Annotated in this window: 105 protein-coding genes and 2 tRNA genes (1 of these 107 cut by a window edge); 42 read left to right on the top strand and 65 right to left on the bottom strand. The window is 71.9% G+C overall.

The window, feature by feature from the left end:
* From AB0H83_RS00535 to ftsY, 3 genes are all read right to left on the bottom strand, one after another.
* Window positions 1-266, bottom strand: partial view of an ammonium transporter gene (locus tag AB0H83_RS00535; RefSeq protein WP_360084509.1) — the 5' end (the start) only. The gene continues 1,111 nt to the left of window position 1, outside the view; only the first 266 of its 1,377 coding nucleotides appear in the window; its start codon is at window positions 264-266; its stop codon lies beyond the left edge, outside the window.
* A 172-nt stretch (window positions 267-438) separates the two neighbouring features.
* Window positions 439-1,227: an aminoglycoside phosphotransferase family protein gene (locus AB0H83_RS00530; protein WP_033357818.1), complete on the bottom strand. Its 789-nt coding sequence runs from the start codon at window positions 1,225-1,227 to the stop codon at window positions 439-441.
* Window positions 1,228-1,306: 79 nt separating this feature from the next.
* Window positions 1,307-2,515: a signal recognition particle-docking protein FtsY gene (ftsY, locus tag AB0H83_RS00525; RefSeq protein WP_360084505.1), complete on the bottom strand. Its 1,209-nt coding sequence runs from the start codon at window positions 2,513-2,515 to the stop codon at window positions 1,307-1,309.
* 105 nt (window positions 2,516-2,620) lie between these two features.
* Between ftsY and AB0H83_RS00520 the strand changes: the two genes are divergently transcribed.
* Window positions 2,621-4,285, top strand: coding sequence for an alkaline phosphatase D family protein (locus tag AB0H83_RS00520; RefSeq protein ID WP_360084502.1), 1,665 nt, complete (start codon window positions 2,621-2,623; stop codon window positions 4,283-4,285).
* 37 nt (window positions 4,286-4,322) lie between these two features.
* Here the strand turns inward: AB0H83_RS00520 and AB0H83_RS00515 are convergent, their stop codons facing one another.
* A complete protein-coding gene (locus AB0H83_RS00515) occupies window positions 4,323-4,766 on the bottom strand; it encodes an NUDIX hydrolase (protein ID WP_360084499.1) in 444 nt (147 codons plus the stop codon).
* A 184-nt stretch (window positions 4,767-4,950) separates the two neighbouring features.
* Here AB0H83_RS00515 and AB0H83_RS00510 point away from each other — a divergent pair, with 184 nt between their 5' ends.
* The gene (locus AB0H83_RS00510; protein WP_360084496.1) at window positions 4,951-5,433 is read left to right on the top strand and encodes a glutathione peroxidase; all 483 of its coding nucleotides are present in this window, start codon (window positions 4,951-4,953) and stop codon (window positions 5,431-5,433) included.
* Here AB0H83_RS00510 and AB0H83_RS00505 read toward each other — a convergent pair.
* From AB0H83_RS00505 to AB0H83_RS00495, 3 genes are all read right to left on the bottom strand, one after another.
* The gene (locus tag AB0H83_RS00505; protein WP_360084493.1) at window positions 5,422-6,024 is read right to left on the bottom strand and encodes an HAD-IA family hydrolase; all 603 of its coding nucleotides are present in this window, start codon (window positions 6,022-6,024) and stop codon (window positions 5,422-5,424) included. The genes AB0H83_RS00510 and AB0H83_RS00505 overlap by 12 nt on opposite strands.
* Window positions 6,021-9,593 (bottom strand): chromosome segregation protein SMC, encoded by a 3,573-nt coding sequence (gene smc / locus AB0H83_RS00500; protein ID WP_360084490.1) that lies wholly within the window; start codon window positions 9,591-9,593, stop codon window positions 6,021-6,023. The genes AB0H83_RS00505 and smc overlap by 4 nt, the downstream gene beginning before the upstream one ends.
* A gap of 322 nt (window positions 9,594-9,915) precedes the next feature.
* Window positions 9,916-10,110 carry a hypothetical protein gene (locus AB0H83_RS00495; protein ID WP_033357811.1) on the bottom strand — a complete coding sequence of 65 codons (195 nt, stop codon included), beginning with the start codon at window positions 10,108-10,110 and terminating at the stop codon, window positions 9,916-9,918.
* A 294-nt stretch (window positions 10,111-10,404) separates the two neighbouring features.
* Here AB0H83_RS00495 and AB0H83_RS00490 point away from each other — a divergent pair, with 294 nt between their 5' ends.
* On the top strand, window positions 10,405-11,055 hold the full coding sequence (locus AB0H83_RS00490) for a CAP domain-containing protein (protein ID WP_360084486.1): 651 nt from the start codon (window positions 10,405-10,407) through the stop codon (window positions 11,053-11,055).
* A gap of 26 nt (window positions 11,056-11,081) precedes the next feature.
* Window positions 11,082-11,861 carry a spherulation-specific family 4 protein gene (locus AB0H83_RS00485; RefSeq protein WP_360084483.1) on the top strand — a complete coding sequence of 260 codons (780 nt, stop codon included), beginning with the start codon at window positions 11,082-11,084 and terminating at the stop codon, window positions 11,859-11,861.
* On the opposite strand, the gene mutM is transcribed toward AB0H83_RS00485, so the two are convergent.
* The 11 genes from mutM to AB0H83_RS00430 all read right to left on the bottom strand — a co-directional run bounded on the left by mutM (window position 11,785) and on the right by AB0H83_RS00430 (window position 23,070).
* The gene (mutM, locus tag AB0H83_RS00480; protein ID WP_360084480.1) at window positions 11,785-12,651 is read right to left on the bottom strand and encodes a bifunctional DNA-formamidopyrimidine glycosylase/DNA-(apurinic or apyrimidinic site) lyase; all 867 of its coding nucleotides are present in this window, start codon (window positions 12,649-12,651) and stop codon (window positions 11,785-11,787) included. The two genes, AB0H83_RS00485 and mutM, sit on opposite strands and share 77 nt — an antisense overlap.
* A 16-nt stretch (window positions 12,652-12,667) precedes the next feature.
* Window positions 12,668-13,846, bottom strand: a complete 1,179-nt coding sequence (locus tag AB0H83_RS00475; protein WP_360084477.1) for a mannosyltransferase family protein — start codon at window positions 13,844-13,846, stop codon at window positions 12,668-12,670.
* Entirely contained in the window at window positions 13,839-14,567 is a 729-nt protein-coding gene (gene rnc / locus AB0H83_RS00470; RefSeq protein ID WP_360084474.1) for a ribonuclease III, read from the bottom strand. The genes AB0H83_RS00475 and rnc overlap by 8 nt, the downstream gene beginning before the upstream one ends.
* The gene (locus tag AB0H83_RS00465) at window positions 14,564-15,598 is read right to left on the bottom strand and encodes a phosphate acyltransferase (protein ID WP_360084471.1); all 1,035 of its coding nucleotides are present in this window, start codon (window positions 15,596-15,598) and stop codon (window positions 14,564-14,566) included. The genes rnc and AB0H83_RS00465 overlap by 4 nt, the downstream gene beginning before the upstream one ends.
* A gap of 13 nt (window positions 15,599-15,611) precedes the next feature.
* Window positions 15,612-15,785, bottom strand: a complete 174-nt coding sequence (gene rpmF / locus AB0H83_RS00460; protein ID WP_033357807.1) for a 50S ribosomal protein L32 — start codon at window positions 15,783-15,785, stop codon at window positions 15,612-15,614.
* Window positions 15,786-15,790: 5 nt separating this feature from the next.
* Window positions 15,791-16,354: a YceD family protein gene (locus tag AB0H83_RS00455; RefSeq protein WP_360084466.1), complete on the bottom strand. Its 564-nt coding sequence runs from the start codon at window positions 16,352-16,354 to the stop codon at window positions 15,791-15,793.
* A gap of 99 nt (window positions 16,355-16,453) precedes the next feature.
* Complete coding sequence (locus tag AB0H83_RS00450; RefSeq protein ID WP_360084463.1) at window positions 16,454-16,954, bottom strand: hypothetical protein; 501 nt, start codon at window positions 16,952-16,954, stop codon at window positions 16,454-16,456.
* Window positions 16,955-17,047: 93 nt separating this feature from the next.
* Entirely contained in the window at window positions 17,048-17,527 is a 480-nt protein-coding gene (gene coaD, locus AB0H83_RS00445) for a pantetheine-phosphate adenylyltransferase (RefSeq protein WP_360084460.1), read from the bottom strand.
* 58 nt (window positions 17,528-17,585) lie between these two features.
* Entirely contained in the window at window positions 17,586-18,152 is a 567-nt protein-coding gene (rsmD, locus tag AB0H83_RS00440; RefSeq protein WP_360084457.1) for a 16S rRNA (guanine(966)-N(2))-methyltransferase RsmD, read from the bottom strand.
* A 417-nt stretch (window positions 18,153-18,569) separates the two neighbouring features.
* Window positions 18,570-20,762 (bottom strand): ATP-dependent DNA helicase RecG, encoded by a 2,193-nt coding sequence (gene recG, locus AB0H83_RS00435; RefSeq protein WP_360084454.1) that lies wholly within the window; start codon window positions 20,760-20,762, stop codon window positions 18,570-18,572.
* Between the two features lie 4 nt (window positions 20,763-20,766).
* Window positions 20,767-23,070 (bottom strand): DAK2 domain-containing protein, encoded by a 2,304-nt coding sequence (locus AB0H83_RS00430; RefSeq protein WP_360084451.1) that lies wholly within the window; start codon window positions 23,068-23,070, stop codon window positions 20,767-20,769.
* 225 nt (window positions 23,071-23,295) lie between these two features.
* On the opposite strand from AB0H83_RS00430, the gene rpmB reads away from it, so the two are divergent.
* Window positions 23,296-23,487: a 50S ribosomal protein L28 gene (gene rpmB, locus AB0H83_RS00425; RefSeq protein WP_360084448.1), complete on the top strand. Its 192-nt coding sequence runs from the start codon at window positions 23,296-23,298 to the stop codon at window positions 23,485-23,487.
* A 252-nt stretch (window positions 23,488-23,739) separates the two neighbouring features.
* Here the strand turns inward: rpmB and AB0H83_RS00420 are convergent, their stop codons facing one another.
* Together AB0H83_RS00420 and AB0H83_RS00415 are read right to left on the bottom strand one after the other, a co-directional pair.
* The gene (locus AB0H83_RS00420) at window positions 23,740-24,207 is read right to left on the bottom strand and encodes a GNAT family N-acetyltransferase (protein WP_360084445.1); all 468 of its coding nucleotides are present in this window, start codon (window positions 24,205-24,207) and stop codon (window positions 23,740-23,742) included.
* Window positions 24,208-24,235: 28 nt separating this feature from the next.
* Window positions 24,236-25,198 (bottom strand): thiamine-phosphate kinase, encoded by a 963-nt coding sequence (locus tag AB0H83_RS00415; protein WP_360084442.1) that lies wholly within the window; start codon window positions 25,196-25,198, stop codon window positions 24,236-24,238.
* Window positions 25,199-25,351: 153 nt separating this feature from the next.
* Between AB0H83_RS00415 and AB0H83_RS00410 the strand changes: the two genes are divergently transcribed.
* From AB0H83_RS00410 to AB0H83_RS00400, 3 genes are all read left to right on the top strand, one after another.
* Window positions 25,352-25,585, top strand: a complete 234-nt coding sequence (locus AB0H83_RS00410; RefSeq protein ID WP_360084439.1) for an Lrp/AsnC ligand binding domain-containing protein — start codon at window positions 25,352-25,354, stop codon at window positions 25,583-25,585.
* 9 nt (window positions 25,586-25,594) lie between these two features.
* Window positions 25,595-26,098 (top strand): DUF3515 domain-containing protein, encoded by a 504-nt coding sequence (locus AB0H83_RS00405; protein WP_360084436.1) that lies wholly within the window; start codon window positions 25,595-25,597, stop codon window positions 26,096-26,098.
* A gap of 70 nt (window positions 26,099-26,168) precedes the next feature.
* On the top strand, window positions 26,169-26,612 hold the full coding sequence (locus AB0H83_RS00400; protein ID WP_360084433.1) for a CHRD domain-containing protein: 444 nt from the start codon (window positions 26,169-26,171) through the stop codon (window positions 26,610-26,612).
* A gap of 7 nt (window positions 26,613-26,619) precedes the next feature.
* On the opposite strand, the gene AB0H83_RS00395 is transcribed toward AB0H83_RS00400, so the two are convergent.
* From AB0H83_RS00395 to AB0H83_RS00380, 4 genes are all read right to left on the bottom strand, one after another.
* Window positions 26,620-27,612, bottom strand: coding sequence for a D-alanine--D-alanine ligase A (locus tag AB0H83_RS00395; protein WP_360084430.1), 993 nt, complete (start codon window positions 27,610-27,612; stop codon window positions 26,620-26,622).
* Between the two features lie 84 nt (window positions 27,613-27,696).
* Entirely contained in the window at window positions 27,697-28,806 is a 1,110-nt protein-coding gene (locus tag AB0H83_RS00390) for a cystathionine gamma-lyase (RefSeq protein ID WP_360084427.1), read from the bottom strand.
* The gene (locus AB0H83_RS00385) at window positions 28,803-29,843 is read right to left on the bottom strand and encodes an NAD(P)H-dependent glycerol-3-phosphate dehydrogenase (protein ID WP_360084424.1); all 1,041 of its coding nucleotides are present in this window, start codon (window positions 29,841-29,843) and stop codon (window positions 28,803-28,805) included. The genes AB0H83_RS00390 and AB0H83_RS00385 overlap by 4 nt, the downstream gene beginning before the upstream one ends.
* Before the next feature lie 16 nt (window positions 29,844-29,859).
* The gene (locus AB0H83_RS00380) at window positions 29,860-30,567 is read right to left on the bottom strand and encodes a lysophospholipid acyltransferase family protein (protein WP_360084421.1); all 708 of its coding nucleotides are present in this window, start codon (window positions 30,565-30,567) and stop codon (window positions 29,860-29,862) included.
* A 73-nt stretch (window positions 30,568-30,640) separates the two neighbouring features.
* Here AB0H83_RS00380 and cofC point away from each other — a divergent pair, with 73 nt between their 5' ends.
* The 5 genes from cofC (at window position 30,641) to AB0H83_RS00355 (ending at window position 36,201) form a co-directional block, all read left to right on the top strand.
* Window positions 30,641-31,273, top strand: a complete 633-nt coding sequence (gene cofC, locus AB0H83_RS00375) for a 2-phospho-L-lactate guanylyltransferase (RefSeq protein WP_360084418.1) — start codon at window positions 30,641-30,643, stop codon at window positions 31,271-31,273.
* 67 nt (window positions 31,274-31,340) lie between these two features.
* On the top strand, window positions 31,341-31,538 hold the full coding sequence (locus tag AB0H83_RS00370) for a cold-shock protein (protein ID WP_360084415.1): 198 nt from the start codon (window positions 31,341-31,343) through the stop codon (window positions 31,536-31,538).
* 267 nt (window positions 31,539-31,805) lie between these two features.
* Complete coding sequence (locus AB0H83_RS00365; protein ID WP_360084412.1) at window positions 31,806-33,965, top strand: RNA degradosome polyphosphate kinase; 2,160 nt, start codon at window positions 31,806-31,808, stop codon at window positions 33,963-33,965.
* Window positions 33,962-35,344, top strand: a complete 1,383-nt coding sequence (locus AB0H83_RS00360) for a CHAD domain-containing protein (RefSeq protein WP_360084409.1) — start codon at window positions 33,962-33,964, stop codon at window positions 35,342-35,344. The genes AB0H83_RS00365 and AB0H83_RS00360 overlap by 4 nt, the downstream gene beginning before the upstream one ends.
* On the top strand, window positions 35,341-36,201 hold the full coding sequence (locus tag AB0H83_RS00355) for an NUDIX domain-containing protein (RefSeq protein WP_360084406.1): 861 nt from the start codon (window positions 35,341-35,343) through the stop codon (window positions 36,199-36,201). Before AB0H83_RS00360 ends, AB0H83_RS00355 begins: the two co-directional genes overlap by 4 nt.
* 74 nt (window positions 36,202-36,275) lie before the next feature.
* Here AB0H83_RS00355 and AB0H83_RS00350 read toward each other — a convergent pair whose 3' ends face one another.
* The 3 genes from AB0H83_RS00350 to leuC form a co-directional block, all read right to left on the bottom strand.
* Window positions 36,276-36,944 (bottom strand): HU family DNA-binding protein, encoded by a 669-nt coding sequence (locus tag AB0H83_RS00350; protein ID WP_360084403.1) that lies wholly within the window; start codon window positions 36,942-36,944, stop codon window positions 36,276-36,278.
* A 139-nt stretch (window positions 36,945-37,083) separates the two neighbouring features.
* The gene (leuD, locus tag AB0H83_RS00345) at window positions 37,084-37,671 is read right to left on the bottom strand and encodes a 3-isopropylmalate dehydratase small subunit (protein ID WP_360084400.1); all 588 of its coding nucleotides are present in this window, start codon (window positions 37,669-37,671) and stop codon (window positions 37,084-37,086) included.
* Window positions 37,672-37,695: 24 nt separating this feature from the next.
* Window positions 37,696-39,108 carry a 3-isopropylmalate dehydratase large subunit gene (gene leuC / locus AB0H83_RS00340; protein WP_360084397.1) on the bottom strand — a complete coding sequence of 471 codons (1,413 nt, stop codon included), beginning with the start codon at window positions 39,106-39,108 and terminating at the stop codon, window positions 37,696-37,698.
* Window positions 39,109-39,157: 49 nt separating this feature from the next.
* Between leuC and AB0H83_RS00335 the strand changes: the two genes are divergently transcribed.
* The 3 genes from AB0H83_RS00335 to AB0H83_RS00325 all read left to right on the top strand — a co-directional run bounded on the left by AB0H83_RS00335 (window position 39,158) and on the right by AB0H83_RS00325 (window position 40,515).
* Complete coding sequence (locus AB0H83_RS00335; RefSeq protein ID WP_033357786.1) at window positions 39,158-39,844, top strand: IclR family transcriptional regulator; 687 nt, start codon at window positions 39,158-39,160, stop codon at window positions 39,842-39,844.
* 37 nt (window positions 39,845-39,881) lie between these two features.
* Window positions 39,882-40,178, top strand: a complete 297-nt coding sequence (locus tag AB0H83_RS00330) for a hypothetical protein (protein WP_360084392.1) — start codon at window positions 39,882-39,884, stop codon at window positions 40,176-40,178.
* Window positions 40,179-40,317: 139 nt separating this feature from the next.
* Entirely contained in the window at window positions 40,318-40,515 is a 198-nt protein-coding gene (locus AB0H83_RS00325) for a hypothetical protein (RefSeq protein WP_360084389.1), read from the top strand.
* Window positions 40,516-41,066: 551 nt separating this feature from the next.
* Here the strand turns inward: AB0H83_RS00325 and AB0H83_RS00320 are convergent.
* Window positions 41,067-41,633: a hypothetical protein gene (locus AB0H83_RS00320; protein ID WP_360084386.1), complete on the bottom strand. Its 567-nt coding sequence runs from the start codon at window positions 41,631-41,633 to the stop codon at window positions 41,067-41,069.
* Window positions 41,634-43,273: 1,640 nt separating this feature from the next.
* On the opposite strand from AB0H83_RS00320, the gene AB0H83_RS00315 reads away from it, so the two are divergent.
* A complete protein-coding gene (locus AB0H83_RS00315) occupies window positions 43,274-43,969 on the top strand; it encodes a site-specific integrase (RefSeq protein WP_360084383.1) in 696 nt (231 codons plus the stop codon).
* Window positions 43,970-44,059: 90 nt separating this feature from the next.
* Here the strand turns inward: AB0H83_RS00315 and AB0H83_RS00310 are convergent.
* The 4 genes from AB0H83_RS00310 to AB0H83_RS00295 form a co-directional block, all read right to left on the bottom strand.
* Window positions 44,060-44,132: transfer RNA gene (locus tag AB0H83_RS00310), tRNA-Glu, on the bottom strand.
* A gap of 65 nt (window positions 44,133-44,197) precedes the next feature.
* Window positions 44,198-44,269: transfer RNA gene (locus tag AB0H83_RS00305), tRNA-Gln, on the bottom strand.
* 74 nt (window positions 44,270-44,343) lie between these two features.
* Entirely contained in the window at window positions 44,344-45,132 is a 789-nt protein-coding gene (locus AB0H83_RS00300; protein ID WP_360084380.1) for a fumarylacetoacetate hydrolase family protein, read from the bottom strand.
* A 123-nt stretch (window positions 45,133-45,255) separates the two neighbouring features.
* Window positions 45,256-46,479, bottom strand: a complete 1,224-nt coding sequence (locus AB0H83_RS00295; RefSeq protein WP_360084377.1) for an FAD-binding protein — start codon at window positions 46,477-46,479, stop codon at window positions 45,256-45,258.
* Here AB0H83_RS00295 and AB0H83_RS00290 point away from each other — a divergent pair.
* Window positions 46,478-46,966, top strand: a complete 489-nt coding sequence (locus AB0H83_RS00290) for a hypothetical protein (protein WP_360084374.1) — start codon at window positions 46,478-46,480, stop codon at window positions 46,964-46,966. The genes AB0H83_RS00295 and AB0H83_RS00290 overlap by 2 nt on opposite strands.
* On the opposite strand, the gene AB0H83_RS00285 is transcribed toward AB0H83_RS00290, so the two are convergent.
* A complete protein-coding gene (locus AB0H83_RS00285) occupies window positions 46,967-47,524 on the bottom strand; it encodes a DUF305 domain-containing protein (RefSeq protein WP_360084371.1) in 558 nt (185 codons plus the stop codon).
* Window positions 47,525-47,584: 60 nt separating this feature from the next.
* Window positions 47,585-48,334 carry a lytic polysaccharide monooxygenase gene (locus tag AB0H83_RS00280; RefSeq protein ID WP_360084368.1) on the bottom strand — a complete coding sequence of 250 codons (750 nt, stop codon included), beginning with the start codon at window positions 48,332-48,334 and terminating at the stop codon, window positions 47,585-47,587.
* 173 nt (window positions 48,335-48,507) lie between these two features.
* Between AB0H83_RS00280 and AB0H83_RS00275 the strand changes: the two genes are divergently transcribed.
* Window positions 48,508-49,434 carry an FAD-dependent oxidoreductase gene (locus tag AB0H83_RS00275; RefSeq protein ID WP_360084365.1) on the top strand — a complete coding sequence of 309 codons (927 nt, stop codon included), beginning with the start codon at window positions 48,508-48,510 and terminating at the stop codon, window positions 49,432-49,434.
* Window positions 49,435-49,441: 7 nt separating this feature from the next.
* Window positions 49,442-49,819 (top strand): YccF domain-containing protein, encoded by a 378-nt coding sequence (locus AB0H83_RS00270; protein ID WP_360084362.1) that lies wholly within the window; start codon window positions 49,442-49,444, stop codon window positions 49,817-49,819.
* A gap of 80 nt (window positions 49,820-49,899) precedes the next feature.
* On the opposite strand, the gene AB0H83_RS00265 is transcribed toward AB0H83_RS00270, so the two are convergent.
* On the bottom strand, window positions 49,900-50,709 hold the full coding sequence (locus tag AB0H83_RS00265) for an ABC transporter permease (RefSeq protein ID WP_360084359.1): 810 nt from the start codon (window positions 50,707-50,709) through the stop codon (window positions 49,900-49,902).
* Window positions 50,706-51,620 carry an ATP-binding cassette domain-containing protein gene (locus tag AB0H83_RS00260; protein WP_360084356.1) on the bottom strand — a complete coding sequence of 305 codons (915 nt, stop codon included), beginning with the start codon at window positions 51,618-51,620 and terminating at the stop codon, window positions 50,706-50,708. Before AB0H83_RS00260 ends, AB0H83_RS00265 begins: the two co-directional genes overlap by 4 nt.
* A gap of 177 nt (window positions 51,621-51,797) precedes the next feature.
* On the opposite strand from AB0H83_RS00260, the gene AB0H83_RS00255 reads away from it, so the two are divergent.
* Window positions 51,798-53,768, top strand: a complete 1,971-nt coding sequence (locus tag AB0H83_RS00255; RefSeq protein ID WP_360084352.1) for a glycogen debranching N-terminal domain-containing protein — start codon at window positions 51,798-51,800, stop codon at window positions 53,766-53,768.
* Between the two features lie 143 nt (window positions 53,769-53,911).
* On the opposite strand, the gene AB0H83_RS00250 is transcribed toward AB0H83_RS00255, so the two are convergent.
* Window positions 53,912-55,261 (bottom strand): gluconolaconase, encoded by a 1,350-nt coding sequence (locus AB0H83_RS00250; RefSeq protein WP_360084349.1) that lies wholly within the window; start codon window positions 55,259-55,261, stop codon window positions 53,912-53,914.
* A 74-nt stretch (window positions 55,262-55,335) separates the two neighbouring features.
* Here AB0H83_RS00250 and AB0H83_RS00245 point away from each other — a divergent pair, with 74 nt between their 5' ends.
* Entirely contained in the window at window positions 55,336-56,223 is an 888-nt protein-coding gene (locus AB0H83_RS00245; protein ID WP_360084346.1) for a 3-methyladenine DNA glycosylase, read from the top strand.
* Between the two features lie 404 nt (window positions 56,224-56,627).
* Complete coding sequence (locus AB0H83_RS00240; protein ID WP_360084343.1) at window positions 56,628-57,164, top strand: CYTH domain-containing protein; 537 nt, start codon at window positions 56,628-56,630, stop codon at window positions 57,162-57,164.
* A 36-nt stretch (window positions 57,165-57,200) separates the two neighbouring features.
* Here the strand turns inward: AB0H83_RS00240 and AB0H83_RS00235 are convergent, their stop codons facing one another.
* Genes AB0H83_RS00235 through AB0H83_RS00220 form a run of 4 tightly spaced genes read right to left on the bottom strand, consistent with a single transcriptional unit; the run spans window position 57,201 to window position 60,263 of the window.
* Entirely contained in the window at window positions 57,201-57,464 is a 264-nt protein-coding gene (locus AB0H83_RS00235; protein WP_360084340.1) for a hypothetical protein, read from the bottom strand.
* Window positions 57,461-59,086 (bottom strand): radical SAM protein, encoded by a 1,626-nt coding sequence (locus AB0H83_RS00230; RefSeq protein WP_360084337.1) that lies wholly within the window; start codon window positions 59,084-59,086, stop codon window positions 57,461-57,463. Before AB0H83_RS00230 ends, AB0H83_RS00235 begins: the two co-directional genes overlap by 4 nt.
* 23 nt (window positions 59,087-59,109) lie before the next feature.
* Window positions 59,110-59,508 carry a hypothetical protein gene (locus AB0H83_RS00225; RefSeq protein ID WP_360084334.1) on the bottom strand — a complete coding sequence of 133 codons (399 nt, stop codon included), beginning with the start codon at window positions 59,506-59,508 and terminating at the stop codon, window positions 59,110-59,112.
* Complete coding sequence (locus AB0H83_RS00220; protein WP_360085514.1) at window positions 59,505-60,263, bottom strand: prolipoprotein diacylglyceryl transferase family protein; 759 nt, start codon at window positions 60,261-60,263, stop codon at window positions 59,505-59,507. Before AB0H83_RS00220 ends, AB0H83_RS00225 begins: the two co-directional genes overlap by 4 nt.
* Window positions 60,264-60,362: 99 nt before the next feature.
* Here AB0H83_RS00220 and AB0H83_RS00215 point away from each other — a divergent pair, with 99 nt between their 5' ends.
* On the top strand, window positions 60,363-61,379 hold the full coding sequence (locus AB0H83_RS00215; RefSeq protein WP_360084331.1) for an endonuclease/exonuclease/phosphatase family protein: 1,017 nt from the start codon (window positions 60,363-60,365) through the stop codon (window positions 61,377-61,379).
* 136 nt (window positions 61,380-61,515) lie between these two features.
* On the top strand, window positions 61,516-62,007 hold the full coding sequence (locus AB0H83_RS00210; RefSeq protein ID WP_360084328.1) for a hypothetical protein: 492 nt from the start codon (window positions 61,516-61,518) through the stop codon (window positions 62,005-62,007).
* Window positions 62,008-62,099: 92 nt separating this feature from the next.
* Here the strand turns inward: AB0H83_RS00210 and cimA are convergent, their stop codons facing one another.
* Window positions 62,100-63,701, bottom strand: coding sequence for a citramalate synthase (gene cimA / locus AB0H83_RS00205; protein WP_360084325.1), 1,602 nt, complete (start codon window positions 63,699-63,701; stop codon window positions 62,100-62,102).
* A gap of 350 nt (window positions 63,702-64,051) precedes the next feature.
* Between cimA and AB0H83_RS00200 the strand changes: the two genes are divergently transcribed.
* Window positions 64,052-64,582: a carboxymuconolactone decarboxylase family protein gene (locus AB0H83_RS00200; protein WP_360084322.1), complete on the top strand. Its 531-nt coding sequence runs from the start codon at window positions 64,052-64,054 to the stop codon at window positions 64,580-64,582.
* Window positions 64,583-64,773: 191 nt separating this feature from the next.
* Window positions 64,774-65,196, top strand: a complete 423-nt coding sequence (locus AB0H83_RS00195; RefSeq protein WP_360084319.1) for a hypothetical protein — start codon at window positions 64,774-64,776, stop codon at window positions 65,194-65,196.
* A gap of 50 nt (window positions 65,197-65,246) precedes the next feature.
* On the opposite strand, the gene AB0H83_RS00190 is transcribed toward AB0H83_RS00195, so the two are convergent.
* The 3 genes from AB0H83_RS00190 to serA all read right to left on the bottom strand — a co-directional run bounded on the left by AB0H83_RS00190 (window position 65,247) and on the right by serA (window position 69,182).
* Entirely contained in the window at window positions 65,247-66,344 is a 1,098-nt protein-coding gene (locus AB0H83_RS00190) for a branched-chain amino acid aminotransferase (RefSeq protein ID WP_360084316.1), read from the bottom strand.
* Window positions 66,345-66,411: 67 nt separating this feature from the next.
* Complete coding sequence (locus AB0H83_RS00185; RefSeq protein ID WP_360084313.1) at window positions 66,412-67,440, bottom strand: 3-isopropylmalate dehydrogenase; 1,029 nt, start codon at window positions 67,438-67,440, stop codon at window positions 66,412-66,414.
* Window positions 67,441-67,571: 131 nt separating this feature from the next.
* Window positions 67,572-69,182: a phosphoglycerate dehydrogenase gene (gene serA / locus AB0H83_RS00180; RefSeq protein WP_360084310.1), complete on the bottom strand. Its 1,611-nt coding sequence runs from the start codon at window positions 69,180-69,182 to the stop codon at window positions 67,572-67,574.
* A gap of 374 nt (window positions 69,183-69,556) precedes the next feature.
* On the opposite strand from serA, the gene AB0H83_RS00175 reads away from it, so the two are divergent.
* On the top strand, window positions 69,557-69,934 hold the full coding sequence (locus AB0H83_RS00175; protein ID WP_360084307.1) for a TipAS antibiotic-recognition domain-containing protein: 378 nt from the start codon (window positions 69,557-69,559) through the stop codon (window positions 69,932-69,934).
* Window positions 69,935-69,968: 34 nt separating this feature from the next.
* Here the strand turns inward: AB0H83_RS00175 and ilvC are convergent, their stop codons facing one another.
* The 3 genes from ilvC to AB0H83_RS00160 form a co-directional block, all read right to left on the bottom strand.
* Window positions 69,969-70,982: a ketol-acid reductoisomerase gene (ilvC, locus tag AB0H83_RS00170; RefSeq protein ID WP_360084304.1), complete on the bottom strand. Its 1,014-nt coding sequence runs from the start codon at window positions 70,980-70,982 to the stop codon at window positions 69,969-69,971.
* A 119-nt stretch (window positions 70,983-71,101) separates the two neighbouring features.
* Window positions 71,102-71,620 (bottom strand): acetolactate synthase small subunit, encoded by a 519-nt coding sequence (gene ilvN, locus AB0H83_RS00165; protein WP_033364560.1) that lies wholly within the window; start codon window positions 71,618-71,620, stop codon window positions 71,102-71,104.
* Window position 71,621: 1 nt separating this feature from the next.
* Window positions 71,622-73,496, bottom strand: coding sequence for an acetolactate synthase large subunit (locus AB0H83_RS00160; RefSeq protein ID WP_360084300.1), 1,875 nt, complete (start codon window positions 73,494-73,496; stop codon window positions 71,622-71,624).
* A gap of 227 nt (window positions 73,497-73,723) precedes the next feature.
* On the opposite strand from AB0H83_RS00160, the gene ilvD reads away from it, so the two are divergent.
* Window positions 73,724-75,568: a dihydroxy-acid dehydratase gene (ilvD, locus tag AB0H83_RS00155; protein WP_360084297.1), complete on the top strand. Its 1,845-nt coding sequence runs from the start codon at window positions 73,724-73,726 to the stop codon at window positions 75,566-75,568.
* A gap of 183 nt (window positions 75,569-75,751) precedes the next feature.
* On the top strand, window positions 75,752-77,014 hold the full coding sequence (gene glyA, locus AB0H83_RS00150; protein WP_360084294.1) for a serine hydroxymethyltransferase: 1,263 nt from the start codon (window positions 75,752-75,754) through the stop codon (window positions 77,012-77,014).
* A 90-nt stretch (window positions 77,015-77,104) separates the two neighbouring features.
* Here the strand turns inward: glyA and AB0H83_RS00145 are convergent, their stop codons facing one another.
* Complete coding sequence (locus AB0H83_RS00145) at window positions 77,105-81,349, bottom strand: hypothetical protein (protein WP_360084291.1); 4,245 nt, start codon at window positions 81,347-81,349, stop codon at window positions 77,105-77,107.
* A gap of 191 nt (window positions 81,350-81,540) precedes the next feature.
* Here AB0H83_RS00145 and AB0H83_RS00140 point away from each other — a divergent pair, with 191 nt between their 5' ends.
* Window positions 81,541-81,909 carry a PH domain-containing protein gene (locus AB0H83_RS00140; RefSeq protein ID WP_360084288.1) on the top strand — a complete coding sequence of 123 codons (369 nt, stop codon included), beginning with the start codon at window positions 81,541-81,543 and terminating at the stop codon, window positions 81,907-81,909.
* Here the strand turns inward: AB0H83_RS00140 and AB0H83_RS00135 are convergent.
* Window positions 81,903-82,793 carry a 2-hydroxyacid dehydrogenase gene (locus AB0H83_RS00135; RefSeq protein ID WP_360084285.1) on the bottom strand — a complete coding sequence of 297 codons (891 nt, stop codon included), beginning with the start codon at window positions 82,791-82,793 and terminating at the stop codon, window positions 81,903-81,905. The two genes, AB0H83_RS00140 and AB0H83_RS00135, sit on opposite strands and share 7 nt — an antisense overlap.
* A 257-nt stretch (window positions 82,794-83,050) precedes the next feature.
* Between AB0H83_RS00135 and AB0H83_RS00130 the strand changes: the two genes are divergently transcribed.
* Window positions 83,051-84,163, top strand: a complete 1,113-nt coding sequence (locus tag AB0H83_RS00130) for a PQQ-dependent sugar dehydrogenase (protein WP_360085511.1) — start codon at window positions 83,051-83,053, stop codon at window positions 84,161-84,163.
* On the top strand, window positions 84,160-85,818 hold the full coding sequence (locus AB0H83_RS00125) for a metallophosphoesterase (RefSeq protein WP_360084282.1): 1,659 nt from the start codon (window positions 84,160-84,162) through the stop codon (window positions 85,816-85,818). The genes AB0H83_RS00130 and AB0H83_RS00125 overlap by 4 nt, the downstream gene beginning before the upstream one ends.
* Here the strand turns inward: AB0H83_RS00125 and gatB are convergent.
* On the bottom strand, window positions 85,799-87,292 hold the full coding sequence (gene gatB, locus AB0H83_RS00120; protein ID WP_360084279.1) for an Asp-tRNA(Asn)/Glu-tRNA(Gln) amidotransferase subunit GatB: 1,494 nt from the start codon (window positions 87,290-87,292) through the stop codon (window positions 85,799-85,801). The genes AB0H83_RS00125 and gatB overlap by 20 nt on opposite strands.
* A gap of 78 nt (window positions 87,293-87,370) precedes the next feature.
* Between gatB and AB0H83_RS00115 the strand changes: the two genes are divergently transcribed.
* A complete protein-coding gene (locus tag AB0H83_RS00115) occupies window positions 87,371-87,547 on the top strand; it encodes a DUF4236 domain-containing protein (protein ID WP_081971544.1) in 177 nt (58 codons plus the stop codon).
* Window positions 87,548-87,593: 46 nt separating this feature from the next.
* Here AB0H83_RS00115 and gatA read toward each other — a convergent pair whose 3' ends face one another.
* From gatA to AB0H83_RS00070, 9 genes are all read right to left on the bottom strand, one after another.
* Window positions 87,594-89,069, bottom strand: coding sequence for an Asp-tRNA(Asn)/Glu-tRNA(Gln) amidotransferase subunit GatA (gene gatA / locus AB0H83_RS00110; protein WP_360084274.1), 1,476 nt, complete (start codon window positions 89,067-89,069; stop codon window positions 87,594-87,596).
* 3 nt (window positions 89,070-89,072) lie between these two features.
* Window positions 89,073-89,372 (bottom strand): Asp-tRNA(Asn)/Glu-tRNA(Gln) amidotransferase subunit GatC, encoded by a 300-nt coding sequence (gene gatC, locus AB0H83_RS00105; protein ID WP_344508144.1) that lies wholly within the window; start codon window positions 89,370-89,372, stop codon window positions 89,073-89,075.
* 51 nt (window positions 89,373-89,423) lie between these two features.
* Window positions 89,424-91,433, bottom strand: a complete 2,010-nt coding sequence (locus AB0H83_RS00100) for an EAL domain-containing protein (protein WP_360084270.1) — start codon at window positions 91,431-91,433, stop codon at window positions 89,424-89,426.
* A 1,352-nt stretch (window positions 91,434-92,785) separates the two neighbouring features.
* The gene (gene ligA / locus AB0H83_RS00095; protein WP_360084267.1) at window positions 92,786-94,924 is read right to left on the bottom strand and encodes an NAD-dependent DNA ligase LigA; all 2,139 of its coding nucleotides are present in this window, start codon (window positions 94,922-94,924) and stop codon (window positions 92,786-92,788) included.
* 35 nt (window positions 94,925-94,959) lie between these two features.
* Window positions 94,960-95,919 (bottom strand): methionine synthase, encoded by a 960-nt coding sequence (locus tag AB0H83_RS00090; RefSeq protein ID WP_360084264.1) that lies wholly within the window; start codon window positions 95,917-95,919, stop codon window positions 94,960-94,962.
* Window positions 95,916-96,986, bottom strand: a complete 1,071-nt coding sequence (mnmA, locus tag AB0H83_RS00085) for a tRNA 2-thiouridine(34) synthase MnmA (RefSeq protein ID WP_360084261.1) — start codon at window positions 96,984-96,986, stop codon at window positions 95,916-95,918. The genes AB0H83_RS00090 and mnmA overlap by 4 nt, the downstream gene beginning before the upstream one ends.
* Window positions 96,987-97,020: 34 nt before the next feature.
* On the bottom strand, window positions 97,021-98,190 hold the full coding sequence (locus tag AB0H83_RS00080) for a cysteine desulfurase family protein (RefSeq protein WP_360084258.1): 1,170 nt from the start codon (window positions 98,188-98,190) through the stop codon (window positions 97,021-97,023).
* 29 nt (window positions 98,191-98,219) lie between these two features.
* Complete coding sequence (locus AB0H83_RS00075) at window positions 98,220-98,888, bottom strand: class F sortase (RefSeq protein WP_360084256.1); 669 nt, start codon at window positions 98,886-98,888, stop codon at window positions 98,220-98,222.
* The gene (locus AB0H83_RS00070) at window positions 98,888-99,709 is read right to left on the bottom strand and encodes a DUF4397 domain-containing protein (protein WP_360084253.1); all 822 of its coding nucleotides are present in this window, start codon (window positions 99,707-99,709) and stop codon (window positions 98,888-98,890) included. Before AB0H83_RS00070 ends, AB0H83_RS00075 begins: the two co-directional genes overlap by 1 nt.
* A gap of 189 nt (window positions 99,710-99,898) precedes the next feature.
* On the opposite strand from AB0H83_RS00070, the gene AB0H83_RS00065 reads away from it, so the two are divergent.
* Both AB0H83_RS00065 and AB0H83_RS00060 read left to right on the top strand, forming a co-directional pair.
* On the top strand, window positions 99,899-100,519 hold the full coding sequence (locus AB0H83_RS00065) for a sigma-70 family RNA polymerase sigma factor (protein ID WP_360084250.1): 621 nt from the start codon (window positions 99,899-99,901) through the stop codon (window positions 100,517-100,519).
* Complete coding sequence (locus AB0H83_RS00060) at window positions 100,473-101,375, top strand: anti-sigma factor (RefSeq protein ID WP_360084247.1); 903 nt, start codon at window positions 100,473-100,475, stop codon at window positions 101,373-101,375. Before AB0H83_RS00065 ends, AB0H83_RS00060 begins: the two co-directional genes overlap by 47 nt.
* 67 nt (window positions 101,376-101,442) lie before the next feature.
* On the opposite strand, the gene AB0H83_RS00055 is transcribed toward AB0H83_RS00060, so the two are convergent.
* The 3 genes from AB0H83_RS00055 to AB0H83_RS00045 all read right to left on the bottom strand — a co-directional run bounded on the left by AB0H83_RS00055 (window position 101,443) and on the right by AB0H83_RS00045 (window position 106,206).
* Entirely contained in the window at window positions 101,443-102,393 is a 951-nt protein-coding gene (locus AB0H83_RS00055; protein ID WP_360084244.1) for an electron transfer flavoprotein subunit alpha/FixB family protein, read from the bottom strand.
* Window positions 102,394-102,407: 14 nt separating this feature from the next.
* On the bottom strand, window positions 102,408-103,187 hold the full coding sequence (locus AB0H83_RS00050; protein WP_360084241.1) for an electron transfer flavoprotein subunit beta/FixA family protein: 780 nt from the start codon (window positions 103,185-103,187) through the stop codon (window positions 102,408-102,410).
* A 493-nt stretch (window positions 103,188-103,680) separates the two neighbouring features.
* Window positions 103,681-106,206, bottom strand: coding sequence for an FtsX-like permease family protein (locus AB0H83_RS00045; RefSeq protein ID WP_360084238.1), 2,526 nt, complete (start codon window positions 106,204-106,206; stop codon window positions 103,681-103,683).
* A gap of 39 nt (window positions 106,207-106,245) precedes the next feature.
* Between AB0H83_RS00045 and AB0H83_RS00040 the strand changes: the two genes are divergently transcribed.
* Genes AB0H83_RS00040 through AB0H83_RS00030 form a run of 3 tightly spaced genes read left to right on the top strand, consistent with a single transcriptional unit; the run spans window position 106,246 to window position 107,294 of the window.
* Entirely contained in the window at window positions 106,246-106,611 is a 366-nt protein-coding gene (locus AB0H83_RS00040; protein WP_360084235.1) for a DUF202 domain-containing protein, read from the top strand.
* A complete protein-coding gene (locus tag AB0H83_RS00035; RefSeq protein ID WP_360084232.1) occupies window positions 106,608-106,910 on the top strand; it encodes a DUF202 domain-containing protein in 303 nt (100 codons plus the stop codon). Before AB0H83_RS00040 ends, AB0H83_RS00035 begins: the two co-directional genes overlap by 4 nt.
* Before the next feature lie 27 nt (window positions 106,911-106,937).
* Window positions 106,938-107,294 (top strand): PLD nuclease N-terminal domain-containing protein, encoded by a 357-nt coding sequence (locus AB0H83_RS00030; RefSeq protein ID WP_360084229.1) that lies wholly within the window; start codon window positions 106,938-106,940, stop codon window positions 107,292-107,294.
* On the opposite strand, the gene AB0H83_RS00025 is transcribed toward AB0H83_RS00030, so the two are convergent.
* Both AB0H83_RS00025 and AB0H83_RS00020 read right to left on the bottom strand, forming a co-directional pair.
* Window positions 107,269-108,204 (bottom strand): diacylglycerol kinase family protein, encoded by a 936-nt coding sequence (locus AB0H83_RS00025; protein ID WP_360084226.1) that lies wholly within the window; start codon window positions 108,202-108,204, stop codon window positions 107,269-107,271. The two genes, AB0H83_RS00030 and AB0H83_RS00025, sit on opposite strands and share 26 nt — an antisense overlap.
* 264 nt (window positions 108,205-108,468) lie before the next feature.
* On the bottom strand, window positions 108,469-109,284 hold the full coding sequence (locus AB0H83_RS00020) for a DUF1206 domain-containing protein (protein WP_360084223.1): 816 nt from the start codon (window positions 109,282-109,284) through the stop codon (window positions 108,469-108,471).
* Between the two features lie 37 nt (window positions 109,285-109,321).
* Here AB0H83_RS00020 and AB0H83_RS00015 point away from each other — a divergent pair, with 37 nt between their 5' ends.
* Genes AB0H83_RS00015 through AB0H83_RS00005 form a run of 3 tightly spaced genes read left to right on the top strand, consistent with a single transcriptional unit; the run spans window position 109,322 to window position 113,004 of the window.
* Complete coding sequence (locus tag AB0H83_RS00015) at window positions 109,322-110,764, top strand: phosphatase PAP2 family protein (protein ID WP_360084220.1); 1,443 nt, start codon at window positions 109,322-109,324, stop codon at window positions 110,762-110,764.
* On the top strand, window positions 110,761-112,272 hold the full coding sequence (locus AB0H83_RS00010) for a phospholipase D-like domain-containing protein (RefSeq protein WP_360084217.1): 1,512 nt from the start codon (window positions 110,761-110,763) through the stop codon (window positions 112,270-112,272). The genes AB0H83_RS00015 and AB0H83_RS00010 overlap by 4 nt, the downstream gene beginning before the upstream one ends.
* 51 nt (window positions 112,273-112,323) lie before the next feature.
* Window positions 112,324-113,004 (top strand): phosphonatase-like hydrolase, encoded by a 681-nt coding sequence (locus AB0H83_RS00005; protein ID WP_360084214.1) that lies wholly within the window; start codon window positions 112,324-112,326, stop codon window positions 113,002-113,004.
* Window positions 113,005-113,257: the final 253 nt, after the last annotated feature.

Below are 113,257 nucleotides of genomic sequence, written 5' to 3'. Positions count from 1 at the left end.
GTCTTGGTCCCCGGGAAGCTGCTCAGCTCACCGAAGAGGCCGCCGGCGGTGTCCGTGCCGAAGGACATGCTGAAGCCGTAGAACAGCCACAGGACGCTGACGAGCCCGATCGACGAGAAGCTCATCATCATCATGTTGAGGACGCCCTTGGAGCGGTTCAGGCCACCGTAGAACAGTGCCAGACCCGGCGTCATGAGCAGCACAAGTGCTGTAGAGATCAGCAACCATGCGGTATTACTGCCGTCAAAAGGCGTCGGTTCCGGCACGCCTGCCTCCTATAAGTCGGATCCTCCCTCCGGCCTTCGAGGCAGCGTCGCCCTTCAGCCGGTTGCGCGAGAGCTTCCAGGGCCCACGTTTCGCGCACCGACGCTGAGCGGTTTCTAAGGCGTCACGTCATGTTTCCAGCGTGTGAAGAAAGCTTCACACGTCGGACGTTCCCTATCGAAGGGCGTATTCGAGCGTGTGCCGTTCGTAGTCGATGAGCCGCAGGTCACGGACCGGACGGCGCAAATGCCCCTTGTGCACGATCCGCACGAATGCCGGGTCGCCCGCGGCCGCCATACGTCGAATTCCCTCGATGTGGTCGACGATGCGTTTCCTGATCACACGCACCAGGCGGTGCCGGTCGCGCGGGGTCAGCCCATAGGCGTCGGCGAACATCCGCAGCCGCCGCGGCCGGTTCGGCCGCTTCCAGCCCAGCGTGTAGGAGTCACGGTCGGAGAACAGCGGCACCCAGGTCCACGCGGCGTACGCCACGTCGTAGATCCTGGCGCCCGGCGAGGCGAGGTCGAAGTCGATCAGCGACAACGTCCCGTCGGGCCGCCAGATCACGTTGTGGGGGGCCGCGTCGTGGTGACAGATCACCTCGGTGTCCGGCGGCGGCGGGCCGAAGGAGCGCCACACCGCGTTGGGCGGCGGGCGGAACCCGGCCTGCGCGTCGTGGAACATCCGCAGCATCGTCGCCACGGTGACCATCGCCTCGTCGGTCACCCAGTGCGGGGCGAGCGGGTAGCCGCCCGACTCGCCCTCCAGGTAGGACAGGACCTCGCGGCCCCGCTCGTCGATGCCGAACGCCCGTGGCGCACCGGTGAAGCCGACATACTCCAGGTGCCGCAGCAGCGCATGCACCGCCGGCGTCCAGGGGCCGGCGTTGCGGCGCACGGTGTCTCCCGAGCGCACCACGACGGAGGTGTTTCCGCCGTGGAGGGGGATCTCCTGCTGCGTCACGTGTCGTCCTTCGTGAGCTCCGTCGGCCGGGCAGACCTACGCACCCGACCCAGTTACCGTGCCAAGCTACCGTCCGAGGTTACGCGTCCGTGCCAACGAGTGCGTCGACGAACTGTCGGGCATCGAACGGTGCGAGGTCGTCGGGGCCCTCGCCGAGGCCGACCAGCTTCACCGGGATGCCCAGTTTGCGCTGGACGGCGATGACGATCCCGCCCTTGGCGGTGCCGTCCAGCTTGGTGAGCACCACACCCGTGACATCGACCACCTCAGTGAAGACCCGCGCCTGCTCCAGGCCGTTCTGGCCGGTGGTGGCGTCGAGGATCAGCAGGGTCTCGTCCACCGGGCCGTGCTTCTCCACGACCCGCTTGACCTTGCCCAGCTCGTCCATCAGGCCGACCTTGTTCTGCAGCCGGCCCGCGGTGTCGATCAGCACGGTGTCCACACCGGCTTCGATACCCCGTTTGACCGCGTCGAACGCCACCGACGCCGGATCCGCGCCCTCGGGGCCGCGGACCACCTCGGCACCCACCCGGCCGCCCCAGGTGGCCAACTGCTCCGCGGCGGCGGCCCGGAACGTGTCGGCGGCGCCCATGACCACCGTGTGACCGTCGGCGATCAGTACCCGCGCGATCTTGCCGCAGGTGGTCGTCTTGCCGGCGCCGTTGACGCCGACGATCAGCAGGACCGCCGGGCGGCCGTCGCGCTGGGTCGCGGCCAGGCTGCGGTCCAGCTGCGGCTCGAGCGCCGCGACCAGCTCGTCGGCGAGCATGCCGCGCAGCTCGGAGGCGGTCGCCGTGCCGTGGACGCGGGCCCGATCCCGCAGCTTGCCGACGATGTCGGTGGTCGCGGCGACCCCGACGTCGGCGCCGATCAGGGTCTCCTCGATCTCGTCCCAGGTGTCGTCGTCGAGCTTGTCGCGCGACAACAGGGCGAGCAGGCCCTTGCCGAACACGTTCTGCGAGCGCGACAGGCGGGCGCGCAGCCGCACCAGCCGCCCGGCGGTCGGCTCCGGCACCTCGACCGGCGGGACCTCCACCACCGGCGGCGCCTCGACCACGGGCGGCGGTGCCTCGACCACGGGCGGCGGGGCCTCCACCACCGGCGGCGCCTCCACCACCGGCGGGGCGGCTGCGGGCGGCGCCTGCTTCGTCGGAGCCGGGGGCACCGGCTTCTCGGGTGCCCTCGGCGGGAGGGTCGGTGGTTTACGGAAACGGGGCGCTACCAGCGCGAGGGTCGCCCCGATCACCACGACGAGCAGCACCAGGCCGAAGACGATGTACGACTCCATGGCAGGAATCCTCCCAGACAACGTGCGCTGCGGCCTGCAGTGGCGCCAGGTCCGCCCACGCAGGATCATCTTCACTGCACCCCTAGCGTCCTGGAGGTCCACGACATGCCGGAGGACGACTCGCCCCGATCCCTCGACGAGGATCGCGGCCCGCTGCTGCTGGGTCCGGTCCTGCGCCGTATCGAAGGCGACCGCGCGACGATCTGGGTCGAGACGTCACACCCGGCAACGGTCGAGGTCGACGCCGCCCCCGCGGGCGGGTCCGCCCGCACCTTCACCGTCCACGGGCACCACTACGCACTGGTCGTGGTCTCCGGGCTGCCGCAGGACGCCGTCACGCCGTACACGGTGAAGATCGACGGCACGGAGGTCTGGCCCCTGCCCGGGGACACCTCCCCGCCCTCCGCCATCCGCACGAGACCGCCGGGCGCGCCGGTCCGGCTCATCTTCGGCTCCTGCCGGGAGTCGAGCCCGCTCAGCGTCACCCGCTTCCCGCCCGACGCGCTGGACGCCTACGCGGGGCGGCTCATCGAGTCGATCAACGCCGACGCCCCCACCGAGTGGCCCGACATGCTCGTGCTGCTCGGCGACCAGGTCTACGCCGATGAGACCCCCGAGAAGATCCAGAGGTGGCTCGGGCGCCGCAAGCGCCGCGCGGACGCGCCGGAGAAGCAGGTCGTGGACTTCCACGAGTACACGAAACTGTACCTCGATTCGTGGGGCGACCCCGAGATCCGCTGGCTGCTGTCCACCGTGCCCAGCGTGATGATCTTCGACGACCACGAGATCATCGACGACTGGAACACCTCGGACCGCTGGCGCACCCAGATGTCGGCGCTGTCGTGGTGGGAGGAGCGGATCCGGGCCGGCCTGTCGTCCTACTGGGTCTACCAGCACCTGGGCAACATCGCGCCGAGCGCCCTCGACGGGGACCGGGTCTGGGCCGCCGTGCGCGCCGCCGCGGACGACGCGACCGAGGTCCTCGACGCGTTCGGCACCCGCGCCGACCAGGAGCCGACCGCGTACCGGTGGAGCTACGCGATCGACATCGACCGCACCCGCCTGATCGTCGTCGACAACCGCGCCGCCCGCCGGCTGGAGCACGGCCACCGGGCGATGCTGCAGGAGTCGGAGTGGACCTGGCTCACCGAGCAGCTGCCCGGCGACTACGACCACCTGCTGATCGGCTCCTCGCTGCCGTGGCTGCTGCCGCCGGCGATCCACCACCTGGAGGCCGCGACCGAGCGGCTGGCCGAGTCGCGCCGCGACTGGGTCTCGAAGTTCGGCGAGAAGCTGCGCCAGGCCGTCGACCTGGAGCACTGGGCGGCGTTCCAGCGCTCGTTCAACGCGCTCACCGAGCTGCTCAGCCGGGTCGGCGCCGGCCAGGGCGGCGTCTCACCGCCCCCGGCGTCGATCAGCGTGCTCTCCGGTGACGTGCACCATTCGTACGCCGCCCGCGCCGTCCTCGGCCCGGAGGTGGTCAGCCCCGTGCACCAGCTGACCTGTTCGCCGGTGCACAACGACATGCCGAGGTACATCCGCCCGGCGATGAAGTTCGGCTGGAACGCGCCGGCCGCGCGGCTGATGCGCGCCCTGGCCCGCTCCGTCGGGCTGCCGCGCCCGCCGGTGCGCTGGGCCAAGACGGCCGACCCGTACTTCGGCAACGCCGTCGGCGTGCTGCTGCTGGACGGCCGCTCGGCGCACGTGATGATCGAGGGCACCCGCCCCGACAAGACCCTCGGCCAGGTCGCGTCCCTGCGGCTGGCCTGACCTGACCTCGACCCGCCGGTCCGGCCGGCCGCGACGGTCAGGCCGGACGGACGGCGGGGACCGTCACCGGCTCGGCGTCCAGCTCGGCCCAGGTCCACAGGGTCGCGACCCTGGCCCGGCCGGTGAGATATGCCACAGCAGGCTCCCTGATCGGCGCGAACCACATCCGCTCCAGCCGCCGCACCGCCTCCGTCAGGTGGACCCACTCCCCCGACCCGTCGTGGGCCCCGACCCCGGTCACCTCGAAGCCGAGCGTCTCGTACCGGACGCCGCCGGCGGTGTACCTGGCGACCCACAGCATCCGCTCGCCCGTCACCGCCGCGAACCCGGCCTCCCGCGCCACCCGCTCCAGCAGCGGCTCCCCGGCCCCGACCGCCCCGCCGGGCAGCGCCCACACGGTCTCGGCGTCCACGTCCTCGCTGACCAGCAGGACATCCCTGCCCCGCCGCACGACCGCCCCGACGGCCAGCTGCTGCTCCACACCGCCAACCTAGTCCGGTGTCCGGTTGATCGAAGTCGTGTCGTGGTCGGCCCGGACGGCCGGGACGCGACTTGGATCACCGCGGTGGTCCGCCTGGCAGGAAAGCAACCAGCTGATGCCGCACGCGCCGGCGCGGCCGTCGCCGGACGGATCCCCGAAATCGAGCGCGGCATACGATCCAGGCATGAGCATCTACGACGTCAAGATCGCCGGCCTGCAGGGCGATCCCTTGGACCTCGGCCGGTTCCGCGGTCACCCCGTGCTGGTTGTCAACGTGGCCTCGCGGTGCGGGCTGACCCCGCAGTACGCCGAGCTGGAGGCGCTGCAGAAGGAGTACGGCGACCGCGGCTTCACCGTGCTCGGCGTGCCGTGCAACCAGTTCGCCGGCCAGGAGCCGGGTTCGGCGGAGGAGATCGCCGAGTTCTGCAGCACCACGTACGGCGTCACCTTCCCGATAACGGAGAAGGTCGAGGTGAACGGCGACGCCCGGCACCCGCTCTACCAGGAGCTCGTGGACACCCCGGACGCCGAGGGGCACACCGGCGACATCCGGTGGAACTTCGAGAAGTTCCTCATCGCCTCCGACGGTTCGGTCGCGGCCCGCTTCTCGCCGCGGGTCACACCGAAGTCGGACGAGGTCGTGCAGGCGATCGAGTCAGCCCTGTAGCCCCAGCGCCTTCCGCGCGTAGGTGAGGTCGTCGCCGGGCGTGTAGCGGTAGGCCGAGAGGCCCGCCGCTCGCGCGGCGCGGATGTTGCGGTCGGTGTCGTCGATGAACAGGCACTGCTTCGGGTGCGCGCCGACCAGGGCGCACGCGGCCCGGAAGTAGCCGGGCGCCGGCTTGTGCACGCCGATCTCCGAGGAGTTGGCCACCGCGTCGAACTGGGCGCTCAGGCCGTGCAGGGCCAGGACGTCGGCGAGGTCGTCCATGGCGTTGGTGGCCAGGCCGACCTTCATGCCGGCCTGCCGGACGTCCCGGACGAACCGCAGCACCTCGGGCACGATCTCGCCACGGTACGCGTCCCACTCCAGCACGACGGCCTCGTCGACGTGCAGCGCCTCGGCGATCGAGGCGAGCCATTCCTCGCGCTTGATCTGGCCGGTGATCGCGGGCAGCTGCCGGTCCCACTCGAGGCCGGCGGCGAGGATCGCGCCGGGCTCCAGGCCGTGCCGGGTCTCGATCGCCGCGGCGACGGCAGGGTCGTGGCGCCGCAGCACCCCGTCGAAGTCGATCAGCAGGGCGGTCGGGCGAGGGGTCATGCGGCTTCTTCCGTGCGGAGGCGTTGGGAGATGACCTCGGTCACGCCCTGGCGCATGGTGACGCCGTACAGGGCGTCGGCGACCTCCATCGTGCGCTTCTGGTGCGTGATGATGATCAGCTGGCTCTTCTCGCGGAGCTGCTCGAAGAGCGTGATCAGCCGGCCGAGGTTGACGTCGTCGAGGGCCGCCTCGACCTCGTCCATGATGTAGAAGGGCGAGGGGCGGGCCCGGAAGATCGCGCACAGCAGCGCGACGGCGGTCAGGGACCGCTCGCCGCCGGACAGCAGCGACAGCCGCTTGATCTTCTTGCCGGGCGGCCGCGCCTCGACCTCGATGCCGGTGGTGAGCATGTCGTCGGGGTCGGTGAGCACCAGGCGGCCCTCGCCGCCGGGGAAGAGCACCGCGAAGACCTGCTCGAACTCCCGCGCCGTGTCGTGGTAGGCGCTGGTGAAGACCTCGAGGATCCGGTCGTCGACGTCCTTGACGACGGTGAGCAGGTCGCGGCGGGTCGCCTTGAGGTCCTCGAGCTGGTCGGAGAGGAACTTGTAGCGCTCCTCCATCGCCGCGAACTCTTCCAGCGCGAGGGGGTTGACCTTGCCGAGGAGGTTGAGCTCGCGCTCGGCCTTGGCGGCGCGCTTCTCCTGGGTGGCCCGGTCGAAGGGCACCGGCTCGGGCGCGGGCCGCCCGTCGGCCTCGGCGGCGGCCAGCTCGGGCGCGGTCGGCGGCACGTCCAGGTGGGGGCCGTACTCGGCGACGAGCGTGTCGGCGTCCAGGCCGAACTCCTCGGCGGCGCGGGCCTCCAGCTGCTCGATACGCATCCGCTGCTCGGCCCGGGCGACCTCGTCGCGGTGCACGGCGTTGGTGAGCCGGTCCAGCTCGGCGGTCAGCTGCTTGGCCCGGCCCCGGACCTCGGTCAGCGTCGTCTCCCGCTCGGCGCGGGCCTCGGCGAGCACGTCGCGGGTCTCCTGCGCCTCGGCGATCGAGTCGGCGAGGTGCTCCAGCGCGAGCTGCGCGGCCGACGCGACGGTCTCGGCGACCTTCGCGCCGCGGGCCCGGGTGGCCTTGCGCGCGGCGGCCCGCTCGCGGGCGGACCGCTCGGCCGCCGCTTGGCGCAGCAGCGCGTCGGCCCGGCCGGCGAGGGCGCCGACCCGCTCCTCGGCGGTGCGGACCGCGAGCCGGACCTCCATCTCCTGCTGGCGGGCGACGGGCACCTCGGCGGCGAGGTCGTCGCGCTCCATCGTCGAGGGGTCCTCGTCGATGGGCGTCTCCTCGGCAAGGGCGAGCCGCTCCTCCAGCTCGGCGAGGCTGGCCACGCCGGACTCGCGGACGGCCTCGGCCTTCGCCTTGGCCGCGGCGTGCCGCTCGACCTCGGCCTTCGCCGACTTCGCCGCGGCGCCGAACTCGGCGAGGCGGCGGGCGGCCGCGTTGCGCTGGCTGTCGGCCTCCTTCTTCGCCGCGGCGGCCTCGGCGACCTGCTGCTTGGCGCCGGTCGCCGCGTGCCGGGCCAGGGCGAGCAGCTCGCGGGCCTCGGCGACGCGCCGCTCGGCGTCGACCTTCTGCTGGCGGGCCTCCTCGACGGCGGCCTGGACCTCGATGTAACTGTGCTGCTTGCCTGACCCGCCGGCGGCCGCGTACGCCCCGAGCACGTCACCCTCGGGGGTCACGGCGCGCAGGTTGGGCGCGTAGGACACGATCCGCTTCGCGACGGTGAGGTCGGGCGCGAACACCACGTCGCCGATCGCCCGCTCCAGCGCGGGGCGCAGCTCCTCGGGGGCACGGACCAGGTCCAGGGCCCAGGCGGCGCCCGGCGGCAGCGGCACCCGCTCGACCGGCGGCGACGAGTGGGTCGGCGCGGACGCGATCAGCAGCGCGGCCCGGCCGGCGTCGTCCTGCTTGAGCATCTCCACGGAGGCGGTGGCGCCGTCGATGTTGGCGACCGCGACGGCGTCGGCGAGGGCGCCGAGCGCGGCGGCGAGCGCCGCCTCGTGCCCGGCCTGCACCGACAGCAGGGCCGCGACGCTGCCGAGCATGCCCGGGATCCGGTCGGCGCGGGCGAGCAGCGTGCCGGCGCCGTCCTTGCGGCGCAGGCCGGTGGCGAGGGCCTCCTCGCGCGCCTTCCACTGGGCGGCGTCCTTCTCGGCCGCGCGCTCGGCGTCGCTGTGCTGCCTGACCTCGTTGTTGATCTCGTCGAGCTCGCGGGTCGCCTCCTGGTGGCGGATCTCCAGGTCGGCATTGGCGTGGTCGGCGACGCTCGCGCCGGCGCTGGCCTCCTCGTAGAGCGCCTGCGCGTGCTCGGCCCGGGTCTCGGCCTCGGCGAGCTGCACCGACAGGCGCTCGATCTCGTCGGCGGCGGCGGTCGCGCGGCTGCGGGCGGACTCGACCTGGCCGGTGAGCTTTGCCAGGCCCTCGCGCCGGTCGGCGATGGCCTTGTGCGCCGCGACGATCGCCTTCTCCGCGAACGCGAGGCGCCGCTCCAGGTCCTGGCGCCGGTCGACGGCCTCGGCGAGCCGCTCCTGGCTGGCCTCCAGAGCCGCGCGCAGCTCGTCCTCCTGCTCGCGGACCTTCTCCGCCTCGGCGGTCAGCTGATCGGGGTCGCGGCCGGGGCGCTCGTCGACCGGGGCGGCCGACAGGTTGCGGTGCCGCTCGGCGGCGAGCTGGTGCAGCGAGCGGTAGCGCTCCTGCAGCGTGGAGAGCTGGAACCAGGTCTCCTGCGCCTCGGCGAGCACCGGCGCGTCGGCGGCGTGCTCGGCCTCCAGCATCGCCAGCCGCTCGTTGACCGACTCGACCTCGGCCTCGACCTCCTCGCGGCGGGCCCGCAGCGCGGTCTCGTCGGCGATCTCCTTGTCGAGGGTGGTGCGCAGCGTGGCGAGGTCGTCGGCGAGCAGCCGCAGGCGGGCGTCGCGCAGGTCGGCCTGGATGCCGGCGGCCCGGCGCGCGACCTCGGCCTGCCGGCCCAGCGGCTTGAGCTGGCGGCGCAGCTCGGTGGTGAGGTCACCGAGGCGGTTGAGATTGGCGGCCATCGCGTCGAGCTTGCGGATCGCCTTCTCTTTGCGCTTGCGGTGCTTCAGGACGCCGGCGGCCTCCTCGATGAACGAGCGGCGGTCCTCCGGCCGGGCGTGCAGCACCCCGTCGAGGCGGCCCTGGCCGACGATCACGTGCATCTCGCGGCCGATGCCGGAGTCGGACAGCAGCTCCTGGATGTCGAGCAGGCGGCACTGATTGCCGTTGATCTCGTACTCGCTCTCGCCGGAGCGGAACATCCGCCGGGTGATCGACACCTCGGTGTAGTCGATCGGCAGCGCACCGTCGGTGTTGTCGATGGTGAGGGTCACCTCGGCGCGGCCCAGCGGGGCCCGGCCGGCGGTCCCGGCGAAGATGACGTCCTCCATCTTGCCGCCGCGCAGCGCCTTCGCGCCCTGCTCGCCCAGCACCCAGGAGATCGCGTCGACCACGTTGGACTTGCCCGAGCCGTTGGGCCCGACGACGCAGGTGATGCCCGGCTCGAGACGCAGCGTGGTAGCGGACGCGAAGGACTTGAAGCCCTTGACCGTCAAGCTCTTGAGATGCACGGATCTCCACGGGTCGAGGTGGGTGCTTACCGGGCAGACTACCGCCCGGCAGGATACCCAATTCGGCAGTGCCGCACACCATAATGCGCGTGTCGGTGCCCATGGAAATGCAGGCCAAGACCCATTCGCAACCATTGTCGACGCTGCGTCGTTACATGACTGCGCGCCGCTGATAGATCACGATGACCGATTGTTTGCCGGACATGACTGCGCGCCGATACCCGAAGGATGTCGGCGCGCGGGTTTGCTATTCAATTCTGCGTAGGCTCCAGTGCGGAACGCCGGATCCGCCGGCGTCCTTTGCTGGTGCGACGGCCTTGGGTCAGGCCATCGCCGGCTCGACGAGCCGGACCAGGTGATCCGTTTCGGCGGCCGCTGCTGCGAGCCGGTCATTCTCGGCGCGCAGCCGGACGACCTCGAACTCGAGCGCCCGAACCTTGGCACGCAGTTGGGTGACCTCGTCGACGAGGCGCCGATCGGGCGCGCCGCCTACGTGGCCGAAGAGGGCCTTAGCCATATCGTCTCCTTGATAAGCGCAGCCGGTCGGATTCCGGCAAACGCGCGCCCAGCACCCGCGACCGAAGCACTAGGGCATGATTGGGCGCGACTGGCGACCTCTCTATGTTCAGCCCGGGCGGCGACTTAGTCAAGCCAACCGGCACGCCAAACGTCCTGGCCAGGGTGTTCTCACTCACCCGGGTACGTGATCACGCCCCTGTAGCCGATCGTGGCAGTGTGCCACCGGTTGCCCGCAAGCGCCACTGCAAAGTAGCGTCGTGCCGGAGAAATTCTGACCCCGAGGAGATCCGCGATGACGGCGCCGCAGCCCGGCCTGGTCGCCCGGCTCGGAGGACCCACCGGCGTCGCCGCGATCGCCACGGCGGTCCTCATCCTCTTCGGCGTCGGCTCGGTGATCGTGCCCGCGCTGGCCGACGGCGGTGGCCCGCCCTCCGCCGCGGCCGCGGCCGCCGAGCCGGCCCCCACCGGCACCCGGGCCGCCGAGGCCACCGAGGCGCCCTCCAGCGCCGCCCCGCCGAGCACCCCCAGTACCACCGGCAAGGCCACCCCCACCGTCAACGCCAGTTTCAACGCCGGCTACGAGGACCGGGTGGTGCAGCTGGTCAACAACGAGCGCCGCAAGGCGCGGTGCGAGGCGGTGCGGATGCACCCGCAGTTGCGGACCGCCGCCAGGTCGCACAGCGCCGACATGCTCGCGCACGACTTCACCCGGTCCCAGGGCAGCGACGGCAGCTCCCCCGAGGACCGGGTCAGCGAGGCCGGTTACAACGGCTTCGCCGACGAGCTGGTCGCCAAGGGCGGCGACGCCGGCGACGTCGTCAAGGGCTGGCTGCGCGGCGACGACCGCGAGATCCTGCTGGACTGCGCCACCAAGTCGATCGGGGTCGGTGCCGCGATGCGCGGCCGGACGCCCTACTGGACCGTGGACACCGGCCGTGCTTGAGGGGGCCCAGCATCGTTAGTCCGGTCGTGGACCGGGTTCCGACGCTCCTGCCACTGCGGGCGCATCCCCTCGCCCGGCCACACGCATGGGAGATCGTCGCGGGGCACGGTGCCGCGTTCACCGTCGTCGTCGACGTGGCGGGCGGCCCCGGCAGCGGGCGCGACCCGGCCTACACGGCTGCCATGAGCCGGCTGGCCGCCGCCGGGGTGCGGCTGCTCGGCTATGTCGACGTCGACCTGTCCACCCGGCCGGTCGAGCAGATCCGCGCCGACGTGTACCGGTGGGCCGGCTATCCGGTGCGCGGGGTCTTCCTCGACAAGGTGCCGGTCAGTCCGCACTCGATCGGCCCCGTTGCCATCGCGGCCCGGCTCGCCCAGCGCGCCGACCTGCCCGACGTGGTCCTCAACCCTGGCTGCCCGCCCGACCAGACGTACCGCGACCTGGGCCTGCCGATCTGCGTCTTCGACGGCAGCTGGCGCGACTACCGCCGGTGGAGCGGCGAGGGCGCGCTGCCCGGCGACGGGCACCTGGTGCACGCCGTGCCGCCGTGGGAGCTCGACGAGGCGGCCCGGCTGCAGGTCGCGCGGGGCGCGGGCTTCGGCATGGTGACCGACCTCGGCGCCCCCGACCCATACTGCGACCTGCCGGCCTGGTGCGGTCAGGTGCCGGGCCTGGCCGAGCTCAACCCGCCGACGCCGCTGCCGCGCCGGCCCCGGCCGCACCGGTTGGTCAACGCGGGATCCGCGCTGCCGGGATCCGCGGCCGCGGCTGGCAGCGCGGGCAGGAGTAGGACGACCGGTTCATGAACGCCTCGCGGCGGATCGGGCTGCCGCAGCGGTTGCACGGCTCGCCCTCGCGGCCGTAGGCGTTGAGCGAGCGGTCGAAGTAGCCACTCTCGCCGTTGACGTTGACATACAGCGCGTCGAAGCTGGTGCCGCCCTGGCCGATCGCCTCGTTGAGCACGTCACGGACGTGCCCGAGCAACCGCCGCACCACCGGGCGGGACAGCTGGTCGGTCGGCCGAGCGCCGTGCAGCTTCGCCCGCCACAGCGCCTCGTCGGCGTAGATGTTGCCCACGCCGGAGATCAGCGTCTGGTCGAGCAGTGCCCGCTTGACCTCGGTGCGCCGGCGGCGCAGGTGCTCCACGAACGCGTCGTCGGAGAACGCCGGGTCGACCGGGTCGAGCGCGATGTGCGTCAGCTCGGCCGGCAGGATCGCACCACCGGCGGACACCGCCAGCCCGCCGAACGTGCGCTGATCGACGAAGCGCAGCTCGGGGCCGTCGTCGTCGAACGTGAAGCGGACCCGCAGGTGCGTCTCGGCGGGCGCCTCGACCGGCTGCATGAGCAGCTGGCCGGACATGCCGAGGTGGCCGACGAGGGCGTCCTCCTCGTCGAGCGGGAGCCACAGGTACTTGCCGCGGCGCTGGACGGTGCCGACGAGCCGGCCGGCGAGCACGTCGGCGAAGTGCACGGCGCCGGGCAGGTGGCGGCGGATCGCCCGCGGGTGCAGCACCTCGACGGTGGCGATGCGCCGGCCGGAGACCCACTTGTCGAGGCCGCGGCGGACGGTCTCGACCTCGGGAAGCTCAGGCATCGTTCTCCAATGGGGGTCAGATCGCGTAGTGCCAGACGGTGATCAGGTAGGAGCCGTACCACAGCCCGAACGCCGCGCAGCCCGACAACACTAGCGCCGCCGTGCGGGGCCTCGCCCGTCCGATGGCGATCGCCGGCGGGACGAGGATCAGCAGTACCGGCACCAGCAGCCGCGGCTTGGAGTGGTAGTAGCCGCCCTGGCCCAGCACCAGCACGAGCGCGATCAGGCCGTACACCTGCAGCGGGATCCACACCCTCTTCGCCACGGCCACGGCGGCCAGCACGACGACGCCGATGACCATCCAGGCGACGCTGACCTGGACCCAGCCCTCGCCGGTGCGCAGCGCGTCGCGGACGAACTTGAACGTGGACGTGCCGTAGTCGAACGTGGTGCCCCAGCCCGCGGTCTGGATGTCGAACCAGGCGCCGAGGTCGCCGACGCGCAGGCCGACCCAGAGCAGGTAGCCGGGGACGCCGGCGAGCGCGACGGCGGCGGCGGCGACCGGCTGCCAGGCCGGGACGCGACGTCCGCTCTTCCCGGGGTCGTCTTCCTCGCCGGTACGGGCGGCGCGCCGGCTGCGGTGCACGGCCATCGCGGCGGCGACCGCGAGCCCGAGCGCGGCGGCGGCACCCGTCGGCCGGGACAGCGCCGCGCCGAGGCCGAACACGCCGGCGACGAGCCAGTCGCCGCGGTGCGCGAAGAGGAACATGCCGGCGACCATCGCGACGAACAGCGCCTCGGAGTACGCCATCGACAGCGCCATCGACATGGGCTGGGTGCAGAACAGGGCGGTGAGCGCCAGGCCGACCCGCTCGTCGTAGAGGCGGGTGCCGAGCGCGCAGATCAGGACCGCGGCGAACGCGCCGGCGATCCACGCGACCGTGATCGCCGCGGTGCCGACCTCCAGGCCGGTCGCGAGGTGCACGATGCGCACCAGCATCGGGTAACCGGGGAAGAACGCCAGGCCGTTGCCGGTCAGCTCGCCATCGGTGGTGTAGCTGTACCCGGCCGGGTACCCCTCCTCGGCCAGGCGGACGAAGTGGCCCCCGTCCCAGGCCAGCAGCCGGCTGCGCACCTCGCCGTTGTCGGCCATCCACCAGACGAACGCCAGCTGGACCAGCCGGCTCAGGGCGTACACCGCCAGCGGCAGGGCCCACAGCAGCTGCGTGCCCCGGCGGCGGGCCACCTCAGTCACCGTGGTCATCGTCACCCTTCGGCGGCTCCGCCGGCCGCACGGACAGCTCGCGCCAGGCGGCCTCGGCGGCGCGCTGCTCGGCCTCCTTCTTGCTGCCGCCCTGCGCCCCGCCGTAGCGGCGCTTGGCCACGATCACCCAGGCGGTGAACCGCTTGGCATGGTCGGGGCCCTCCTCGTCGATGCGGTACTCGGGCACGCCGAGACCCCGGCCGGCGGTGAGCTCCTGCAGGCTGGTCTTCCAGTCGAGCCCGGCGCCGCGCAGGGCGGCCTCGGCCATCAGGTCGTCGAACAGCTTGTGGATCACCGCGGCGGCGGTGTCCAGCCCGTACTGCAGGTAGATCGCGCCGATGAGCGCCTCGAGCGTGTCGGCGAGGATGCTGGCCTTGTTGCGGCCGCCGGTCGCCTCCTCGCCCTTGCCGAGCAGCAGGTAGGGCCCGATGCCCTCGGGGCCGAGGCGCCGGGCGACGTCGGCGAGGGCGCGCATGTTCACCACGCTCGCGCGCAGCTTCGCCAGCTGGCCCTCGGCGAGGTCGGGATGGTTGCGGAACAGCGCGGTGGTGATCACCACGCCGAGCACCGCGTCGCCGAGGAACTCCAGCCGCTCGTTGGTCGGCAGGCCGCCGTTCTCGTAGGCGTACGAGCGGTGGGTCAGCGCACGCCGGAGCATGTCTGGGTCGAACTGCACCCCGAAGGCGGATTCGAGGGGGGTCGGATTCGTCACGAGCGCTCTCCCAATGCGTCACGGATGGTGAGGCCGCCGGCCGAGGAGAGTTCGGTCAGCAGGTCGTCGGCGAGCCCGGCGACGGCGGGGATCACCCGCTCGCGGTGCAGGCGCGCGGCGAGGGCGATGCCGGAGGCGATGTCGGGACCGTCGGCGGAGCCGTGGCAGACCACGACGGTGCCAGCGACGCCGAGCAGGGCGGCGCCCCGGGCCGGTCTGGCGCCCTCGGCGGAGGGCAGGGGGCGCCCGGTCGCCCCCTCGATGCCCTTGAGCAGGATGTTGCCGGTGAAGCCGTCGGTGACGATCACGTCGGCCGGGCCGCCGAGCGGCACGTCGTGGCCCTCGACGAGGCCGATGTACCGCCCACCGGCGGGCAGTGCGGTGTCCGACAGCGCGACCGCGACGGCCCGGCGCAGCCGGTCGCCCTTGCCGGGCTCGCTGCCGACGGACAGAAGGCCGACGCGGGGGTCGGCGACGCCGAGGGCGGCGGCGGCGTACGCGGCGCCGAGAACGGCGTGCTGCACCAGCTCAAGCATGGTGCCGTCGATCGTCACGCCGACGTCGAGCAGCAGGACCGGGCCGTGCGGGGTGGGCACGTGCGCGGCGAGGCCGGGCCGGCGCACACCGGGGAGCCGGCCCAGGACGTGGGCGGAGGCGGCGACGGCGGCGCCGCTGGAGCCCGCGGAGACCATCGCGTCGGCGCGGCCAGCGTAGACCGCCTCGGCGGCGGCCCGCACGGTCGACTCCCGCCGCACGTGCCGCATCGGGGCGTCGCCCATGCCGACGGTGCGGTCGACCACGCTGACACTGACGCGCTCGCGGTCGTGGACCGCGAGCGCGCCAAGGACCTCGTCGGCCGACTCGCGCGGCCCTACGAGGAGGAGATGCAGGTCTGGATCGGCGCTGCACGCACGCAGAGCGCCGTCAACCACGACGGCGGGAGCACTGTCCCCGCCGAGGAGGTCGACGGCGATCCGCGCGGTGCCGGACGGGGGCTGCCCGCCGTGCGGCGACCTGTCGGATCGCGTCACCCGGATCCGGAAATCAGACCTCGATGACCTGACGGCCGTTGTACGTGCCGCAGACCGAGCAGGCAGCGTGGGGCAGCTTCGGGGAGCGGCACTGCGGGCACGGCTGCGTCTGCACCGCGACAGCTTTCCACTGGCTCCGGCGCGACCGGGTGTTGCTGCGCGACATCTTCCGCTTGGGAACGGCCACGGGTCTTACTCCTCTGAGTGCTTGATCTGGGTCAGGGCGGCCCAGCGCGGGTCGAGCTGCTCGTGGCTGTGGCCGACGGGCAGCTCATCCAGCGGCACCCCGCAGTCGGGGCACAGCCCTGGGCAGTCTTCACGGCACACGGGATTGGCGGCCAGGGAGAGCACCACCGCGTCCCGCAGTGCCGGCTCCAGGTCGATCAGGTCGCCCTGCAGCCGTCCGACCTCGTCCTCGTCGGCCGTCTCGTCCGTGGTGCTGTGCTCATAGGCATAGAACTCTTGGATCGGGACGTCCAACGTGGCACTGATCGGGCGCAGGCAGCGTCCGCACTCGCCCACCAGCGGGCCGGTGACGGTGCCGGAGACGAGAACGCCTTCTGACACCGACTCCATGCGCAGCTGGAGGTCGAGCTCGGCGCCGACAGGCACGCCGATCAGCTCCAGGCCGAGGTCCTCAGGTGCCGGCACCTGTCGCGAGACCGCATGCATCGCGCCCGGGCGGCGCGGCAGGTCCACCGTTTCGAGGACCAGCGGCTTGCGGGGATCGAGGTGCGGGTGCGAGTGATTTGGCATCTTCAGACTCCGGCCAGGCAGGGCCGACGGACAAGGCTACCCGAGCGGCAGAACTCCCGTCGAATCGCCCTGCTCTTTCCGTCGCTTCGGGGCTCTCTTTCAGAAAGGCAGCGGCCGGTCGTCGTTGCCGGACGGTGTGAACGAGCCTATCTCGCGCAGCGCGTGCATCTTGTCGCGCCCCCGCTCGATCGAGGCGAGCGAGCGGGTGAGGAACTGCTCGAAGTTGGCCAGGGCCGTGTCGACATAGTCGTCGACCTCGTCGCGGAGGCGCTGAGTCTCCGCCCGCGCCTCGTTGATCATGCGGGACGCCTCGTGCTCGGCGGAGACGACGATCTCGTTGATCGACACGAGCCGGTTGTGCTCGGCCTCCGCCTCCGCGATGATCCGCTCGGCCTCGCGCCGGCCGGCGTCCACGATCTTGTCCCGCTCGTCGAGCAGTGCGGTGGCCCGGCGGAGCTCCCCCGGCAGGTCGGCACGCAACTGGTCGAGCAGGTTGATCATCTCAGCGCGGTCGGCCACGAAGTTGCTCCGCGACATCGGCGCCGACCGTGCACCCTCGACCAGCGCGATGATCTGGTCGATGCTCTCGAGCGGATCCACTTGCGGTCACTCCCTGTCCCACGGCAAACAACTTCACCATCATGCGGCCCAAACCATGATGCCGCTCCATCGCCACACGGGAAGCCCTCAGTTTCAGGGTTTCGCGAGCCGTTCGCGCAGGAGGTTTGCCACTAGATCGGGCACATGCGGCGAAACGTCGCCGCCCCATTTCGCGACCTCTTTGATGAGGCTCGACGAAACGAAGGAGTACTTCGGGTTGGTCGGCATGAAGAGCGTCTCGATGGCGCCGAGCCCGTAGTTCATCTGCGCCATCTGCAGCTCGTAGTCGAAGTCGCCGGCGACCCGGACGCCCTTGATGATCGCGTTGATGTCGTTGGCCTGGCAGAAGTCGACCAGCAGGCCCTGGAACGCGTCGACCCGCACGTTGTCGTACGGCGCCGTCACCTCCTGGAGCATCTCCTGGCGCTCCTCGACCGTGAACAACCCGGCCTTGCTCGTGTTGATCAGAACCGCGACGACGACCTCATCGAACATTTTCGATGCGCGCCCGACGATGTCCAGGTGTCCGTTGGTGACCGGATCGAACGAACCCGGACACACCGCGCGCCTCATTGCACCAGCCCAAGCCTCATGAGCGGGGACCGTACCAAAGTGGTTGCGGCCCTATGCGTCACCCGCCCGCGTCGCGTTCCGCATACCACAGCGTCGTCTCGCCGTACCGCCGCTCGGCGCGCTGGACGAGGCCCTCGGGCCAGCGCATCGGGGCGCCTCGGCTGCTGCGCTCGACCACGACCACGGCGCCGCCGGCGAGCCAGCGCTCGACCAGTGCCCGCAGCACCTCGCCGACCCGCTCGTCGGTCACGGCGTACGGCGGGTCGATGAACACCACGTCGAACGGCTCGTCGGGCGCCTGCTGCAGCAGCCGCTCGACCTTGTCCGCGACCAGCTTGACGGTGCCACCGACGCCCAGCGTGGCGATGTTGGACCGCACGATCCTGGCGGCCCTGGCGTCGGCCTCGGCGAGCAGCACGTGCGCCGCGCCCCTGGAGCAGGCCTCGAAGCCGACGGCGCCGGAGCCCGCGTACAGATCCGCGAACCTCGCGCCGTCGAGGTCGGTCATCGCCTCCAGGCTGCTGAACAGGGCCTCGCGGACCCGGTCGGAGGTGGGGCGGGTGCCCTGACCGGCGGGGACCGTGAGGCGCCGGCCGCCGAGGGTGCCGGCCACGATGCGTGTCACGCGCTCCAGCCTAGGCTCCATCAGAGAGTGACCTGCGCCACTCGTGGTAGCGGGCGGGCGGGCGCCAGCCGGCCAGCCGGCCGGATTACCGTGCTGATCGAAGTCGCGTCCTGGCCATCCGGACGACCACGACACGACTTCGATCAAGCGGGCAAGATCACAAGCGAGCCAGCCACCATGGGATCCGCTGCTCGCCACGGCGAGCCGGGCGATGGATCGAACCGGGCCGGCCGCCGGGATGGTGTCGTTCGACAGCACGCCGCCGCCCTCACACAGATCCGCCGGGCCGGCCGGACAGCGCACCGATCCTGGACAACCTGTCCGCGCACCGCGGCATCAAGATCCGCCAGCGCGAACGCGTCCGCATCCACTCCGAACGCCAACACTGGCGGACGCCTTGGGGCGTCGGTCCGGTCCTCAGCCCTTCTCCAGGTATTCGGCGCGTTCCTCGTCGACGAGCTGGGCCACCGTGGCGGCGAGGCCCGGGTGGCGGGTCAGCTCGCGGTCGTCCTCCAGCAGCTCGAACGCCTCGGCGCGGGCGTCGCCGATCAGCTCGGCGTCGCGGAGCAGCGACAGCAGCTTCAGGTGGGACCTGCGGCCGGACTGCGTCGCGCCCAGGACGTCGCCCTCGCGGCGCTGCTCGAGGTCGAGCTCGGCCAACTTGAAGCCGTCGGTGGTCGAGGCGACCGCGTCCAGCCGGGCCCGCGCCGCGGTGCCCTCGCCGGACTCGGTGACCAGCAGACACAGGCCGGGCGCGCTGCCCCGGCCGACCCGGCCGCGGAGCTGGTGCAGCTGGGAGACGCCGAAGCGGTCCGCGTCCAGGATCACCATCATCGTGGAGTTGGGCACGTCGACGCCCACCTCGATGACCGTGGTCGCGACCAGGACGTCGAGGTTGCCGGCGGCGAAGGAGCGCATGACGGCGTCCTTCTCCTCGGCGGGAAGCCGGCCGTGCAGCACCCCGATCCGCAGCCCGTGCAGCGGCCCCTCGGCCAGCTGCGGCGCGACGTCCAGGACGGCGAGCGGGGCGCGGCGCTCGTCGTCGCCGGCAGGGAGGTCCTCGCCGTCGGACTTGGCGTCGCCGATGCGGGGGCAGACGACGTACACCTGATGACCGGCGGCGACCTCCTCACGGATGCGGCGCCAGGCCCGGTCGAGGAACGCGGGCTTGTCCATGGCCGGCACGACGTGCGACGCGATCGGCGAGCGGCCGTTGGGCAGCTGGCTGAGCACCGAGGTCTCCAGGTCGCCGAAGACCGTCATCGCCACCGTCCGCGGGATCGGCGTCGCCGTCATGACCAGCACGTGCGGCGGCTGGTCGGCCTTGGCGCGCAGGGCGTCGCGCTGCTCGACACCGAAGCGGTGCTGCTCGTCGACGACGATGAGGCCGAGATCCTTGAACGTGACCCCCTCGTACAGCAGGGCGTGGGTGCCGACGACGATGCCGGCGGCGCCGGAGCCGATCTCCTCCAGCACCTTGCGCTTGGCCGCGGCGCCCAGCGAGCCGGTGAGCAGCGCCACCCGGGTCGCCTCGGGCGCGGCGTCGAGCTCGCCGGCTCGGGCCAGGTCGCCGAGCAGATCGATCACGTTGCGATGGTGCTGAGCGGCGAGCACCTCGGTCGGGGCGAGCATCGCGGCCTGCCCGCCGGCGTCGACGACCTGCAGCATGGCGCGCAGCGCGCAGACGGTCTTGCCGGAGCCGACCTCGCCCTGCAGCAGACGGTGCATGGGGTGCGGTCGTGCCAGGTCGGCCGCGATCTCGTTGCCGACGTCGCGTTGGCCGCGGGTCAGCTCGTACGGCAGCCGCCCGTCGAACATCGTCAGCCGCCCGTCGTCGCGCAACGGCCGGGACCGTGCGGGCCAGTCGGCGGCGCGGTGCTTGCGCTGCACCAGGGTGAGCTGCAGCGCGAACGCCTCGTCCCACTTCAGCCGGCGCCTCGCGAAGTGCAGCGACTCGCGGGACTCGGGCCGGTGGATCTCGCGCAGCGCCTTGTCGAGCGACGACAGCTTCCGCTTGGCCCGGACCGTCGCCGGGACCGGGTCGGACACCGCCGGCAGCACGTCCAGGACGGTGCGCACGGCGGCGGCGATCCGCCACGTCGGCACCTTCGCGGTCGCCGGGTACACGGGGATGATCGCGCCGGCGAACTCCTCGACGCTCTCCTCCCCTTCGGCGCCGTCGAGCAGGATGTAGTCGGGCTGGTTGAGCTGCAGCTTGCTCTGGAACCGGCCGACCTTGCCCGAGAACAGCCCCCACCGGCCGGGCCGCAGCTGCGACTCCCGCCACGGCTGGTTGAAGAACGTGACGCTCAGCTCGCCGCCACTGTCGTCGCCGACCACCACCTCCAGCAGCGAGCCGCGCTTGCCCGCCGTCTTGCCCCGCTGCTGCATGAACGTCCGCGACGACACCCGCTTCACCTGGCCGAACACCGTGACCTCGGTGTCCATCTCCAGCGACCGGATGTCGGTGTGCTCGCCGCGCTCCTCGTAGCGGCGCGGGAAGTGGTACACCAGATCGCCGACCGTGTGCAGGTTGAGGCTGTCCGCGAGCAGCTTGGCGCCGTTGCCGATCACCTTCTGCAGCGGCGTGGTCAGATCGATCTCGGTCACCGGCTCACTCCACCCCGACCAGCAGCGGGTAGTGCGGCTGGCCTCCCTCGTAACACTGCACTTCGACGAACGGCCACGCCCCGGCGACGTGCGCCTGCAGCGTCTCACCGAGCCCGGCGGGCGCCCCCTGCCCCAGAATGAGGGTCACCAGCTCCCCGCCGGCCAGCAGCATCCGGTCGAGCAGCAGGCACGCGGTGCGCTCCAGGTCCTGCCCGATCAGGTTGACCTCCCCGTCGACGATCGCCAGCACATCCCCCTGCTGGCATCGCCCGGCAACGGTGAGCGCCTCCCGGGCCGCGACGGTCAGCTCCGCCGACCGGCACCGGGCCGCCGCCTCCGCCATCGCGATCACGTCATCCTCGAACCGCCGGCCCGTGTCCCGCACCGCGATCGCGGCGAGCGCCTGGACCGGCGACCGCGTCGGCACCACCCCGGCCCTGATCCCGGCGGCCCGCGCCTCCGCCGCTGCCGCGTTGGCCACGGCCAGCACGTTGGTGTCGTTGGGCAGGATCACCACCCTCGGCGAACCCGTCGCCCGGATCCCGGCCAGCACCTCCGCCGTCGACGGCGTGCCGCTGAGCACGGTGGCCCCTTCGGCGGCGAGCAGCTCCCCGATGCCCCGCCCGGTGCACACGACCACGACGCCCGACCCCTGCTCCTCAGCAACCGGCTCCGACTCGACTGCGAGCGGATCGAACCAGTCCGCCGCCGCACCGGACGAGCCCGACGAGGGACCGGAGGAAGTCGCGGGGGCGCCGAAGGAGGTGGCCGACAGGCTCGACGGGACCGCCGGCGGGCCGGCGGGCTGCGCTGGGGACATACCGGCGGACACATCGACGGGCTGGCCAACCACCTGACCGGCGGTCTGGTCGGTGGATGGGTTGGCGGACGGGCGAGCGAACTGGCCGGCCGACGGGCCAGCGAGCTGGTCTGCGGACGGGCTGACGGGCTGGCCGACGGACGGGCTGGCGGGCCGGTCGGCGGGCGGGCTGGCGGGCTGGCGGGTCGACGGGCTCATGGACGGGCCGGCTGCCTGGGCCGAGCGTTGCTCCGCGATCTGCTCGGCGAACCGCGTGACGGTGATCCTGCTCGGCCGCCCCGCCTCGATCCCGGCCTCGATAGCCGCGCCGACGTCGTTGACGTGCACGTGGACGTGCCAGGTCGGGTCGTCACCGATGACGACGAGGGAGTCACCGAGCGCGCCGAGCGTCTCCCGCAGCGGCCCGATCGCCTCCGCTGGGGCGTCGAGCAGGTATTGCACCTCGTAGCCGAACTCGACCGACCCGGCCTCGCGCTCCATGACCCCGCCGGGCACGGCGACAGGCCCCGCGACCGCCGGCGCGGCGACGGGCGGCGCCTCCCCGGTCAGCGACGTCACGAACGCCTCCAGCAACACCACCAGCCCACGCCCCCCGGCGTCGACGACCCCCGCCCGCGCCAGCGCCGGCAGCTGCTCGGGCGTGCGAGCCAGCGCGACCCGGGCCCCCTCGGCGGCCGCCCGAGCCACCGCCACCACGCCGCCGGCGGAGAACCCGGAGGAGGCGCCGGAAGCCAACGCGGCGGAGGTGGAAGCGCCAGAAGCCACCGAGGCGACAGCACCAGACGCCGACGGCGCGGAGGCGAAAGCACCAGACCCGGACGCGCCGGGAGCGGGAGCGCCAGACGCCGACGCGGCGGGAACGGCAGAAGGGGTGGCGACAGCGCCGGACGCGGCTGGAGTCGCGGCGGGAGTGGCAGCGGCGGAGGGGGCGGCGACAGCGCCGGACGCGGACGGAGCGGAGGCGGCAGACGCGGCAGACGCGGCAGCGGAAGGGGCGGCCGCTGAAGGGGCGGGGGCTTCACCGGAATCGGCACCGGGCGCGGCAACCACCGTCGCGGCCGCCCGGGCCGCCGCGGTCGCGACGGACAGCACCGTGCCCTCCACCGGGGCGGCCACCGCCGCATAGGCCGACCTGGCGGCGCTGTCCAGCGCGGCGGCGAGCTCGGGGCCGCCCACGGTCGGGGCTGAGGCGAGGGACGACGCCAGGCCCTTGAGCAGCTGCGCCAGGATGATGCCCGAGTTGCCCCGGGCGCCGAGCAGCGCGCCTCGTGCGGCGACGGACAGCAGGCCGGCGGCGCCCAGAGTGGAAGGCGCGGCATCCACGGCATCGACGGCGGCGGACATCGTCAGGGTCAGGTTGGTCCCGGTGTCGCCGTCTGGCACGGGATAGACATTGAGGGCGTCGATCTCTGACCGGTGCCGACGCAGCGCGTCGAGACCGGCGGCACACCACCGGCGAACGGCGGCACCGTCCTCACTCTCTGGCACGCGCCAGAGCCTATCGGCGACCACCGACATTTTCTCGTACGCCGCCGCGGCTGGAAAACTCGGAGGGCAAGACTCCGACAAGGGCCGATTGGGAGCCAGCGGGTCCCATCAGGTAACCTTGCGGGGTTGCCCGCCGGTTCGCCGGTCGGTGACACCTGGAGTCCGCCGCCGGCACGGCCGGTGGAGGGGTCCAGCCCGAGACGCAATCAATCCCAGGAGATCCCCGTGGCTAGCGTGTGCGACGTCTGCGGCAAGGGACCGGGCTTCGGCCACAACGTGTCCCACTCGCACCGGCGGACCAACCGCCGTTGGAACCCCAACATTCAGACGGTGCGCACCCCGGCCGGTGGCGGCACCACGCGGAAGGTGAAGGCCTGCACCTCCTGCCTCAAGGCCGGCAAGGTCGTTCGCGGCTGATCGCCTGCACCAACAAGGCCAAGGCCACACAGGCCAAGAGCTGAAGAAGCCCCGCGACCAACGGCCGCGGGGCTTCAGCACGTCCAAGCCCCGCAAGACGCCCAAGCCCCGCAAGACGCCCAAGCCCCAAAAGACGTCCAAGCTCCAGAAGAGGTCCAAGCCCCAAAGACGTCCAAGGCCCGGAAGACGTTCAGTGCCCGAAACACGTCCGAGGCCCCGAACACGTCCGAGGCCTCCGACGACAAGCAGCAGTCAGAGCGCCCGCCCGAACGAGCGCACGCTCGGGTACCCCTTGTAGTGCCCGAAATCCGGAATCCGCGCGTACCCGGCCTGCTCGTACAGCGCGATCGCCTCCGGCTGCGCCGTCCCGGTCTCCAGCCAGATCCGCTCCCGCCCGGCACCGCGGGCCGCCTCCTCCACCGCCGCGAGCAGCCGCCGGGCCACCCCCTGCCCGCGGAACTCGGGCGCCACGTAGAGCCGCTTGAGTTCCGCCGTGGTCTCGTCCTCGGCGAAGGTCCGCCAGCCGCAGCACCCCGCCGGCACGTGGTCCACGTACGCGACGAAGAAGCCGCCCATCGGCGGGTCGAACTCACCCGGCTGGATCGGGGTGGTGTCCCCGTCCCCGCCGTAGCGCCGGCTCAGGTCGGCGAGCGTGGCGCTGATCAGTTCGGTGGCGACCCGCGAGCCGTAGCGGGTCAGTCGGATGTCGAGCTCAGTCACTCGTAAAGGGTATAGAGGCGATCACTCGTTACCGGAAATGGTCCCAGCCTGGGGCTCCGCCGGTGTACCGGCGACCGTCCACAGTCACGCCGTCACCCGCGGTGAACAGGCTGGCCGGCATGACCTCCCCCACGACCCGCCAGTCGTCCGGCAGCTCCACGGACGGCGGGAAGGTGGCCGCGATCGCGTGGTCGTCGCCGCCGGCGAGGATCCAGCCGTACGGGTCGACGCCGAGCGCGGTCGCCGCGTCGCGCATCTGCTCCGGCACCACGAACGCGGAGCGGCGCAGGTCGATCCCGACGCCGCTGGCGGTCGCGATGTGGCCCAGGTCGGCGAGCAGCCCGTCGGACACGTCGATCATGGACGTGGCCCCGAGCAGCGCCCCGGACGGGCCGGCGGCGTAGGGCACCTGCGGCCGGCGGTGCGCCTCCACCAGCAGCTTCGGCGAGCGGAAGCCGCGGGAGAGGATGGTGTACCCGGCCGCCGCGTACCCGATGCGCCCGCAGACGGCCACCACGTCGCCGGGGCGCGCCCCGGTGCGCACCAGCGGCTCCCGCCCGTCCAGCGTGCCCAGGGCCGTCACCGCGATGGTCAGCGTCGGGCTGGCGGACATGTCCCCGCCGACGACGACCGCCCCGACCTTGCCGGACTCGGCGGCCAGCCCGTCGGCGAGCTCCTCCGCCCAGGTGACCTCGAGATCGGCGGGTGCACAGAGCGCGACGAGCAGCGCCGTCGGGCGGGCGCCCATGGCGGCGATGTCGGCGAGGTTGGCGGCGGCCGCGCGGTGGCCGATGTCGCGCGCGGTGGACCAGTCGCGGCGGAAGTGCCGGCCGTCCACGAGCACGTCGGTGCTGGCCACGACCCGGCCGTCAGGGGTCGCGACCAGGGCCGCGTCGTCGCCGGGGCCGAGCAGGACCAGGGGCGACGCCGCCCCGAGCCGGGCGGTCACCCGTGAGATGAGCCCGAACTCACCGGCGGTTGCAACGGTCACCCGTCCTCCAAAAAATTGAACACTGATGCGCAATGTTGCCCTTGACGCAGCGTGTCGTGGCACGATCACGCACGGCTGCTGGTTCGCTGCCTCCCATGGTGCGGTAGGTTCAGCCCTGATCAGCGCTCGCGCGGCGCAGGAAGGAGTCGTGTCGTGGTACAGGCATACATCCTGATCCAAACAGAGGTCGGCAAGGCACGCGATGTGGCGACCGCCATCCAGCAGCTCGCCGGAGTCGTCCGGGTGGACGCGGTCACCGGGCCGTATGACGTGGTCGTGCTCACGGAGGCGCGCAGCGTCGACGAGCTGGGCAAGCTGATCGTCAGCAACGTGCAGCTGGTGCCGGGCATCACCCGCACCCTGACCTGCTCGGTGGTGCACTTATAGATGACGGCGATGAGCCCCGCCAGGCTCGCCACCATCACCGCGGTCCCGGTCGCGCTGGTGGTCGGCGTCCTGGCGTTCTGGCTGCTCGGCGGCTTCCCGAAGGCCACCGCGACCGGTCCGGTGCACACCGACGCGGCCCCCATGGACCAGGCCACGGCGGCGACCTGCCGCGCCCTGGTCGCCCGCCTGCCGGAGACGCTCGGCGGGCTGCACCGGCGCCCGGTCAGCGCCGGGCCGGAGCAGCACGCGGCGTTCGGCGACCCGGCGATCGTACTGTCCTGCGGGACGGTCGGTAAGCGGGCGATTCCGCAAGATGCCCAGCTGCTGGGCCTGTCGGACGTATGTTGGTATCCGGAGGAGCGAGGCGACGAGACCGTCTGGACGACGGTGGACCGCCAGGTCCCGCTGCGGGTCGTGGTGCCGAAGAAGGCCGACGGCGCGTGGCTGGTCAACCTCTCGGCACCGATCGTCACGACCGTGCCGTTCGCCGATCCGGGCAACACCCACTGCTGACACCGATCTCCCCTCGGTTGCGCAATCCGGACCTGGTTGCGCCTGAACGAGGGAGAGATCCATACGTACTGTGCTCACCGTCGCGGCCGCCCTGGTCGCCGGCGCCACGACCGGCGTCACCCCGGCGGCGGCCGCGCCCGCGCCCCGTAGCGTGTCGCTGGGCGCCTACCTGACCGGCGGCCAGGAGGTGCCCAAGGGCAAGGGCGACCCCGACGCCACCGGGATCGCGCTGCTCCAGCTGTACCGCGACGGCCGCCTCCGCTACGTGATCCACGTGCGCAACGTCGGCGGTGACATCGACGCCGCCCACATCCATCGGGGCCGGCCCGGCAAGAACGGCCCCGTGAGCGTGCCGCTGGCGGCGCCGACCTGGTCGGGGTCGGTCGCGGCGTGCACGAAGGTCGGCGACCGGCTCGCGTGGCGGCTACGAGACGACCCGGAGCGCTACTACGTCAACGTGCACTCGTCGGCCCACCCCGGCGGCGCGCTGCGCGGGCAGCTGCACCGCAACTGAGCCCGGCTCAGTGCAGGCCGGTCCCCCGCCGCACGGCCGCCTTGACCAGTCGTGAGATCAGCGTCTGGTACGCCACCCCGCTGGCCTGCCACACGACGGGGAACGGCGCACCCGGATCGAAGCCGGGCATGGTGTCGATCCTGTCGAAGTAGACCTGGCCGTCGGGGGTGACGGTGCACTCGACGACGGCCAGCCCGGCGCAGTCGAGGGTGACGAACGCCTCCACGGCCAGGTCGCGGACCCGGCGCCCGACGGCGCGGTCAAGGTCGGCCGGCGCGGTCGTGCGCCCGTCGCCGACCTCACCGGGCACGCTGGCCTCGGGCCGGTCGGTCGCGCCGGTGTCCAGCACGCCCACGGTGACGCGCCGGCCGGCGGGCGCGGCGGCGACGACGACCTTCGCGTCGACGGCGCGGGCCGCGGCGACCGCGTCCGGCAGCCGCGCCCAGTCGGTGACCTCGGTCACGCCGCCGGCGCCGCGGGCCGGGCGGACCACGACGGGCAGGCCGAGCCGGTCCCGGTCGGCGGCGGCGACGTCCGCGTCGCCCCTGAGCACGACATAAGGCGCGACGGGCAGCCCGGCGGCGACGACGAGCTTGCGGGAGAAGTCGTGGTCCATCGCCACGGAGGCGGCGAGCACGCCCGATCCGACGTAGGGCAGGTCCGCCATCTCCAGCAGCCCCTGGATGGTGCCTTCGTCGCCGAAGACGCCCTGCAGGACCGGGAAGACCACGTCGATGCCGCCGAGGCGGGCGACCCCGACGCCGGCGTCGACGACGGTGACGGCGGCGCCGGCCGGCACCAGGTCCGTGGAGGGCTGCTCGGCGCGGGCGGCCTCGCTGAGCACCCAGCGACCCTCCTGGGTCACCCCGATCGGCACGATCTCGAACTCGTCGGTGTCGAGGGCGTCGAGGAGGTCGGCGGCGCCGACGCTGGACACCGCGTGCTCGGTGCTGCCCCCGCCGAACACGACGGCGACCCGGGTCTTCTCTGGCGTTTCCACGCGCCGACCCTAACGGCCCGGTCAAGCCGCCGCTGTCCGGCCGTCGTCGGTGTCACCGTCGCGGTGCCGGCACTTCGCCCTGCGTCAGTCCTTGATCGCGTCGAGTGCGCGGTGTACGTCGGCGACCAGGTCATCGGTGTCCTCGACGCCGCACGAGAAGCGGATCAGGCCCTCGGGGGTGGCGTCGCCCCACTGCGCCCGCCGGTCGGCGGAGGTGTGCAGGCCGCCGAAGGACGTGGCGGCGAAGACCAGCTCCGCGGCCTCCAGGAACCGCTCGGCGGCGCCCCGGTCGGCGAGGGTGAACGTGACCACGCCCGGGATCCGGCGCATCTGCCGGGACGCGACCTGGTACGCGGGATCCTCGCGCCGCCCGGGCCAGCGCACCGACAGGACCGCCGGGTGCGCCGCGAGGACCTCGGCGACGGCGGCGGCGTTGGCGGACTGCCGGGCCAGGCGCAGGTCGAGGGTGCCGATCGAGCGGTGCGCGAGCCAGGCCTCGAACGGGCCGACCACCGCGCCGGTGGCGCCCCGCCACGCCGTGAGGGCCGCGGCCCGCTCGGGGTCGCGGGTGCAGACGTACCCGAGCAGGATGTCGGAGTGGCCGGTCAGGGCCTTGGTGCCGGAGGCGACCGAGAAGTCGGCGCCCAGGTCGAGGGGGCGCTGCCCGAGGGGGGTGGCGGTGGTGTTGTCGACCGCGACGAGCCCGCCGCCGGCGTGCACCTGGGCGGCCAGCTCCGCGATGTCGCACACGTCGAGCCCCGGGTTGGCCGGGGTCTCGACCAGCAGCAGCCGGACGGTGTCCAGCGCCGGGTACGGCCCCGCGGTCGGCACCTCGAGCACCGTGACGCCGCGCTCGGTGAGGTGCGAGGACGCGAACGCCCTGGTCTTGTAGTAGCCGTCGGCGGGCACGACGACGGTGTCCCCGGGGCGCAGGACGCTGAGCAGCACCGCGCTGATGGCGGCCATGCCGGAGGCGAACGTCACACACTCGCCGTCCTCGAGCGCGCCGATCGCGGTCTCCAGCGCGCGCCAGGTCGCGTTGTCGGTGCGCCCGTAGCCGTCGACGCCCAGCCGCGGCCCGGCGACCGGGTCCAGGTGGTAGGGCGCGCCGAACGCGGGATTGGGCAGGAACGGCCGGCCAGGCACCGGCTCGGGCAGTCCGGCGTGCACAGCCCTCGTGCCGTCACCTGTCATGAGGTCGCCTCCGCCGTCGAGGGCACCCCGGGCCGCTCGGGCTTGGTCTCGCGGGACATGAGCGCGGCGAGCGCCTTGAGCGGGTCGACGCCCTCGTGGCAGACGAGCTCGACCTGCTCGGTGATCGGCATCTCCACGCCGACGCTGTGCGCCAGGTCACGGATCGACAGGCAGCTCTTGACCCCTTCTGCGGTCTGCCTGGTCGCGGCCTGCGCCTGCTCCAGGGTCTCGCCGCGGCCGAGGTGCTCGCCGAACGTGCGGTTGCGGGACAACGGCGATGAGCAGGTGGCCACCAGGTCGCCGAGGCCGGCGAGCCCGGCGAACGTCATCAGGTTCGCCCCGAGCGCCCCGCCGAGCCGGGTGGTCTCCGCGAGGCCGCGGGTGATCAGCGTGGCCCGGGTGTTGTCACCGAAGCCGAGCGCCGAGGCCATCCCGTAGGCGAGGGCGATCGCGTTCTTGACCGCGCCGCCCAGCTCGCACCCGATGACGTCGTCGTTGGTGTACGGCCGCAGGTACCGCGTGCTGATCGCGCGCTGCACCAGCTCGGCGCGGCGGATGTCGGTGCACGCCACGACGGTCGCCGCCGGCTGCTCCGCCGCGATCTCCAGGGCGAGGTTGGGGCCGGTGACCACAGCGATGCGCTCAGGCTCCACGCCGGCGGTGTCCACGATCACCTCGCTCATCCGCTTCAACGTGCCCAGCTCGATGCCCTTCATCAGGCTGACGAGCGTGGCGTCGGAGCCGATCGTGCCGGCCCACGCGCCCAGGTTGCCGCGCAGCGTCTGTGACGGCACGGCCAGCACCACCAGGTCGGCGCCGTCGATCGCCTCGCCGGCGTCACCGGTCGCGGTGATCGCCTCGGGCAGCCACATGCCGGGCAGGTAGTCCGGGTTCACGTGCCGCTCGCGGATCGCCTCGGCCAGCTCGGGGCGCCGGGCCCAGACGGTGACCTCCGGTGTGCCCGCGTCGGCGAGCAGCTTCGCGAAGACGGTGCCCCACGATCCGGCCCCGAGCACCGCGGCGCGTCGAATGCTCATGTGCGCTCCGTCCCAGTCATGCAAGTGTCCTGCGCGGTGTCCACAGCGGCGGCGGGGTCCCGCCGCGGATCTCCACGAGCATGTCGCGGAGGTGCAGCATGATGTGGTCGGTGATCTCGTTGAGCGTCTGGGCGCTCGGCTGCGCGTCGTCCCAGGCAGACAGGTCGATCGGCGCCCCCGCCACGACGGTCACGTCGGCGCGCGGCAGCAGCCGCAGCTTGCTGGTGCGGGGGTCGTACATTCGCTCCGGGCCCCACATCACGATCGGGATCATGGGCGCGCGGGTGTCCAGCCACAGGCGGGCGGCGCCGGTCTTGCCCCGCATCGGCCACAGATCGGGCTCGCGGGTGGTGGTGCCCTCGGGGTAGATGACCAGGGCCTCGCCGTCGTGCACCCCTGCCCGGGCAGCTTCCAGGGCCTTCACCGCGTCGGTGGTGCCCCGGCGCACCGGGATCTGGTGGTTGGCCCGCAGCAGGTAGCCGAGCACCGGCACGCTGAACAGGCTCGACTTGGCCAGGAACGACGGCCAGCGGCCGGCGTCGTAGATGTAGTGCGCGACGGTGAGCGGGTCGGCGTGCGAGATGTGGTTGACCACGATGATCACCCCACCCTCTGCCGGGATGTGCTCCATGCCCGACCATGTGCGCCGGGTCAGCAGCTGCATCGTGGGCTTCACGGTCGCGACAGCGAAACGCCGCCAAAAGCCGAGCCTCCGGCGCCCCATCTCACCCTCCCCTCATGGTTCTGCTGCGAATCATGCCACTGCCGGGCGTCGTGGCGGCGTGTCAGGATGGGTCATGCTCAGCACGTGGGTGGCCACCTGGACGGCGGTCGTGCCGGTCAAGCCGCTCGGTGCGGCGAAGACGCGGCTGCGCGGGGCCGTGCCGGACGCCACCCATCCCGGGCTGGTGCTGGCCATGGCCCGGGACACGGTCGCGGCGGTGCTCGCCTGCCCGGCCGTCGGCCGGGTCGTCGTCGTCTGCGACGACCCGCTGGTGCGGGCCGGCCTGGCCGCCGCCGGCGCCACCTGCCTGCCCGACACCCCGGCCGCCGGCCTGAACGCGGCGCTGATCTTCGGCGCCCTGGCCGCCGGCGGCGCGCCGGTGGTCGCGCTCACCGCCGACCTGCCCGCGATGCGCCCCGCCGACCTGGCGGTCGTGCTGGCCGCGGCGGCCGGCACCGGCCGCCGCGCGTTCGTGCCGGACCTGGAGGGCAGCGGCACCGTGCTGCTGGCCGCGCCCGCCGGGGTGCCGCTCGACCCGCAGTTCGGGCCGGGATCCGCGGCGGCGCACCTGCGCTCCGGCGCGGTCCGCCTCGACGGCGACTGGCCGAGCCTGCGCCGCGACGTGGACACCGCCGCCGACCTCGACGCCGCCGCCGACCTGGGCCTCGGCACGCACACCGGCGAGATTCTGTGCACCCGGGCGTAACACAACCGCCATGGCGGCGCCGTCCCGCGAAACGCGCGCGGACATCGACACGCGGTAGCGTGGACTGATGCAAGGGACCGTGGCGACGTTCGACGAGGACACCCGCACCGGCACGGTGCTGCTGGACGACGGCACCGAGCTGCACTTCCCGGCCGCCGCCTTCGACGCGTCGGGGCTGCGGCACCTGCGCCTGGGCCAGCGGATCCGCCTCGATCACGACGCGGCAGGGGACGTCGTGAAGGTCACACTGCCGACCTTGCCGTAGCCGCTGAGCCGCAGGAAGTTCATGTTCAGACCCGCACAAACGGGCCATGATGATCCGGTGGACGAAACGCCTACCGGTCGCAGCCGCCCTCGTAACGCCGCACAACGCCCCGACCCGCAGAGCACGCCTCCCAAGGCGGCCCCGCGCAAGGCGGCACCGCGACGGGCGGCTCCGGCAACCGGCAAGACGCCACGTGTCAGGCGGGCAACGAAGGCCGCGGCACCTGCAACCGGTGAAGACGCCCCACAGGCGCCCGAGGAGGTCACCATGAGCGACACGGTGGCGGAGCAGACCCCGGTGGTACCCGCCCAGAAGTCCGCCGTAGCGCCGTCGCAGGAGCACGACGCGCTGGTCGTACCGACTGAGAAGCCACTGCCCGAGGACCGGTATCTCAACCGGGAGCTGTCCTGGCTCGACTTCAACGCGCGGGTCCTGACGCTGGCCGAGGACCCCGCGACGCCGCTGCTGGAGCGGGCGAAGTTCCTCGCCATCTTCGCCAGCAACCTCGACGAGTTCTACATGGTCCGGGTCGCGGGCCTGAAGCGGCGGCTGCAGACCGGCATCCCGGTGCGCCGCCCCGGGTTCCTGGCGCCGACGGAGCAGCTGGAGCAGATCGCGGAGCGCACGACCGCGCTGGTCGCCCGCCAGTCGAGGGTGTTCGCCGAGGAGATCGCCCCGGCGATGGCCGAGGAGCACATCCACATCGTGCGGTGGAGCGAGCTCGACCCGGCCGAGCGGGAGCGGATGCGCACCTCGTTCCGGGAGCAGATCTTCCCGGTGCTGACGCCCCTCGCCGTCGACCCGGCGCACCCGTTCCCCTACATCTCCGGCCTGTCGCTCAACCTGGCGGTCGTGGTCCGCGAGCGCGACGGCGGCCAGGAGCTGTTCGCCCGGATCAAGGTGCCCAACAACGTGCCGCGCTTCTACGCGCTGGACCGCATCACCCGCGACGGCGTGCGCACCGTGCGGTTCCTGCCGGTGGAGGAGCTGATCGCGGCGCACCTCGGGCAGCTGTTCTCCGGGATGCAGGTGGTCGAACACCACCTGTTCCGGGTGACCCGCAACGCCGAGGTCGAGCTCGACGAGGACCGCGACGAGGACCTGCTGCAGGCCCTGGAGCGGGAGCTGGCCCGGCGCCGGTTCGGCCCGCCGGTGCGCCTGGAGGTCGCCGCGTCGATCTCCGACCACGTGCTGGAGCTGCTGGTCCGCGAGCTGGACATGGACTCCCACGACGTGCTGCGGGTGCCGGGGCTGCTGGACCTGACCGCGCTGTGGGAGATCTACAACGGCGTCGACCGGCCGGCCCTGAAGGACGCGCCGTTCGTGCCGGCGACCCACCCGCACTTCGCCGAGGGCGAGACCCCGCGCAGCGTGTTCGCCCGGCTGCGCGACCACGACATCCTGGTGCACCATCCGTACCACTCGTTCTCCACCAGCGTGCAGCGCTTCGTGGAGCAGGCCGCCGCCGACCCGAACGTGCTGGCGATCAAGCTCACGCTCTACCGGACCAGCGGCGACTCGCCGATCGTGGACGCCCTGGTCGACGCGGCCGAGGCGGGCAAGCAGGTGGTCGTGCTGGTGGAGGTGAAGGCGCGCTTCGACGAGAAGGCCAACATCGGCTGGGCCCGCACGCTGGAGCGGGCCGGCTGCCACGTCGTCTACGGCCTGGTCGGGCTCAAGACCCACACGAAGACCGCGCTGGTCGTGCGCCAGGAGGGCAACCACATCCGGCGGTACTGCCACGTCGGCACCGGCAACTACCACCCGAAGACCGCGCGGCTCTACGAGGACTACGGCCTGCTCACCGCGGACCCGGAGGTCGGCGCGGACCTCACCGACCTGTTCAACGTGCTCACCGGGTACAGCCGCCAGACGTCCTACCGGCGGCTGCTGGTCGCCCCGCACGGTGTCCGGCGCGGCATCATCGAGCGGGTCGACCGCGAGATCGCCCTCGGTGAGCAGGGCTTGATCCAGCTGAAGGTCAACTCGCTGGTCGACGAGGAGATCATCGACTCGCTCTACCGAGCCGGTCAGGCCGGGGTGAGCGTCGACCTGATCGTGCGCGGCATCTGCGCGCTGCGGCCCGGCGTGCCGGGCATGTCGGACAACATCCGGGTCCGGTCGGTGCTGGGACGGTTCCTGGAGCACTCGCGGGTGTTCCGGTTCGGCCGCGACGCCGGTGCCGAGTACTGGATCGGCTCCGCGGACCTCATGCACCGCAACCTCGACCGGCGGGTCGAGGCCCTGGTCAAGGTGACCGACCCGGCCGCGACCGGCGAGCTGGACCGGATGCTGAAGCTCATGATGAGCGACGAGACCGGCGCGTTCGAGCTGTCCGGCGACGGCACCTGGCACCGCCGGCACGGCAGGAACCCGCAGGAGGCGCTGCTGCGCCGGATCGTGGACCGGGCGGAGCCCACCACGTGAGACCGCCGGCCTGGTTCCCGGCCCAGTTCGTCGTCGGTGACGGTTTCACACTGCCCGACCTGGCCGGGCCGGGCGGCGCCGTCACCCTCGGCACCACCTGCTACGACACCCCGGACGCGGCGCTCGCGCACGCCGGGGTGTCGCTGCGTCTGGACCGTGCCGGCACCTGGTCGCTGCTGCTGCCGGGGCGCGAGCTGCGCCGCCCGGCCGCCGGCGCCGGGGTCGTCCCGCCGGACCTGCTCGACGTGCTGACCGCCCTGCACCGCGGGGCTGACCTCACCGCGGTGCGGACGGTCCGCTCGGCCGTCCACGTGCTGTCGGCGGCGGGTGGCGTACTGGCGGAGGTCCGCGTCCTGTCCGGGCGCGGCACGGGCCGGCGCCCCCGCGGCGTCGAGGTGGTGCTCATCGACGGCGGCACCGGGGACCTTGCCCGCATCGCGGCCGCGCTGACCGCCGCCGGCGCGGTCCCCGCACCGCCCGGCTCCGCCGACGGGCCCGACGGCTCCGCCGGCGACCTCGTGACCCGCGCCGTGGGGGCCGGCGTCGCGCGCATCCTGCGGCACGACGCCGTCGCCCGGGTGCGCGGGACCATGCCCGACGGCGACACCCCCGTGCACCAGATGCGGGTCGGCACCCGGCGGCTGCGCAGCGACCTGCAGACCTTCCAGCCGCTGCTCGACCCCGCCTGGAGCCGGTCGCTGCGGGCGGAGCTGAGCCGGCTGGCCGGCGCGCTCGGCGGCGCCAGGGACGTCGAGGTCCTGCGGGCGCGCCTGCGGGCCACCGCCGCGGCCGATCCCCTCGCCCCGCTGGACGCGGGCGCCGTGGAGCGCATTGACGCGGCGCTCGCCGGCCGGCAGGAGACGGCGCTGTCCGCGCTGGACGAGGCGCTGCGCTCGCCGCGGTACGTGCCGCTGCTCGACGCGCTCGTGCGGCCGCCCCGGCTCGCCGGCAGGCACGCGGCGCCGGCCGCCCGGGTCCTGCCGGGCCTGGTGCGCAAGCCGTGGCGCAGGCTGCACGCCGCGGCCGGCGCGCTGACCCCGGACCTGCCCGACGACGACTGGCACGAGGTGCGCAAGCTGGCCAAGCGGGCCCGGTACGCCGCCGACGCCGCTGCCCCGGTCGTCGGCGTGGAGGCGGCCGTGCTGGCCAAGCGGATCGCGAAGGCGCAGAAGATCCTCGGCGAGCACCAGGACGCCGCGACCGCCGCCGACACGTGGCTGTTCGTCGCGAGATTCCTCGACCGTGGCGACCATGATCTCGCCGTGACCGCGGGCAGACTGTTCGAGCGGGAGCGGGCAGCGGTCACCCGGGCGCGGGCCGCGTTCCCGGCGGTGTGGGCCGCGGTCTGCGAGGAGAACACCACAGCATGGCTGAGATGAACACGGTCGTCCGCTCGGCGGGCGGGGTGGTGTGGCGCCCGACGAGGAACGGCGTGGAGATCGTGCTGGTGCACCGTCCCCGTTACGACGACTGGTCCCTGCCCAAGGGCAAGATCGACCCCGGCGAGCACGAGCTGGCGGCGGCGGTGCGCGAGGTGCACGAGGAGACCCTGGTGCGGGGCGTGCCCCAGGCCAGGCTGCCCTCGATCCGGTACCTGACCGGCGAGCCGGGCGTGGAGAAGGTCGTCGACTTCTGGTCGATGCGGGCCCTGGTGTGGCAGGACCGGCCCGCCGACGACGAGATCGAGGAGGCGCGCTGGGTGCCGGCCGCGCAGGCACCGGCGCTGCTGAGCTACGCGCACGACCGGGGCGTGGTGAAGGCGTTCCTGGACCTGCCGCCGGTGACGTCGGTGGTGGCGCTGGTGCGCCACGCCCGGGCGGGCAAGCGCAAGGAGTGGAAGGGTCCGGACGCGAGCCGCCCGCTGGACGGCGCCGGCGCGCGCGACGCGGAGGCGCTCAGCGGCCTGCTGCGGCTGCTGCGGCCGGAGTGGGTGGTGTCGGCCACCCCCCTGCGGTGCCGGCAGACGGTGGAACCGCTGGGGCTGCCGTACGGCCTGGACCCCGCCTTCGACGAGGGGCAGTCGCCGACCGCCGCGGCGAACGCGCTGCGGGCCGTCGCGGCCCGCGGCGGCACGAGCGTCGTGTGCAGCCAGGGCAAGCTGATGCCGCCGCTGCTGGTCGCCTTGTCCGGCCGCACCAATGTGGACTTCCACACCCGCAAGGGCAGCGGGTGGCTCCTCACCTTCAGCGGTGACCGGCTCCTCGGCTGGGATCCGCTGCGACCCCTGACGGTCTGAGCACAGCGAAAGGGGGCGGGCGCCGGTATGGCGCCCGCCCCCTTTTCCGTTGTTCTACCGGTGCCGCCGCCGGGTCACTTGGCGGTGGCGGCCTTCTTGGCGGGCGCCTTCTTGGCGGCCGTCGTGGTGGAGGCCGTGGTGGTCTTGCGCGCGGTCGTCGAGGCGGCGGCGCGCGTGGTCTTCGTGGCGGCCTTCTTGGCGGGAGCGGCCTTGGTCGCGGCGGCCTTGGCCGGAGCGGCCTTCGCCGTCGCCTTGGTGGCGGTCGCCTTCGCGGCGGTCGCCTTGGTGGCGGCCTTGGCCGGAGCGGCCTTCGCCGTCGTGGCCTTGGCGGACGCCTTGGCCGGCGCGGCCTTGGCCGTGGTCGCCTTGGCCGTCGTGGCCTTGGCGGCGGTCGCCTTGGCCGTGGTCGCCTTCGCGGCGGTGGTCTTGGTGGCGGCGGCCTTCTTGGCCGGCGCGGCCTTCGGCACCTTGCCGGCGGCGACCATCTCGCGGAAGCTGGCGCCGGCCCGGAACGCGGGCACCGACGTCTTCTTCACCTTGACGGCCTCACCGGTGCGCGGGTTGCGCGCGGTTCTCGCACCACGGACGCGCTTCTCGAAGACACCGAAACCGGTGATGGCGACCTTGTCGCCCTTGGTCACGGCAGCCTGGATCTCGGCCAGCACCGCGTCCAGCGCCGCGTTTGCCGACTTCTTGTCGCCCAGGCGAGCGCTGAGCGCCTCGATGAGCTCGGCCTTGTTCACGTTGTTTCCTCCCGTACCAGAAATAAGTCCCTGTGGGCAAGGTATCCCAACGAACACAGGATACAAACATATGACGGAAAAGAAATCGTTGTGGAGCAACGGATTCGGCCGGCGGCTCATCGAGACGCCCTGCTGGTGCCTAGTGAACGACGGGTGTCCACTCCGGACGGCGTTGTTCGAAGGCGGTGATGGCGTCCTCGTGGCGCAGCGTCAGACCGATGTCGTCAAGGCCTTCCAGCAGGCGCCAACGGCTGAAGTCGTCCAGCGGGAAGGCCCATTCGCGGCCCGCCGCACGCAACTGGCGCTCCTGCAGATCGACCGTTACCGGCGCCGCCGGATCCGCTTCGATCCCGGCCCACAGTTCCTCGACCGCTTTCACGTCCAGCTCGACGGGCAGGAGCCCGGCCTTGAGCGCGTTTCCCCGGAAGATGTCACCGAAACGCGGTGCCACGACAACCTTGAAACCGTAGTCCTGCAACGCCCAGACCGCGTGCTCGCGCGACGACCCGGTGCCGAAGTCGGGCCCGGCGACGAGGATCGAGGCGCCCGCGTACACGGGATTGTTGAGCACGAATTCGGGATCCGAGCGCCAGGCGTTGAACAACCCGTCCTCGAACCCGGTGCGGGTGACGCGCTTGAGGTAGACGGCGGGGATGATCTGGTCGGTGTCCACGTTGGAACGGCGCAGCGGCACGGCGGTGCCGGTGTGGACGGTGAACTTCTCCATGTCAGATTCTGCCTGTCTTCTCGGCTAGTTCAGGTCCGCGGGGGCCGCGAGGCGGCCGACGACGGCGGTTGCGGCGGCGACCTGCGGCGACACCAGGTGGGTGCGGCCGCCGCGGCCCTGCCGGCCCTCGAAGTTCCGGTTGGACGTCGAGGCCGAACGCTCGCCCGGCTTCAGCGTGTCCGGGTTCATGCCCAGGCACATGGAGCAGCCCGCGAAGCGCCACTCGGCGCCGGCGGCGGTGAAGACCTCGTGCAGCCCTTCCTCCTCGGCCGCGGCGCGCACCGACGCGGACCCGGGCACGACGAGCATCCGTACGCTGTCGGCGACCTTGCGCCCGCGCAGCACGTCGGCGGCGGCCCGCAGGTCCTCCAGCCGGCCGTTGGTGCACGAACCGAGGAACACCACGTCCACCGCGACGTCGCGCAGCGGCGTGCCCGGCGTCAGTGCCATGTACTCCAGGGCCTTCTGCGCCGCGACGCGGTCGGCGTCCTCGGTGAAGTCGGCCGGGTCCGGCACGCTCGCGCCCAGCGGCGCGCCCTGGCCCGGGTTGGTGCCCCAGGTGACGAACGGCGTCAGGTGGGTGATGTCGAGGGTGATCTCGCGGTCGAACTTCGCGCCCTCGTCGGTGCGCAGCGAGGCCCAGTACGCCTTCGCGCGCTCCCACTCCTCACCCTTCGGGGCGTACTCGCGGCCCTCGACGTAGGCGAACGTGGTCTCGTCCGGCGCGATCATGCCGGCCTTGGCGCCCCACTCGATCGACATGTTGGAGACCGTCATCCGGCCCTCCATCGACATCTTCTCGATGGCCGGTCCGCGGTACTCCACGACGTGGCCGCGGCCGCCGCCGGTGCCGACCTGGGTGATGAGCGCCAGCACCAGGTCCTTGGCCGTGACGCCCGGGGCGAGCTCGCCCACGACGTTGACCGCCATTGTCTTGAGGTGCGGCTGCGGCAGCGTCTGGGTCGCCAGGACGTGCTCGACCTCGCTGGTGCCGATGCCGAACGCCAGCGCGCCGAACGCGCCGTGCGTCGAGGTGTGCGAGTCGCCGCACACGATGGTCATGCCCGGCTGGGTCAGCCCCAGCTGCGGGCCCATGACGTGCACCACACCCTGCTGGGCGTCGCCCAGCGAGTGGATCCGGACCTTGAACTCCTCGCAGTTGCGGCGCAACGTCTCGATCTGCAGGCGGGACACCGGGTCGCTGATCGTCAACAGGTTGTCGGTCGGCGTGTTGTGGTCCTCGGTCGCGATCGTGAGATCGGTGCGGCGCACGGCGCGCCCGCTCAGGCGCAGTCCGTCGAACGCCTGCGGGCTCGTGACCTCGTGCAGCAGGTGCAGGTCGATGTACAGCAGATCCGGCTCGCCGTCAGCGGCACGGACGACGTGCGCGTCCCACACCTTCTCTGCGAGCGTCCGCGGTCGTGCTTCTCCCACCATCTGGACATCCTAAAGTTTGGGAGGTATGTTTCGGTCTGTGGGACACAGTATGAGCGGTGTTGGCGTGCTCGACAAGGCGGTGGTCATCCTGGCCGCTTGTGTCGACGGCGCCAGCCTGGCCGAACTGGTGGACCGGACCAAGCTTCCCCGGGCAACGGCGCACCGGCTCGCACAGGCCCTGGAAATCCACCGATTGCTCGTTCGGGACGCGCAAGGACGCTGGCGGCCGGGCCCGCGCCTGGGCGAGCTCGCCAACGCGGCACCCGACGTTCTCCTGACCGCGGCCGAGCCGATGCTCACCGCACTGCGCGACGCGACCGGCGAGAGCGCGCAGCTCTACCTCCGCCGCGCCGACGAGCGGCTCTGCGTGGCCGCCGCCGAGCGCGCCAGCGGCCTGCGCGACACGGTGCCGATCGGCTCGGTGCTGCCGATGACCGCCGGCTCCGCCGCCCAGGTGCTCCTGGCGTGGGAGCCGCCGGAGGCCGTCATGCCGCTGCTGCCCCGGTGCAAGTTCACCGGCCGCACCCTCGCCGAGGTCCGCCGCCGCGGCTGGGCGCAGAGCGTCGCCGAGCGCGAGGCCGGCGTCGCCAGCGTCTCGGCCCCGATCCGCGACCGCACCGGCCGGGTCATCGCCGCCATCAGCGTCTCAGGCCCGATCGAGCGCCTGGGCCGCCGCCCCGGCGACCGCCACGCCATGGCCGTGGTCCGGGCTGGACAACGCCTCTCCGGCCTGTAGCGTGCCGCACATCGAGCACGCTTGACTGGAGGAGCCAGTGCCTGAATCCACCCCAGCCGCCCCCGAACCGATCGACGACGGCATCTCCGAGGCACCCGAAGCCCCCGAGGGCGAGGCCTCAGGCGTCGGCCAGGCCCCTTCCGGCGCCCCGGAGAAGCCGTCGACCGGCCCCGGCTCGCCCAGCCCCGACGGCCCGCAGCGCCCCACCACCCCGCCCACCGTGCCGGCACCCCCGACCCCGGCCCCAGCAGGCGGCCGCGGCGGCTGCATGACCATGGTGCTGAGCCTGATCGTGCTGACCGCCGCTTTCCTCGGCATCGCGTCCCAGCTGTAGTCCGCTTCCCGGCTGCTCTCCGGTCCTTCCCAGACCGGAGAGCACCCACCCCCGACGATTCCCAGCCGGCAGGCAACCACCTCAGCCCAAGGGCCGGGCTGACAAGGACCCAGACCTTCCGGAGCCGACCGGCCTCGACGTGCCGTTCGACGACCGAACCGGCTGCGGCGTGATCCTCGAACGCCTGCTGCGCGGCGAGCGCTCCCTGATCGGCATCACGTTCGTGACCCGAGCCCGCACAGAACCAGCCCACGACCTCACCCTGGAGCAAGCCACGCTCCTGGCGACCCAGATCACCGACGCCATCCAAGAAGCCCGCCAGCCCGCCCACGGCTAGGGTCCCGTCTGCCAGGCTCCCCCACGAAGCGAAGCGAGCCCCCGGGGCTCGCGCAGCGCCGTAGCGCGAGCGAAGCGAGCGTGCAAAGCGAAGCGAGCATGGGGGGTGCGGGGTGGGACCCCCCGCTGGGGAGCGCGGCGAAGCCGTGCGCGGGGAACGCGGAAGTCCACCAACGGGAACAGGTCCACCCTGTGAACAGGGTGGACCCATTGGACTGTAGCCCCGACCGGATTCGAACCGGCGCTACCGCCTTGAGAGCGCGGTGCCACGGACCGCTGCACCGCTGTGCCATGCCTTGGCCGCCGCCACCACGTGGCAACTTGTGACGTCAGTTGCGATCCGGTGGCGAGCAGTGGCAGCGGTTCTGCTGACTGTCCTGCCTCCATTTTTCGCACGCTGGCAACCGCTGCGGTTGGTCAGCGCCGTAACAGACACTGACCGCCCACCCTCACGCCGCAGACTAGGATATTCCATTTAGACGAGCGAGCCGTTAGTCAACCAGGAAGCCTTCCGTCCGGCAGCAATCCATAATCATTTCTAGCGACGCATGTCTAACGGCGTTGGGGTTGATCGATGGTTACGTCGAACTCGCTCGGATGGTGGTCAGAATTTCCGCACGCATACACGATTTTCGCTTTTAGAGTGCTGGTATCGTGCGCGGATTTCGGTGGCTGCCAAGCTAGCGCATAGCTTCCAGTCGCCACGGTTACCAATGTCAAGGTATCGCGATATTCGCGCAGATATGAACGCTCCTTTTGAATTGTTCCCCAGCTGTTGATCGTTCCGTTCACGAGCTTTTGATCGCTCGTCCAGTCGACTAAATGCCAGCCGTTCGGGGAGTTTACGGCCAGTTGCGTCTGGCACTCTGGATCGATCCTTCCTTCGATCTTCCATGACCCAAACATGAATACGGTGAATCCATCGCGAACGCTAAAAGGAATTCCGCGCAGGCTTTCAAACCTCTTCACGAGGTCATGTCCAGGGTTTGTTTCGATGCTGTCAGCCGCAAGAATTGCGGACGCTTTGACGGATATATCATGGGATTGTGTGCGCCGAACAGCGACAAATAGGCTGATTAGCGCAAGGGCGGCTAGATCCACAATGATGGTTGTTGCCACGACGCGCCGTCGTGGCAACAACCACCATTTGGCCTGAGTTGACCAGGTAGACACCATCACCTCAAATTACTAGCAGGGCGTTACTGCTTCCCCGCCGTTGCCTGGAGATGATTCCCAGTGATCGGAAGTAGTCGACCACGAGAAGCTTAGACCGTTACTGTAGACGCCGATCCCATTCACGGATGTGCTCGACCAGGTGTGCGAGTATTGCGCGTAGGCCTGAAGCGTTCCGCAGCCCGGGTTGCTGATGTAGTAAATGATAGACCCATATTTGAAATTGTAGTCCTGGCCCCCTGGCTCGCCCCCGCAGTTGCTACCCTGGTTGCTCATGCAGAATTTGTCTTGCCCAATAAAGCTAACACCGGTGTTATTCAAGGTACTTGGGGTGGTCGTGTTCAGCATGGGAAAGTAGTCCGTTTCACCCCATGCGCGCATAGTTGCTTGATAACTACTGGAGATCGAGTTGACCGGCCTGTTGAGGCTTAGTCCGATGCCCTCGTTGCCCCCAATATTGCATGGCAATGAACAGAACAATGGCACCTCAGAAGCGATAGGTGAAATCGTGTTCCATTGCCAGAAGGTGTAAGCAATCCAAGTGTTATGGGAGGGGTCATCAAAGATCGTGGCGCCTCAACATTGATATCCGAGTTCTGGCTATCCAGGGCGCCCACCTGCCGGATTGGCTTACTCCTACGGTGAATGTTGCATTTTTCCGACAGGACTGCCGAAATTTGGTCAATTGTATAACCTTGCTTGCGTAGTCTGTAGAGCACGTCCTCGATGTTCGCCTTACGCTCAGCCAGGTTTTTCGTAGCGGTGCCTAGGCATTCCGAGGTGCGAGGTCCAGCGAATGCTGGGATTTGATCCCCACCAAAAGTAGAGCAACTACCGACAGTGCGATAGTAAGCCGTCTCGTCCATAGCTTGGTGCGACCAGGCTTGGCGAGTGAATAACGCGTCGTTCCTTGCATGCGACCTCCCCGATGTATGCGACGAAGGTTGCACTGAACGGGCACTGGACCCCGTGCAATGCGAACTCGATGTGACGATTCAATCGTAAACCGTCGATGCAATTTGCCATGCCGGGTAGGCCGCTTCTCCCCCTGCTCGGAATGTGAGTAGCCCTTTTGGGTGATCCCAGTAAGCGATCTGGGCTAAGTTAGCAGGAAATCATGCATCGATGTCAGTTGCAATGTGACGTAACATCGGGTATGTAAATCCCCATCTGGCGGGCTGGACCACTCCTGAAACCGCTCTGGTGCAACGCCACCCCCGACGGCCGTCCAGCTTGCTCCCACGCCTTCGCATGAACACCGTTGCTGCACTCGTGCGCCGGTTTAGGAAACGATGGACCTCAGCTGGTCCGCATACTCGGCGACTCACGTGTGCCGCAATGGGGCAGCTGGCCGCTGGCGAGCATCGACCACCGCGCAGTGCAGGAGTGGGTGAACGCCCTCAGCCGCAAGCTCGCCCCGGCGTCGGTCGCCAAGTGCTTCGGCGTGCTGTCGATGGTGATGGACTCCGCGATCTACGCCCGCCTGATCGCCATCAACCCGTGCAAGGGCGTGAACCTCCCAAGCCACTCACAAGCCGCGCCGTCCGGCGCAGGCCCTCAGCCGTGCCGATTTCTTCGAGCGGCTGTTGCCCGCCACGCCGCCGACGTACCGCGCGCTCGTCGCCCTGGCGGCGGGCACCGGGTTGCGCTGGGGCGAGACGGCCGGGCTGGCGTGGGGCGCGGTCGACCTCGACGCGGGGCGGCTGCGCGTGGTCCAGGTCGTCATCGAGTCCGGGGGAGCGCGCAGCATCAAGCCCTACCCGAAGTCGCGGGCGGGCGTGCGCTCCATCCCGCTGCCCGCGTTCCTCGTGACCGAGCTGCAGCAGCTGCGCGCCGTGCTCGACGCGCCACCGAGGCCAACCGCGCTGCTGTTCACGAGCCGCTCAGGGCAACCGCTGTTGCGGTCCACCTTCCGGCGACAGGTCTGGCGGCCCGCCCTCGTGCGCGCCGGGCTGCTCGGCAGCGTCACGGAGCACCAGCCCGGCGCGTGGCTCGCAGCATGGCCCGACGCAGCGGGCGTGGAGCACTCCAAGGAGTTCGGCGCCGAGCGTGAGGCGGTCGAGCACGTGACGGCGCACGCGGCCGGCGGATTGCACTTCCACGACCTGCGGCACTCGTACGCGAGGTGGCTGGTGTCCGACAACGTGCCCGTGAACATCGTCAGGGCGGTCATGGGGCACGAGAACACCTCGACCACCCTGAACCTCTACACCCACGCGCCGAGCGAGTACCACGGCCACGTGACAGGTGTCTTCTACGGCTCCCGCCGACGGGTCGACTGACGATCCGTTGACTGCAGCAGGCTGACACGTCCACAAACGAAAGCGGCTGGTCAATGGCGTTGTGCCTCTGACCAGCCGCCTTGCGGACTGTAGCCCCGACCGGATTCGAACCGGCGCTACCGCCTTGAGAGGGCGGCGTCCTGGGCCGCTAGACGACGGGGCCCCAGGTGTTGCTCGTGTTGCGTGCCGTGCGGTGGAACAATACAGCACCGCGATCTTGCTGCGGTGCTGGGGTACCAGGACTCGAACCTAGACTAACTGAACCAGAATCAGTTGGGCTGCCAATTACCCCATACCCCATCGGCGCTGTCAGCGCCGGTTGGAAACTTTACCGGAGCGAACCCATCCGGCCAAATCGGTTGTCGCAAACACGCCTATTCCAAGGTCAGGACCCTGTTGCTGAGCGTGCCGACACCCTCGATCGAGACGGTGACCTCGTCGCCGGGGTTGAGTTGGGAGACGCCGGCGGGGGTGCCGGTGAGGATGACGTCGCCCGGGAGGAGGGTCATGACGTGTGACACATATGACACGAGGGTCGGCACGTCGAACACCATGTCCTTGGTGCGGCCGAGCTGGCGGACCTCGTCGTTGACCTCGCAGCGGACCTCGACGTCGCTGACGTCCACGCCGGTGGCGATCCAGGGGCCGATCGGGCAGAACGAGTCGAAGCCCTTGGCGCGGGTGAACTGGACGTCCTTGCGCTGCAGGTCGCGGGCGGTGACGTCGTTGGCGGCGGTGTAGCCGAAGATGGCCGCGGCGGCGCCGGCCCGGTCGACGCGGCGGGCGCCGGTGACGCCGATCACGACGGCGAGCTCGGCCTCGTGCTCGACCTGCTGCGACTGCGGCGGGATCCGGATGGCGTCGTTGGGGCCGATGATCGACGTGGACGGCTTGAGGAAGAGCAGCGGCTCCTTCGGCACGTCGTTGCCGAGCTCGGCGGCGTGGTCGGCGTAGTTGCGCCCCACGCACACCACCTTGCTGGGCAGGATCGGGGAGAGCAGCCGCACGTCGGCGAGCGCCCAGCGCTGACCGGTGAAGCGCAGCTCCCCGAACGGGTGACCGTCAATCTCGGCGACGGTGAGCCCGGTGAGCCCGGCCGAGGGCTCGCCCTCGACGGCTCCGAACGACATGCCACTGCTGTGGGCGAAACGAGCGATACGCACGCCGTGAAATCTACTCCGCCCCCGGATGCCGCTCCACGAACGCACCAGGCCGCGCCGCGAACGCCAGGCGCCACGCCACAAACCCCGCCACAAACCCCGCCGGGCGCCACGGCACGAACCGCGCTAGGAACCCGTCAGGTGCCGCTCCACGAACGCGTTGCTGAACTTCCGCTCCGGGTCGAGCCGGTCCCGCAGCGCCACGAAGTCGGTGAGCCGCTCGGGCCGCGGCGCGTGGTGGAACACCTTGCCCCAGTGCGGGCGCGGCGCCAGGTGCGCCAGGGACTCCTCGAGCGCGGCGACGACCGGCAGGACCCGCGCCTCGTCCTTGATCCAGGTGAAGTGCAGCGCGACGCTGTCGCGCCCGTGATGCGGGCTCAGCCACAGGTCGTCGGCGGCCACCGTGCGGATCTCGGAGATCTGCAGCACGGGCGTGACGAGGTGCCGCACCCGCTCGACCGCGGCGAACGCCGCCACCGCGTCGGCGCGCGCCACGAAGAACTCGCTCTGCAGCTCCTCGCCGCTGCTGGGCGTGAAGTCCAGCTTGAAGTGCGGCAGCCGCCGGTGCCACGGGCCGGGCACGCCGCCCTGCTCGGTGCAGCTCTCGGCGGGCATCGCCGCGATCGGGTGCATCGCCCGCCCCGCCGGCGTCGCCCCGAACCCGTCCGGCTCCTGCCCGTCGGCGAGCTTGAGCCACAGCTGGTCGACCGTGCCGCCGGCCCAGCGCGTGAACAGGCTGACGGAGTAGCCGGCGCCCGCGATCTGCTCCCAGCGCTCGTCCAGGACCGCTCGCGGCAGGTCCTCGAAGACGTATTGGCGGATGGTGTACGACGGCCGCACCGCCAACGTGATGCCCACCACGACCCCGATCGCGCCCAGCGAGACCACGGCGCCCGGGAACCCGGCGTCGCCGCGGGCCAGCCGGACCAGGTCCCCGCCGGCGGTGACCAGCTCGATGCCCTCCACGACGGTGGCGAGGTTGCCCAGCGCCGCGCCGGACCCGTGGGTGGCGGTGGCGACGGCCCCCGCGACCGAGATGTGCGGCAGTGACCCCAGGTTGTGCAGCGCGTAGCCCTGGGCGTCCAGGTGCGCGGCGAGCTCGCCGTACCGCACGCCGCCGGCCACGGTGACGGTCCCCGCCTCAGGGTCGATCCGCGGCGCCACCGGCAGCCCCGCCACGCTCACCAGATCGGAGGGCGTGTCGGCGATGTCGTTGAACGAGTGCCCGGATCCGAGGACCCGCACCCGCCGCGCGTCCGCCACCACGGCGCGCACCTGGTCCACGGTGGACGGTCGGTGCACCCGGGCGGCACCGAACACGATGTTGCCCGCCCAGTTGGTGAGGGTCATGCGGCCGAGTCTATGCACGCCCCGCCGTTCGCGGCCCGACCCCGCCGCCGGTATCACCGGCCGCATCGGTTCGACTACTGGCGGGCCGTTCCGGGTCGCCGCCGGAAGCGACGACCCGGGCGGCACCAAGGGCGCCGCAGCGTTCGGGTCGCCTGCCGTCGCGGGAAGTGCGACCAGCCGCGCGGCGCAGCCGGACACGGCCACACCCGCGAGCACGGCACCGCCCACGAGCGGGCCGCCGGCCGCGACGAAGACCACCGGCGCCGCCAAGGCGCCGACGACCAGGCCGCCGGCCACCAAGGCGACCACCAAGCCGGCCGGCAACTGCAACCCGAACTACTCGCCGTGCGTGCCGAACGACCCGGTCGACGTGGACTGCAAGGGCGGCGGCGGCAACGGCCCGTCCTACGTGCAGGGGCCGGTCAGGGTCATCGGCCAGGACGTCTACGGGCTCGACAAGGACGGCGACGGGATCGGCTGCGAGTAGTCAGAGCGTCTCCAGGTACCGCAGCATCTGCTGGATCTCGGCGGTCCGCGAGTCGGTGATGCGCTTCGCCAGGTCCAGTGCGCCCGGGTTGACGCCGGAGCCGGTCTCCATGCGGGCGATCTCGACCGCGTTGTGCTGGTGGGCCACGAGCATGTTGAGGAAGCGCCGCTCGAACTCGGGGCCGTCGTACGTGGCCAGCGCCACGATGTCGTCGGCGTTCGTGCCGTGGGCGCCGCCGTGGCCCGCGTGGGAGTCGGGGGCGGCGCTGGGCGGCTGGCCCCAGGTCTGCAGCCAGACCTGCATGGTCTTCGTCTCGTCGGCTTCGGTGACGTCGATGGCGGCGGCCAGCGTGCGGACGTCCTCGCGGACGGCCTTGGTGCGCGCCAGGCGGACCATCTCCAGCGCCTGGGCGTGGTGGGCGACCATCATCTGGGCGAACATGACGTCGGTGTCGTTGTAGACCTTGCCCGTCGCGGCGGCCGCGGGGGCCGGCTGTGCCGGGGCGGCGGCACAGCCGGCGAGGAGCAACGCCGTGGTGAGCGCAAGCAGGAACCGCACCCGAACTCCTCCGGTGGCGACGGGGCGCCCGGTGCGTGCCGGGCACCCCGAACGGACGATCTAGACCCGCAGCCAGAGCGCCGGGACGTTGGGCGGCTCCCAACCGGCGATGGCGGTGTGCGCCTGGCGGCACTGGTACGTGGCGCCGCCGTACGTGACGCGGTCGCCGACCTTGTACGCGGTGCCCGCCTTCCACGTGCCGCCTGCCGGGGGCGTGGTGGCGGTGGGGGTCGGGGTGGGCGTAGGGCTGGTGGTCGGCGTCGGGGTCGGCTGGGTGGGCGTCGGCGTCGGGTTGCCGCCGCCGACCTGCAGGTCGACGCAGGAGTAGAAGGCGTTGCCGGTGTCGGCGACGTTCCAGCGGGCGAGGACCAGGATCCGGCCGGTCCGCCCGCCGAGGCTCACCGTGTGCGAGACGGTCGCGCCGGGCTGGCGGCCCCCGTCGTCGATCACGGCGATGCGGGTGCTGCCGACGAAGTACTCCCACGTGCTGGTGGCGTGCCGGGCGGTGAGCACCCAGTTGAACGTGACGGAGTTGCCGACGGACGTGGCCGGCCAGCCCTTGTTGGGGTCGTCCAGCTGCGCGAACCGGCTGTTGCCGCCGCTGCAGCTCATCAGGCCCTTCGGGCCCTCGACGCTCTGCGGCTCGTAGACGATCTCGCCGCAGTTCGCGACGCGGCCCTGGGCGCACATCGCCTGGCGGCTCGCGGGTGAGGAGATGTAGCCGTGCGCCGCGGCCGGCTGGACCGAGACGAGCAGTGATGTGGCGATGGCGGCGAGCGCCAGCGGTACCAGCGCGATCGTTCTTCGCATCGATCGCTCCCTTCGTGCGGTGGGGGTGATGCCGCCAATGTAAAGGAAGGATTGTTAACAGTAAATAACCTTTATGGAAATCGGTCGATAGAGCGCTCTCACTTAAGGTAGGGTCCAGCCCGCTTTAAGGCCCGGTCTTGGACACCGCGGGCCGGGCCTGGTTGCGTGGACCCATGAACGTGACTGTCATCGGCGCCGGGATCAGCGGGCTCACCTGCGCCGTGCGCCTCCAGGAGGCCGGGCGCGCGGTGACCCTCGTGACCGCCGACGAGCCGGCCGCCACCGTCTCCCGGCTGGCCGCCGCCGTCTGGTACCCCAGCCACACCGCCCCCGACCCGCGCGTGCTGACCTGGGCCCGCCGCACGTACGACGAGCTGACCGCGCAGGGCGCCGCGGGGGTGCCCGGGGTCGTCCCCCGGCCCACCCGCATGATCCTGCGGGGCCCGCACGCCACGCCGTGGTGGGCGGCGGCGGTGCCGGACTTCGCCGAAGCGCCGGGCGAGTGGCGCTTCACCGTCCCGTCGGTGGAGATGGAGTGGTACCTGCCATGGCTGCTCACCCGGTTCGGCACGGCCGGCGGCCGGGTGGTGCGGCAGCGCGTCGCCCGGCTGTCCGACGCGCTGTCCGGCGGCGCCGACGTGGTGGTCAACGCGACCGGCCTGGCGGCCCGGGACCTCGCGGGCGACCCGGCCGTGCACCCCGCCCGCGGCCGCATCGTCGGCGTCGCCAACCCGGGCCTCGTCACGTCCGTGCGTGACGAGGACCACCCGGCGGGGATGACGTACATCCACCCCCGCAGCCGCGACGTCGTCCTCGGCGGCACGTACGAGCCCGGCGAGTGGGACACCGGCGCCGACCCGGCGGTCACCGCCGCCATCCTCGCCCGCTGCGTCGAGCTGGTCCCGGAGCTGGCCGGCGCGCCCGTGCTCTGGCAGGCGGCCGGCCTGCGCCCGGCCCGCCACGGCGGCCCCAGGGTCGAGGCCGACCCCTGCACCCCGCGGCTGGTGCACAACTACGGCCACGGCGGCGCCGGGATCACGCTCGCCTGGGGCTGCGCCGAGGAGGTCGTCACCCTCACCACTGGCGCGGCAGGCGCATGATCGAAGCATGATTCGCTTCATCCTGAACGTGCTGTGGCTGATCTTCGGGGGCGGCTTCCTGCTGTTCGTGGGCTACGCCTTCGCCGCGGCGATCTGTTTCGTGCTCGTCATCACGATCCCGTTCGCCGTGGCCTCCTGGCGGCTCGCCGTCTACTCACTCTGGCCGTTCGGCCGCACTGTGCGGGCCAAACCCGACGCCGGCGTGGCCACCGGCCTGGCCAACGTCCTGTGGGTCGTCCTCGCCGGCTGGTGGCTGGCCCTGAGCCACATCGCCGCCGGCATCGCCCTGTGCGTCACGATCATCGGCATCCCGTTCGGCATCGCCAACTTCAAGCTCGTCCCCGCCGCGTTCTGGCCCCTGGGCCGCGAGGTCGTCGACCTGTAACCCGGCACCCGGCGGCGTGGCCGGTCCGCTCACCCAAGAGCCACCGCCACGCCGCCGACCGCGCGGCGCGCGGCCGGTGCTCAGGCGTCCCTGGTCTTGAACAGGTACGCGGCGACCGCCAGCAGCAGCACCGTCCAGCCGGCGAAGACCCCGAGGCCCTGCCACTGGGTCAGCAGCGGGTCCGGCGGGAGGGTCGGCTTGAAGATGAGCTGGCCGGCGTTGGTGGGCATCCAGGCGTGCACGTGGGCGCCCCAGGAGCCGGGCAGCAGGGCGGTCAGGTTCGACACGATGAGGATCAGGCCGAGCACGCCGGTGATGGCGCCCGCGGTGTGGCGGATGATCGCGCCGAAGGCGAGCGAGAACAGGCCCAGAACGGTGAGGAAGAGGCCGGCGCCGAAGACGGAGCGGGCGGTGCCCGGGGCGCCGAGGTCGACGGAGATGTGGTCGGACATGATCCAGCGGCCGGCGAAGAAGGCGGCGAAGCTGAGCAGCTCCCCCACCACGAACATGAGCACCGCGAACACCACGACCTTGGCGGCCAGGACCTGCAGGCGGCGCGGCTGGGCCTGGAGGGTGGAGCGGATCATGCCGGTGGTGTACTCCGCGGAGACCGCCATGACGCCCAGCACGGCGACGACGAGCTGGGAGATGAAGACCGGCTGGTCGATGATGATCTGCAGCGGCTCCGCCGCCATGAGGGCCTGCTCCTCCGGGGAGAACGTGCCCCACTGGCGCATGAGGAGCCAGGCGATGAAGGACATCAGGCCGACCGAGATGGCGGCCATCGCGGCCAGGGACCAGGTGGTCGAGCGCACGGTGCGCAGCTTCGTCCACTCCGAGCGCAGCAGGCCGTCAAAGCCTGCGCGGCGGGTGGCGGTGATCGTGGTCATCGGGTCTCCAGGGTGCCGTGGTACTCGACGCTGTCCTTGGTGAGCTCCATGAACGCCTGCTCCAGCGACGCCTGCAGCGGGGCGAGCTCGTGCAGCCGCAGGCCGTTGTCGAACGCGAGGTCCCCGACGCGGCGCATGGGCAGCTCCGTCACGAGCAGCGCGCCGTCGGGCTCGGTGGTGACGGTGCCGCCTGCCGCCCGTACCAGCGCCGCCAGGGAAACGGCGTCGGGGGTGCGGACCCGGGTCGCCAGCACCGAGTTGCCCTCGATGAACTCCTGCACGGTGCAGTCGGCGATCAGCCGGCCGCGGCCGATGACGAGCAGGTGGTCGGCGGTGTGCTCCATCTCCGACATGAGGTGGCTTGAGACGAAGACCGTGCGACCCTCGGCGGCCAGGGACTTCATGAGGTTGCGGATCCACAGGATGCCCTCGGGATCCAGGCCGTTCACGGGCTCGTCGAACATGAGGATCCGCGGATCGCCGAGCAGCGCCGTGGCGATGCCGAGCCGCTGGCCCATGCCGAGGGAGAAGCCCTTCGACCGTTTCCGCGCGACCGCGCTGAGGCCGACCATGTCGAGGACCTCGTCGACGCGCCGCTTCGGCAGGTTGTTGGTCTGCGCGAGGCACAGCAGGTGGTGGTACGCGCTGCGCCCGCCGTGGATCGCCTTGGCGTCCAGCAGCGCCCCGACCTCAAGCATCGGGTTGTCCAGCCGGGCGAACGGGCGGCCGTTGACCGTGACCCGGCCGCCGGTGGGTGAGTCCAGACCGAGGATCATCCGCATCGTCGTGGACTTCCCGGCGCCGTTCGGCCCCAGGAACCCGGTCACCTGTCCGGGCCGCACCGTGAAGGACAACTGGTCCACCGCGACGCGGTCGCCGTACCGCTTGGTGAGGCCGACAGCCTCGATCATGACGTTCCCTCCGCTCCCGAAGCCGATGACCGGCACCGACGAGCGGCAAGCTATCCAACCCTTGCTGTGGCGCGGCTAAGAAGAGCTGAGGCCGCCCACAGCTTCCGCCGGCGGCGTTTCCGGCACGAGGCAGGTCACTCCCCCGGCCGTGCCGGGCCATGTCGTAACGTGCGACGAATGGCACAGCACCAGCTGCACGACCGCGTCACCTGCGTCGCCGCGCCCGCCGCGTGGCTGTCCGGCCCGGACGGGCGGATGACCGGCGGTGCCGACGGGCTCTTCGTGGCGGACCGCCGGGTGGTGGCGCGGCTGGAGGTCACGGTCGACGGCGCGGTGCCGGACCCTCTCGACGCGCGTCGCACCGGTGCCGCGTCGGCGGTTTTCGCGGGTGTACAGCAGGCGCCCGGCCTCCTCGTCACCCGGGCCAGGCTGGCGGAACCGCTCGGCGGCACGGAGACGGTCACCCTGTCGAACGAGTCCGACGAGCCGCGCAGCGTCGTGCTCGCCGTGACGGCCGCGACGGACTTCGCCGCTACCGGCGCGGTCCGCGACGGCCGGTCGGCGTCCACAGTGGACTTCGCGCCCGGCGGCGGCGGCGCGTGGTGGGCCCGGTCCGCCGACGGCATGGCGGTCCGGCTCGACGTCACGCCGCCGCCGGACCCCGACGCGCTGCGGTGGGCGGTCACCGTGCCCGCGGGGCAGACCTGGGCGGCCGAGCTGCGCTTCACCCGCACCGACATCCCGCCGGTCCAGCGGGCCAAGCGGTTCAGCACCCTGCGGGTCGCCGCGGCCGACGCGCGGCTCGACGCGCTGGTGCGCACCGGCGTGCAGGACCTCGACGCGCTGCGCCGCACCGACGGCGCCGACATCTACTACAGCGCCGGCAGCCCCTGGTACCTGACGCTGTTCGGCCGCGACGCGCTGTGGTCGGCCAGGCTGGGGCTGCCGCTCGGCGTCGAGGTCGCCGCCGGCACGCTGCGCGCGCTCGCCGCCCGGCAGGGCACCGCGTTCCACGGCGAAACCGAGGAGGAGCCCGGCAGGATCCTGCACGAGGTCCGGCCCCTCGACGCCGCGCACCGGCTGCCGCCGGTCTACTACGGCACCGTCGACGCGACCGCGCTGTTCGTGTGCACCCTGGCCGACGCGTACCGGTGGGGCATGCGCCGCGACGCCGTGGCGGCGCTGCTGCCGAACCTGGAGGCCGCGCTGGAGTGGCTCGGCGGGCACGACGGGTTCGTCGCCTACCGCTCGACCGGCGCCGGCCTCACCAACCAGGGCTGGAAGGACTCCGGCGACGGCGTCCAGTTCGCCGACGGGCGGGTCGCCGCGGGCACGCTCGCGGTGTGCGAGGTCCAGGCGTACGCGTACCAGGCGGCCCGCGACGGCGCCGACCTGCTGGACGCCTTCGGCCGGCCCGGTGCGCAGCGGTGGCGCGACTGGGCCGACGGGCTCGCCGAGCGGTTCCGGGCGGCGTTCTGGTGCCCCGGCGGCTACCCGGCCGTCGCGGTGACCGGCACCGGGGAGCAGGTCGACGGCGTCGCGTCCAACATGGGCCACCTGCTCGGCACCGGGCTGCTGTCACCGGCCGAGCGCGCCGCGGTCGCCGGGCACCTCGACCGGCTGCGGTCACCGTACGGGCTGCGCACCCTCGCGCCGTCCAGCGCCGGGTACGACCCGGGCTCGTACCACGCCGGCTCGGTGTGGCCGCACGACACCGTGATCGCGCTGCTCGGCCTGGCCCGCGACGGGCACCGGCGGGAGGCGGCGGCGCTCGTGGACGCGCTGCTGGCCGCCGGCGAACGGTTCGGCCACCGGCTGCCGGAGCTGTACGGCGGCGACGACGACGCGACGCCGTACCCGGCCGCGTGCCGCCCGCAGGCGTGGGCGGCCGCGGCCGGGCCGGCGCTGCTGGTCGCGCTGCTCGGGCTGGACGTGGACGTGCCCGCCGGGCGGATCACGTTCGACCCGTTCGCGCCGTCGCCGGTGGGCGCGTTCCGGGTGCGAGGGCTGAAGGTCGCCGACGGCGAGCTCGACGTGAGCGTCGACGCGGCCGGTGCGGTAACGGTCCACAATGGACCGATCGGGGTCGCGTTCCTGCTCGCCGACGGCAGCCCGGCGAGGATCGCGCGCCCGGCGCCGGTCGGCTGAACCCGCCGCGCGCCGTGGGCTCGTGGCGGTGCCGCGGCCGGCTTACTTCGACGGCGGGCCGCTGCTTCGGCGGCGGCGCTTCGGCAGCGGTTGGCTACTTCGGCGGCGGCTGCTTCGGCGGCGGCTGCTTCGGCGGCCGGCGGCTACTTCGGCGGGGTCAGGCGGAGGATGGAGCCGCCGAGGTCGTCGCTGACGAGGATCGAGCCGTCGGCGTCCAGCGCCGCGTCGACCGGCCGCAGCCACGGCTTGCCGGCCTTCGCGTCGACCAGCCCGGACAGCAGGTCCACCGGGTCGCCCGGCCCCTTTGCCGTCCAGGGCACGAACACCACCTTGTAGCCGACCGGCCTGGTGCTGTTCCACGAACCGTGCATCGGGATGACGGCCCCGCCGAGCGCCGTGGAGAACGTCAGCCCCAGCGGCGCGGTGTGCGCGGGCAGCCCGAGGTCGATCGGGTCGGCCTTGTCGCAGTCGGCCTTGCTCCCGTCGCGGTTGAGCTCATAATCGCGGTGGAACGGCAGGTCGTGGGTGCCGTTGTCGCTGTTCGGGTTGCAGAACGGCCAGCCGTAGAACCCGCCGTCGCGCACCTTGATGAGCTCCTCCACCGGGTACTGGTCGACGAACTGGCTCATCCGCTTGCCCTTGTCGGACTTGCCGTCGCCGTCGACGTCGCGGTCGTCGGGGACCAGGGTGTTGTCGCGGTTGTTCACCACGACCCACAGTTCGTCGGTGCCGGGGCGGAACGCGAGGCCCTCCGCGTTGCGGATGCCGGTCGCCAGCAGGTGCCGGCCGGCGTTGCGCCCGGCCGCGTCGTAGGTGTAGATCGCCGCGCGCCGCGGGTCGCTCACGGTGTCCTCGACGCACGCGTTGCAGGTCGAGGCGATCGACACGTAGAGCTTGCCGTCCTTGACCGCGATGTTCTTCAGCACGTGCGCGTAGTTGCCGCGCAGCTCCGGGGTGCTGGTGTCGGGCAGCCCGTCGACGACCACCTGCCCGCCGTGCGCCTTGAGATCCCCGGCCGTGTACGGATACCGCACGACCTTGTCGGCCTCGGCCACGAACAGCCAGCTGGCCCCGCCGATCTCGGCGAACACCAGGTCGTGCGGGCGGTTGAGCCCGGTGGCGAAGTCGGTGGCCTTGCCGGCCCGCACGATGCGCACCTTGCCCTGGCTGGGCTGCGACACCAGCAGGTCGCCGCTCGGCGTGAACGTCATGAACCGCGCCTTGTCGACCCGCGCGTACACCGCGGCGGTCCACCCGGTGGGCAGCGTCACGGTCCGCGCCACGTCGAACGGCGCCGCGGTGAGCCCGGCACCGGCGGTGACCTTCACGCTCGACGGCGCGCCGAGCACGAGCGCGGTCGCCGGCTGCGAGCCCGCCGCGGCGGTGCCGGCGCCCGCCGGCCGCGCCTTCTCCCCCGCCTCGCCACCACCGCAGCCGGTGAGGGCCAGCGAGCAGGCTGTGGCGGCGGCGAGCACTGCACCGAGCTTGCGCATGCCTGTGACGGTACAACCTAGACTTGGCGGATGCGCACGGACCAGTCATCGTGGTCACGGGCACAATGGGATACGTGACCGCCGCTGCCCACCGTGCCACCTCCGAACATCTGACTGCGACGCAGTGGCATGGCCGACGCGTGCAGCATGAGCAGCGGATCGACGGACTCTTGAGCGATCACCTCGCCAAGCGCGCCACACGCGGCCGCCACTCGATCGAAGAGTTCCTCCTGACCTACTACAACTTCCGGCCTGCACAGCTTCGCCGCTGGCAGCCGGGGCCGGATGTCGTGCTGGCTGATGCCGATCCGGGCGACTTCGGTCCCGACTTCGTCGCCGACGCTGACGGCGGCGTCCTTCTGGACGTCAACGCCGTGCTCAGCCGCCGCCGTGCCTCCGTCGAGTGGATCCATCGCCTGCTGGCGTCCACCGCCGGTCGGGCGCCCCACTTCGGCTGCTTCGGGATGCACGAGTGGGCGATGGTCTACCGGCAGACACCCGCCGAGACGCGGCACAACATCCTGCCCCTGCGGCTCGGCCCGGAAGCCACGGCGGCGCTCGTGGACGAGATCACCGTGCGGTGCAGCCACTTCGACGCCTTCCGGTTCTTCACCCCACCGGCGCGGCCGCTGAACCTGCTCCAACCTACCCGCGAGACGCAGCACGAACATGATCAGCCGGCGTGCCTGCACGCGAACATGGACGTGTACCGGTGGGCCTACAAGCTCTCCCCGCTCGTGCCGAGCGAGCTGGTCGCTGACTGCTTCGAACTGGCGAGGGAGATCCGGACTCTCGACATGCGCGCGAGTCCGTACGACCTGACGACCATCGGGCTGACGCCGCTCCACGTCGAGACACCTGAGGGCCGCGCGGAGTACGTCCGGTTTCAGCGCAATTTCGCCGAGCGCTCCAGCGTGCTGCGAGCGCTCCTGATCGGCTACTGCGAACGCGCACTCAACTGAGTCAGCCGGCAAGCACGTCCAGCCGTCTCCTGCAACTCGCAATCGCCCGTGCACGGTCGAGGCCGAACGCTTCGACGGCCGCCTCCAGCCTGCCGGCGGCCAACGGTGCCGCCTTCTGCCGGCCGGTGCGAGCAAGCACGTACAGCGCTCTGCCTGCGGCGGAGTGCGCATGCGCCGCGTGCCCCGAGACGTATGGGTGAATCGCCGACGGAAGATCCGTACGGCGTCCGGCTCTATCGCGACACTCGTGGTGGGTACCAGGTCGGTGTCTGCATTCAGCGTATGGACCTCTGCGTGCCAGTCGCAGACTTCGTCCGGCACGATCTTTGCCGGGAGGTCCTGGCGCTTCGCGACGCCGAGTACCGCCAGTTGTCCGAAGACTGATTGTTGTGAAAGGACGCGACGTGCCCGCAGAGTTTGAGGCGAAGGTGCTCGACATCGGCCCGGCCGCGATGGCAGACCTGATTCTTTCCAAGGGCGGCAGTGAGGTCAGCACCCCGACGCTCCAGCGCCGCTACGTGTACGACATCGTCGCGGGCGACGAGAGCAAGTGGATCCGGCTGCGCGACAACGGCACGAAGACCACGCTCGCCGTCAAGGAGATCTCCCACGACGGCATCGACGGCACGTACGAGGTCGAGGTCACCGTGGACGACCTCGACGCGACGAACGAGCTTCTCGGCTTCCTCGGCTTCCACCCGAAGTCCTACCAGGAGAACCGCCGCACGAGCTTCACCCTCGAAGGCGCTCAACTGGAGATCGACGAATGGCCCATGATTCCGCCGTACCTGGAGATCGAGGCCGACTCGCCGGAAGAGGTGCGCCGCGTCGCCGCCCTCCTCGGGTACGAGGAGTCACAGCTCACGAGCGAGAACACCACGAAGGTCTACCAGCGCTACGGCATCGAACTCGGCGAACATAAGGTCGTGCGCTTCTCGTGACCTCGGGGATCCGCTGGATTGCGACGACGCCGTGGCTCAGCTCAGCCAGGTGTAGACGTTCCAGCCGATGCCCGCGACCGCCGCGAGGGCGAGGGCGGCGAGGTAGGTGAGCACCAGGCGGGTGTCGCGCAGGACGCACTTGGAGCGGGTCAGGCCCTGCCGGCGGGCCCGCACGTAGCCGGCGAGGCCCAGCAGGGCGAAGCCGAGCAGCGCGACCGGGCCGAGCAGCCACGCGAGGGCGGCGATCGTGGCGTACACGCACAGGCGCAGCGGATCGTAGGGCTGCGGGGTCGACGTCATGTCTCTGGCACACCGAATGTTTCTGGCACACCGAACGGCAGGGCCACCGGGCCGGCGGTGCGCTGGGCCCGGGGCAGGCGCTGCGCGGACAGCGCCGGCCACGCCTGCACGGCGCAGAACGGGGCGCACTGGTGCTTCGGGGCGTCGTCGCGGGTGTCGAGCGTGGCGACGTGCACGCAGCACTGCAGGAGGCGCTCCTCGATCATCGTCGCCATGTCCATGAACGGCTTGACCGTGATGCGTTTGACCCGCTCGCCGAGCATCTTGCGCAGCCGGTTGCGGCCGCCGGGCAGCGACGAGGAGACCAGCGTCGTGAGGGTCGAGATGCCCAGGTCGCAGTTCTCGCAGATGTCGCGCCACAGGGAGCCGACGTCGGGGTGCGACAGCGAGGACTGCTCCGACAGCAGCCCGAGCAGCGAGTCCTTCACCGCGGCCCGCAGCGCGGCGGGCAGCTGCACGTCGGCGATGCGGTTGGCGACCAGGTCCGGCTCGAGGTCCAGGAACGTCAGCAGGCGGTCGTGGCCGATGAGCTTCGTCATCGACTGCCACTCGCCGCTGTCGTCGCGCAGCAGGTACCCCACGGAGCAGCAGTGCGGGTGCGAGCACGGCAGCGCGGTCAGGTCGCGCCAGGTGACCTGCCCGCCGGTCTGCGGGCCGAGCCGGGCCAGCACGCCGGTGTGGGTGAGCCGGTCGAGGGGATCGATCGCGGCCGAACGACCGGAGCCGAACTGCGGCTGCAGCGACACGCCGCCGACGTACGGGGTGTCCAGAGCCCGCTTCACGACGGCGCCGATCTCGTCGTCGTTGACGCCGAGGGCGCAGGTCATCGTCAGCGTGGTGAAGATGCCGCGGGCGGAGAGCCGATCGACCGCCTGGTCCTTGAGCCGGCGCAGGTCGGCGCCGCGGTGGTGGCGGGCGGCGCGCTCGGTGACGCCGTCGTACTGCAGGTAGACCTCGACCCGCTCGCGGTGCTCGGTCAGCAGGTCCAGCAGCGCGTCGTCGCGGGCGATCCGGACCCCGTTGGAGTTCACCAGGACCCGCACCACGTTGCGCGACGACACCTCCCGCAGCAGCTCCGGCAGGTGCGGGTACAGCGTCGGCTCACCGCCGGAGAGCATGAGCACGTCGATGCGCCCGTTCTCCCGGGACAGTTTCGTGTCGATGCTCGCCAGGATCTCGGCGAGCGGCACGACGCCCTCGATCGCCGGGGACGAGTCGGTGAAGCAGGTCGGGCAGCGCAGGTTGCAGCTGTCGGTGAGGTCGGTCAGCAGGATGCAGGTGTGCTGGGTCTGCATCTCCGGCAGCCCGGCGAGGTACGCCGACGGCACGGGCGCGAAGTTCCCGGCGAGGTCCGGCACGTGCGTCTTCGTCGGGGCGGTCCACTGCTCCAGGTACCGCAGGATCTCCGGCGACTCGTCGTAGAGGGTGCGCACGAGGCCGTGGCTGGGGCAGCCGCGCTCCAGCCAGATCCGGCCGTCGCGCTCGGCGAGCCAGCCCGACAGCCGCTGCACCGTCTCCAGTGGACGGTCGGGGCGCTCGTCGTGGCAGTGCGGGCAGAACGCGTTGACGTAGCGGTGGATCCGGTCGCCCCGCAGCTGCATCCCCGCGCCGTTGCCGGTCACGGCACCTCCTTCGTTGTGGCCGGTCACACGGTCCCCGAGTTGGCGTTGACGAGCGCGATGCACACGCCGATGCCGGCGACGGGGAAGACGATGACGCTGACCGCCCAGCCGATGAGGATGCCGAGCCCGAGCCCTCGGTCCCGGCGGGCGATCCAGACGATGCCGACCACCAGGCAGGCGACGAACAGCACCAGCTGCAGCAGCATCTCCAGGTAGATGCCCAGCAGCGCGTTCTCGCTGTTGTCGGACGAGGCGAGCAGGATCGTCACCAGCACGCCGATGCCGATCGCCAGGACCTGACCGCCGGCGGCGATGCCGAGGCCGGCGGCGACCCTGCGGCCGCGGATGGGCCGGTCCTGCCCGTTCGGGGGCAGCGGCGGCGGTGGCGGCACCGTCCAGCCCGAGTTCGGCGGCATCGTCATGCCGTCACCGCTTCCTTTCGTCGTACCAGGTCACGCATCACACCCGCCACGATGAGCGGCAGGCAGACCAGCAGGAACAGCTGCGGGCGGGTCAGGCCGAGCCATACCACCTCGTTGCCCCGCACGAACTCCACCACGAAACGGAACGTGGCGTAAGCGGCCAGATAGATTTTGAACAGCGCGCCGGGGGCGGTGACCTTCCGGCGCAGCGCCAGCAGCGCGCCGAACGCGGCGAGGTGGAACAGGATCTCGTAGGCGAAGGACGGGTGCAGCGGCACGCCGGCCACCGTGTGCATCGCTTCGGCCTGCGCCGCGTTGAGCGTGACGCCCCACGGCAGGCCCGTCGGCGTGCCGGGCGGCTCGGCGAGCAGGCAGCCGACCCGGCCGACCGCCATCCCGGCCGCGACGGCTGGGGCGAACAGGTCGCCGGTGCGCCACGGGTAGCCGGACACCTTCTTCGCCACGATCGCGCCCACGTACGCGCCGACGAGTCCCGACAGGATGCTGCGGTTGCCGTACGCCCACTGCTCCAGCAGCGTCGCGTTGTCGCGCGGGTCGAGGTGCTGCGCCCACGTGCCGAGCCGGGCGAAGAGGGCACCGCCGACGAGGGCGCCGGCCAGCACGTACCAGAGCCGGTCGTCCTGCGCCCGGCGGCGCCGGACCTCCCACAGGAACACGACGGCGGCGATCCCGATGCCGAGCGCGACGCACACGTCGTGGGTCAGGACCGCCACCGGACCGAACCTCGCGATCACCGGATGCACAACTGGGCAGCCTAGTGGGCCGTCCGGCGGTTCTGTGAAGATTCTCAGCAGGGGCAGGGCAGGCTGGCGCGGCTCGCCTACCCTGACGGGATGGTCAGCACCGAGGAAACCCGGCCGTTCGCGGCACCGGCCGCCCCACCGGGGCCACGCCGGTGGCTGACCGTGCTGCTGTGGCTGCTCATCGCGCCGCTGGCGCTGTGGGCGGCGGCCCGGGTGTTCGGCCTGGAGAGCGGCTTCCCGACCGTCCAGCTCATCGCGTTCACCCCGTATGTCGCGTTCGCCTCGCTGGTGCCGCTGGCGATCGCGCTGCTGACGAAGCGGATCTGGCCGGCGGTCGCGGCGGCGGTGGTGACCGTCGCGTTCGCGGCGTGCGTGCTGCCGCGCTGGATCTCCGACAGCGACGCCGGCACACCGGAGGGGCCGACGCTGCGCGTGATGAGCGTCAACATGCTCCTCGGCGGCGCCGACCCGGGCCAGATCGTGCGCCTCGTGCGCGACGGCGCCGTCGACCTGCTGGCGGTGCAGGAGTACACCGACGAAGGGCGCACGGCGCTGCGCCGGGCCGGGCTCGACGAGACGCTGCCCAACGTGGTGGCCTACCCGCGGCCTGGGGTGACCGGATCCGCCGTCTACAGCCGCTTCCCGCTCGTCGACAAGGGCTACCGGCGCTTCGCGTCCGACTTCGGGCAGGCGCGGGCCGGGGTGCAGGTCCCGGGCGCCGTCGAGGTGTATGTCGAGTCGGTGCACCCGTGCGCCCCGTCGGACGGCGACCGGGACGCCTGCTGGGTGTCGGACCTGGCGGCGCAGCCGGCCGCGACCCCGGCCGGGCCGGTCAACCTGCTCATCGGCGACTTCAACGCGACCCTCGACCACGCGGCGTTGCGCCAGGTGCTGGCCAAGGGATACCACGACGCGGCCGACGTCGCCGGTGCCGGGTTCTCCACGTCGTGGCCCTATGACGACCGGTGGTTCATCCCCGGCGTGACGATCGACCACGTGCTGACCGATGAGCGCGTCGGGGTGCGCAAGGTGGCCGTCCACCGTGTCGCGGGGACCGACCACAAGGCCGTGTTCGCCGAGCTGGTGCTCCCAAAGGCCGACCGCTGACCCGTCCGATCATGCCGAATCCGCACCTGAAAGATCACTGGCGCATACCTCCGGCTATACGCGGTTCGTTGGCCGGGAGTACCTTCACGTACGGATCGGGCGGAACGCCCCGACAGAACCACGTTGGAGCAGATGGGTGACACGAACCTTCCGCGGCACCGCGCTCGCCGTCATTGCGCCGGCCGTGCTCGCCGTCGTCCTGGCCGGCTGCTCGGACAAGAAGGACAATGCGGATGAGACGGCGACCGCCGACCGTCCGACGGTGGAGGTGACCGCCCAGCCGCAGGACGCGCAGACCGCGCAGGTCACGGCAGAGCAGGTCTTCGAAAACCTGTCCGGCGGCGACTGGGCCGGAGCCTGGGAGCTCTGGACCGACACCGCGCAGACGGCCATCGCCAAGGACGCCTACGTCGACCTGGTCTCGACCTGCACGTCGCTGCAAGGCGACTACGTCGTGACCGGGCTGACCCCGGTCGACGACTCGACGGCGACCGTCAAATGGACCCGGACACCGGCCGGCGGCACCGCGACGAGCGGCACCAATACGATCAAGTACCAGGCCGGTCAGTGGCGGTTCGAACCGGACCCGGCGGCGCTGGCCGCCTTCCGGCAGAACAAGTGCCCCTGACCGGGCACTGATCGGCCGCGGCCGGCTTCGGCGGCCGCGTACGGAGACGGTGAGAGGGCGGGGCCGGCCGGCTCCGCCCTCTCAGGTCATGGCTACACCCGCACCTGGCGGGACAGGCCGTAGCTGAGCGCGTCGACGAGCGCGGTCCAGCTCGCCTCCACCACGTTCTCGTGCACGCCGACCGTGGTCCAGTCCTCGCCCGTCGACCGGGTCTCCACCAGCACGCGCGTCACCGCGCCGGTGCCGTGGCTGCCCTCCAGGATGCGGACCTTGTAGTCGGCCAGCTCGAAGCGCGACAGCTGCGGGTAGTGCTTCGTCAGGGCCACCCGCAGCGCCTCGTCGAGGGCGTTGACGGGGCCGTTGCCCTCCGCCGTCGCGATGATCCGCTCCCCCTTGACCCGGACCTTGACCGTCGCCTCCGACACCACCGCGCCGTCCTCGCGGTGCTCCACGATGACGCGGTACGACTCGAGCGTGAACGGCTTCGGCACCGTACCGTCGGCGAGCTCGGCACGTACCAGCAGCTCGAACGACGCATCGGCGGCCTCGAACGACCAGCCGCGCGCCTCCAGCTCCTTGACCCGGGTGGTGACCCGCGACAGGGCCTCCGGGTGGCCGGTCAGGTCGACACCGAGTTCGCGTGCCTTGAGCTCGATGCTGGCCCGACCGGCCATCTCCGTGACCAGGATCCGCATGTCGTTGCCCACGACCTCGGGGTCGATGTGGTTGTAGAGCAGCGGATCCACTTTGATCGCGCTCGCGTGCAGGCCCGCCTTGTGAGCGAACGCTGACGACCCGACATATGCCTGGTGGGTGTCGGGTGCGATGTTGGCGATCTCTGCGACGGCGTGCGAGACGCGCACCATCTGCTCGATGCACCCGTCCGGTAGGACCGGCATACCGAGCTTCAGCTGGAGGTTGGCGACGACGGCGAAGAGGTCGGCGTTGCCGGGCCGCTCGCCGTAGCCGTTCGCGGTGCACTGGAAGTGCGGGACGCCCGCCTCGACGGCGGCGACCGTGTTCGCCACCGCGCAGGAGGTGTCGTTCTGGCAGTGGATGCCGAGCCGGGACACGGCCTCGTCCTCGCTGATGCCGAGCGCGCCGGCGAGCCTGCCCTTGACCTCGCCGATGGTCCGGGTGATCAGCGACGGCAGCATGCCACCGTTCGTGTCACACATGACGGCCTTCTCCGCGCCGGCGGCGAGCGCGGTCGCGGCGACCCGGGCGGTGTACTCCGGGTCGAACGCGTACCCGTCGAAGAAGTGCTCCAGGTCCAGGAAGACCCGCCGCCCCTCGCTCACCAGGTACGCGACGGTCTCGTGCACCATGGCCAGGTTCTCCTCGGCCGTGGTGCGCAGCGCCCGCTCCACGTGCCGCAGGTCCGACTTGGCGACCAGGGTCACGGCCGGGGTCTGCGCGTCGAGCAGCGCTCGTACCTGCTGGTCGTCCTGCACGCGGACGCCGGCCTTGCGGGTCGCGCCGAACGCGACGAACACCGCGTGCTTCAGGTCCAGCTCGGTGCGCGCTCTGCGGAAGAACTCGGTGTCCTTCGGCATCGCCCCCGGCCAGCCGCCCTCGATGAAGCCGACGCCGAACTCGTCGAGCAGCCGGGCGACCGCCAGCTTGTCGACGACTGAGTAGCTGATCGCCTCGCGCTGGGCCCCGTCGCGCAGCGTGGTGTCGTACACCTGCATGGTCTTCTCCTGGCTTTGGGATTTTTGTGGCTTCTGGCGGGTGGGCCAACAAAAAGACCCCTCGCGAATGCGAGAGGTCTGCGCGGCCAGCTAGGGGATGCTGGACGCGCTAAGGGCCAATAATGAGCCGAGTCACGTTGGGTAGCTTGCCACGCGCACGCCGCCCATGGCACGTGATTCCGGATTCTGAGAACCCGGGTGATCTGCTTCACGATTCACCCTGTTCGTCACGTCCCTGTAACGCACGTCGGTCAAGGTTGGGGTCAGTCAAGCGAAAGCACCAGGGAGGTCCCCGTGCTCACCGTTGGTGAACACGTCTCGGCACGACTACCGGGCAGGTCGTCGGTCTGATGTCGATCGAAGCACTGAAGGCCGCGCTGCCGTCGTATGCGAAGGACGTCGAGCTCAACCTCGACGCCGCGCTCGCCGGCGCCCTGCTCACCGAGCAGCAGCTGTGGGGCACCGCGCTCTCCTGCGCGATGACCACCCGCAGCGCCTTCGTGTTCCGCTCGATGCTCGCCGAGGCCGGGAATCACCTGAAGCCCGACGCTGTTACAGCAGCCAAGGCGGTCGCTTCCCGGATGGCGATCCACAACGTCTATTTCCGCGCCAAGCACCTCATCGGTGACGAGGCGTACCAGCACCTGCCGGCGCGCCTGCGCCGGCAGGTGACCACCTGGCCCGGCGTCAGCACCACCGACGTCGAGCTGTGGTCCACAGCAGTATCCGCGATCACCGGGTGCGGGGTGTGCCTGGAATCGCACGAAAGATCACTTCGTGGTGCAGGGGTGTCCCGCGAAGTGGTCGACGAGGGTCTACGCGTCGCCGCGGTAGTTCACGCGCTGGCCGTGACCCTCGATGCAGAGGCAGCTTCCGACTAGGAGCTTTCCTCTTGTACGGGTGTCGGAGTGGCGGCTCCGGCACCCGTACGCATTTCCGGCCCCGTTCGCCCTCAGGGCGTCCGGCCGGTGGTCATGGGCGGGTGGGCTGTTCGGCTGCTGTCGTTCGCCTGATCGGGCGGGGTTTTCGCCGGTTCCCGGTGGGTTTTTCCTGTTCACGGGCGGGGTGGACGGTGGTGGTGCCGCTCGGTCGTGCAAGTTGCGCACAGCGTGTCTGCGGGGTGATGGCATCGGCGGTTACCGTTTCCAGCAGCATCGCCGGGGGACCGGTCACGGCGGTGGGTCACGGAATCTGGGGGGCGACGCGCATGATCGACGACGGTGTTCCGCCCGGCCCCGGCGCCGATGCGGGGGGTGAGCCGCCGATCGAGCCACCGTTCGGCTGTGCTGATCCGATGCTGTGGCGGGTCGCCCGGGCGCTGCACGACGCGCACAAGCCACGCACCGACAACTTCTGCGAATGCAAGATGTTCTGGCCGTGCCCGGACGCGCAGCTCGCGGAGGAGGCATTGCTGCTGGCGTACGAGCGGCCCGCGCCGCGCGGCGTCCGGCCCGGCTACGGCCGGACGTCCAACCTCGGCCGCTGGTCGGCCTGACCCGTACACAAAAAGCCTGACCGTACCCAAGCAAACGGCAGAACCGGGCGTTACAGGACGCGGTGCACCCAGCCGTGCGGGTCGGGGGCCGTGCCCCGCTGGATGCCGACCAGGCGCTCGCGCAGCTCCATCGTGACCTTGCCCGCCGCGCCGTCGCCGATCGTGAACTCCCCCGACCGGTCGCGCACGACGCCGATCGGCGTGATGACGGCCGCGGTGCCGCAGGCGAACGCCTCGCGCAGCCGGCCGCTGCGCGCGTCTGCCTGCCACTGCTCGTAGGAATACAGCTCCTCGCGGACCGCGATGCCCTGGTCGGCGGCGAGACGCAGCACCGACTCGCGGGTGATGCCGGGCAGGATCGTGCCGGTCAGGGGCGGGGTGAGCATGGTGCCGTCGTCGAAGACGAAGAAGATGTTCATGCCGCCGAGCTCGTCGACGTAGCGCTGCTCGACGGCGTCGAGGAAGACGACCTGGTCGCAGCCGTGCTCGATGGCCTCGGCCTGGGCGACGAGGCTCGCGGCGTAGTTGCCGCCGCACTTGGCGGCGCCGGTGCCGCCCGGGGCGGCGCGGGTGTAGTCGCGGGAGACCCAGACGCTGACCGGTTTGACGCCACCCTTGAAGTAGCTGCCGACCGGGGAGGCGATGATCAGGAAGAGGTACTCCGAAGAGGGCTTGACGCCGAGGAAGACCTCGCTCGCGTACTGGAACGGGCGCAGGTAGAGGCTGCCCTCGGGGTCGGAGGGGACCCAGTCGCGGTCGACGCGGATCAGCTCCGCCAGCGCGTCCAGGAACAGCTGCGGCGGCACCGGCGCCATGGCCATGCGGGCCGCGGACTCGCGGAAGCGGGCGGCGTTGGCGTCGGGGCGGAACAGGGTGATGCCGCCGTCGGCCGCCCGGTAGGCCTTCAGGCCCTCGAAGATCTCCTGTGCGTAGTGCAGCACGGCGGTCGCCGGGTCCATCGGGATCGGCGCGCGGGCCTCGACGCGGGCGTCATACCAGCCCTTGCCCTCGGCATAACGGACGGTGACCATGTGGTCGGTGAAGATCCGTCCGAAGCCGGGGTTGGCGAGCATCGCGGCCCGCTCCGCGGCGCTGACCGGCGCCGGGTTGGGACGGACCTCGAAGTCGAGCGTGTCACCGCCGTTCATGGCGTGCCTCCAGTTGCGCGTCGTGTCTGCAACTTACCCCGAACGGTCGTTCAAGCGCACGAAGGGGTCAGGCGACGGCTTCGGCGAGCCGATCGCCGACCGCCTCGGTCGACAGCGCCGAGCCGGGGGTGCGCGCGGCGACCTCCGCGCCGACGGCCTCGGTGACCTTCGCCGCCGCCTCGGGGTGGCCGAGGTGGTCCAGCAGCAGCGCGGCGGACAGCACCGCAGCGGACGGGTCGGCGATGCCCTTGCCGGCGATGTCCGGCGCGGAGCCGTGCACCGGCTCGAACATGGACGGGAAGGCGCGCTCCGGGTTGATCGAGCCGCTGGCCGCCAGGCCGATGCCGCCGGTGACCGCGGCCGCGATGTCGGTGAGGATGTCGCCGAAGAGGTTGTCGGTGACCACCACGTCGTAGCGCTGCGGGTTGCTCACCAGGAACATGGCGGCGGCGTCGACGTGCTGGTACTCGGTCTCGATGTCCGGGAACTCGGCCTTGACCTCGTTGAAGGTGCGGGCCCACAGGCCGCCGGCGTGGGTGAGCACGTTGGTCTTGTGCACCAGCGTCACCTTGCGCCGCTCGCGCTTCGCGGCCCGGGCGAACGCGTCGCGGATCACGCGCTCGACGCCGTGGCGGGTGTTGAGGCTCTCCTCGGTGGCGACCTCGGCGGCGGTGCCCGGGTGCAGGTTGCCGCCGGCGCCGACGTAGAGGCCCTCGGTGCCCTCGCGGACGACGACGAGGTCGATCTCGCCGGGCTTCACGCCGGCCAGCGGGCTGGTCGTGCCGGGCCACAGCCGCGACGGGCGCAGGTTCACGTACTGGTCGAAGTCGAAGCGCAGCTTGAGCAGCAGGCCGCGCTCGAGCACGCCCGGCGGGACGCTCGGGTCGCCGACGGCGCCGAGCAGGATCGCGTCGTGCCCGCGCAGCTCCTCGGTCACGCTGTCGGGCAGCACCTCGCCGGTGCGGTGGTAGCGGGCGGCGCCAAGGTCGTAGTCCGTCGTCTCGACACCCGGAAGGACGACCCGGAGCACCTTGAGTGCCTGAGCCACCACTTCGGTCCCGATACCGTCCCCGGCCACGACCGCGATCTTCGCCACCACTGCGCCCCTTTCCTCGGACCTGCCCACGGTACGCGTTCGTCCCACCGCGTGGACCGTCATCTCAAGTACTGGAAAGAAGACGGGGGCAGGGAGAGCCGCCACTCTCCCCGCCCCCTAGGAGGAACGTCTTACTCGCCCGACAGGTCGACCGTGCTCGCCGCGGTGGCGCCGATGGCCTGCTGGGCCTCGTTGAGCAGGTCCGCGTGCACGGACGTGTCGACGGTCAGCGTCATCAGCGCCTCGCCTCCGGCCTCGCGCCGGGCGACCTGCATCGCCGCGATGTTGACCCCCGCAGTGCCCAGTATCGACCCAACCAATCCCACGACGCCGGGGCGGTCGGCATATCGGAAGAACAGCAGCACACCGTCCGCGGCCAGCTCAAGGCTGAAGCCGTCGATCTCGGTCAGCTTCAGCGCCTCGCGCGGTCCCGCGACATAGGTGCCGGACACGGAGGCTACCCTGCCGTCGGGCAGCGCACCGCGCACGGTCACCAGGTTGGTCTGATCGGCGGACTCGGTGAACACCGCGAGTGCCACCTCGACGCCCCGATCGGCCGCCAGGTGGGGCGCGTTGACATAGGTGACCTGCTCCGCCACCACGCTGCTGAACAGGCCTTTCGTCGCGGCGAGCTTCAGCACCGAGACGTCGTGGGTGGCGATCTCGCCGTGCACCTCGACCGTGACGGCGGAGGCGATACCGCCCGCGACGGCGGTGAACACCCGGCCGAGCTTCTCCGCGAGGGGCAGCAGCGGGCGCACCTCCTCCGCGACGACGCCGCCGACCTGGACGTTGACCGCGTCGGGGACGAACTCGCCGTCGAGCGCGAGCTTCACGCTGCGGGCCACGGCCAGGCCGGCCTTGTCCTGCGCCTCGACCGTGGAGGCGCCCAGGTGCGGGGTCGCGACCACGTTGTCGAACGCGAACAGTGGCGAGGCGACGCACGGCTCCTTGCTGAACACGTCGATGCCGGCGCCGGCGACCCGGCCGTCGGCGATCGCGTCGGCGAGGGCCTGCTCGTCGACGAGGCCACCGCGGGCCGCGTTGATGATCCGCACGCCCGGCTTGACGATGCCCAGCTCGCGGGCGCCGATGAGGCCGACCGTCTCCGGGGTCTTCGGCAGGTGGATCGAGATGAAGTCGCTCTCGCGCAGCAGCTCGTCCAGGCCCAGCAGGCGTACGCCGAGGGCGGCCGCCCTGGCCGGCTGGATGTAGGGGTCGTACGCGACGAGCCGCACCCCGAAGGCGGCCATCCGCTGCGCGAACAGCACGCCGATGCGGCCCAGGCCGACGACGCCGACGACCTTGCCGGACAGCTCGACGCCGGTGTACTTGGACCGCTTCCACTCGCCGGCCTTCAGCGCGGCGGAGGCGGCGGCGGTGTTGCGGGCGACCGCGAGCAGCAGCGCGACGGCCTGCTCGGCGGCGGAGACGATGTTGGACGTCGGCGCGTTGACGACCATGACGCCGCGCGCGGTGGCGGCCGGGACGTCGACGTTGTCGAGGCCGACGCCGGCGCGGGCGACGACCTTGAGCCGCGGTGCGGCCGCGACGGCCTCGGCGTCGACCTGGGTGGCGCTGCGGACGATGATCGCGCTGGCGTCGGCGAGTGACGCCAGCAGTGCCGGACGGTCGGTGCCGTCGATGTGACGGACCTCGTAGTCGTCGGCGAGGACCTCAAGGGCGGAAGGAGCTAGCTCCTCGGCGATCAGCACCACCGGGCGTTCAGGAGGGAGGGTCATGCGGTCCTCGACTTCCGGGCTTCGGCTGGCGTCGATACGCGTGGCGCGCGGCACTGCGCGCCACGCGCAGGAATCGGCGACGGGGCCGGGCGGACGGCCTCTTCCGCCGATGGTAGGCCCGCCGCCACGACCGCCCGTCCCCGCTCGGACGTGAGCGCGATCACAGCCGCCCGTTCGGGTGACCGGCCGGCAAGGGCCCGACCTGGCGTTGTCTGACCTTTGGGCGTACCGGAAATCGCCGCTTGACTCTCCTGCCGCTGGAGACCTGACGCTGGTCGTACCAGCAAGACAGCGACACGTCTTACCAGCAAGACAGCGACACGTCTTACCAGCAAGACAGCGACACGTCTTACCAGCAAGACAAGGAGGACACGATGGAGAATCCATACGCGGCCGAGGCCGAGCAGCGGTGGGGTCAGAGCGAGGCTTACCGGCAGTCCGCCGAGCGGACCGCGAAGTACACGCCGCAGGACTGGGAACGCATCAAGGCCGAGGCGGCCGAGAACGCCGCGGCGTTCACGCGGGCGTTCGTCGACGGCGAGCCGGCCCAGGGTGAGCTGGCGATGGACCTCGCCGAGGCGCACCGGCGGCACATCAGCCGGTGGTTCTACGACTGCTCCAGCGAGATCCACCGCGGCCTCGGCGACATGTACGTCGACGACCCGCGGTTCACGGCGAACTACGACACGGACCACCCGGGCCTGGCGCAGTTCATCCGCGACGCGATCCACGCGAACGCGGCGCGCGCATAACGAAGAAGGGGGGCCGTGGCCCCCCTTCCCGATGTCAGGCCGTCTCGGTGATGGGCCGGTCGACCCAGCTCATCATCGAACGCAGCTTCTGGCCGGTCTCCTCGATCGGGTGCGCGGCACCCTGCTCGCGGAGCTTGGTGAAGTTGGGGCGGCCGGCGTCGTCCTCGGCGATCCACTCGCGGGCGAACTCGCCGGACTGGATCTCGGCGAGGATCCGCTTCATCTCCTCCTTGACCCGGGCGTCGACGACGCGCGGGCCGCGGGAGTAGTCGCCGTACTCGGCGGTGTCGGACACGCTGTACCGCATCCGGGCGATGCCGCCCTCGTACATGAGGTCCACGATCAGCTTGAGCTCGTGGAGGCACTCGAAGTAGGCGATCTCCGGGGCGTAGCCCGCCTCGGTGAGCACCTCGAAGCCGGTCTGCACCAGCGCGGAGGCGCCGCCGCAGAGGACCGCCTGCTCGCCGAACAGGTCGGTCTCGGTCTCCTCCTTGAACGTGGTCTTGATCGCGCCGGCGCGGGTGCCGCCGATACCCGCCGCGTACGCGAGGGCGAGGGCGAACGCGTTGCCGGTCGCGTCCTGCTCGACGGCGACGAGGCACGGCACGCCCTTGCCGTCCACGAACTGGCGGCGGACCAGGTGGCCCGGGCCCTTCGGGGCGACCATGGCGACGTCCACGTCGGCCGGGGGCGTGATGAACCCGTACCGGATGTTGAGGCCGTGGCCGAAGAGCAGCGCCTTGCCGGCGGTGAGGTGCGGCTCCACCGACTCGGCGTAGAGGGAGCGCTGCGCGGTGTCGGGCGCCAGGATCATGATGACGTCCGCCTCGGCGGAGGCCTCGGCCGGCGAGAGGACCCGCAGGCCCTGCTCCTCGGCCTTCGCGCGGCTCTTGGAGCCCTCCGGAAGGCCGACGCGGACGTCGACACCGGAGTCACGCAGGGACAGCGCGTGGGCGTGACCCTGGCTGCCGTAACCGAGGACCGCAACCTTGCGGCCCTGGATCAACGACAGGTCGGCGTCGTCGTCGTAGAACACCTCGGCGGACATGTCTTTCCTTTCATCTGTTTCCAGCTCCCCGGCCCTGGCGGGCCGCGGTTTCGTGGGGGGCTGCGCCACCCCACACCCCCCATGCGGCGCAGGCGCCGCACTCAAGCCTTGTGTTCAAATCACGACGCGGCGCGGAGCGCCGGGCCCGTGGTGATGGAGCGGGAGCCACGGCCGATGGCCACGACGCCGGACTGGACCATTTCCTTGATACCGAACGGCTCCAGGTCGCGGAGCAACGCGTCCAGTTTTTCCGACGTGCCGGTGGCCTCGATCGTGAGGGCGTCCGGCGAGACGTCGACCACGCGGGCCCGGAACAGGTTCACCGTCTCCAGGACCTGAGAGCGGACCGGCCGCTCGGCGCGCACCTTCACCAGCAGCAGCTCGCGCTGGACGCTGGCGTTGCTGTCCAGCTCGACGATCTTCAGGACCTGCACCAGCTTGTTGAGCTGCTTGGTGACCTGCTCGAGCGGGCTGTCCTCGGCGTTGACGACGATCGTCATCCGGGAGACCTCGGGGTGCTCGGTCTCACCGACCGCGAGGGAGTCGATGTTGAAGCCGCGGCGGGCGAACAGGCCGGCGACCCGCGCGAGGATGCCGGGCTTGTTCTCCACCAGGACCGACAGGGTGTGTGTGGTCATCTCAGACGTCGTCCTTATCGAACTTGGGCGCGACCCCGCGGGCGAACATGATCTCGTCGTTGCTGGTGCCGGCGGGGACCATCGGCCACACCATGGCGTCCTTGCCGACCACGAAGTCGATGACGACCGGCTGGTCGGTGACCTTCATCGCGGCCTCGATCGTGGCGTCGACGTCGCGCTTGGTCTCGCAGCGCAGCCCGACGCAGCCGAGCGCGTCGGCGAGCTTCACGAAGTCCGGGATGCGGTGCTTGTGGGTGCCCAGCTCGGTGTTGGAGTAGCGCTGGTCGTAGAACAGCGTCTGCCACTGCCGGACCATGCCGAGGTTGCCGTTGTTGATGACGGCGACCTTGATCGGGATGCCCTCCAGGGCGCAGGTGGCCAGCTCCTGGTTGGTCATCTGGAAGCAGCCGTCGCCGTCGATCGCCCAGACCACCTTGTCGGGGCGGCCGACCTTGGCGCCCATGGCGGCGGGGACCGCGTACCCCATCGTGCCGAGACCGCCGGAGTTCAGCCAGGTCGCCGGGTGCTCGTACTGGACGAACTGCGCCGCCCACATCTGGTGCTGGCCGACGCCGGCGGTGTAGATCGCGTCGGGTCCGACGAGCTTGCCGATACGTTCGATGACGTACTGGGGAGCGAGCGTCCCGTCGGACGGCTCCTCGTAGCCCAGCGGGTACCGGCCGCGGATGTCGTCCAGCGTGGCCCACCAGCCCTTGAGGTCCGTCTTGTGACCGGCGCCGTACTCGGTGGTGACGGCGCCGATCAGCTCCTCGATGACGTGCTTGGCGTCGCCGACGATCGGCACGTCCGCGACCCGGTTCTTGCCGATCTCGGCCGGGTCGATATCGGCGTGGATGATCTGCGCGTTCGGCGCGAACGTGCTCAGGTCCCCGGTGACCCGGTCGTCGAAGCGGGCGCCGAGGGTGATCAGCAGGTCCGCCTTCTGCAGCGCGTAGACGGCGCCGACCGTGCCGTGCATGCCGGGCATGCCCAGGTGCTGCGGGTGCGAGTCGGGGAACGCGCCGCGGGCCATCAGCGTCGTGACGACCGGCGCGCCGGTCAGCTCGGCCAGCTTGCGCAGCACCTCGGAGGCGCGGGCCTTGATGACGCCGCCGCCCACGTACAGCACGGGCCGCTTCGCGGCGGCGATCAGCCGGGCCGCCTCGCGGATCTGCTTGCCGTGCGGGTGCAGCGTCGGGTGGTAGCCGGGCAGGTCCAGCGTCGGCGGCCACTTGAACGTCGTCTGCTTGACCAGGACGTCCTTCGGGATGTCGACGAGGACCGGGCCGGGGCGGCCGGTGGAGGCCAGGTGGAACGCCTCGGCCAGGACCCGCGGCAGCTCCTCGCCCGACTTCACCAGGTAGTTGTGCTTGGTGATCGGCAGGGTGATGCCGGCGATGTCGGCCTCCTGGAACGCGTCGGTGCCGATGGAGGCCGAGGCGACCTGGCCGGTGATCGCGACCATCGCGACGGAGTCCATGTACGCGTCGGCGATCGGCGTGACCAGGTTGGTCGCGCCCGGGCCGGACGTCGCCATGCAGACGCCGACCTTGCCGGTGGCCTGCGCGTAGCCGGTCGCGGCGTGCCCGGCACCCTGCTCGTGGCGGACCAGGATGTGCCGGACGGACTCGGAGTCGAACAGCGGGTCGTACGCGGGCAGGATCGCCCCGCCGGGGATGCCGAAGACGACGTCCGCACCGAGCGCCTCGAGCGAGCGCACCAGCACCTGCGCACCGGTCAGGAGCTCCGGCTTCCGGTCTACGGTCGCCTTGTCCGACTTGTCGGCCGGCGCCGACGAACCCGCCGGCACGGCCGGCGAGGCCGGCGCGGTCGGGTGCGCTCGGTGGGCGAGGACTTCAGGCGTGGGTCTCGTCATCGCATTTCGCACTTTCGCTCGAAGGTGTCCAGGTCACTGCTCAGAACTCGCTCGGACATGAAAAAACCCCTCCGTGCGATGCACGAGGGGCTAGCGCGCTGACGGCAGGCGTCGGCGCGCTAGATGATAAGTACTCGCAGCGACCTCGACGACATGACCCCACTCTCGCGCATCTCACGGCCCGAGTCAACCGGTCCCACGATCTGGAACGTGTCAGACTCACAAGTATGCCCGAGCTGCGGTCCAAAACCTCCACTTCTGGTCGCAACATGGCCGGCGCACGCGCCCTCTGGCGCGCCACCGGCATGACCGACGCAGATTTCGGTAAGCCCATCGTCGCCATCGCCAACAGCTTCACGCAGTTCGTGCCGGGCCATGTCCACCTGCGCAACCTCGGGATCATCGTCGCGGACGCGGTCGCCGAGGCCGGTGGGGTCGCCAAGGAGTTCAACACCATCGCCGTCGACGACGGCATCGCCATGGGCCACGGCGGGATGCTCTACTCGCTGCCCAGCCGCGAGCTCATCGCCGACGCCGTCGAGTACATGGTGCAGGCGCACTGCGCCGACGCGCTCGTGTGCATCTCCAACTGCGACAAGATCACACCCGGCATGCTGCTCGCCGCCCTTCGCCTGAACATCCCCACCGTCTTCGTCTCCGGCGGCCCCATGGAAGCCGGCAAGACCGTCGCGATCGAGGGGGTCGTGCACGCCAAGCTCGACCTGATCGACGCGATGATCGCCTCCGCCAACGAGGCCGTCACCGACGAGCAGCTGGGCCAGATCGAGCGCTCCGCCTGCCCGACCTGCGGCTCCTGCTCCGGCATGTTCACCGCCAACTCGATGAACTGCCTCACCGAGGCGATCGGCCTGGCCCTGCCGGGCAACGGCTCGGCCCTCGCCACGCACAGCGCCCGCAAGGCCCTCTTCGAGCGCGCCGGCTCGCTGATCGTCGACCTGTGCAAGCAGTACTACGAGGGTGACGACGCGTCGGTGCTGCCCCGCGCGATCGCCACCCGGGAGGCGTTCGAGAACGCGGTCGCCCTCGACGTCGCCATGGGCGGCTCGACCAACACCGTGCTGCACCTGCTCGCCGCCGCCCGCGAGGCCGAGGTCGACTTCAGCGTCGCCGACATCGACGGCATCTCCCGCCGGGTGCCGTGCCTGTCGAAGGTCGCGCCGAACAGCCCGAAGTACCACATGGAGGACGTGCACCGGGCCGGCGGCATCCCCGCCATCCTCGGCGAGCTCAACCGCGCCGGCCTGCTCAACACCGGCGTGCGCAGCGTCCACTCCCCCGACCTGGCGGGCTGGCTGGCCGAGTGGGACATCCGCTCCGGGTCGGCCTCCGAGGCCGCGCTGGAGCTGTTCCACGCCGCGCCCGGCGGGGTGCGCACCGTCGAACCGTTCTCCACGTCCAACCGCTGGGCGACCCTCGACACCGACGCCGCCGAGGGCTGCATCCGGGACCAGGAGCACGCGTACACCGCCGACGGCGGCCTCGCGATCCTCTTCGGCAACATCGCCCCCGACGGCTGCGTCGTCAAGACCGCCGGCGTCCCGGACGAGAACCTCGTCTTCCACGGCACGGCGCGGGTCTTCGAGTCGCAGGAGTCGGCGGTCGACGGCATCCTCGCCAAGGAGGTCGTCCCCGGTGACGTGGTGGTCATCCGGTACGAAGGCCCGAAGGGCGGGCCGGGCATGCAGGAAATGCTCTACCCGACGTCGTTCCTGAAGGGGCGGGGCCTGGGCCGCGCCTGCGCGCTCATCACCGACGGCCGCTTCTCCGGCGGCACCTCCGGCCTGTCCATCGGCCACATCTCGCCCGAGGCGGCCGGCGGCGGCCTCATCGCTCTCGTCGAGGACGGCGACCGGATCGAGATCGACATCCCGCACCGCTCGATCAGCCTGATCGTCGATGAGGACGTGCTCACCGCGCGCCGGGTGGCGCAGGAGAAGCGCGAGCGGCCGTACACGCCGCTGGACCGGCAGCGCCCCGTCTCGGCGGCACTGCGCGCGTACGCCTCGATGGCCACCGCGGCGAGCGACGGCGCCTACCGCAAGGTGCCGTAGATCTCCGTGCTCCCAGGCCAATCCCCCGCGATTGGCCTGGGAGTGCGCCGCCTGCGTGCACTAGCATCGACGGTGAACCCGCGACTGGCGCACATCAAGGTGGAACCGACCACCGGGGAGCTTCCTGTATCGCTGGCACCGCGCGCCTGGGTGCCGCGGTCGCCTCGTCATGAGGAAGCGCCCATGCATGTTCCAGCCCTGCCCGCCATCACCTCCGCCGACCCGGACCTCGCGGACCTGATCCAGCGCGAGGCCTCCCGCCAGCACGACACGCTGCGCATGATCGCCTCGGAGAACTACGTCTCCCAGGCCGTCCTCGAGGCCACCGGCACCGTCCTGACGAACAAGTACTCCGAGGGCTACCCCGGCAAGCGGTACTACGAGGGCCAGCGCTTCATCGACCCGATCGAGGAGCTGGCGATCACCCGGGCCAAGTCGCTCTTCAGCGTCGAGCACGCCAACGTGCAGCCCTACTCCGGCTCCCCCGCCAACCTCGCGGTCTACATGGCCCTGGCCGCGCCCGGCGACACCGTCATGGGCATGGCCCTGCCGATGGGCGGCCACCTCACCCACGGCTGGTCCGTGTCGGCGACCGGCGCGTGGTTCCGGCCCGTGCAGTACACCGTCCGCCAGTCCGACGGCCTGATCGACTTCGACGAGGTCCGCGACATCGCCGTGCGCGAGCGCCCGAAGCTGATCTTCTCCGGCGGCACCGCCATCCCCCGCACCATCGACTTCGCCCGCTTCGCCGAGATCGCCCGCGAGGTCGGCGCGGTCCTGGTCGCCGACATCGCGCACATCGCCGGCCTCATCGCCGGCGGCGCCCACCCCTCGCCGGTCGGCCACGCCTCCATCATCACCACCACCACGCACAAGACGCTCCGCGGCCCGCGCGGCGCCATGATCCTCGCCTCTTCGGAATACGCGAAGGCGGTTGACAAGGCCGTCTTCCCCGGCCTGCAGGGCGGCCCGCACAACCACACCACGGCGGGCATCGCCGTCGCGCTGCGCGAGGCCGCTCAGCCGTCGTTCCGCGCGTACGCCCACCAGATCGTCGCCAACGCCCGCGCCCTGGCCGCCGCCCTTCTGGAGCGCGGCTTCGACCTGGTCTCGGGCGGCACCGACAACCACCTCATCCTGATCGACCTCACCGGCAAGAACATCGGCGGCAAGCCCGCCGCCCGTGCCCTCGACCGCGCCGGGATCGAGACCAACTACAACACCGTGCCGTACGACACCCGCAAGCCCTTCGACCCGTCCGGCCTGCGCATCGGTACGCCCGCACTCACCACCCGCGGCCTCACCGAGGCCCAGATGCCCCAGGTCGCCGACTGGATCTCCCGCGCCGTCGACGCCGCGGTCAAGGACGACGAGCAGGCCTTGGACACCATCGCCGCCGAGGTGCGCGAGCTGCTGTCCGCGTACCCGATGCCCGGCTGGCACTGACGTCACGGTGCCGCCCGGCGGGAACGCGTGGTTCCTGCCGGGCGGCGCCTGGCCCTGCTCCTGCGGCGTGCCTTCTGGCGTGCCGGGGCGCTACTTGCGGCGCAGGAAGCGCCGGGAGCGCTGGTCCGGATTCTTCGGCTCCTCGTCGAGGTTCAGCTCCAGCGGCGCCACGTCGTCGTCGAACAGCATGTCCCGCGCCCGCTGCCGCTGCCCCGGTACGCCCCCACGGTCGCCCCCGGACCACGGGCCGGCAGCAGCCGGCGCGACGTTGGACCGGCGCTCAGAGGTGAACTCGCCGCTCGGGTCACTCTCGAACCCTGATGTCGGATCGGTCGCCCAGGCCGGCCGCCCGGAACCACCGGCCCGCTCGCCACCGGACCGGTCGAACCCTCCCGCCCGGTCAGCTGCCGACGAGCTGGACGCGGCCGTCCAGTCGGACCCGGCAAGCCGGTCGGACGCGCCAGGCCGGTCGGACGCGGCCGTCCAGTCGGACCCGGCAAGCCGGTCGGACGCGCCAGGCCGGTCGGACGCGGCTGGCCGGCGGCCGGCCCCGCGGTCCCAGGCCGTCGTCGCCCCGGACGCCCAGTCGTCGTCCGCCGCCGCAAACCTGTCATCCGCTGGGCGCTCCGCCCCTGACCGATCGCCGCCGAACCGATCGCCGCCGGTGCGGTCATCGAAGGAGCGGTCGGCCGGGGATTCGTCCGCGGACGATGCGGCCGCTGCCTGCTGCCCCTTTCGTCCCTTACCAGCCTTGGAACGCCCGAACAGCGAGCGCTTCGGCTTCTCCGGCTGCGCGGCCGGCTGCTCGTCGACGGCGCCTGCCGCACTCGACGCCGTGCTCGACGCCGCGGCGGCGTCCCACCAGGCAGCCTCGTCCGCGGCGGGAGCCGCGCCCCAGGAATTCGGCTGTGGCTGCTCAGTAGAGCCACCCCACCGCCGCTCCTCCCGCGAATCCCCTACTCGCGGGTCTCCGGCCCGCGGATCTCCGGCCCGCGGGTCTCCCCACGACGGCTCGACTCGCGAGGCCTCGGCACGGGCGGCGTCGACGCGGGCCTGGTTCGACCAGGTGGACTCGGCGCGAGACGGCGACCCGCCCGCGAACCTCGAACGCGCCGTCTCGGATGTCGTGTCGCCCCGAGACGCCGTATCGCCCCGATAGGACACCGGATCCGAACTGGCCGCGGACGGCCCTCCAGAGCCGAAACCGCCCGCGACAGGATCACCGGAGCGAGGGCCGCCGAAGGCCGGATCGCCCGAGCGGCCGCCAGAGGCCAGATCCCCGAAGCGGTCGCCGAAGGCCGGATCGCCGGAGCGGGAGTCGGCGAAGGTCGAATCGGCTTGGCGGGAGCTGCCGTAGGACAGGTCGTCCGCGCGGGAGCCGGCGGAGGGCAGGTCGCTCGGACGAGGGCCGCCGGAGAACGGACCACCCGACAGCGAGCCGTCCGAAAACGCGCTCTCAGAGCGGCGGCCTTCGGGAAACGAGCCGTCAGAGCGGCGACCGTCAGAGCCACGGCCGTCGGAGAACGAGCTGTCGAAGCGGCGGCCGTCGGAGAACGGGCTGCCCGAGGTCGGGACACCGGACGTGGGGGCGCCCGAAGTCGGGACGCCTGACGTCGGGGCACTGGACACGGGGTGGTCGGCGGAGTTGTGGTCGGGGTCGCCGTGCTGCTGACGGCGGCGCATCGCGCGGGCCTCCGGGTCGGCCTCCCAGGAACGGCGAAGCTCCAGAGGCTCGGCGACAAGCTCGGGCTTCTCGCCCTCGAAGAGGCCGCCGGTCCAGGCGGGGCGCTCAGCGGGCCGGCGTGCGGGGCTCTCGCCGGCGGCGGCACCGAAGCGGCCGGTGTCCGCCGGCGGACGGCCGGGCCGGTCGAAGTCCGACGTCCTTGCCGGGTCCGCGGTCCGGCCACCGAAGCCGGACGTCCCGCCATGGTCCGCGGCCCGGCCACCAGCGTCCGCAGTCCGGCCACCGAAGTCCGTGGTCCGGCCGCCGAAGTCTGTGGCGCCGCTGCCGGAGTCCGGCTGCCGGGCCCGGTCCGCTGACCTGCCGACCGGCTCCGAGGACCAGCTGCGCTCGGTGGTGCGGCCGCCGGGCAGCGGGGTCTCGCCGCGGTCCGTGGGGCGGGGGCCCGGGTCGGACGACCAGTCGCGGGACGCGGGCCGGGCGCCCGCGTCCGGTGACCAGCTGCGGTCCGGTGGCGGGGCGTCGAAACGGTCGGCGGGCGAGCCGTGGCGGTCGGAGCCGGCGGAGCCGGTGAGTGACGAGGCGCCGGGCGCGGTGGTGGAGGGCGTGTCGAGGGAGAACGCGGAGCCGTCGAGCGAGAACCCGAACCTGTCGGGGTCGCTGGCGAGGCGGTCGAACTCCGACATCAGCGACGCGAACCGGTCCTGTGGCGCGTCCGCCGCATCCCCGGCCGGCGAACCGCCCGGCGCCGACGACCCGGACAGTGAAGACGACGACGAAGACGAAGAAGACGACGCGGACGAAGACGAACCGGAGCTCGACCAGGAGGACGTGGACGACGAAGGCGGCGCAGGCCACTCAGCCGGCGGCGGCGAGGACGGCCGGGACGACGAGGAACGCTCGCCGGCCGAGGCCGTGAACGTGTCCGCGCCTCGCGCGGGTCGGTCCGTGCGCCAGTCGGCCACGGGCTCGTCGTCAGGCTCGGCCCGCCGCCGGCCGACCCGCCGGGGTGCCTCCTCGACCGGCTCCGGAGTCTCGTCCAGGCCGGACGACCACGAGGGCCGGACGTCGGCGGCATCGTCGGACGACGTGAACCGGTCACCGCCGGACGAAGATCCGGTATGCGCGGGCGGGTCCAGGGAGGCCCGGATCGACGACCAGCGGTCGTCCGAATCGCCGCTGCCGAAGTCGTCCAGCGTCAGCCGGTCGTCACGCGGCGCGGGGTCGTGGGAGCCCGGGTCAGCGTCCGAGTCCGCGGCCCAGGCGGCCAGCTTGTTGGCCGACTCACTGTCCCAGGAGCCGACCAGCTCGCGGGTGGCCCTGGACTCCCAGGAGTCGCTGACGGGGCCGATCGGGTCGGCGTCGGGGTCGCGGCGGCCGTACCGGTCGCGGGGCGTGCCGTCTTCATCGAAGTCGCCGTCGCGACGGCCGGTGGGGATGTCGTCCTCCTGGGCAGACGGGGAACCGGGGGCGGGGCCGTCCCACCGGTCGTCGGCGCGGGCCGTGTCGCCGCCGCCGGTGGATCGGCCGAAGCGGCCGCGGGTGAGACGGCCGCGCAGCGAGGCGGGCTCGGCGCCGGCCGGGCCGTCGGTGGCGGCGGCCGCCGCGAAGGCCGCGTCGGCCACGGTGAGCGAGGCGTCGGCCGGGGCGGCGGGCACGGGTGCGGGCCGGGCGAAGGAGCGCGCCAGCGGCGACGGCTCGGGCAGCTTGTTGCCCGACGCGATCACCAGCAGGCGCTCCATGACGGAAAGTTCCACGCGGTAGGGCTCGGCCGCCAGCCATCGACCGGCCGCCTCGACCATCTCGTGGGCGTGGACGAGGTGCAGGTGCTCGCCGGGGGCGACGGAGATGACGAGGTCCTCGCTGACGTCACCGCGGGAGGGTGCGACGACGAGATAGCCGCGGACCGAGCCGCCGACCTTGCCGAGCTGCTCGCGCCAGGTGTGCACCTCGGCGGCGAGGCCGTCGACGTCCTCGGAGCCGGGGACGAAGAGGCGGCCGCCGCGCAGCACCTGGCCGGAGGGGTCCATGGTGAACTCGCCGTGCGGCCACACCGTCGGCAGGAACAGCGCGACGCGCCGGCCGGCGACGACGAGGTGGGTGCAGCCGCCCTCGCCGAGGGCGAAGAACCGGGCCGAGGGCAGCGCCTCGAGCTCCTTGAGCCGGGGCAGGTGGTCGTCGGGCTCGCCCCACCAGCGGCGGCCGCTGACCGCCTCGTCGATGGCGGCGCGGGACAGCCGGCGGGCGTCGAGCAGCAGGGCGGACAGGAACGCGCCGATGAGCGGCACGTCGAACGCCAGGTTGCCGCCGATGAATTTCAGCAGGCCGAGGAAATCGGTCCAGCCGCCGGGCAGCCAGGTGCGGGTCGCGGCACCCCAGGTGACCGCGCCGACGGCCGCGGCAAGGATCGCGAAGAGCGGGAAGCCACGCAGCGTGAGCACGAGCACACCGGCGAGCGCCAGGATCGCGGCGGCGCTCCAGAGGAAGCTGAGCTCCATGACGCCCCAGCCGGCGACGGCAAGGGCGAGCAGCGTGGCGGCGAGGAGGAGGGCGCCCGCGAGCACACCGGTCGGGCGGACGCCGACCCGGCGGCTGCTCTTGACGCCGGAGTGCCACGAGTTGCCGGTCAAGTCCCAGCCTCCAGGCAGATCCATACAATTCGACGCGAACCGCCGCGATCGCCGGCACGCCGCCAGGTCGCGATCACGTCGAACACGGCACCGAGCGTAACCCCGTGCGTCGTGCCGAGCGAGAGGCGCCCGGCCCGATCGTGATCCCCCACCGGGCCAGTATGCCTGGACCCACCGGCAAGAAGCAGTTCCACGAAAGGTGCGAGACTTGTCCGGTGACCACCAGTACCAAGCGCCCCACCGTCCGGTTCCGCCGCAGCGCGGCACTCGCCGTGGCGGCCGGCATCGCCACCGTCGGCGCCATCCCGCTGCTCGCCGGGGGCGCCTGGTTCCTGCCCGTCCTGCTCGTGCCGATCGCGATCGCGGTCTGGGCGTGGCGGGCCGGCACCGACGTCGACGGCGACGGGTTCACCGTGCGCGCGCTGCTGGGCAGCCGCCGGGTGCCGTGGGCCGCCGTCGACGGCCTCGTCTCGCAGGACGGCGCCGTGCAGGCCCGCCTGGCCAACGGTCACTTCGTGAAGCTCGACGCGGTCCGCCCCACCGATCTGGAGAGGGTCACCGCGTTCGCCGGCCAGGATCAGTAGCCGTCGACCACCACGTTGATCAGCGGCTCACCGGCGGCGAACCGGCGCACCTGGTCGCCTGCCAGCGCGTAGGCCCGGCGCAGCAGCCCCCGTACCGAACCCGCGACATGCGGCGTGATCAGCACGTTCGGCAGGTCCCACAGGCGGTGTGCCGCCGGCAGCGGCTCGGGCTCGGTCACGTCGGTGGCGTAGCCGAGGCGCCCGGACGCCGCCTCGGCCAGGATCGCGCCGGTGTCCACGACGGGTCCCCGGGCCGCGTTGACCAGTAGCGCCCCGTCCGGCATCGCGGCCAGGAACGAGGCCGACACCAGGCCGGTCGTGGCCGGGGTGAGCGGGACCAGGACCACCACCACGTCGGCGGACGGCAGCAGCGACGGCAGGTCCTCGATGCCGTGCACGCCCTCCGCCGGCCGGGCGCGCCGGGCCACCGAGGTGACGGTGACCTCGAAGGGCGCCAGCCGGGCCGCGACCGCGGCGCCGATCGAGCCGGCCCCGACGATCAGGATCCGCTTGCCCGCCAGTTCGTCCGTCTGCCGGTACGCCCACTGCCGCCCGGTGCGCACGAAGTGCGGGAAGTCGCGCAGGTACGCCAGGATCGCGGCGAGGACCCACTCCGACGTGGAGGAGTCGTGCACCCCGCGCGCGTCGCACAGCTGCACGCCGGGCCCCAGCCGCCCCGCCCAACGGTCTGCACCGGCGCTCATGAGCTGCACGACCTTGAGGCTCGGCATGGCCGCGGCCCGGCCGACCACGTCCTGCGGGGCGAGGAACGGCGGCACCCAGAAGTCGGTGTCGTCGGGGGCGGTGGTGACCGAGACGGAGACCTCGTCCGGCACCGGGCCGAGCAGGGACAGCCCGGCCTCGTCCGGGATGCAAACCTTCACCGGAGCACAGTAGCCACCGCGGCCACCGGCCCGGCATGAGCATCTCTGTACCGGACCTCGACGAAGTCCTGGAACTTCCCGGCCGCCAGGTGGCTCCTCTTGCACGAGTCGGCACGACCGTCGCGCAGGCGGACGCCTCGCCGGCAAAGGTTGAAAGGAAGATGATGTCCGGCAACGCTAGTCTTGGCCGGGTGAGCGCCCGGACCTACCCGAAGAGCCTGACGGCCGCGAAGAGCGTGGCGGCGTCCGCCGCGGCGATGCTGGCCCTCGCGGGCTGCTCGTTCGGCCCCCCGCCGCCCGACGAGCTGGGCTCGCCGCCGAAGCTGTCGCCGTACCCGACCGCCTCCACCTCCGGCAGCCAGGAGGACGGCCAGACGCAGGTTGCCACGAACGTGCTGGCCAAGGGACTCGCCGTGCCGTGGGGCATCGCGTTCCTGCCGGACGGCACCGCGCTGGTCACCGAGCGCGACAGTAGGAAGATCCTGAAGGTCGGCAAGGAGTCCACGTCCGACGGCCGCGCGGTGACGACCGCGCAGACGATCAACGAGGTGGTGCCGGGCGGTGAGGGGGGCCTGATGGGCATCGCCGTGTCACCGACGTACGACACCGACCAGACGGTGTTCATCTACTACACCGCGAAGGACGACAACCGGGTCGCGAAGCTCACCCTCGGCTCGGCGCCCGTGCCGATCCTGACCGGCATCCCGAAGTCGTCGATCCACAACGGCGGCCAGATCCACTTCGGCCCTGACGGCATGCTCTACGTGTCGACCGGCGACGCGGCGAAGCCGGAGAACGCACCGGACCTCACCAGCCTCGCCGGCAAGATCCTGCGCGTCCAGCCCGACGGCAAGCCGGCCCCCGGTAACCCGTTCGGTACCGCCGTGTACAGCTTCGGACATCGCAACGTGCAAGGCTTCGCCTGGGACAAGAACAAGCGGATGTACGCCGTGGAGTTCGGCTCGGGCGAATGGGACGAGATCAACGTGATCGAGGCGGGCAAGAACTACGGCTGGCCGACGCATGAGGGCAAGGGCGGCGACGCGAAGTTCGTCGACCCCATCCAGGTGTTCAAGACGTCCGAGGCGTCGTGCTCGGGCCTGGCCGCCATGGAGGGATACCTCATCACCTCCTGCCTGAAGGGCGCCCGGCTGTACGTGCTGCAGCTCACCGAACAGGGTGGGATCCTCGGCGCGCCGAGCCCGCTGCTGAAGGACGCGCACGGCCGGCTGCGGGCGGCGGTGGTGGCGCCGGACAACAGCATCTGGGTCTCCACCTCCAACAAGGACGGCCGCGGCAACCCGAAGGCCGACGACGACAAGCTCCTGCGGATCGTGATCAGCAACGTGGGCGGAGCCGGCAAGAGTTGACCTCGCCGTTTCACCGGCGGGCCGCCGTGGCCGCCCGCCGGATCCAGCGCCGGGCGATCGTGATGGCGGCCGGGCGGCGGCACCGTCCGTTCCGCCCGGCCCCCCGCTGGAAGCGCGTCCGGCAGGTGCTGCACGGCGTCCTGCTCGCCGTCGTCGCGCTCGTCGGCATGCTGCTCGGCGTCGCGCTCGGCGGGCACACGACCCAGGACATCGGCCCGTTCCAGGCGCAGCTGTCGCTGACGCCGTCGCTGCACGGCGACACGTCGGTGGAGATCCCGCCGCTGGGCTCGCTGGAGCTGGACAGCCATGACGGCCCCGCCCACCTGCAGATCCGCCTGGAGTCGCTGGACGAGGCCCGGACCAGGGCGGTCGTCGCCGGGGGCGGCAACCTGGAGCAGGTCAGCCACGACGCCGTCGACCAGCTCAACCTGGGCGTACGCCGGCTGGCGCTGCAGACCGCCGGCTCCGGGCTGCTGGGCGCGATGATCCTCGTCGGGCTGGCGTTCCGGGCCCGGCGCGACACGGCGATCGCCGGGCTCGTGGTCGTCGCGGTGCTCGCCTCGGTCGGCGGTGCGACCGCGCTGTCGTTCAAGCCCGCGGCGATCCAGGAGCCGACGTACCGCGGCCTGCTGGTCAACGCGCCCGCCATCATCGGTGACGCCCGCCGGATCTCCGACCGCTACGAGGAGTACCGCGCGCAGCTGCAGAAGATCGTGCTCAACGTGTCGAAGCTGTACGGCACGATCTCGGCGCTGCCGGTGTACGAGCCGAACACCAGCACGACGAAGGTGCTGCACATCTCCGACATGCACCTCAACCCGGCGGCGTGGGGCGTGGTGCGCACCGTCGCCGACCAGTTCAGTGTCGACATCGTCGTGGACACCGGCGACATCAACGACTGGGGCAGTGAGCCGGAGTCCTCGTACGTCGGGGAGATCAGCAAGCTGCGGGTGCCCTACCTGTACGTGCGCGGCAACCACGACTCGGCGATCACCGCGGCGGCGGTAGCGAAACAGCCGAACGCCACGGTGCTGGACAACTCGATCGTCACCGTCGAGGGGCTGACGTTCGCCGGGATCGGCGACCCGCGCTTCACCCCGGACAAGTCGACCGACGCCACCGACGCCGAGCAGCACGCCGCGGTCGTCAGCTCCGGTGAGCGGCTCGCCGACAAGATCCTGGCCAACCCGAAGCCGGTCGACGTCGCCCTGGTGCACGACCCGTTGGCCGCGCAGCCGCTCGCCGGGATCTGCCCGCTGGTGCTGGCCGGGCACCGGCACGCCCGCTCGATCACCCGGCTGGACCCGGTCACCCGGCTGGGCACGAACGTCCCGGTCGTGCTGCCGTCCGACGGCGCGTCCCCACCGGCCCAGCAGGAGCGCACGCTGCTGATGGTGGAGGGTTCGACCGGTGGCGCCGGGTTGCGTGGGCTGGAGAGCGCCAAGCCGCTGCCGCTCGCACTGTCGATCCTGTACTTCGACGAGGACCGGCACCTGTCCGCGTACGACGACATCCAGGTGGGCGGGACCGGCCTGACCGAGGTGTCGCTGCAGCGGCACATCGTGGCCGCCGACAAGGCGGCGCCGGCACCGTCGGTCTCCGCGGTGCCGACGCCGTCGCCGGTGAGCCCCTCGGTTACGACAAGCGGGCGATGACCAGCTCGCGGACCGTCTTGGCGTCCGCCTTGCCGCCGGTGGCCTTCATGACCGCGCCGACCAGTGCGCCGGCCGCGGCGACCTTGCCGTCGCGGACCTTCGCGGCGATGTCGGGGTTGGCCGCGATGGCCTCGTCGACCGCCTTCGTCAGCGCGCCCTCGTCGGAGACGACCTCCAGGCCGCGCGCCGCGACGACCTCGGCGGGCGTGCCCTCACCGGCGATGACGCCCTCGAGGACCACCCGGGCCAGCTTGTCGTTGATCTTGCCGGCGTCGACGAGCCCCTGCAGCTGCGCGACCGCCTCCGGGCTGACGCCGAGCGCGTCGAGCTCGGTGTCGGTCTCGTTGGCGTGCCGGGCCAGCTCCCCCAGCCACCACTTGCGGGCCGCGGCGGCCGTGGCGCCGGCGGCGACCGTCGCCTCGATCAGCTCCCACGCGCCGGCGTTGAGCACGGACTGCATGTCGAGGTTGGAGAAGCCCCACTCGGCCTGCTGCCGCTGCCGGCGGACCCGGGGCAGCTCGGGCAGGGCGGCCTTGAGCTCCGTGATCCACTCCGCCGCCGGGGCGAGCGGCACCAGGTCCGGCTCCGGGAAGTACCGGTAGTCGGTCGCCGTCTCCTTGCTGCGGCCGGACGTGGTCTCGCCGGTGTTCTCGTGGAAGTGCCGCGTCTCCTGGATGATCGTCCCGCCGGACTCCAGTACCCCGGCCTGCCGGATGATCTCGGAGCGGACGGCCCGCTCGACGCTGCGCAGCGAGTTGACGTTCTTCGTCTCGGTCCGCGTGCCCCACTCCTCGCCGGGCCGGTTCAGCGACGTGTTGACGTCGCAGCGCATCGAGCCCTGCTCCATGCGGACGTCCGAGACGCCCAGCGAACGGATGACGTCGCGCAGCTCCGTCACATAGGCCTTGGCGATCTGCGGTGCCCGGGCGCCGGTGCCCGGCACGGGCTTGGTCACGATCTCCACGAGCGGGATGCCGGCCCGGTTGTAGTCCACCAGGGACTCGGTCGCGCCGTGGATACGCCCGGTGGCGCCGCCCACGTGCAGCGTCTTGCCGGTGTCCTCCTCCAGGTGGACCCGCTCGATGCCGATGCGGACCAGCTCGCCGTCGACCTCGACCTCCAGGTAGCCGTCGACGCACAGCGGCTCGTCGTACTGGCTGATCTGGAAGTTCTTCGGCATGTCCGGGTAGAAGTAGTTCTTGCGGGCGAACCGGCCCCACGGCGCGATCGAGCAGTTGAGCACCAGCCCGATGCGGATGGTCGCCTCGATCGCGGCGCGGTTGGCGACCGGCAGCGCGCCGGGCAGCCCGAGGCACACCGGGCACACCTGGGTGTTGGGCTCGGCGCCGAAGTCGGTCGGGCAGCCGCAGAACATCTTGGTGTTGGTGCCGAGCTCGACGTGGGTCTCCAGGCCGATGACCGGCTCGAAGCGGGCCACCGCCTCGTCATACGACAGCTGGGTCACGGTGCTCATCTAACGCCTACTTTCAGCCTCTGGTGTATCCACGCGCGGCATTGGGTATCACCAGTCCACCTGGAGAGGAGAAACGTCATGCCGGTGCAGTTTCGGAAGAGCAAGAAGTTCGGCCCGTTCATTTTCCACTTCACCCAGGACGGTTTCTCGTCCTGGAGTTTCAAGCTGGGCCCCTGGTCGTGGAACTCGCGTAGCAAGAAGAACCGCGTCGACCTTCCCGGCCCGTTCTCGTGGCGCCAGGGCAGCCGGGGCTGACGGTTTTTCTTGAGGGGGCGGGTGGTGCCCGCCCCCTCAAGTCTGCCTACAGTGCGGGCGGGGTGAGCGGCGGCAGCGCCGACTCCAGGGCCGCGGCGACCCGGTACATCCGGTCGTCGGCCATCGTCGGCGCCATGATCTGCAGCCCCACCGGCAGGCCCTCGGACAGTCCGGACGGCACCGAGATCGCGGGTCCGCCGTAGAGGTTCGACGGGATCGTGTACAGGTCCGCCAGATACATCTGGTACGGGTCGGACGTGCGCGACCCGAGCGGGAACGCCACGAACGGCGTGGTCGGCGCGACCAGCACGTCGGACGCCTCGAAGGCCTTCTCGAAGTCCCGGGTGATCAGCGTGCGCACCTTCTGCGCCTGCCCGTAGTAGGCGTCGTAGTAGCCCGCGGACAGTGCGTAGGTGCCCAGGATGATCCGGCGCTTGACCTCCGGGCCGAAGCCCGCCTCGCGGGTCAGCTGCATGACCTCCTCGAGCGACCGGTTGCCGTCGTCGCCGCTGCGCAGCCCGAACCGGACCCCGTCGAAACGGGCCAGGTTGGACGAGCACTCGCTCGGTGCGATCAGGTAGTACGCCGGCAGCGCGAACTTGAAGCTCGGGCACGACACCTCGACGACCTCGGCGCCCAGCTTGACCAGTGCGTCGACCGACTCGCGGTAGGCGGCGGCGACGCCGGGCTCGGCACCCTCGCCGGCGAACTCCTTGACCAGGCCGAGCCGGACCCCGCTGAGGTCGCCGGTCGCGCCGAGCCGGGCCGCGGCCACGACGTCGGGCACCGGCTGCGGGATCGACGTCGAGTCGCGCGGGTCGTGGCCGCCGATGATCGCGTGCAGCAGCGCCGCGTCCTCGACGGTCCGGGCGCACGGCCCGGGGGTGTCCAGCGAGCTGGAGAACGCGATCAGCCCGTAGCGAGACGTGCCCCCGTACGTCGGCTTCGCGCCGACGGTGCCGGTGACCGCGGCCGGCTGGCGGATCGAGCCGCCGGTGTCGGTGCCGATCGCCAGGGGTGCCTCGTAGGCGGCGACGGCGGCGGCCGAGCCACCACCGGACCCGCCCGGGATGCGGGTGGTGTCCCACGGGTTGTACGTCGGGCCATAGGCCGAGTACTCGGTGGAGGAGCCCATCGCGAACTCGTCCATGTTGGTCTTGCCGAGCATGACCAGCCCGGCCTCGCGCATCCGGGTGGTGATCGTCGCGTCGTACGGCGGGCGCCAGCCCTCGAGGATCTTCGACCCCGCGGTCGTCGGCACGCCCTTGGTGGTGATCACGTCCTTGACCGCGATCGGCACCCCGGCGAGCGGGCCGACCTCGTCGCCCTTGGCGCGGGCGTCGTCGACCTTCTTCGCGTCGGCGAGCGCGCCGGCCCGGTCGACGTGCAGGAACGCGTGGACCTTGCCCTCGACCGCGTCGATGCGGTCCAGGTGCGCGGTGGCGACCTCGACCGCGGAGAGCTCCTTCGCGGCGAGCTTGCGGCCGAGCTCGGCCGCGGTCAGCTTGGTGACGTCAGACATCGCTCAGGCCTCCTCGTCCAGGATCCGCGGGACGCGGAAGCGGTTCTCCTCGGCGTCGGGCGCACCTGACAGCGCCTCTTCGCGCGTCAGGCCCGGCACGACCACGTCGTCGCGGAACACGTTGGTCAGCGGCACGGAGTGCGACGTCGGCGGCACGTCGACCGCGGCGACCTCGCCCACCTGGGCAACGGCCTGCAAGATCACGTCGAGCTGCCCGGCGAAGGTGTCAAGCTCGTCATCGGTGACTGCAAGCCGCGCGAGGCGCGCGAGATGCGCCACCTCCTCGCGGGAAATGGTGGCCATGGGCGCAATGCTCCTTCAACTGTCGGCTCGACGCAGTCTATTTCGTCCGCGTCAGTTGCTGTGCGCGACGGTCGACCGCCGGTGCCGCGTCAGCCAGTCGAGGAAGCGCTCCGGCGGCATCGGACGGGCGAAATACCAGCCCTGGGCCAGGTCGCAGCCCGCCTCGACGAGCATCCGCCAGGTGCGCTCGTCCTCGACGCCCTCGGCCACGATCCGCAGTCCGAGCGCCCGCGCCAGGTCGATCATGGACCGCACGATCGCCGCGTCGTCGGGGTCGCTCGCCACCCCCTGCACGAACGACCGGTCGATCTTCACCTCTTTGAGCGGCAGCCTGCGCAGGTGCAACATTGAGGAGTACCCGGTGCCGAAGTCGTCAAGCGCGATCGCGATCCCGAGCCGCTCCAGCCGCGCGAGCGTCGCCAGGACCCGCCGCGGGTCCGCCATCAGCGCGCTCTCCGTGATCTCCAGCTCCAGCCGCTCCGGCTCGATCCCCGTCTGCCGCAGCTTCGCGGCGATCCGGTCGGCGATCTCGCCGGTGTGCAGGTCCCGCACGCTCACGTTGACCGCGACCCGGACCCGCCCGGCGGCCTCGCCCCACGCGGCGAGCTGGTCGACCACCTCGTCGATCACCCGGAACGTCAGCAGCCGCATCACCGAGCTGTGCTCGGCGACCTTGATCAGCTCCTCCGGGTCGACCGGCCCCCGCTCGGGGTGCTGCCAGCGCAGCAGCGCCTCCAGCCCGACGACCTCGCCGGTCGCCAGCTCCACCTGCGGCTGGTAGTACAGCGCGATGCTCTTGTCCTGGGGGTTCTCCAGCGCCTTGCGCAGGTCCGCGAGCAGGCTGAGCCGCTCCGGGGAGTTGTGGTCCGCCTCGGGCGCGTAGACGGCGAGGTTGTCGCCGCGGCCCTTCGCGTCGTACATGGCGACGTCGGCGTGCTGCATCAGCTCGGCGAAGTCGGTGCCGTGCTCCGGGTACACCGCGACACCCACCGACCCGCCGACGTCGATCGGCAGCCCGTCGAGCAGCACCGGCTCCCGCAACACGTCCATGATGTTCTCCGCGTGCGCCCTGGCATCGGCGACGTCACGCAGGTGCGGCACGACGACCGCGAACTCGTCGCCGCCCAGCCGCCCGACCTCCGCGTCGGCGCGCTCCTTGAGCCGCCGCGCCACCTCGACCAGCAGCCGGTCCCCTACGCCGTGCCCGAGCGAGTCGTTGACCTGCTTGAACCCGTCGAGGTCGAGCAGCAGCAGCGCCAGCCGCCGCGCCGGGTCCTGGTTCGCCGCCAGCTCCGCGTGCTCCTGCAGCCGGTTCGCGACGGCCCGCTCCAGGCCCGCGCGGTTCGCCAGCCCCGTCAGCGGGTCCCGCCGCGCCTCCCGCGCCCGCTGCGCCGACAGGACGCTCATCCGGCGCACCGCGTACAGCGTCACCAGCGCCAACGGGATGATCAGCACGTCGACCGCCGCGGCCGCGACCAGCCCGGGCGCCGCCAGCAGCAGCGCGCCGGTGGCCAGCGCGTCCATCTGCACCGCCCGCACGAACCGCGCCCGCCACCCCTTGCCGAACCGCAGCCACACCGCGGTCGACACGAGCAGGTTGTTGACCACGAACCACGCCACGGCGGCCATGACGATCCAGCCCGCGTGATGCGAGCGCCGCACGATCAGGTCGGCCACCGCGAACGAGACGAAGTACTGCGCGGCGTTGAACGCGGCCCGCCACAAGGTGTGCCGCAACCAGCCCGCGGTGATCGCCACCGCCGCCAGCTGCACCAGCACCGCGGGCGCGAACCCGAACGCCAGCATGATCGCGAACGTGAAGCACACCGACGGGAACGTCACCAGCGTGTCGTCCCCGCCCACCTGCACGAACGGCTTGGTGTCGGCGACCACGGCACAGCCGGCGAGGATCCAGAACGCCGCCGGCAGGCTCTGCGGAAACCCACCCGGCAGGTGCACGACCAGCAGCGCCGCCCCGGTGCCGACCACCACCGCCACGTACGCGAAGAACCGATGAGCATGCCGAGGCGGTGCAATGTTGCGCAGCGCGCTCTGCTCCATCCACTCCCCCCGCTCGGGTGCAACCGCCCCCTCCGTCGAGACGCCATGCGAGCCTGCACCCTGAACGGCCACCAAAACCGGAAAGGATGCTGAATCGATGCACAAAACGCCCGCCATTCGTCCGACCGGGCGACGATCTCCCCGTCCCTCCTCCTGATACTCCCAACTGAGTAACCATTCCCGGACGTTCCGTCACACCATTCCTGTCACGTTCCGCATTCCTTTCCTGACGGAAAGAAGTTGAAGCGGTACCGATCGACGCCGGCCCATGACCGGCCCGGCGTCAAACGGCGACTCCCAGCGGACCGGCAAGCCAGCCGCTCACCGGCGAGCCCGCCGCGCATGCGCGTGACCGGGCAGGGCACTACCCGGTGGATCGCTGTGCGCCGGCCAACAGGGATCCACCGGGTTGTACCCGCGGCCCGGACCGAGCGCCATGAGCATGCGGGGGAGCCATCGTTCGCGACGACCACCCCGCAAAGGTCCGCCGGCCCGGCGACCGGCCGGCGAGTCGTTCAGCAACGAGCCCAGCACTGTGACCCGAGAAGTCGCGCAGCAGCTCCCAGGTGGGTCGGGCGATAGGAAGCACCGGACGGGCCGGACGTCTGTGAAGCCGAGGGATCAGGCGCCGGCTCCCGCATGGCCCGCAATCGGAGGCTCGCCAGTTGGTGGGGCAACCACGAAACCGAGGAATCGGACGGCACCCCCCGGTAGGCCACAACGAGCACGAGGCCCGCCGACGAGCCTGCCCCGCGAAACCGCCGAGTCCGGCAGCGGCCCCCGGGCCGACCCGACGACACGAGACTTCCCAACGGCGCCCCGCAACCGCATACCCAGCCGTCACACGCCGACTACCGGGCTAGCTGACGGCACGAAGAACACCACCGAACACCGCGGACGAGCCCAGCAACCACAAGCCGAGCAACAGACGCAAACCCGCCGGCGATCCAACGACACGACACTCGCCAACCGCCGCCACACCACCGCAGGCGCCGGCTCCCGAGCTGACCGACGGCACGAAAGAGCACCACCGAGCACCGCGGACGAGCCCAGCAACCGCGAAACCCCAACAGCCGAACAACGACTCGAACCGCAGCAATCGCGCGCCGGCTCCCGGGCTCGCTAACGGCACGAGCAATACCAACGCACACCGCGTCCGCCGAGCCTCGGGCAACCGCGAGACCGAGCAGCCCGGCCGCGACCCCGCGCAGGCACGAGAGCACGGGACTCTCCGGCGGACGCGGCCCGGCGAGGCCGGCCACCGTCCAACCGAGGAGTCACGCCGCACCCCGCCCCCATGCATCAGTCGACGGGCGGCCTTTCCGGCGGCGTCGTGGTCGCAGAACCGAGGGTCAGGCGGCAGGCTCGGCGGCAGACTCGGCGACGGCAGACTCTGCGGCCGCGGCGGTGGGCTCATCGGTGGGCTGGGCGAGGGCGCGGGCGGCGTCCGGCCCCTCGGTAAGGAGGACCTCGAAGGCGGCCTCGTCAAGGATCGGTACCTTCAGGGTGGCGGCCTTGTCGGCCTTGGAGCCCGGGGACTCGCCCACCACGACGAAGGCGGTCTTCTTCGACACGGAGCCGGAGACCTTGCCGCCTCGGGAGGTGATGGCCTCGGTGGCCTGGTCGCGGGAGTAGCGCTCGAGCGAGCCGGTGACGACGACCGTGACGCCGTCGAGGGGGCGGGGGCCGGAGGCGACCCGATCCTCGACCATGCGGACGCCGGCGGCGGCCCAGCGTTCGACGATCTCGCGGTGCCATTCGACGGTGAACCAGTCGTGGACGGCGCGGGCGATCGTGGGGCCGACGCCCTCGACGGCGGCGAGCTCCTCGGGAGTGGCCTTGGCGATGGTCTCCAGCGAGCCGATGGCGTTGGCCAGGGCCTGGGCGGCGGTCGGGCCGACGTGGCGGATGGACAGCGCGACGATGACCCGCCACAGGGGCCGCGCCTTGACCTCCTGGAGGTTGGCGAGCAGCTGGTGGGCGGTGCTGCTGAGCGAGCCGTCCTTGTTGACGAAGAAGGGGGCCTTGGCGAGCTTGTCGGCATCGATGTCGAAGAGCTCGGCCTCGTTGGTGATGACGGACCCGAGCAGGGCGGCGGCGGACTTCCAGCCGAGGGCCTCGATGTCCAGGGCGCTGCGGCTGGCGAGGGCGAAGAGCCGCTCGCGCAGCTGCGCCGGGCAGGAACGGGCGTTGGGGCAGCGGATGTCGACGTCGCTCTCCTTCTCGGGAGCCAGCGACGTGCCGCAGGCCGGGCAGTGCGCCGGCATGACGAAGGCCACCTCGGTGCCGTCGCGGCGGTCGGCGACCGGGCCGAGGACCTCGGGGATGACCTCGCCGGCGCGGCGGATGACGACCGTGTCGCCGATGAGGACGCCCTTGCGCACGACCTCCTGCGCGTTGTGCAGGGTGGCCTGCTCGACGGTGACGCCGCCGACGAAGACGGGCTCCATCACGGCATACGGGGTGACGCGGCCGGTCCGCCCGACGTTGACCTCGATGCTGAGCAGCTTGGTCATCGCCTCCTCGGGCGGGTATTTGAAGGCGATCGCCCAGCGGGGCGCCTTGCTGGTGGAGCCGAGGCGGCGCTGGATGGACATCTGGTCGACCTTGACCACGACGCCGTCGATCTCGTGCTCGATGGTGTGGCGGCGGTCGCCGTAGTCGGCGATGTAGGACCGCACGCCGGCGAGGTCGTCGAAGACCCTCCAGCGCTCCGAGGTCGGCAGGCCCCAGGCGTGCATCAGCTCATAGGCCTCGGACTGGCTCGCCGGGTTGAACCCCTCGCGGGCGCCGAAGCCGTGCACCAGCATGCGCATCGGGCGGGACGCGGTGATGCGCGGGTCCTTCTGGCGCAGGCTGCCGCTGGCGGCGTTGCGCGGGTTGGCGAACGGGCGCTCCGCGGCGGCGACCTGGGCGGCGTTGACCTCCTCGAAGCCGGCGAGGGTGAAGAACACCTCGCCGCGGACCTCGAGCAGGTCGGGCACGTCGGTGCCGGTGAGGCGCTCCGGGACGTCGGCGATGGTGCGCACGTTGAGTGTGACGTCCTCACCGGTGCGGCCGTCGCCGCGGGTGGCGGCGCGGACCAGGCGGCCGCCCTCATAGGTGAGGTTGACGGCGAGGCCGTCGATCTTCAGCTCGCACAGGTAGCGCGGCTGGCTGCCGGCGTCGCGCTCGGTGCGCTGGGCCCAGGCGGCGAGCTCGTCGTCGTCGAGCGCATTGTCGAGGCTGAGCATGCGCTCGGCGTGCTGGACGGCGGCGAAGTCGGTGGAGAACGTGCCCCCGACGCGCTGGCTGGGCGAGTCGGGGGTGACGAGCGCGGGGAACTCGGCCTCGATCGCCTCGAGCTCGCGCATGAGCCGGTCATAGATCGAGTCGTCGACGGCCGGCGACTGCAGGATGTAATACCGATATTGATGCTCGTCCAGCTCGCGGGACAGCTCGCTGTGCCGCTCACGCGCTTCGAGGGTGGGCTCGGTCCCTGCGTCGTTCATGCCCCGAACTTACCGCCCGGGTACGACAAAACCGCTCAAAGATCGTCGGTGAGCCGCCGCCCGGCGTCGCGCAGCGCGCGCAGGACGGGCACCGGCGGCACCGACAGCCCGCACGGCGGCGTGACGACGACCTGCACCGCCAGCGAGGTGAGCGGGAAGCCGAGCTTGCGCCACAGGTCCCGCACCGTCGTGGCGGGCGACCGGCCCGATACCCCGGCGAAGAGCCCCATCTTCTCGTCGAGCTGCTGCCCGAGCGCGTCCAGCTGCTCCGGTGTGCTCACCAGCGACAGGTCCAGCGCGACCGCCGTGGCACCGGCGGTGCGCAGCAGGTCCAGCGGCACGTCGGGGGCGCAGCAGTGCGCGACGACCGGCACGTCCGCGGCGGAGAAGACCGAGGACAGGGCGGCCCGCGCGACGGAGGCGTCGACGGAGCGCAGCGTGGCGTACCCGCTCTCCGACGGCACCCGGCCGGCCAGCACCGCGGGCAGCGACGGCTCGTCGACCTGCAGCAGGATCGTGGCGTGCGGCAGCCGCGCCCGCACCGACGCGACGTGCTCCGCGACGCCGGCGGCCAGCGACGCGGCGAGGTCGCGGCTGGCGCCGTGGTCGCGCAGGACCGCGCCGCCGATCGGCAGTTGCAGCGACGCGGCCAGGGTCCACGGCCCCGGCACCTGGATCTTGAACGTGCCGGTGAACTCCGCCGCCTGCTCGGTCATCGTGTCGAGGTCGCGCTCCAGGAAGTCCCGGGCGACCCGCAGGTCGTGGCCGGGCCGGGAGGCGATGCGCCAGCGGCCGGCGTACAGCTCGACGGGCAGCTCGGTCAGCAACGCGCCGCCCCGGCCGATCATGTCGGCGCCGGGGCCTCGGGCGGGCAGCTCCGGCAGGTGCGGCAGGTCGGGCAGCTCGCCGAGCACGATCCGCTGTGCCTCGGCGATGTCGGTGCCCGGCATGGAGCCGATCCCGGTGGCGGACCCCACCGGCCAGGGAAATGTCATGACGTTTCCGAAATGGTGGCGGACCCGAGCACGATGTCCCCTTCGGGTGACGGCTGGTAGCAGACCAGCGCCTGCCCCGTGGCGACCCCCCGCGCCGGCGAGGACAGCGACGCGGTCAGCGACGATCCGTCGTGCACGACCGACGCCGGGAAAACGGAGCCATGGGCCCGCAACTGTACAGAGCAGTCGACGGACCCCGACGACGCATGCCACACCGGCCGCGAGCCGACCACGGTGGACACCTCCAGCGCGGAGGAGGGCCCGACGGTCACCGTGTTGGTCGCCGGTGAGATCGACAGCACGTAGCGGGGGTTGCGGTCGGGCGCCGAGACGCGCAGGTCCAGCCCGCGGCGCTGGCCGACCGTGTACGCATATGCCCCGCTGTGCTGCCCGATGACCGCCCCGGTGGTGGCCTCGACGATGTCGCCGGGCCGGTCACCGAGCCGGTCGGCGAGGAACTTGCGGGTGTCACCGTCGGCGATGAAGCAGATGTCGTGGCTGTCGGGCTTGTCGGCGACCGCGAGCCCGCGCTCCGCGGCCTCCGCGCGCACCTCGGCCTTCGTCGAGCCGCCCAGCGGGAACATCGCCCGGGACAGCTGCGCTGCGGTCAGGACCGCCAGCACGTAGGACTGGTCCTTGGCGTAGTCGACGCTGCGGCGCAGCAGCCCGTCGGCGCCGAGCCGGGCGTGGTGGCCGGTGACGACCGCGTCGAAGCCGAGGGCGACCGCGCGGTCCAGCACCGCCTCGAACTTGATCTTCTCGTTGCAGCGCAGGCACGGGTTCGGCGTGCGGCCGGCCGCGTACTCCGCGACGAAGTCGTCGACCACCGACTCGTGGAACTGCTCGGCCATGTCCCACACGTAGAACGGGATGCCGATCACGTCGGCGGCGCGCCGCGCGTCGCGGGCGTCCTCCAGGGTGCAGCAGCCGCGGGCGCCGCTGCGATACGTCTGCGGGTTGCGGGCCAGGGCGAGGTGCACCCCGGTCACGTCGTGGCCGGCCTCGGCCGCCCGCGCGGCCGCCACCGCCGAGTCGACCCCGCCCGACATCGCCGCAAGCACTCTCACGGAGCAAGCCTACCTAGAGACGGAGCAAGCCCACCTAGAGGCGGGACCTGACCGCCCCCGCCCGCCGCGCCCGCTCCACCGCGCCCGGCAGCGCCGCCACGAGCGCGTCGATGTCGGCGACGGTCGAGGTGTGCCCGAGCGTGAAGCGCAGCGACGAGCGCGCCTCCGCGTCGCCGGCACCCATCGCGATCAGGACGTGCGACGGCTGCGCCACCCCGGCCGAGCAGGCGGACCCGGTCGAGCAGGCGATGTCCTGCGCGTCGAGCAGGAGCAGCAGCGCGTCGCCCTCGCAGCCGGGGAACGAGAAGTGCGCGTTGCCGGGCAGCCGGCCCGCCGGGTCGCCGTTGAGGATCGCGCCGGGCACGGCGGCGGTGACCCGGGCGACCAGGTCGTCGCGCAGCCGGCCGATCCGCTCCGCGGTCTCCTTCTGGGTCTTCACCGACAGCTCGACCGCCACGGCGAGGGCGACGATCCCGGGCACGTCGAGGGTCCCGGAGCGCACGTCGCGCTCCTGGCCGCCGCCGTGCAGCAGCGGCGTGCAGGCCACCTCGCGGCCGAGCAGGAGCGCGCCGACACCGATCGGGCCGCCGAGCTTGTGCCCGCTGACGGTGAGCGCGGCGGCGCCGCTGGCGGCGAAGTCGACCGGGACCTGCCCCACCGCCTGCACCGCGTCGGTGTGGAACGGCACCCCCGCCTCGGCCGCCAGGGCCGCCAGCTCCGCGACCGGCTGGATCGTGCCGACCTCGTTGTTGGCCCACATCACGGTGGCGACGGCCACGTCGTCGCCCTCCAGGGCGGCGGCGAAGTCGGCGGCCGAGACCCGGCCCTGCGCGTCGACGGGCAGCCAGGTCACCGCCGCGCCCTCGTGCCGCTCCAGCCAGGTGACCGCGTCGAGCACCGCGTGGTGCTCGACGGAGCTCGCGACGATCCGGTTGCGGCGCCGGTCCCCGGCCCGCCGGGCCCAGAAGATGCCCTTGGTGGCGAGGTTGTCACTCTCGGTGCCGCCGCCGGTGAAGATCACCTCGGACGGGCGGGCGGTGAGCGCGTCGGCGATCTGCTCGCGCGACTCCTCCACCCGGCGGCGGGCCTGGCGGCCGGGAGCGTGCAGCGACGAGGCGTTGCCGACTGCACGCGCCGCGGCGACGAAGGCGTCGAGCGCCTCCGGAAGCATCGGCGTGGTGGCGGCATGGTCGAGGTACGACATCGGACCCAAGCCTAACGGCCGCCCGCTCCTTACCGCGCTGCCGGTTGCGCGGTGATCACCACGTTGTCACGGTAGTGGCGCGTCCTGGTGTCGAACGGCCCACCGCACGTGATCAGCGTGAGCCTCGGCGCGCCGTCCCGGGCGAAGTACCGCTCCAGCGGGACGGCGGTCTTGGCGAAGATCTCCCTGGCCACCACGGTGAAGGCCCGGCGCACCCCATCGCCGCCCGTCACCGTCACCGCATCTCCCGGCGCCAATTCGCGCAGTCTGAAGAATGCCCCCTTGCCCTGTTCGGCGCTGTCGACGTGCCCGGCGATCACGATCGAGCCGGCGGTCGCCTCCAGGCCGGGGCCGTAGCGGTACCAGCCGACCTCGTCCACGCTCGGCGGGACCGCGAAGTCACCCGTCGCGGCGTCGATGCCCACCGCGTCGACCCGGGCGGTCAGCTTCAGCCGGTCGATCCTCAGCTGCTCCGGCGCGACGGTGGCCGCCGCGCCCGGCAGTGCCCCGGCCTGCACCGGGATCCCGCCGGAGGCTGCCGCCGGAGAGCTGGCCAGCGCCGACGCGGCCGCACCTCCGACGCTCGGCGGCGGGTCCTGCGAGCACGCCCCAAGAGCCAGAAGCAGTGCCGCCGGTACGACCAGAGCCCGGCGCGCCCCGGAGCCGTGGCCCCGGAGCGCGCCCGTCCTGGCGTGCATCAGACGTGGGCCCGGCGACGGATCGCGACCGCCCCGCCACCCGCGAGGGCGATCACGGCGACGGCGGCAACGGCGTACCAGCCCCACGGCGTGCGCTGCTCGAGCAGGCCACCGGTGCCGCTCGGCACGCCACCCGGCGTCGAGTGCAGGCCCTCGATCTTCTGCGCGACGACCCCGAGCGTCTTGCCCTCGGCCGAGCCGACCGCGTAGACGATGGTCGAGGTGCCCTCCGCGAGGTTCAGGTTCGCAGCGGGGATCGCGACGGTGGTGGTACCGGCGAGCACGACGTCGGCGCTGACCGAGCCGGCGGCAAGGTCGGCCTTCGCCTCGTTGGGGTTGGTGAGGCCCTTGAACACGGGCTGGCCACCGGCGCGCACGTCGACCGCGGGCGCCGCCGCGGTGTGCCGCACGACCAGGCGGGCCTTGCCGGCTGCGATCTTGCTCACGTCGTTGACGAACGGCGTGACGGCCGGCTTGCCGTCGGCGGACAGGTGGGCCACCAGAGTGATGTTGGCGTCCGCGGGGACCGCGGCCTGGTCGACCTTGAGGATCGGGCTGCTCACCAGGTCGCCCGGCTTCACGAGCACGATGTCGTACTTGCCGGCCGGCAGGTCCAGCGGGCCGGCGACCGTGGAGGGCTGGAAGTTGTCGAGCGTCTTGGCACCGTTGACGTAGACGTCGACCGGTTGGCCGGGGATGCCGTGCACGACCGAGACCTTCGACGGCCCCGCCGCGTGCGCCGGAGTGGCGGCCACCGTGCCGGCGCCGATCGTGGCCGCCGCGGCGACCGCGAGCCCGGCAAGCGTCCTGCGAATGCGCATCTGTGGTGCTCCTTCTGATCGGAACTGGGATCGGAAGTGGAGTTGACGGCCAGGGATTCGCGGGTGGTCCGGGACGTGGATGCGCCGCGTGGAAATGACCACGAAGTGCATCCGCGGGACCCGTCCGCGCCGAACACGTATGCGGAAGTCCCCTGTTGAGATGCGATAGCTTCAGGACGTGCCTGTGCGATGGCGGCAACCACCGTGAGCTCGACGAGCGTCGAGCATCCGACCGACGGCGACGACGGCTTCACCACCCTGTTCCGCGCCGGTGACGAGCGTGCGCTGCGGCAGGCGTACGACCGCTACGCCCCTGCCGTGTTCCACCTCGCTGCCCGGGGGCTGGCGAGCACGGCCGACGCCGAGGACGTCACCCAGGCCACGTTCGTGGCGGCCTGGCTCGGCCGGGAGGGTTTCGACCCGGCGCGCGGCTCGATGCTCGGCTGGCTGCTGGGGATCGCCCGGCGCAAGGTCGTCGACCAGATCCGCGCGACGGCCCGCGACGACCGGATCGCCGACTCGGTGCGCCGACTCGCGCCCGCCGGTGACGTGGAGACGCCGCCGGACCGGGTGGTGGACCGCCTCGTCGTCGCCGACGAGATGGCCCAGCTGCCCGGCGAGCAGCGGCGGGTGCTCGAGCTGGCGTTCTACGACGACCTCACCCACCCGCAGATCGCTGCGGTGACGGGCCTGCCGCTGGGCACGGTGAAGAGTCACCTGCGCCGCGGGATGGCGAGACTACGCAGCCGATGGGAGGTGGACGGTGTCGCATTTGGAGCCCGAGCGGCTGGTGCTTCTGGCGCTCGGTGACGGGACCCTCGACCAGCACGAGACCGGCCACCTCGACGCCTGCGGGCAGTGCCGCACCGAGATGGACGAGCTGCGCGACGTGGCCGGCCTGGGCCGGCAGACGCAACGGCTGCGGGAGCTGCCGCCGCCACCGGAGCACGTGTGGCAGCGGATCAGGGCGGAGCTGGCGGCGACCGACCGGGGCACCCCGCCACCGGCGGTGACCCTGCACACCGACCCGCCCGCGAGGGCCGCGGACGGCGAACGGCCCGCGCGCCCGCACCTGACCACCTCCTCCGCCGGCGCGGGTCTCGGGACGGCGGAAGGCGACGGCGCCGACGAGGTCGGGCGGCGGCGGGCCGCCCGGCGCGCGGCGCAGCGGGCGGGACGGCGGGCACCCGGCTGGGGCGTCACCGCCGTGGTCGCCGCGGCTGCCGCCGCCGTCGCGGCGGTCGCCGCCGCGGCCGGCACCGCGCTGGTGCTGCGGGACGACCCGCCGGCGACGACCGTGGCGTCCTGCCCGGCCGGCACGCCCCGGGTGGCGCTGGAGGCGCTGCCGGGCGCACCGGCCGGCGCGGGCGGGTTCGCCTGCCTGGTGACCGTGGACGGCGAGCGGAAGCTGCTCGTGCACGCCGAGGGTATGCCGGCGCCGGCCGACGGCGACTATGAGGCATGGCTGCTGGACTCGACCAGCCTGCAGGGCCCGGGCCTGCGCATGCAGGCGCTCGGCGTGATGGGCGCGAAGGCCGACCGGGAGCTGACCGTGCCCGGCTCGCTCGACCTGCGCAAGTTCAACATCGTCGACATCTCCGCCGAGCCGCACGACGGCGACGCGACCCACTCCGGCAAGAGCCTGCTGCGCGGCACCCTGCCGTGACGGCGGTCCACTGAGACGCTTGAGGGCCGCCCACCGTCGGTGGGCGGCCCTCAGACGCGGTCAGGTGCTACTTGCGCTTGCGGATCTCCTCGGCGGCCTGCGGGACCACCTTGAACAGGTCGCCCACCACGCCGAAGTCGGCCAGCTCGAAGATCGGCGCCTCGGGGTCCTTGTTGACCGCGACGATCGTCTTCGAGGTCTGCATGCCGGCCCGGTGCTGGATGGCACCGGAGATGCCGAGCGCCACGTACAGCTGCGGCGACACCGTCTTGCCGGTCTGCCCGACCTGGAACTGGTGCGGGTAGAAGCCCGAGTCGACGGCCGCGCGGGACGCGCCGACGGCAGCGCCGAGCAGGTCGGCGAGCTCCTCGACCAGCTTGAAGTTGTCGGCGCTGCCGACGCCACGGCCGCCGGAGACGACGATCGAGGCCTCGGCCAGCTCGGGGCGGGCGCCCTTGGCCTCGACCTTGCGCTCGACGACCTGGGCCAGCTTGTCCTTGTCGGTCAGCGCGACCTCGACCTGCTCGACCGACGGGGTGGCCGGCGCCGGGGTCGGCGTGAGCGAGTTGGGCCGGACCGTGACGATCGGCAGGCCCTTGGTGACCTTCGACTTGACGATGGTCGAGCCGGCGAAGACGACCTGCGTGGCCGTCCCGTCGGCGTCCAGGGAGACGACGTCGGTGAGCACCCCGTTGTCGAGCTTGACGGCGACCCGGCCGGCGATCTCCTTGCCCTCCTGGCTGGAGGCGATGAGGACCGCGGCGGGCGACACCCGCTGGATCAGCGACGCGAGCACGGTGGCCTTGGGGGCCACGAGGTACCCGTCGAGGTCCTCGCCCTCGGCGGCGTAGATCTTCGTGGCGCCGAACTCGCCGAGCTTGTCGGCGAGCGCCGACGCGGACCCGCCGAGCACAACGGCGGAGACGTCACCCAGCGTCCGGGCCAGGGTCAGCATCTCGAGGGTGACCTTCTTGGCGGCACCCTGGGAGGCCTCGACGACGACCAGTACTTCAGCCATGGTTCCGATCTCCCTTAGACGAACTTCTCGGAGGCCAGGTACTCGACGAGCTTGCTGCCGCCGTCGTCACCCGCGTCGATCTTGTTGCCGGCCTGGCGCGGCGGCCGCTTGCTGTGCTCGACCACGGCGCTGGTCGCGCCGTCGAAGCCGACCTCGCCCGGGGCGATGCCCAGGTCGCCCAGCGACAGGGTCTGCAGCGGCTTCTTCTTGGCCGCCATGATGCCCTTGAACGACGGGTAGCGCGGGTCGTTGATCGTGTCCCACACGCTGATCAGGGCCGGGGTCGAGGCGGTGACGACCTCGTAGCCCTCGTCGGTCTGCCGCTCGATGGTGACCGAGCTCTTCTCGACGGTGACCTTGCGGGCGCCGGTCAGCGCCGCGATGCCCAGCCGCTCGGCGATCATGTGCGGCATCACCTGCACCCGGCCGTCGGTCGACTCCGCGCCGCAGATGACCAGGTCGGCACCCTGCTGGGCGATGGCGGCGGCCAGCACCTTCGAGGTGGCGACGGCGCACGAGCCGTGCAGCGCGTCGTCGACGACGTGGACGGCGGAGTCGGGGCCCATCGACAGGGCCTTGCGGATCGACTCCGTGGCACGGTCGGGGCCGACGGTCAGGACGACCACCTCGCCGCCGTGTGCCTCCTGGAGGCGCAGCGCCTCCTCGATGGCGTATTCGTCCATCTCGTTGATCACGTTGCTGGCCGAGGCGCGGTCGACGGTGTTGTCATCACTGCGCAGGTTGCGGTCCGCGCCGGAGTCCGGCACCTGCTTGACGAGTACGACGATTTTCATCGTGGTCCGAGGTCCTCCTGCTTGACAGTCGCCGCGCCGTCGCGGCCCACTTGCGCCCCACGTTACGGCTCATCCCAGGCGGCAACCGGTTCGCCTCCCCGAGGTTACTCAAGAGTAGGTTCCGAAGCGCCGTGAAAAGTGTCACCCGACGGTTCACCCTGGAGCTGGGGGGTGGGGGAAATGTCACAGAACACCGGACTCGGCGAGCCCGCTCGACCGCTCTCCGCGGCGGTTGCCCAGCACGCTGCGGAAAAGGTCACACACCGGCCCTGCGAGGAGCCGGACGGGCATCTGTGCACCTGCGGCCGCTCCCGCGAGCACTGCGTGACCGAGACGGTCCGCGACCTGTGGCACATGCCCGTCTAGCCAGGAGCCGGTGCTCAGGCCACGAACACGTCTGTGATCTTGTCCGCCTGATCGAAGTCGCGTCGTGGTCGTCCAGCCGGCCGGAACGCGACTTGGATCATCACGGCGGTCCGGCCGGCGCACGTGGCTAGTCGTCCACCATGACCGCGGCGACCTCGGTGCGGGCCGCCCGGCGGGCCGGCAGCACCGCGGCGACCGCACCGGCCACGGCGGCGATGACGACGTAGAGCAGCAGCTGCCCGTACGGCACCACGGGATGTCCGTGCCCGAACTGGCGGATCAGCCCGACCGACGCCGAGACGCCGACGAGCACGCCGAAGCCGACGCCGACGACCGCGCCGACGAGGGCCATCAGCATCGCCTCGAGCATCAGCATCCCGCGCAGCTGGCCGCGGGACAGCCCGAGCGCCCGCAGCAGCGCCGACTCCCGGGTGCGCTCCAGCACCGACAGGGCGAGGGTGTTGGCGATGCCGGTCAGGCCGATCACGATCGACATGCCCAGCAGCGCGGAGAAGACGCCGAGCTGCTCGTCGAGGGTGCCGGTGATCCGGGCCCGCCACTCGGCCTGGCTGCTGACCTGGGTGAGCGGCGCCTCCTTGAGCGAGGCGTCGACGGCGGCCCGCGAGTCCTCCGGCGAGACCCCCTCCGCGGCCTTGACCAGCACCTGGTCGGGGTCGCCGGGGCCGAACACGGTGCTGTAGTCGCTCCAGTCCAGCAGCGCCTGCCCATCGGTGGGGGCGTCGTCGTACAGGGCGCCGACGGTGAGGGTGAGCGACCGCACCCGCACCTCGGAGCCGACCCGCGCGCCGATCGCGTCGGCGAAGAACCGGTTGAGGGCGACCGTGCCGGGCTTGAGCGCGCCGGCCGAGCCCGCGGTGATCTCCGGGCGCAGCACGGTGTCCAGCGCGCCCGGCTCCATCGACCAGATCTCGGCGCTGCGCCCGTCGACCTCAGCGCTGCGGCTGCGGGCCGCGGCGACCGCGGCCAGCTCGCTGCGGGCGCGCAGGGTCGCGGTCACCGCGAGGGGCACCTTCCGGCTCTGCCCGTTGGGGGTGTACACGCCGCTGATGATGTAGTCGACGGCGAAGTTCTCGTCGAGCTCCTGCTCGGCCTGGGCCCGGGCGGTCGCCAGCAGCACGCTGAAGACGCTCATCAGGGCGAGGCCGACCATGAGGGCGCTGGTGGTGGCCGCGACCCGCTTCGGGTTGCGCAGCGCGTTGGTGACGGCGAGCCGGCCGGCAGCGCCGAACAGCCTCGCCGGCAGCCAGCCGGCCCAGGCGGTCAGCCGCGACACGATCAGCGGCGCCGCGATCACGATGCCGGTGAAGACCGTGATCGCGCCGAGGAACACGATCGGCACGCCGCTGAACCCGGGCACCTGCGTGCCGGCGAGCATGAGCAGCCCACCGGCCGCGGCGGGCACCCCGGCCAGCACGATGCGCAGCAGCCGCCGCCCGGGGGCGGCCTCCGACAGGGCGGTCGTGCGCAGCGCGGCGATCGGCGGGATCCGGCTCGCGGTGGCGGCCGGCAGCAGCGACGCGACGACCGTGAACAGCGTGCCGGCGAACACGCCGACCAGCACCGTGGTGGGCGTGATGATCAGCCGGTCGACCCGCACGCCGCTGCCGACCGCGTTGCGGCCGATGAGCAGGCCCTCGCCGACGACGGCGCTGACCAGCAGGCCGCCGAGCGAGGCGACGACGCCGACGACGACCGCCTCCAGGATCACCGAGCCGAACAGCTGCCGCCGGGACGCCCCGACGCAGCGCAGCAGCGCCAGCTCCCGGATCCGCTGGGCGACCAGGATCGCGAACGTGTTGTAGATGACGAAGACCGACACCGCGAGCGCGATCAGCCCGAAGCCGAAGATCACGACCAGGAAGCCGTCGACGTACTTGGCGGCGGCGACGGCGTAGTCGGCGCGCAGCTCCTCCCCCGTGGTCACCCAGGCCCGGCCGGCCAGGTGCGCCTCCAGCCGGTCTGCGAGCTGCCGCTGTGAGACGCCGGGCTGCGCGGACACCACGACCTGGGCGTAACCGTCGGCGCCGGTGAGCGTGCGCATGTCCTCGGGGGTGAGCGCGGCGACCGTGAAGCCCGCGAAGCGCTTGTTGGCGCCCAGGTCCATGATCCCGACGAGGTCGAGCGTGACCGGCTTCTGGTCCGGGCCGACGACGGAGACCTTCCCGCCGACCTGAAACCCGTAGATCCGGGCCGTGGTGTCGTCGACCGCGATCTCGCCGGGGCGCTGCGGCTGCCGGCCGGTGCCGATGTCGTACATCGACAGGTGCTCGTCACCCGGGGTGGACAGCGCCCAGCCGATGCGGCCCAGGTAGGAGATCAGCCGGCCGTTGCCGTCGAGCATGGGCAGCCGCTCGGCCATCCGGCCGTCGGCGTGCGCCACCCCGGGCACCGCCTTGATCTCCTGCACGATGCCGGGGTCGAACCGCTGGCCGGACTCGCTGAAGCCGGACGAGCCGACGGAGACGTCGACGTGCTTCGCGGCCCGGGCGAGGTCGTCGTAGAACGCGGCCTTCGCCGTGTCGCCATACACCAGCGTGCCGGCCAGGAACCCGACACCGATCATGATGGCAGTCGCGGTCAGCAGCAGCCGAAGCTTGTGGGCACGCAGCCCGGCGAGAGTTGTTCGCAGCATCGGCCGCGACTGTACCTAGGGAGTCTGACAATGACGTCGATGTGGGCAATCATCCGACGCTGGTTCGATCCGCAGGAGGTGCGCTCGGTCGGGACGACCCCCGACTACCGCTTCTCCCTCGCCAACGAGCGCACGTTCCTGGCCTGGCTGCGCACCGCCCTCGCGCTGGTCGGCGGCGGGCTCGCGGTCGCCCAGTTCTTGCCCGGGCACCGGCTGCGGGTCGTGATCGCGGTGTCGCTGTTCGCACTGGGCGGCCTGGTCGCGATCCGCGCGATCGACCACTGGGCCCGCAGCGAGCGGGCGATGCGGCTGGGTGAGGCGCTACCGCCGTCACGCTTCCCCGGCATCCTGGCGCTCGTCGTCGCGATCGGCGCGGTCGCCCTGCTGGTGGCGACGTTCCTGTGACGGCGCCCCGCGACGAACCGCCCGGCGCGCAGCTGGAGCGCACCTTGCTGTCATGGCGGCGCACCGGCGTCTCGTTCACCGTGGTGGCGCTGCTGCTGGCCCGGCTGGCGGTGATCGAGGCACCCCGGCCCGTCGCCCTCCCCGCGGTCGCGGCGATCGGTCTCACGTGGGCCGGCGCAATTCACCTCACCCGGGTGAGAATCCGTTCGCTCACCCGTCCGGTGCGCCGCACGCTGCCGCTCGTCGTCGCGCTCATCCTCCTGTACTGCGTGACGGGCACCCTCTTGCTGGTGTCATAGGGCGCTTCACTGCGTCATGATGGCGCCATGGGACGTGCACTGCCCTTTCTCATCGTGCTGGTCGCAACGCTGGTCGCGTTGATCGACTGCCTGTCCACGGACCGCGACGACGTCCGAGGGCTGCCGAAGGTCCTCTGGTGCCTCGTCATCCTGCTGCTCCCCGTCGTCGGCGTGATCGCCTGGTTCTTCGCCGGCCGGCCGCTCACGACCGAGCAGCACGCGGGGGTCGCCTCGACCGGCCCGCGCCGCAGGCCGACGAAGCCGCTCGCACCCGACGACGACCCCGACTTCCTGCGGGGTATCGACACGAGCCGGGCCCGCGACGACGCCGAGCTGCTGCGCCGCTGGGAAGAGGACCTCAAGCGGCGGGAGGACGAGGGGTAGCCGGCGGCACGCAGAGCAGGAGTGCGGCGGGTGATATCCGGGCCAGGAGGATGCGGGCCGGGGACACGACGTCACCGTCGAGCTCACGGGCCTGCTCGCGGTCGGTGTGCACCTCGACCTTCCTCGCCCGGAACGTCTCCAGCTGCTGGCTCCCGCCCCGGCGCATGATCACGCCCCACCCGAGCCGCACCCAGTCGGTGACGTCGCGGGGGGTCAGCACCGCCACGTCCAGCCAGCCGTCGTCGGGGGCGGCGTCCGGCAGCAGCGGGATCCCGCCCTGCAGCCGGCCGACGTTGGCGACGAGCACGCTGCGGGCCCGGCGGCGGATCCAGCGGCCGCCGTCCAGCCGGATCCGCATCGGCACCCGGTTGCTGCGCAGCTTCCGTACCCCCGCCGCGACGTAGGCGAGCCAGCCGAACCGGCGTTTCGCCGTGTCGGGGGTGGCCTCCAGCATCTCCGCGTCGAAGCCCATGCCCGCCATGACGGTGAACGTGCCAGGGTGACCGGTGCTGGTGTCGGCCCCGTCGACGATGCCGACGTCGATGCGGCGCCGGTCGCCGCGGACCGCTACCTCCACGGCGGCCCGCACGTCACGGGTGACCCCGAGGTTCGTGGCCAGCAGGTTGCCGGTGCCGGACGGCACGAGCGCCAGGGCCACGTCCGTACCGGCGAGCACGGCGGCGACGGCCATCACCGTGCCGTCGCCGCCGCAGGTGAGGACCACGTCGACGCCGGCCTCGACCGCCTGCACCGCCATGCCGCACCCCGGGTCCTCGGGGGTCGTGGTGAGCCAGAGCGGCTCGGGCCAGCCCGCCTCCGCGAGCAGCTCGCAGATCTCCTTGCGCCGCTCGTCAAGGTCGATGACCTTCGACGGGTTGACGATCACCGCCGCGCGCTGCGGACCGCTCACGTCGTCACCTCCGCTGCGCTCCGGCGCCGCCGCGAGCCAAAACTGAGCCCATGGTTCGCGGCTCCTCCGCTACGCTGCGGACCGCTCACGCCGTCACCTCCGCTACGCTCCGGCGCCGCCGCGAGCCAACACTGCGCCCATGGTTCGCGGCTCCTCCGCTACGCTCCGGCCCGCTCACGCCGTCACCTCCGCTACGCTCCGGCGCCGCCGCGAGCCCAACACTGAGCCCATGGTTCGCGGCTCCTCCGCTGCGCTGCGGACCGCTCACGTGCCGACCTTGCGGTACCGGGCCTGGAAGAAGCAGTACACCCCGAACGCCGCGACGCCGAGGGCGACGGCGAGCAGCAGGAACTTGCCGTACGGCTGGGCGGCGAGGGTGTGCAGCGCCGCGTCCAGGCCGCGGGACTTGCCCGGGTCGTTGGTGACCGCGGCCTGCACCAGCAGGATGCCGACGATGCCGAACGCCACGCCCTTGGCGATGTAGCCGACCTGCCCGGCCCGGATCGCGGCCTTGCGGGTCTTGGGCTCCGCCGTGCCGAAGTTGAGCTTCCGTTCGAACTTGCGCTTCCAGCCGTACCAGATCATCCCGGCACCGAACGCGAGGACGCCCAGGCCGATCAGCCCGACGAGCCAGGCGCCGGCCGGCTCGGCCATGATCCCGGCGGTGGCCTCCTGCTGCTTGTCGGCGCTGGAGGACGGGGCGCCGACGAGGACCTTGCCGGCGGTCCAGGCCAGGGCGGCGTAGATGACCACGCGGGCGGCCGAGGCGACCCGCTCCCAGACCCGCTCCTTGCCCTGCACGTCCCGGTGGCCCCAGATCGCCAGCGCCACCTGCCACAGGGCGAGCGCCACCAGGCAGATCAGCGTGAACCAGAGCAGCACCTTGCCGAACGGCTGGGCGGCGAGTGTCTGGAACGCGCCGGACTGGTCGCCTTCCTGGGCGCCCTCGCCGAGCGCGATCTGCGCCGCCACCCAGGCGAGCGCGAGGTGCAGCAGTCCGTACCCGATGAACCCGACCTTGGTCAGCTTCTTGAACAGGTCGCTCTGTGTGGCGCGGTGCGCAGTATCGACGGTGGTCATGTTTCTCGTTTTCCCCCGACTGGGCATGCTGGCAAACGTGAGGACGCAGAGATCCGCCCTGTGGCGCATGGCCGGCTTCGGCGGTGCGGCGCTGCTGTTCAGCCTGTTGATCATTGCGGTACGGGTCCGCTGGGTGCCCCTGGAGTCCGCCGACCGGGGCATCGCGGAGGCGCTCAACGAGGCCGTCGCGCCGAGTGACTTCCTGGTCACACTGATGGGCGGCATCAGCCGGCTCGGCAGCTTCGGCGTTCTGGCCTGGCTCGTGGTGATCGGCACCACGCTGGTCCTGGTACGCAAGCAGTACAAGCTCGCCGGGTTCCTGGTCGCGACGACCGTCGGCGGGCTCATCCTCGACCCCACCCTCAAGCTGGCGGTCGGCCGGCTGCGCCCGGTCGTCGAGCAGCCCGTCGCGCACGGCGGCGGCAACAGCTTCCCGAGCGGTCACTCGCTCAACTCCCTCATCTGCTACACGGCGCTGCTGCTGGTGTTCCTGCCGGCCCTGCGCCCCCGCTGGCGCCGGATGGCGGTGATCGTGGTGGGCGCGGTCGTTGCGCTGATCGGTTTCAGCCGGCTGGCGCTCGGCGTGCACTTCCTGTCCGACGTGATCGGCGGCTGGTCGCTGGGCATCGCCTGGATCGGGCTGTGCGCGGCCGCGTTCGAGCTGCTGCGCGCCCACGAGGGCCTGCGCGTCACCGAACCCCTCGACGAGGGCCTGGAGCCGGAGGCCGCCGACGACCTGCGCCCCACCGAGCCGCACGATCACCGGCCCGGCACCGCCCACGCCCTCGCGCTCGGCGCCGTGGCCTGGGTCTTCACGTTCGGTGCGCTGGTCGCGGCCGGCCTGCCCCTGGCGCGGCACGAGGACGGCAACGGCAACATCCTGTGGGACTCGACGGTCCCGCACTGGTTCGCCGCACACCGCAGCGACGTGCTCGGGCACGTGAGCATCGTCGGCAGCGAGGTCGGCAACACCCACGCGATCCTCGCGATCGGGCTGGTCATCGGCGCGGTGTCCCTCGCCGCGATCCGCCGCTGGCGACCGGTGGTCTTCCTGCTCACGGTGATGTTCGGCGAGCTGAGCCTGTTCCTGGCCAGCGCCGCGATCGTCGACCGGGCCCGCCCCGACGTGGAGAACATGGATGGGCCGATGCCGACGTCGAGCTTCCCCTCCGGCCACGTCGCCGCCACGATCCTCATCTGGGCGACCGCCGCGGTCCTGGTCATGCCGAGGACCCGGGCGTGGTGGCGGTGGGCGTTCCTCGCCCTCGCCGTGGCGATGCCGGTCTGGGTCGCCGTGTCCCGCATGTACCGCGGCATGCACCACCCGACCGACATCGCCGGCAGCATGCTGCTGTCCGCGCTGTGGCTGAGCGCGGTGTACTGGCTGGTCAAACCCAACTGTGACCTGACGGAGCGCCCGTGCGAGGAAGACGCGCCGGAGCCAGTCAGCGACCTCGAGGACGCGAAGGCCGCCCGATGAACCATGACTGGTTCCTCACGGAGGAGGAGCGGGGCAACCCGCACACCAGGATCGCGGCGTGGACCGACGGCAACGCCGTCCGCCCGCTGGTCGACGGCAAGGCGTACTTCGCCGAGCTGTACACCGCGATCGAACGCATGGAACGCGGGGACCTGCTGCTGTTCACCGACTGGCGCGGCGACGCCAACCAGAAGGTCAGCCGCAACGGCCCGTCGATCGGCGAGGTGCTGTGCGACGCGGCCCGTCGCGGCGTGCGCGTCAAGGGCCTCATCTGGCGGTCACACTGGAACGCGCTGCAGTTCAGCGCGGCGGAGAACCGGCGCTTCGCCCGCAAGATCGAGGCGGCCGGCGGCGAGTGCCTGCGCGACATGCGCGTACGCGCCGGCGGCTCACACCACCAGAAGCTCGTCGTCCTGCGCCACCCCGGCCGGCCAGAGCTGGACCGGGCGTACGTCGGCGGGATCGACCTCTGCCACGGCCGCCGCGACACGCCCGCCCACGAGGGCGACCCGCAGGCGGTCGAGATCACCCCGAAGTACGGCAAGCGGCCACCCTGGCACGACGTGCAGCTGGAGCTGCGCGGCCCGGTGGTCGGCCAGGTCGAGGCCACGTTCCGGGAGCGCTGGGAGGACCCCTCGGCGCTGTCACGCAACCCGCTGCACTGGTTCCAGGACAAGGTCGAGGACGAGAACCTCGACCCCGACCGGCTGCCGCCGCAGCTGCCCGATCCCGAGCCGGCCGGCGAGCTCAGCGTGCAGCTGCTGCGGACGTACCCCTATCGCCGCGGCGGGTACCCGTTCGCCCCGGACGGCGAGTTCAGCGTCGCGCGCGGGTACCGCAAGGCGGTCCGGAAGGCCCGGCGGCTGATCTACCTGGAGGACCAGTACCTCTGGTCGCCGAAGGTCGCCGGGTGCTTCGCCGACGCGCTGCGGGAGAACCCGGGCCTGCACCTCGTCGCGGTGGTGCCCCGCCATCCGGACCGGCCGGACAAGGTCGGCAGCATGCCGCAGCTGTACGGCCGCGAGCGCGCCCTGTCGATCCTGCGCGAGGCGGGCGGCGACCGGCTGCACGTGTTCAGCCCCGAGAACGCCGCCGGCACCCCCATATACGTGCACGCCAAGGTCTGCGTCGTGGACGACACCTGGGTCACCACCGGCTCCGACAACGTGTCCCTGCGCTCGTGGACCCACGACTCGGAGGTCACCTGCGCGATCCTCGACCCCACCGGCAACTACGCCCGTGACCTGCGCGAACGGCTCTGCAAGGAGCACCTGGAGCTGGACGAGCTGCCCGAGGGGCCGATCGAGGAGATCTTCGACGCCTCCGCCAAGGCGCTGCAGGCCTGGCACGACAGCGGCCGTATCGGCCCCCGGCCGCCCGGCCGCCTGCTGCCGTACCGCCCGCCACGGGTCCCCCGCCGCACCGTCACCTGGGCGCGTGTGGTGTACAACACCATCCACGACCCGGACGGCAGGCCACGGCAGCTGCGCCGGGAGGGTGCCTTCTGAGCGTTTTGTGCCGTTCACCAACCCGTCGTATCAGCGTGCTCATATTGCGCGATGACAGCGTGGCAGCTCGCCTGCATCGACATGGCGGGGACGACGGTGCGGGACGACGGCCTGGTCGAGCAGGCGTTCACGGTCGCCTTCGCGGGTGAGGGCGTGGCGCCCGGCACCCCGCAGCACGACCGGATGCTCGCCGTCGTGCGCAAGACGATGGGCCAGAGCCGCATCGAGGTCTTCCGGCTGCTGCTCGACGGCGACGAACGGCGCGCCCAGGCCGCCAACGAGACCTTCGAGGAGGCGTACGGCCTGCTCGTCGACGAAGGCGCGGTCCTACCCATCCCCGGCGCCCTCGAAGCCATCAAGACCCTGCGTACCGCGGGGATCAAGGTCGCCCTGACCACGGGCTTCGCCCGCGCCACCCAGGAGGCGATCATGGACGCCCTCGGCTGGTGGGGCCAGGTCGACCTGGTGCTCTCCCCCGCCGACGCCGGCCGCGGCCGGCCGTTCCCCGACCTCATGCTGGTCGCCGCCCTGAGGCTGGGCGTCGAGGACGTCCGCCGCATGGTCGTCGTGGGCGACACCCCCTTGGACCTGATCGCAGGCCAGCGCGCCGGCGCCGGCCTGCTCGTCGGCGTCCTGACCGGCGCCGGCGACCGCCAGGCCCTGCAGGCGTCGGGGGCGCACGAGGTGATCGGGTCGATCGGGTCGCTGCCCCGGCTGCTCGGCCTGGAGTGACCTGCCCCCGCAGGGGCGGGGAGCTGCGGGGCCGGGGAGCTGCGGGGGCGGTGCGGCCGGGGAGCTGCGCCGCCCGGCCACCTCATCTCCCGTCGCGCCCCGGCTGCAGACAGTGCGTGGCCGGCCGCGCACGGGCCGGCCACCTCATCTCCGCCGCGCCCCGGCCGCCGGCGGTGCCGTGCCGGCCGCGCACGGGCCGGCCACCGATCGGTAGAGCCCACGGCTGAACACCCGTCACTTCACCCCTAATCTC

Source organism: Dactylosporangium sp. NPDC050688 (genome assembly GCF_040654515.1).
In the GTDB taxonomy this organism is placed as follows: Bacteria; Actinomycetota; Actinomycetes; order Mycobacteriales; family Micromonosporaceae; genus Dactylosporangium.
This window is presented reverse-complemented; position numbering and strand designations above follow the sequence as displayed.

Excerpts from the sequence above, each read along its gene's own strand:
- AB0H83_RS00255 (WP_360084352.1), top strand. The coding sequence starts at position 51,798 with ATGGCACAGCACCAGCTGCACGACCGCGTCACCTGCGTCGCCGCGCCC.
- AB0H83_RS00215 (WP_360084331.1), top strand. The coding sequence starts at position 60,363 with ATGGTCAGCACCGAGGAAACCCGGCCGTTCGCGGCACCGGCCGCCCCA.
- ilvD (WP_360084297.1), top strand. The coding sequence starts at position 73,724 with ATGCCCGAGCTGCGGTCCAAAACCTCCACTTCTGGTCGCAACATGGCC.
- AB0H83_RS00190 (WP_360084316.1), bottom strand. The coding sequence starts at position 66,344 with ATGAACGGCGGTGACACGCTCGACTTCGAGGTCCGTCCCAACCCGGCG.
- coaD (WP_360084460.1), bottom strand. The coding sequence starts at position 17,527 with ATGAGGCGCGCGGTGTGTCCGGGTTCGTTCGATCCGGTCACCAACGGA.
- AB0H83_RS00365 (WP_360084412.1), top strand. The coding sequence starts at position 31,806 with ATGAGCGACACGGTGGCGGAGCAGACCCCGGTGGTACCCGCCCAGAAG.
- AB0H83_RS00065 (WP_360084250.1), top strand. The coding sequence starts at position 99,899 with ATGGCGGCAACCACCGTGAGCTCGACGAGCGTCGAGCATCCGACCGAC.
- AB0H83_RS00160 (WP_360084300.1), bottom strand. The coding sequence starts at position 73,496 with ATGACGAGACCCACGCCTGAAGTCCTCGCCCACCGAGCGCACCCGACC.
- leuC (WP_360084397.1), bottom strand. The coding sequence starts at position 39,108 with ATGGTGGGAGAAGCACGACCGCGGACGCTCGCAGAGAAGGTGTGGGAC.
- AB0H83_RS00200 (WP_360084322.1), top strand. The coding sequence starts at position 64,052 with ATGTCGATCGAAGCACTGAAGGCCGCGCTGCCGTCGTATGCGAAGGAC.
- AB0H83_RS00020 (WP_360084223.1), bottom strand. The coding sequence starts at position 109,284 with ATGACCACCGTCGATACTGCGCACCGCGCCACACAGAGCGACCTGTTC.
- ftsY (WP_360084505.1), bottom strand. The coding sequence starts at position 2,515 with ATGGAGTCGTACATCGTCTTCGGCCTGGTGCTGCTCGTCGTGGTGATC.
- cofC (WP_360084418.1), top strand. The coding sequence starts at position 30,641 with ATGCTCAGCACGTGGGTGGCCACCTGGACGGCGGTCGTGCCGGTCAAG.
- AB0H83_RS00235 (WP_360084340.1), bottom strand. The coding sequence starts at position 57,464 with ATGACGTCGACCCCGCAGCCCTACGATCCGCTGCGCCTGTGCGTGTAC.
- serA (WP_360084310.1), bottom strand. The coding sequence starts at position 69,182 with ATGACCCTCCCTCCTGAACGCCCGGTGGTGCTGATCGCCGAGGAGCTA.
- AB0H83_RS00145 (WP_360084291.1), bottom strand. The coding sequence starts at position 81,349 with ATGGATCTGCCTGGAGGCTGGGACTTGACCGGCAACTCGTGGCACTCC.
- glyA (WP_360084294.1), top strand. The coding sequence starts at position 75,752 with ATGCATGTTCCAGCCCTGCCCGCCATCACCTCCGCCGACCCGGACCTC.
- cimA (WP_360084325.1), bottom strand. The coding sequence starts at position 63,701 with ATGCAGGTGTACGACACCACGCTGCGCGACGGGGCCCAGCGCGAGGCG.
- AB0H83_RS00490 (WP_360084486.1), top strand. The coding sequence starts at position 10,405 with ATGACGGCGCCGCAGCCCGGCCTGGTCGCCCGGCTCGGAGGACCCACC.
- mutM (WP_360084480.1), bottom strand. The coding sequence starts at position 12,651 with ATGCCTGAGCTTCCCGAGGTCGAGACCGTCCGCCGCGGCCTCGACAAG.
- AB0H83_RS00355 (WP_360084406.1), top strand. The coding sequence starts at position 35,341 with ATGAACACGGTCGTCCGCTCGGCGGGCGGGGTGGTGTGGCGCCCGACG.
- AB0H83_RS00510 (WP_360084496.1), top strand. The coding sequence starts at position 4,951 with ATGAGCATCTACGACGTCAAGATCGCCGGCCTGCAGGGCGATCCCTTG.
- leuD (WP_360084400.1), bottom strand. The coding sequence starts at position 37,671 with ATGGAGAAGTTCACCGTCCACACCGGCACCGCCGTGCCGCTGCGCCGT.
- AB0H83_RS00290 (WP_360084374.1), top strand. The coding sequence starts at position 46,478 with ATGCGGCCGAGTCTATGCACGCCCCGCCGTTCGCGGCCCGACCCCGCC.
- AB0H83_RS00250 (WP_360084349.1), bottom strand. The coding sequence starts at position 55,261 with ATGCGCAAGCTCGGTGCAGTGCTCGCCGCCGCCACAGCCTGCTCGCTG.
- AB0H83_RS00175 (WP_360084307.1), top strand. The coding sequence starts at position 69,557 with ATGGAGAATCCATACGCGGCCGAGGCCGAGCAGCGGTGGGGTCAGAGC.
- AB0H83_RS00265 (WP_360084359.1), bottom strand. The coding sequence starts at position 50,709 with ATGACCACGATCACCGCCACCCGCCGCGCAGGCTTTGACGGCCTGCTG.
- AB0H83_RS00495 (WP_033357811.1), bottom strand. The coding sequence starts at position 10,110 with ATGGCTAAGGCCCTCTTCGGCCACGTAGGCGGCGCGCCCGATCGGCGC.
- AB0H83_RS00010 (WP_360084217.1), top strand. The coding sequence starts at position 110,761 with ATGAACCATGACTGGTTCCTCACGGAGGAGGAGCGGGGCAACCCGCAC.
- AB0H83_RS00385 (WP_360084424.1), bottom strand. The coding sequence starts at position 29,843 with ATGAGCATTCGACGCGCCGCGGTGCTCGGGGCCGGATCGTGGGGCACC.
- AB0H83_RS00260 (WP_360084356.1), bottom strand. The coding sequence starts at position 51,620 with ATGATCGAGGCTGTCGGCCTCACCAAGCGGTACGGCGACCGCGTCGCG.
- AB0H83_RS00045 (WP_360084238.1), bottom strand. The coding sequence starts at position 106,206 with ATGCTGCGAACAACTCTCGCCGGGCTGCGTGCCCACAAGCTTCGGCTG.
- gatB (WP_360084279.1), bottom strand. The coding sequence starts at position 87,292 with ATGAGCACCGTGACCCAGCTGTCGTATGACGAGGCGGTGGCCCGCTTC.
- AB0H83_RS00520 (WP_360084502.1), top strand. The coding sequence starts at position 2,621 with ATGCCGGAGGACGACTCGCCCCGATCCCTCGACGAGGATCGCGGCCCG.
- AB0H83_RS00055 (WP_360084244.1), bottom strand. The coding sequence starts at position 102,393 with ATGGCTGAAGTACTGGTCGTCGTCGAGGCCTCCCAGGGTGCCGCCAAG.
- AB0H83_RS00455 (WP_360084466.1), bottom strand. The coding sequence starts at position 16,354 with ATGCCAAATCACTCGCACCCGCACCTCGATCCCCGCAAGCCGCTGGTC.
- AB0H83_RS00075 (WP_360084256.1), bottom strand. The coding sequence starts at position 98,888 with ATGCACGCCAGGACGGGCGCGCTCCGGGGCCACGGCTCCGGGGCGCGC.
- AB0H83_RS00030 (WP_360084229.1), top strand. The coding sequence starts at position 106,938 with ATGGGACGTGCACTGCCCTTTCTCATCGTGCTGGTCGCAACGCTGGTC.
- AB0H83_RS00100 (WP_360084270.1), bottom strand. The coding sequence starts at position 91,433 with ATGGAGCAGAGCGCGCTGCGCAACATTGCACCGCCTCGGCATGCTCAT.
- AB0H83_RS00280 (WP_360084368.1), bottom strand. The coding sequence starts at position 48,334 with ATGCGAAGAACGATCGCGCTGGTACCGCTGGCGCTCGCCGCCATCGCC.
- AB0H83_RS00090 (WP_360084264.1), bottom strand. The coding sequence starts at position 95,919 with ATGACATTTCCCTGGCCGGTGGGGTCCGCCACCGGGATCGGCTCCATG.
- AB0H83_RS00080 (WP_360084258.1), bottom strand. The coding sequence starts at position 98,190 with ATGTCGTACCTCGACCATGCCGCCACCACGCCGATGCTTCCGGAGGCG.
- ligA (WP_360084267.1), bottom strand. The coding sequence starts at position 94,924 with ATGAACGACGCAGGGACCGAGCCCACCCTCGAAGCGCGTGAGCGGCAC.
- AB0H83_RS00130 (WP_360085511.1), top strand. The coding sequence starts at position 83,051 with ATGCTGGCCCTCGCGGGCTGCTCGTTCGGCCCCCCGCCGCCCGACGAG.
- gatA (WP_360084274.1), bottom strand. The coding sequence starts at position 89,069 with ATGTCTGACGTCACCAAGCTGACCGCGGCCGAGCTCGGCCGCAAGCTC.
- AB0H83_RS00335 (WP_033357786.1), top strand. The coding sequence starts at position 39,158 with ATGAGCGGTGTTGGCGTGCTCGACAAGGCGGTGGTCATCCTGGCCGCT.
- AB0H83_RS00370 (WP_360084415.1), top strand. The coding sequence starts at position 31,341 with ATGCAAGGGACCGTGGCGACGTTCGACGAGGACACCCGCACCGGCACG.
- AB0H83_RS00390 (WP_360084427.1), bottom strand. The coding sequence starts at position 28,806 with ATGACAGGTGACGGCACGAGGGCTGTGCACGCCGGACTGCCCGAGCCG.
- AB0H83_RS00405 (WP_360084436.1), top strand. The coding sequence starts at position 25,595 with ATGAGCCCCGCCAGGCTCGCCACCATCACCGCGGTCCCGGTCGCGCTG.
- ilvN (WP_033364560.1), bottom strand. The coding sequence starts at position 71,620 with ATGACCACACACACCCTGTCGGTCCTGGTGGAGAACAAGCCCGGCATC.
- gatC (WP_344508144.1), bottom strand. The coding sequence starts at position 89,372 with ATGGCCACCATTTCCCGCGAGGAGGTGGCGCATCTCGCGCGCCTCGCG.
- AB0H83_RS00275 (WP_360084365.1), top strand. The coding sequence starts at position 48,508 with ATGAACGTGACTGTCATCGGCGCCGGGATCAGCGGGCTCACCTGCGCC.
- AB0H83_RS00115 (WP_081971544.1), top strand. The coding sequence starts at position 87,371 with ATGCCGGTGCAGTTTCGGAAGAGCAAGAAGTTCGGCCCGTTCATTTTC.
- AB0H83_RS00040 (WP_360084235.1), top strand. The coding sequence starts at position 106,246 with ATGTGGGCAATCATCCGACGCTGGTTCGATCCGCAGGAGGTGCGCTCG.
- AB0H83_RS00270 (WP_360084362.1), top strand. The coding sequence starts at position 49,442 with ATGATTCGCTTCATCCTGAACGTGCTGTGGCTGATCTTCGGGGGCGGC.
- AB0H83_RS00380 (WP_360084421.1), bottom strand. The coding sequence starts at position 30,567 with ATGGGGCGCCGGAGGCTCGGCTTTTGGCGGCGTTTCGCTGTCGCGACC.
- AB0H83_RS00505 (WP_360084493.1), bottom strand. The coding sequence starts at position 6,024 with ATGACCCCTCGCCCGACCGCCCTGCTGATCGACTTCGACGGGGTGCTG.
- ilvC (WP_360084304.1), bottom strand. The coding sequence starts at position 70,982 with ATGTCCGCCGAGGTGTTCTACGACGACGACGCCGACCTGTCGTTGATC.
- AB0H83_RS00295 (WP_360084377.1), bottom strand. The coding sequence starts at position 46,479 with ATGACCCTCACCAACTGGGCGGGCAACATCGTGTTCGGTGCCGCCCGG.
- AB0H83_RS00225 (WP_360084334.1), bottom strand. The coding sequence starts at position 59,508 with ATGACGATGCCGCCGAACTCGGGCTGGACGGTGCCGCCACCGCCGCCG.
- AB0H83_RS00005 (WP_360084214.1), top strand. The coding sequence starts at position 112,324 with ATGACAGCGTGGCAGCTCGCCTGCATCGACATGGCGGGGACGACGGTG.
- AB0H83_RS00070 (WP_360084253.1), bottom strand. The coding sequence starts at position 99,709 with ATGCGCATTCGCAGGACGCTTGCCGGGCTCGCGGTCGCCGCGGCGGCC.
- AB0H83_RS00050 (WP_360084241.1), bottom strand. The coding sequence starts at position 103,187 with ATGAAAATCGTCGTACTCGTCAAGCAGGTGCCGGACTCCGGCGCGGAC.